This is a genomic window from Ensifer sp., assembly GCF_031989085.1.
Taxonomy (GTDB): domain Bacteria; phylum Pseudomonadota; class Alphaproteobacteria; order Rhizobiales; family Rhizobiaceae; genus Ensifer.
Map to the genome: position 1 here is coordinate 309126 of NZ_DALZXU010000003.1, position 100133 is coordinate 409258.

Consider the following 100133-nt stretch of genomic DNA (forward strand, 5'->3'; position numbering starts at 1 on the left):
TGCAATTCGAGATGCAGTTCGCGCATTGTTACCCATAACGTTAACAGATCATTAAACGGATGGGTTTTGCGTGAGCCAGCTTCAAATCGTATTCGATGGCGAAAGTCTAATTACTCCCCAGTCAATCGCAACCGAGTTCACCTCGTCAAGAAGTGAGTTTTATGATGAGCAGTTTGCAACAGGAAAAGCCGAACTCGCCCTGATTCTCCAAATTGCACAGCAGCAAATTGCCCAGCAACTGGACCCCACGAAGATAATACACCGATTGGCGGGGGCGCTGCATGAGACGCGCGCGAAGTTTCATCCGAGCGTCTGGCAAGAACTGATCCCGATCGCACAGAATCATCCGGTATCTGAATTTTTCCTGCAGGACCCTTTTACCCGTTGGTCCTTCGAAAAGCCGCGCGGTTACTCCGGTGACGCCCAGTTGCTCGACTTCATCTACGGCCACCCGAGTGTGGCCAACGAGATCGCCAAGGCATCGCCTGCCGGCAAGGCGCTTTATGGCTACACCAAGGACGCCTCGTCGTCGGTTGCCGTGCGCGAACGCCGGGATCTCCTGACGCAGCATGTCGATGAGATCGCGGCCACGCGTGGCGGGCAGGCGGAAGTGCTGACGATTGCAGCCGGTCATCTGCGCGAGGCGAACCGTTCGGTCGCCCTGAAGGAAGGCCGCATCAAGCGCTGGGTTGCGCTCGACCAGGATCCGCTCAGTGTCGGATCGATCAGCCGGGATTTCCGCGGAACCAGCGTCGAGGCGATCGACGGCTCGGTGCGTGGCATTCTCACCCGTTCGCACAAGCTTGGAAAATTCGACTTCGTCTATGCGGCCGGACTTTATGACTATCTGCCGCACAACGTCGCGGTGAAGCTCACCCGCCGTTGCCTGCAGATGCTGAAGCCCGACGGCGTCTTCCTCTTCGCCAATTTCGCAACCGATATCGGCGTAGACGGCTACATGGAGACGTTCATGAACTGGGCGCTTCTCCTGCGCTCGCAGTCGGACATGTGGCGTATCGTCAACGAAAGCATCGACGGCGGCAATTTCGAGACGCATGTGACGTTCGGCGAGAACCGCAACGTCGTCTATGCGACGCTGCAAAAGCGCGCGTGAACGCCTAGAAAACCCATATGATATTGCGGCGCGCGTCATCCCGGACGCGCGCCGCATTCGTTTTGCGTGGGCGCGCGCACCGGTGGTGATGCACGTGATGCGCGCGATCAAGAGCGCAACCCGCAACCGTTATGCAATTATTTCATAGCGTCTGAAATTCTATGCATTGGCCGCCCACTTTCCTTTTCTCTAGCATCCTCAATGCACAGTTCGTGGCCCATCGGTGCGCCGCTGCGGGCCGGGTAGGAACCCGGTTCCAGAGCGCACCCGAACGGGCAGGGAGACACGAGCCCTGTGCCGGAAGCCGGTTGTCATCAGCCGCGCTCCGCATTGCAGTGACGGCCGAGGGGAGGAGCCTTAGATGCCAGCGGGACAGAGTTTTCACGCCGACAGGATCGTGCACAATGGTGTGATCTGGTGCGGTCTAGCCGAGGGCGTCGTCGAGGCTGTTGCCATCTGGCAGGGCAAGATCCTGGCCACGGGCACCCGTCAGGAGATGGAAGCCTATCGTGGCGTAGGGACCGAGCTTCTCGACCTTCAGGGGCAATTTGCGACCCCCGGTCTCAATGACGCGCATCTTCATCTGATTTCCGTTGGCCTGACGTTGAACTGGGTCGACGCGACGCCGCAGGCGGCCCCCACGCTCGAAAGCCTGCTTGCAGCGATCGGCGAGCAGGCCGAAACGACGCCGGCCGGCACCTGGATCCGTGCGCGCGGTTACGACCAGACCAAGCTCGACACTGGCCGCCATCCGCTTCGCGCCGAGCTCGACGCGGTTGCGCCAAACCATCCGGTCATGGTCGTGCGGGCCTGCGGGCACGTGTCGATTTTCAATTCGGAAGCGTTCCGCCTTGCCGGCGTCGACGAGACCACGGCCGTACCGGAAGGTGGCCTGATCGAACAGGTCTCCGGTTCGCTGACGGGCCTGGTCGCGGAAAACGCCCAGGGGCTGGTCCGTGCCGCCATCCCGAAAGCATCGACCGCCGAGATGATCGATGCCATCGAAAGCGGCGGCAATCTGCTGTTGTCCTACGGCATCACCAGCGTCATGGATGCGGCCGTCGGCCAGGTCGCAGGCTTCGATGAGATCAAGGCCTACAATCTGGCCAAGCTCAACAACCGATTGCCGGTGCGCACCTGGCTCGTGCTTCTCGGAGACCCCAAGGTTTCGATCGTGCCGCAAAGCTATGAGGCCGGTCTCGTTTCCGGCGTCGGCGACGATATGCTGAAGGTCGGGGCGGTCAAGATCTTCCTCGATGGTTCGGCCGGCGGTCGAACCGCCTGGATGAGCAGCCCCTACCTCGGCAATGACGACAATAGGGGGGTCCAGATCCTTTCGGATGCCGACCTCGAGGCGATGGTGCTCGACGCCCATGCCAAGGGCTATCAGCTTGCATGCCACGCCATCGGCGATGCGGCGATCGATCAGCTGATTACCGCCTACGAGAAGGCGCTCGCCGCCATCCCGGACGCGGACCGCCGCCATCGCATCGAGCATTGCGGCTTTTCCAGCGACGCGCAGCACCAGCGGATGGTGAAGGCGGGCATCTATCCCTGTCCGCAGCAGGTGTTCATCTACGATTTCGGCGACGCCTACGTTTCGGTGCTCGGCGACGAGCGGGCACTGTCGAGTTACCCGTTGAAGACCTGGAAGGAGCTGGGCTTCAAGCCTGCGACCGGCAGCGATGCGCCGGTCTGTCATCCCAATCCGTTCCCCAATATCTACAGCATGCTGACGCGCAAGACGGCCAAGGGCACGGTGATGGACGCGCGCGAGTGCGTAACCATCGAGGAGGCACTGCAGGTCTACACCGAATATGGCGCGTTCTCGCAGAAGCTCGAGACGGTCAAGGGACGGCTGGTCCCAGGGCAGCTCGCCGACATCGCGGTGTTTTCCAGGAACATGCTGACGGCGACCCCCGAAGACATCCTCAACGACACGCACTGCACCCTGGCAATCCGGGGCGGCGAAGTGGTCTTCGAGCGACAGAACGCCTGACGAAGGCGGAGTGGGCCGCTCGGCGCGGCTCAATGCATCCCAACCGGTCCGGGAGGTCGGGTGGGATCGCGATCTTGTTTATCCATCTGCAGAACAACAAGTGGGGAGGAATACGGGAATGATGAAGAAATTAGCATTGCTTTCGACGCTGACGGCCGCGTTGCTGGCGGGGGCGGCGTCTGTCCAGGCGGCAGACACGCCGCGGGCCGGCGGCACGGTCAACTTCGTGGCGCCCTATGGTGACAGCTTCTCGACGCTCGACATCCAGGCGTCGCCGCAGACGCAGGACGAATTCTACGCAAAGGCCATCCACCGCACGCTTTACGACTGGGACGCGGACAAGAACGTTCCGGTGCTGGCGCTCGCGACCGATGTCGACATCTCCGCCGACAAGCTCGTCTATACCTACAAGCTGCGCCAGGACGCCTATTTCCACAACGACAAGCAGATGACGGCCGATGACATCATCGCCAGCTTCACCCGCATGGCCGATCCGGCCAAGGCCTATCCGCCATCGCGCTACATCGCCAACATCAAGGGCGGCGCCGACTACATGGCCGGCAAGGCGCAGGCGATTTCCGGCCTGAAGAAGGTCGACGACTTTACCCTCGAAGTAACGCTGACCGACCCGGTCGATCCGGCCTACCTGTTCATGCGCAACAACACCGCGATCTACCCGGCAGGCGAAGCCGATAAGGAAGGATTCGCCAGCCACCCGATCGGCCTTGGCCCCTACAAGTTTGCCGAATACGTGCCCGGTTCGCGGCTGACGGTCGAGAAGTGGGCGAAATACTACGAGAAGGACAAGCCCTATGCCGACAAGATCAACATCCTGATCATGGGCGATGCCTCGGCACGCGACGTCGCCTTCCGCAACAAGGAGATCGACGTCTCGGTCCTCGGTCCGTCGCAATACGTCGCCTACCAGGCCGATCCTGAGCTGTCCAAGGGGCTTCTCGAGGTTGCCGAAGTCTACACGCGTTATGTCGGCTTCAACCTCGATTTCGAACCGTTCAAGGACAAGCGCGTTCGCCAGGCCTTCAACCACGCGATCAATGCCGACCTGATCATCAAGCGGCTGGCCAAGGACAAGGCCTATCGGGCCACCGGCTGGCTGCCGACGTCGTCGCCGGCCTATGACAAGGATGCCCAGCCCTACGCCTACGATCCGGAAAAGGCCAAGGCCCTGCTCGCCGAGGCAGGCTATGCCGATGGCTTCGACGTCGAGCTGACGGCGACCCAGAATGAAAGCTGGGGCCTGACGATCGTCGAAGCGATCATCCCGATGCTGGAAAAGGTCGGCATCCGCGTGAAGGCCAAGCCCGTTGAGGCTTCCGTGCTTTCCGAAGTCGTGCCGGCCGGCGATTTCCAGTCCTTCATGTGGTCGTCGGAAAGCGGTCCGGACGCACTGACGGCAATGCAGTGCTTCTACTCGAAGACCTCGCAAGCGGCATGCAACTATCAGAAGTTCGCAAACGCCGACTTCGACAAGCTGTTCGAGGCGGCCAAGGTCGCCAAGACGGATGAAGAGAAGAACGACCTGCTGCGCAAGGCCAACAACCTTGTCCAGGAGGAAGCGCCGGTCTGGTTCTTCAACTACAACAAGGCGGTCATGGCCTACCAGCCCTGGCTGCACGGGCTGCAGCCGAACTCGGCCGAGCTGGCGATCCAGTCCTACGAGAAGCTCTGGGTGGACGAAACCGTCCCGGCCGGGCGTTGATGCAAGCGCCCCGGTATCGCCCGCGCGATGCCGGGGCTTTTCCGCAACGAACCGACATATGTCGCCGCTGAAAACGTAAGTATTTCCTTACGTATCGGCCGTTCGGTTGAGCGAACTGACCGACCCGTTTGCGATCGGTTGGCCACGCGCCGGATGGTTATCGCCCGTGCAACCGCGGTTGGGCGCAGCGAGAGGGGGAATGAATGCTTCAATTCGTCGTGCGCCGCGTCCTGCAGGTGATCCCGACAGTCATCGCGATCTCGCTGTTGATCTTCGTGATCTTCAGCGTCGTGCCGGGCAGCATCGCCACCAGCCTGACGGCCAACGGCAAGGGCGGTGGCGACCCGAAGGTCGTCGAGAAGATGACGCGCGAGTTCGGCCTCGACCAGCCGCTTTACGTGCGGTTCGGATCGTATCTGTCAGATCTCGCGCGGTTTGACCTCGGGACGTCGTTCCGCAGCCGGCAGCCGGTGGCGCAGCTGATCGGCGAGCGCATGTGGCCGACCTTGAAGCTCGCCTTCGCGGCGATGGCGATCGCGATGTTCGTCGGCGTGCCGCTCGGCTTCATCGCCGCCCTGAGGCCGGGCAGCATCATCGACACGCTCACCATGATCGGCGCGATCTCGGGTCTCTCGCTGCCGCAGTTCTGGCTTGGGCTGCTCGGCATGTACCTGTTCGCGCTCACTCTCGGCTGGTTGCCGAGCTTCGGTTACGGCGATGGCGGGCCTGCCAACCTAATCTTGCCGGCGTTGACGCTCGGTATCGCGCCGATGGCGCTCTTGGCGCGCACGACGCGCGCCGCGGTGCTTGACGTGATGAACGCCGATTTTATCCGCACTGCCCGTGCGAAGGGCATGAACGCATTTCGCCTCGTCACGTGGCACGTCGTGCGTAACGTGCTGGTGCTGATCATCACCACCATCGGCCTGCAATTCGGCTCTATGATGGGCCAGGCGGTGGTGGTCGAGAAGCTGTTCTCCTGGCCGGGGCTCGGCTCGCTGCTGGTCGACAGCGTGAGCCTGCGCGATATCCCCGTGGTGCAGGGCGCGATCCTTGTGATCGTCCTCTGGTTCCTGCTCATCAACACCATCGTCGACATTCTCTACGCGGTCATCGATCCGCGCATCAGCCACGGATAGATCCATGAGACCAAGGCTCAATCTCCTCATCGGTGGCGTGTTGTGCATCGTCATCATCTCGACGGCGCTGCTTGCGCCGCTGATCGCGCCGACCGATCCGGTGCTCGACGCCGACCTGATGAATGCCGAATTGCCGCCGGACGCGCAGTTCTGGTTCGGCACTGACGCGCAAGGGCGCGATGTCTTGAGCCGCATCCTCTACGGCGCCCGCATCTCGCTCGCCGTCGGCATCGGCTCGCAGGTGATCAACACGCTGATTGGCCTGGCACTCGGCATTTCGGCCGGCTATTTCGGCGGCTGGTGGGATGATTTCGTCACCGGGCTCACCAACCTGATGCTCGCGATCCCGAGCCTGATCTTTGCGCTCGCCATCATGGCGATCCTTGGCCCGGGGCTTGCCAGCCTGCTGATTGCGCTCGGCCTCACCAACTGGTCATGGACCTGCCGCATCGCCCGAAGCTCGGCGCTGTCCTTGAAGAAGCAGGGTTATGTCCAGGCGGCAAAGACGCTCGGTTACGGCGACATCCGCATCATGATCACCCAGATCCTTCCCAACATGATCGGTCCGATCCTGGTGATCGGAACGCTCGGCATGGGCGATGCGATCCTCGCGGAAGCAGCGCTTTCCTACCTCGGCCTTGGCATCAAGCCGCCCTTCCCGAGCTGGGGCAACATGCTGACCGACGCGCGCGAGCTCATCGTCATCGCGCCCTGGGCGGCGATCTTCCCGGGGCTGGCGATCTTCGTCACGGTTCTCGGGCTCAATCTTTTCGGCGACGGCCTGCGTGACTGGCTCGATCCGCATATGAGGGCGCGCCAGCTATGACGGACAACTTGCTTGAGGTCAGGGATCTACGCCTCGATATCGTCTCGGGCCGGGTGGGCCACAACGTCGTCGACAACGTGTCCTTCTCGATCGGGCGCGGTGAAGCCTATGGGCTGGTGGGTGAATCGGGCTGTGGCAAGAGCATCACCGCGCTCTCGATCATCGGCCTGCTCAAAAAGCCGCTCGCCGTGACCGGTGGCGCGTTGATTTTCGATGGCCGGGACCTGAGGGCGCTTTCAAAGCGCGAGCTGCGACGGCTTCGCGGCGAGCGCATCGCCATGATCTTCCAGGAGCCGATGACGGCGCTGAACCCTCTGTCACCGGTTGGACGGCAGATCGCCGAGATGTTCGTACTGCACAAGGGCGCCACCTGGAAGGAGGCGGAGAAGCTGGCGATCGAGGCGCTCGGCAATGTCCAGGTGCCGGCGCCGGAAGAACGGGTAAAAGCCTATCCGCACCAGATGTCCGGCGGCATGCGGCAGCGGGTGATGATCGCCATTGCGCTTGCCTGCAACCCGGACCTCCTGATCGCCGACGAGCCGACGACCGCGCTCGATGTCACGGTGCAGGCGGAGATCTTGAAGCTTGTGAAGGAGCTGTGCGCCGCGCGCGGCACGTCCGTCTTGATGATCAGCCATGACCTGGGCGTGATCGCCAACATGTGCAACAGGGTCGGCATCATGTATGCCGGGCGTCTTGTCGAAGAGAGGCCGGTCGCCGATCTCTTCCTCCATCCGGCCCATCCCTATACCGACGGCCTCTTGAAATCGCTGCCACAGCTCGGTTCGCGTCGACTGGAAGGGCGCAAGCGCCTGCAGGAGATCGAGGGCACGGTTCCGTCCATTGCCAACTTTCCGCCCGGCTGTCGGTTCCAGCCGCGTTGCCATAGGGCGACGCCTGTCTGTTCCGTCGAAATTCCACCGCCATCTGCCCTCAGCCATGACGGCTTCGTGAAGTGTTTCAATCATGAGCGATAACAACGAACCTCTGGTCCGGGTCGATGGCCTGAGCGTGCATTTCCCGGTGCGCAACGGCCTCTTCGGCCGCACCAAGCGCACCCTGCGCGCGGTCAACGACCTCAGCCTGACGCTGAACAAGGGCGAGTGCCTGTCTGTTGTCGGCGAGTCCGGTTGCGGCAAGTCGACACTTGCCCTGTCGATCCTCGGGCTGCAGGAGCCGACCTCGGGAGAGATCTTTTTCGAGGGACGATCGATCACCGGCAAGGCGCGGCCGTCGAGGCTCGAGCGCGCCGGCATGGCGCAGATGGTGTTCCAGGACCCCTACGCCTCTCTCAATCCGCGCCAGACGATCTACACGTCGCTGGCGGCGCCGTTGAAGCTGCATGGGGTCAAGGACCGCACGGAGATCGATCGGCGCATCGAAACCATGATGCAGCTTGTCGGGTTGAAGCCGGAGCAGGCGAAGCGGTTCCCGCACGAATTTTCCGGCGGCCAGCGCCAGCGCATCGGCATTGCCCGGGCGCTGATCCTCAAACCCAAGGTCGTGGTTCTGGACGAGCCGGTGTCGGCGCTCGACGTTTCCATCCGCGCCCAGATCATCAACCTGCTCCTGGAGCTGAAAGAGCAGCTGGACCTGTCCTACATCATGATCAGCCACGACCTGAGCGTGGTCGAACACATGAGCGACCGGGTGGCGGTGATGTATTTCGGCCAGATCGTGGAAACCGGCAGCTGGGACCGGGTCTTCACCGATCCGCAGCACCCCTATACGCGCCGCCTGATCGGCGCCATCCTCGATCCCGTCACCGAACTCACGGGCCAGAGCCCGGTGGATGTGCGCGAGACGCCGCGGCCGCCATCCGGCTACGACTACTATCCCCGGGAGATCGGCAAGCATGACGTCTACAGCCTGCCGCCGGCCTCGCAGCTGGTCGCGCTCAAGGACGATCATAGTGTTCGGCTGATCGCGCACGGCTGAGCCGTCTCTGCCGTGCGGCGGCAACCTCCTTTTCCCCTTGCCGGTTTGCCTGCGTGTCACGCCACGCGCAGGAAACGGGTGGTGCGATCCGTGCTTGTCGGCGAAACTCGCCTGGTTCTGCCGCTTGTAAGAGCGGTGGTCCTCACGGCGATCGTGTTGCGTTCCGCGCCACCCCGTCGCCCAATGGTCTCGCTTTCGGATGCAGACGCGATCCGGGGAAACGTCCGGCATGGATAACCAGCATCGCCCGCTTCAGAACCGTGTGACGCCGTTTGGCGACATCGTTGCCATCATGCAACGCGGCCTGTTCACCGGAAACCGCGGCATCATCCACGATCCCGCCACGAAGAGCCTGCTCAGACGACGGTGGTCGTCCAAAGCGTGGCTGATCTGTGTGTGCGATTATCGGGGTCGGCGGCGCGACGTGATGGCCGGCCGCAGCTGGACCGAGCTCTTCTTTCTCGACGAGGCGGTGGCGCTCGCCGCCGGCCATCGTCCCTGCTTCTTCTGCCGCCGGGAGGCCGCCCTCGGCTTCAGGGCTGCCTGGGCCGACGGTTCGAGCCCGCCGTCGGCGGGCGAACTCGATGCGGCGCTGCATGCGCAAAGGCAGTCTGGTGGACGCAAGCGCATCCATCCGTTGCCGCTGCCCATCACCGACCTGCCCGATGGAACGGTGGTCGTGGCAGCGGACGCCGCGTTCACGGTCGCCTCCGGGCACTGTTTTCCCTGGACGGAAGCGGGCTACCGCGCACCGGAAGCCCACGTCGACGCCGAGGGAATGCTGACGCCGCCTTCGACCTTCCATGCGCTGCGGGCCGGTTACCGCCCGGTACTGCATCCCGACATCGCCAGTTTTCTCGCCGGATTGCCATCATGACCGACCTCTTCGCCAAACTTGCTCTTGATCCATCACGCGAAGCCATGGCCGAGGGAGCGGTGCTGCTTCGCGGGTTCGCCTTGCAGGTCGAAGACCAGATCCTACCGGCCCTGCGCTCGGTCGTGGCCGGGGCGCCGTTCCGACACATGGTCACGCCGGGCGGCTACACGATGTCCGTCGCGATAAGCAATTGCGGTGCGGCAGGCTGGGTGACCGACCGGAGCGGGTATCGATACGACAGGAAAGATCCGGAAACCGGCAGGCCATGGCCGGCGCTGCCACGGTGCTTCCTCGACCTTGCAACCGCAGCGGCGGGGGAAGCGGGTTACCCGCATTTCAGGCCCGATGCCTGCCTGATCAATCGTTATGCGCCGGGCGCCCGGCTCTCGCTGCATCAGGACAAGGATGAGCACGACTTCTCGCAGCCGATCGTCTCCGTGTCGCTCGGTCTTCCCGCCACGTTCCAGTTCGGTGGGCCGAACCGCAGCGACCCGGTGCGCAAATACGCGCTGCGCCACGGCGATGTCGTCGTTTGGGGCGGTCCGTCGCGGCTCTTCTTTCACGGCGTCCCCGAATTGAAGGACGGCCACCACGAGACGCTCGGACGGATGCGCATCAACCTGACCTTCCGCTCGGCGCTTTGAAGCAAGCGTTTGCCGAAGGCATGCCGGCCGAACGAAGGCCGGGACGCAATGCGTCCCATTTACCAGATCGAAGTCTGCCGCCGCAGCATCGATTGCAGACAAGCGCCAACCATCAAGGAGACAAGCCGATGAACCAGCATGCGACAGACACCCCAGCGGATCTTGCAGAACGATCCGTCGAAGCCCGGGTCGCAGCCTATGACTGGCAGGCGATTTCGAGCGCGCTCGACGGCTTTGGGTGCGCAGTCCTCGAACAGCTGCTGTCACCGCAAGAGTGCCGGCGGATTTCGGACCTTTACCGTGAGGAGGAGCATTTCCGCAGCCACATCCACATGACGAGGCATGGCTTCGGCAGGGGGGAATATCGCTACTTCAAATATCCGCTGCCGGATGTCGTCGGTGGGCTTCGAACAGCGCTCTATCCCCGTCTCGCCGTTGTCGCCAACCAATGGAACGGTCGCATGGGCGTCGAGGACAGATATCCGCCAGAGCATGCGGACTTCCTGCGGCAGTGTCATGAGGCGGGACAGGTCCGGCCGACGCCATTGCTGCTTCAGTACGGGCCCGGCGATTTCAATTGCCTGCATCAGGATCTCTATGGCGATCTCGCCTTTCCGATCCAGGTGGCGATCCTGCTGTCGGAGCCGGGGGACGATTTCACTGGCGGCGAGTTCGTGCTGACGGAGCAGCGGCCGCGCATGCAGAGCCGTGTCGAGGTCGTTCCTCTTCGCCAGGGCGATGCCGTCGCTTTCGCCGTGCACAACCGGCCGGTTCAGGGAACGAAGGGCAATTATCGTGTCAACCTTCGCCACGGGGTCAGCCGTGTTCGCTCCGGCCAGCGCCACACCGTCGGCGTCATTTTTCACGACGCCAGGTAGCGGACATCGGCACGCCGTGGGCGCAACGGGCATCGCCGCTGGTGTCTTGGTCGAGAGCGAGGTCGTTTCGCCAAAATGCGCTTGCCGCGCGATAAAACTTGATTATAAAAGACAAGTATTATCGCACGGCATCGGCCGACCTCGGCGTTCCACGAAGTTAAGAATTATGCCTCTGAAGACGCATGGCTATCGCCACCGCATTGCTGATCTCTGACGAGGGCGAATGGTGGCAAACTCCCTCAATCACTGGCTGGGCGCATTGTTCAGGCGTCATCACAAAGAGGTGGTGCGCTACGCGGCCCGGCTGATCGGCAATCGCGACGATGGCGAGGAAGTCGTCCAGAACGCCTATCTGCGCATGGTCAGGGTGGACAGCCGAAGTGTCGACCATCCCAGGTCCTATCTGTTCAAGGCGGCACGCAATGCGGCGATCGATTTCCGCATCAAGCTGGAGCGGGAGTGGTCCCGTCGCGTCGAGCTCGATCAGGCCGACAGCCTTTCGGCATCCGACGAGTTCGCGCTCAGGCTGGAGTTCCGTGACAAGGTCGCCACGCTTTCCGTGCTGATGAACGAGCTGCCGCACGCCTGCCGCACGGCCTTCATCATGAACAAGGTCGAAGGTCATTCCCACAGGGAGATCGCCGAAAAGCTCGGGATTTCCGTGAGCATGGTCGAGAAGCATATCGTACGCGCCTTCTCGCATTGCCGCGATGTGCGGCGCGAGATCGATTACCTCTGAATTTTCGCAGCTTCCCTTTGAGGTTTTCCGGGCAGCGCAGCGTCTATGGGAATAGAGCGGCACGATCGCCGCAAAGCTTGAGGTTCGTTTGAAGCAGCCAGCATCACCACCGCCGCACTGTCCGAATGCGCAAATATCCGACGAGGCGCTGGTCTGGATCGTCCGGCTCCATTCGGGCGACGCCTCCAGCCACGATCGGCAGGAGTACGGACAATGGCGCGCGCAAAGCGCCGAGCACGAAGCGGCGGCGGCCGAAGCCGAAGCGCTCTGGAGCGATGCAGGACACCTGCGCCAGGACGGCCGGACCGGCCTCGTTTATCCCGGCAGAAACAGGGAAGGCCTTTCCCGCCGCCGGTTTCTGGCGGGGGTCGCGGGCCTCGGCGTTGTCGGAGGCGGCTTTGCCGCCGCGCGGCCGTTTCTGCGCACGCTCGGCTCCGATTACGCGACGGCGACGGCCGAGACGCGCACGATCGGCCTGCCCGACGGGTCGCGCGTCATGCTCAATGCGCGTTCGGCGATGGATATCCGTTTCGACGGGCAGATCCGCCGCGTGCTCCTGAAGGAAGGCCAGGCGTTTTTCGATGTGGCGGCCGAAGCCCGGCCCTTCACCGTCTCGGTCGGCGATACCGATGTAACCGCACTCGGAACGGCATTCGACGTCGACGCCAATGTGGCCGACGGCTCGCTTGCGGTCGCGGTCACCAGCCATTCCGTGCGTGTGCGATCCATGAGCGGTGTGTCGGCGGATCTCACGCTTTCGCAAGGGGAACGGGTGTCGATCGATGCGGATGGGATCATCGGCACGCCCATCGCCGAAGATCCGGCAGCCGCGCTTGCCTGGCAAACCGGGATGTATGTCGCGGAAAACCGGCGGCTCGGTGACGTCGTCGCGGCGCTCGGCCGCTATCATCAGGGCTGGATCGTCTTCAGTCACGACAGCCTGAAATCCAGGCTGGTCAGTGCGGTTCTGGATCTGCGCACGCCGGATGCCTCACTCGCGGCACTCGCGGCCGGACTGCAGATCCGCGTAATCAGGATGACGCGGTTCGTGACCCTGATCTCAGCGGTCTAGCCGAATTGTTGATTTTCTTTCGCCCGCCGTTGCGGATTTCCGCACCGCCTATCGTCTCGGCTTATGAGGGACGTATCCTGCCGCGCCAGGATTGGTGATCCCTCGTTCTAGGCATGGGAATAGGGGTCAGATGTCCAGTCAATTCGGGCGAAGCAATCTTTTCAACGCGCTCGTGGTCGCAGCCACGGCAGCAGGTCCAATTTCGGCGGCGGCGCCCGTCATGGCGCAGCAGGCACAGTCTGCCCGATCCGGCATCGTCGCCTTCAACATCCCGGCACAATCCCTGACCTCGGCGCTGACGGCGTTTGCACGGCAGTCCGGCCTGACGCTCGCCTATTCGGCCTCGCTGACGACGGGCAAATCCGCGCCGGCGGTCAGCGGTTCGATCTCGTCGTCGCAGGCGCTGTCCCAGCTCCTTTTGGGAACGGGTCTTTCCTATAGTCTGAAGGGTGGCACCGTCACGATTTCGGAGCGTGTCTCCGGCGCGCATGCGGTGAGCCCGGGTGACGGCGGAACGATGCTCGAGGCGATCAGCGTTCGCGGTACCGGCGTCAATCCGGTGGATGCGCCCTATGAAACGGCCGCGCCGACCGCCTTCATCTCCGAGGAAAATATCGATCGCTTCCGCGGCTCGAGCCCGGCCGACATCTTCCGCGGCACCCCCGGCGTCATGTCCGGTGAAGCGCGCAACGGCGCCGGGGCTATCGACGTCAACATCCGCGGCATGCAGGGCATGGGTCGCGTTGCAGTCACCGTCGATGGCGCAACCAACGCGGCAACCGTCTATCAGGGCTACCAGGGCATCTCCAACCGCACCTTCGTCGATCCCGATTTTCTCGGTGGCGTCGACATCACCAAGGGCTCCGATGCCGCATCGAACGGCATCGCCGGCACGGTGGCGATGCGCACGCTCAATGCCGGCGACATCGTCAAGGAGGGGCGCACTTTCGGCCTGCGCGTCAAGGGCGGCTTCGGTACCAATACCTCGAGCCCGCCGCCGGGCGGCACCACCGCCGGTTACGAATGGCCGGGTGGTACCTGGGCGCCGCCGGTCGCGACATCCAGGAGCGACGGCATGGACCGTCCGTCCTTCTTCGATCCGACCAGCGGTTCGGGCAGCATCGTCGGCGCGATGCAGGAAGAAAATGTCGACTTCATCGCCGGCTACGCCTATCGCCGCCAGGGCAACTATCACGCCGGTACCAATGGCCCCGCGGCCAAGCCCGTCAGCCTGGGGCCGCAACCCTATTGCTACCAGAGCGGCGTATGCCCCCCGGGGCTTATCTGGAAGGACTACATCGACAATAGCGGCATCGCCAACTATCGCGCCGGCGAGGAGGTGCTCAATACCCAGCTGCAGACCAAATCCGTTCTCGCCAAGGGCACGGTGCGTTTCGAGGACGGCCACAGCCTGCAGTTCGGCTACAACGGTTTTCGCAGCGAAGCGGGAGACCTGCTCGCCTCGCGCCTGACGTCGGACCGCAGCCAGGCCATGCAGCAGCCGCAGACGGTCGGAACGAAGGTCGACGCCGGTACGTTGCGTTATGGCTGGAAGCCCGATGACAGCGACCTGATCGACCTGAAGGCCAATCTCTGGGCGACGCGCCTCGAACTTCGCAATCCCAGGCGGACCGGTCTGCCGTTCCCCCGACCTGAGGATTTCGGCCTGCCGGCGAACTTCCGCACCGGCTCCGATACGATCATGTGGGGCGCGGACGTTGCCAATACCTCGGCGCTGACGACGGACTACGGCGGGCTCGACCTGACCTATGGCCTGTCGTTCCAGAGCGAGGACACCCGGCCGAGCGCCTTCACGCCCGTGCTCGAAAGCTGGCTCGATCTACGCGATGGCACGAGACAGGAGGCGGCAGCCTTCGCCAAGGCCGCCTTCAAGCCGACCGATTGGCTGACGGTCAATGGTGGCTTGCGCTACCAGCATTACTGGTCGAAGGACCGCAATGCGCCCGAACAACCCAGGCAGGACTACGTCTACGACACCTCGCTCAGCGACGGCGGCTTCAGCCCTTCGCTCGGCGTCACGATTGAACCGTTCGATGGTACGCAGTTCTATGTGAACTATTCCAACGCCCTGCGCTCGCCCAGCATCATGGAGGCGGTCTCCGCCTTCACCATGAATATCAATTCCGATATCGTGCCAGAGCGCTCCAGCAACTGGGAGGTGGGTACGAACCTGCGCCGCGACGGCCTCATTGCCGCCGACGATCAGGCGATGATGAAACTCGGGTTCTTCGACTGGAACGTCGACAACTACATCGCGCGCGAATGGCACACCGACCCCCGGGGCGTCTCGGGCATGCGGATCCACAACATCGCCGGCGCGCACTTCCAGGGCATCGAACTCTCGGGGCGCTACGAGCGCGGCGGCTTCACCGCCGAACTCGCGGCCAACTATTACACCGATGTCGAGTTTTGCCGCACGGCGGCCACATGCGGGAACAAGTCGCTCTATGCCGATTACGCCACCAACCAGGTCCCGCCGGAATACACGCTGGCGCTGACCCTGTCGCAGACCTTCCTCGACGACGCGCTGACCGTTGGCGGCCGGGTGTCGCGCACGGGCTCGCGCGCCATCGGTCATGGCGATGTGACGGCGCAGGGCGCTTCGCAGTTCATCTCTCAGATCAACTGGAAGCCCTTTACGCTGGTGGATGCATTCGCCGAATACAAGATCAACGACGGGCTGACCGCCAGCTTCCGGATCGAGAACCTCACAGACGCCTATTATGTCGACCCCTTGAGCCTGGTGCAGCAGCCCGGCCCCGGGCGGACCTTTTATGCGTCTCTGAAGGCCGAGTTCTGATTTTTTCCCGACCTCCTGATCTGACAGCGGCCGTGCCGGAGCTTGCCTTCGGCACGGCAATGCCAGGCTGAATTGCGGCTTTGGCGACAGGCGCCATCTCTGGTAAGCGGCATGATGCAATGGCCCATACAAAAGAGCGGTCGTTGCCGGTGTGTCGGAAGAAGAGTTGGGCCATGCGTGCGAGCCTTAGTGAAATAGCCGCCGTTCTCGGGCGTGCGGACGTCCTGTCGGCCGTGGTGATCGACACCGGACAGAACAGTCTCGTGCTCGATACCGGCGAACTGATCGTCCGGGTGCCCCGGCACGATCAAGCCGGTCGGGATATCGAGAGGGAGGCGAAGGTGCTCGCGGCGCTTGCCGGCCGGCTGCCGCTTGCCATTCCAAGCGTAGACGTCATCACGCTTTCCTCGGGAATTATCGCCGTGCACGCGAAGTTGCCCGGCATACCTCTGCTCGATCTAGACGGTTTAAGCGTTGCGGGCCGACAACGGCTGGCCGACACGCTCGCTGGCTTTCTCAATATGCTGCACGCGCTGCCCCTTGATACTGTCGGTGTGCCGGACGAAGCGGATGACCCGCTCGCCGAATGGCGCGACCTCTTCACCGATGTCGACGCCAGGGTGTTGCCGTTGTTGCCGGCCAAGATCGCCACAGCGGTCCGCCACCGGTTCGAGCGCTTTCTCGTCGACAGCGGCAAGCCTTTGCCGAGAACGGTCATCCATGGTGACTTCGGCACCGGAAACATCCTCGTCGACGACGGGCGCGTCTCGGGCGTCATCGACTTTGCCGGATGCGCGATCGGCGACCCGGCCTATGATCTCGCCAGCCTTTCCGCCGGTCTCGGCGACGATTTCCTTACGCTGATGCGCCGATCCTATCGCGGGATCGATGCCATGCGGGACCGGATCGGCTTCTACCGAAGCACATTTCCGCTGCTCGACGTGCTCGTCGGTCTGGACCACGGCGATGACGGCGCCCTCAATGCGGGGCTCGAAGCGTTGCGAGGCGGGTAACGCCTGCTTCTCCAACGTCAGCGCCGGCATGGCTCGCTTCGGCGAGCGCCTCCTGGTTCCCGTCGTTTGCCCGGTTTCCCGTTCAGAGCAAAAGCCCAAGCACGATCGCGGCGACGGCCGAGGTCAGAATGCCATTGAGCGCCATGGCGAGGCCCGAAAACGTGCCGGCGATCTCGTTGACCTGGAAAGCCCGCGCCGTGCCAATCCCGTGTGAGGTCAGGCCGGCGGCGAAACCGCGCGCGGCGTAATTCTTGATCCGCAGCAGGTTCATCAGCGGCGTTACGATGATCGCCCCGAGCACGCCGGTAAAGATGACGAGAAGCGCCGTCAGTGCCGGGTCGCCGCCGAGCTGCTGCGAAATGCCGACGGCGATGCCGGCGGTGGCCGACTTCGGTGCCAAGGATATCGCGACGCTGTCGGGCGCACCGAGCAGCAGGGCAATGCTGGTGGCACAGACGATCGCCGTCAGGCTGCCGGCGAAGAGCGCGACAAGGACCGGCACGAAATTTTGCCGGATCAGCAGCCGGTTGCGGTAAAGCGGAACGGCGAGCGCCACCGTCGCGGGCCCGAGCGCGAAATGCACGAACTGCGCCCCGTCGAAATAGGTCGAATAGGATGTGCCGGTGACCGTGAGGATCAGAACGACGAGTGCGACGGCGATCAGCACGGGATTGACGATCGGGTTGAAACCGCTGAGCGCGGCCAGCCGCTGCGCGGCGATGAAGGCGCCGATCGTCACCGTCAGCCACAGAAGCGGGCTGGTCGAGAGATAGACCCAGAGTTCGAAGACGCGGCCGCTAGTGTCCATTGCCGGCTCCCTTCGCGCCGATCAATCGGCTGGCGAGCAGGAAGGCCCCGACCGTGACCATCAGCGTGACCACGGTCGATACAACGACGGCGATAACGATGGTGCCGGCATAGTCGTAGATCAGCCGGTAGTTCTGCATCACCCCGACGCCGAGCGGCACGAACAACACGCCGAGGTTCTTGAGCAGGGTGTCGGCGGCGCCGCTGACGCGGGTGTGGGCAGGGCCATCCTCTGACCCCGCTCTCCTATCGGCAAACCAGAGATAGGCCACCAGAAGCACGATGCCGAGCGCGGGAGCAGGCATGCTCAGGTCGAGTGTTCTGACAATGATCTCACCGATCAGTTGGCAGACCAGTATGACAAACAATCCTTCCATCGCCGTCTCCCGCAGTGTCCGCGGAGAGGTCCCCGTGGCGCATTTGCCTCATCAATCGGTGCTTCGTAGCCGAAATCCCTCCGTGATGCCTACCGCATAATCGCCAAACACTCAGTGATGCGCCGCGGCGACTGGAACCTCGTTGCCATCGCGGTCGTAGAGCTTGCCGTCGCGATAGTGGTCGCCGTCGCGCAGGGCGGAAATGTCCTGATAGCGGATGATGCGCTCCGTGCCGGCCACGAACACCGACTGCTGGTCGGAATTGCCGGCCTTGAAGTGGTTGAAGAGCAGATTGAGCGAGATCGCCATGATTGCCGACGAGCTGATGCCGGAATGGAAGATGGTCTCGAACCAGGCCGGGAACTGATCGTAAAAATGTGGTGCCGCGATCGGGATCATGCCGAAGCCTATGGAGGTGGCGACGATGACCAGGTTCATGTTGTTCTGGTAGTCGACCTTGGAGAGCGAGCGGATACCGCTTGCCGCCACCGTGCCGAAGAGCACGATCCCGGCGCCGCCGAGCACGGCTGGCGGAACGGCGGCAATCACCCGGCCCATCACCGGCAGGATGCCGAGCGTCACCAGGATGAGGCCACCGGTCGCGACCGCATATCGGCTCTTGATGCCGGTGACTGCCACCAGCCCGACATTTTGGGCAAAGGCGCTCTGGGTGAACGAACCGAAGATCGGGGCAAACAGGCTCGATATCATGTCGGCGCGCAGGCCGTCACCGAGCCGTCTGGAATCGACCTTTGTGCCGATGATCTCGCCGACGGCGAGAATATCGGCCGATGTCTCGACCAGGATCACCAGGAGAACGATGAACATCGAGATGATCGCCGCCGCCGTAAACACCGGCGCGCCAAAATGGAAAGGAGAGGGGAAGGCAAGGATCGGACCATCTGCGACCTTGGAAAAATCGGTCATCCCGAAGGCGAGCGCGATCAGGGTGCCGATGACCATGGCAAGCAGGATCGACAGCCGCGAAATGCTGGAGCTGCCGACCTTGCTCAGAAGCAGGACGGTGAGCAGGGTCACCGCCGCCAGCCCGATATTGCTGACGCTGCCGAAATCGGGCGCGGTCGGATTGCCGCCCATGGCCCAGCGCGCGGCGACCGGCATCAGCGTCAGGCCGATCGTGGTGATGACGATGCCGGTGACGAGCGGCGGAAAGAACCGGGTGATGCGCGAGAAGATCGGCGTGATCGCAAGGCCGACGAGCGAGGCGACCATGACCGCGCCCATCACCGCCGGCAGGCCGCCGCCTTCACGGCTGGTGACGATCGCCACCATGGTGGCGACGCCGGCAAACGAGACGCCCTGCACCAGCGGCAACTGGCAGCCGAAGAACGGAATGCCGATAGTCTGGAGAATGGTCGCGAGGCCCCCGGCAAACAGCGATGCGGTGATCAAAAGGCCGATATCGGCCGGCGACAGTCCGGCGGCCTGGCCGATGATCAGGGGGACGGCGACGATGCCGCCATACATGGTGAGCACGTGCTGGAGGCCGTAGACCAGGTTCGCGCCGGCGCCGAGGCGCTTGTCCTCCGGCCGCTCGATTGTGCGTTCATTGCGGTCGTTTCGATGCGAAACATCCATGTGCCTCCTCCCAGATGCGTGTTCAGTTCAATCTGCGCGTCTCCTCAAACGCGATGACGGAACTATAGGCCGAGTTCTTCAGCACCATTGCATGCGGGTGATTTGAAGTTGTTTTCGGTTTGCGAGCGGTAATGGCGTCTCGCTGGATCGTCGCAAGGGCGGCCTCTACCGCGCCGCCGCCTGCACCACCGTCACGGCGATCATGTGGAAGACGTCGTCGGCCGTGCAGCCACGCGAAAGATCGTTGGCGGGCTTGGCGAGGCCCTGCAGCACAGGGCCGATGGCGGTCGCGCCGCCGATGCGCTGGGCGATCTTGTAGCCGATATTGGCGGCATCGAGATTGGGGAAGATGAAGACGTTGGCCTGCCCGTGCAGCGCCGAATTGGGCGCTTTCGCCGACGAGACCGCTTCGACGAAGGCGGTGTCGAATTGCAGTTCCCCGTCGATCAGCAGGTCGGGGTGGGCGGCGCGGGCGATGTTCGTTGCCTCGACCACCTTGGAGACGCGGTCGTGCGCAGCGCTGCCATTGGTCGAGAAGGAGAGCATCGCGACCTTGGCGCGGTCCCCGAGCAGTGCCTCGTAGGAGCGTGCCGACATGGCTGCGATATCGGCAAGGCCTGTGGCATCCGGGTCGACGACGAGGCCGCAGTCGGAAAAGACGAAGGCGCCCTTCTTTGCGTGATGAGGCTGGCACAGCATCATCAGGAAGAAACTGGAGACGAGCCCGGCATCCGGCGCCCGGCCGATCACCTGAAGCGCGGTGCGCACGGTATCGGCGGTGGTCGCGACCGCCCCACCGATGGTGCCGTCGGCCTCATCCTCGCGCACCATCATGGCGGCAAAGACCAGGTTTTCTCGTACTGCCGTCTCGGCCGCCTGTCGGTCGACGCCCTTGCTCCGGCGCAGCTGGTGGTATCCGCAGGCAAACCGTTCCGTCAGCGCTGAGGTTACCGGATCTTCGATCCGGACGTCCCCGTCGCTGCCACCCTGCTCGCGCAGGCGGTCGCCGACGATATCGTGCCGTCCGACGAGGGTGATATCGCCAAGACCCTCGGCCTTGGCACGCAGGGCGGCTGCGACCACGCGGGCATCCTCACCCTCGGCGAGCACGATATGGCGCGGCGCTTGTCTTGCGGTTTGAAGGATCTTGTCGAGCGGTTTCATCACAGATGCCCCAGATAATGCATGCCGACGAGTATGAAGACGCCGAGGAAAATGGTTTCGGCAACGACGAGCGCGACGGCGTCGCCGCCGACATCGAGCACGCGGCGCAGCGACGTCTTCATGCCGACGGCGACGATGCCGGCCAAAAGCGCCCAGCGCGACGCTTCCATGCCGAGTTCGGCGACGAAGCTCGGCACCATTCCACCGGAATTCATGGCAGCAAGGATCAGGAAGGCGACGACGAAGCCCGGCAGCAACGGCGGGCGCTTGCCGGCCTCCACGCCTTCCTGCGGGACGTTGCGAAGCACGATCGAAAAGATGAGCACGACAGGCGCCAGCATCGTCACCCGGATGAGCTTGACCAGCGTCGCCGTCTCGCCGGCCTCAGGCGACACGGAAAAGCCGGCGCCGACCACTTGCGCCACGTCATGGATGGTGCCGCCGAAGAAGATGCCGGTGCCCCGGGCATCGAGCCCAAGCGACTGGGCGAGGATGGGATAGCCGATCATCGCGAGCGTGCTCAGAACCGTCACCGACAGCACGGTGAAGATCAGGTTGCGTTCGGAAAACTCATTCTTCGGCAGGACGGCGGCGATTGCCATCGCGGCGGACGCGCCGCAGATCGCGACCGCGCCGCTGGTCAAAAGCGCAAGTCGCCAGCCCCGGCCGAGCACCTTGGCAGCGGCCAGCCCGAACAGGATGGTTGCGGCGATGGCGGCGACCAGGAGGAGGATGGTGCCGCTGCCGAGCCCGATCAGGAGGTCGACGCTGATGCGCATGCCGAGCAGGGCGACGCCGATCCTGAGGATCTTCTTGGCCGACAGCTCTATGCCGGCGACGCAGCGCCCTTCCTCGGAGAGAAAGTGAAAGGCGATGCCAAGCAGCAGCGCCATCAGCATGGCAGGCGCGCCATAATGATCGGACAGGAACTGTGCGGCCATAGCGACTGCTGCCGTCACCAGCAGGCCGGGACCATAGGTCGACAGGGCCGCCGGCAGTCCCTGGAACCGCCGCGTCGTTTCGGATACCGCGCTCATGTGAAATTTCCCGTCTGAGAATGCCAAGTCGGACGCTCATGCCCGGCGACCGATGTCGCCGGGCATGGACCTGATGTCAGATATGTTGCTGCGGCCGCATGTCCGCGCGCTCGATGCCGGCCACCTGCACCGGCTTCTTCATCGCGTCACGACGGAAGGGCTCGCCCAGTTCCTGGTTGAGGATGACTTCGACGAAGGTCGTCACGCCCTTGGCCTGGTCCTGAAGTGCCTGCTGCAGGGCGGCCGTCAGGTCGGCTTGCGTGTCGACCGTCACGCCCTTGAGGCCGCAGCCGTCGGCCACTTTCGCGTAGCTGAGGTTGGGGTTGAGCTCGGTGCCGACGAAGTTGTTGTCGTACCAGAGCGTCGTGTTGCGCTTTTCCGCTCCCCACTGGAAATTGCGGAAGATCACCATGGTGATCGGCGGCCAGCCGGCTCGGCCGATGGAGGTCATTTCGTTCATCGAGATGCCGAAGGCGCCATCACCGGCAAAGCCGACCACCGGCACGTCAGGGCAACCGATCTTGGCGCCGACGATCGACGGGAAGCCGTAGCCGCAAGGGCCGAACATGCCGGGCGCCAAGTATTTGCGGCCCTGCTCGAAGCTCGGATAGGCGTTGCCGATGGCGCAGTTGTTGCCGATGTCGGTCGAGATGATCGCGTCCTTGGGCAGCGCCGCCTGGATCGCCCGCCATGCCTGGCGCGGCGACATGCGGTCGGTCTCGCGGCGACGCGCTTCGGCGTTCCATTCGGTGCCCGGGTCGTCGTCCTCATGGTCCATCGACGACAGCTGCTGCAGCCAGGCAGAGCGGGTGGTGTGGATCAGCGCCTTGCGTTCCTCGCGGCCGATGTCGCCGGCCGTGGGCGACAGCTGCTCGAGGATCTGGCTTGCCACCTGCTTGGCGTCGCCGCAGATGCCGACCGTGACCTTCTTCGTCAGGCCGATGCGATCGGAGTTGATGTCGACCTGGATGATCGCGGCATTCTTCGGCCAGTAGTCGATGCCATAGCCCGGAAGCGTCGAGAACGGGTTGAGGCGGGTGCCGAGGGCGAGCACGACATCGGCCTTTGCGATCAGTTCCATTGCCGCCTTGGAGCCATTGTAGCCGAGCGGGCCGGCCGCCAGGCGGTGGCCGCCGGGAAACGCGTCGTTGTGCTGATAGCCGCAGCATACCGGGGCGTCGAGCCGTTCGGCGAGCGCAATGGAAGCGCCGATCGCGCCGCCGATGACCACGCCGGCACCATTGAGGATAACGGGGAATTTCGCTTCCGACAGCAATTTCGCGGCCTCGGAAATCGCCTGCTTGCCGCCGGACGGGCGTTCCAGCCGGACGATGCTCGGCAGTTCCACGTCGATCACCTGCGTCCAGTAATCGCGCGGGATGTTGATCTGCGCCGGGGCGCAGCCGCGCCAGGCCTTCTCGATCACCCGGTTGAGCACCTCGGGAACGCGGCTCGCGTCGCGCACCTCTTCCTGGTAGCAGACCATCTCTTCAAACAGCGCCATCTGGTCGACTTCCTGGAAGCCGCCCTGACCGATGGTCTTGTTGGCCGCCTGCGGTGTTACCAGCAGCATGGGCGTGTGGTTCCAGTAGGCGGTCTTGACCGCCGTCACGAAGCCGGTGACCCCTGGGCCGTTCTGGGCGATCGCCATCGACATGTTGCCGGTGACGCGGGTGTAGCCGTCGGCGATCAGCGCCGCGTTGGTTTCATGGGCGCAGTCCCAGAAGGTGATGCCGGCTTTCGGAAAGAGGTCGGAGACCGGCATCATCGCCGAACCGATGATACCGAAGGCATGCTCGATGCCGTGCATCTGGAGGACTTTGATGAAAGCCTCTTCGGTCGTCATTTTCATTGTCTTGTTCCTTTCATGTTGAATTTGGCGCCGACCGAGCGGCTAGAGGATTTCGTCTTTCAGGTAGTACCAGCGGTACATTCCCCACTGGCCGATGCGCCTGAACGGCGTCAGCAGCCCGTGACTGGGGAGGGGAGAGGTGAAGATCGGCAGGTCGAGGGCGCCGCCCTTGCCGGCGACCATCTGCGCCATGCGCCGTCCGGCCTGGGCCGAATACATGACGCCGTTGCCGCCATAGCCCATGGCGTAGAACAGCGCCTGTTGCGGATCCGGGCGAAAGATGCGCGGCATCATGTCGTGGCTGACGTCGACCCAGCCCCACCAGGAGTAATCCACCTTGATGCCTGTCAGCACCGGGAACTTGCGGTAGAGGCCTTCGAGCAGGCGATCGAGATGCTTCGGGTTGACCGCGTCCGTGCCGGTAATCGCGCTGCGGCTGCCGATCTGCACGCGGCCGTCCGGCAACAGCCGGTAGTAGTGCCGCAGGGTGCGCGTGTCGGTGAGCGGGATGTGCGTGCGGAAGTTCAGCGCCGCCCGCTCGTCGTCGGTGAGCACGCGGGTGACGATCGAGTTGGAGAGGATCGGCATCAAGCGGTGCTTGGTCAGCGAATGCAGGCCGGGTGAGGTATAGCCCGCTGTGGCAAAACACACCGTCCTTGCCCGCACGGTGCCGCCGGGAGTGCGGAGGTAGAAGGCCCCGTTTTTCCGGACGCAGCCTAGAACCGGGCTCGACGTGTGAATACGGGCACCGAGCTTGCGCGCAAGCGTGAGATAGCCGAAGGCGAGCTTGGCGGCGTGGATGCCCATGCCGTCGGGTTCGTAAAGCGCGCCGACCGCCTCGTTGTCACGGACGAAGTCGCGGTGGATCTCCTCGCGGCCGAGGATACGCGTGCGGTAGCCGAAGACATCGTTGAGGATGCGGGATTCGGTTTCAAGCGTCGGCATCACCTTGTTGCGATGGGCGATATAGAGATGCCCGCCGTCCTGAGGGTCACAGTTGATCTCCGGCGAGCGGATCAGGTCGCGGAAGAGATCGAAGGCCTCGCTGATCTCGACGTGCAGCTTTTTGGCGACGTCGACGCCCCAACGCTCGATCCACTGCGAGCGCTTGAGCCGGCCGGCGGAAATCTGCGCCTGGCCACCGTTGCGGGTGCTGCAGCCCCAGGCGACGCCGTTGGCTTCCAGCACCGTCGCCTTGATGCCGTGCTCCCGGGCCAGATGAATGGCGCAGGAGAGGCCGGTGTAGCCCGAGCCGACGATCGCGACGTCGACATCGACATCCCCAAGGATAGGGCCGTCGTCTGCCGGGGGCGGGCCGGCCGTTGCGATCCAGTAGGTCGGCGCATAGTCCTTGCCCTCGCCGGGATTGCTCGCGTGGTTGGGGTCATATGCCGGGTCGAAGGGCTTGCTCGGCCTGACTGTTCTGACAAGCTGTTCCATGACGGTCTCCTGGCCTGGCTTTCGCTCAGTAGCGGAAGGGAGCCGCAATCAGCGGCCGGTTCTTGCGGAAGGCCTGCTTGCGCACGATCTTGCCGTCGCGCAGCGTGAAGAGGTCGCAGCCCTCCGCCTCGATGCGGCTGCCGTCGGCGTTGGTGCCGGAAAAGGTCCATTCCGAAACGCCCCGGTCGCCGTGGACGAAGTGGCCGTGATGCGCCCAGTGCGCATCCGCCATCGCGCCCCACACGCCGCTGAAGGCGGTGGCGATCTGGTCAGTGCCTTCGACACGCGTGCCGTGGGCTTCGCTGCCGGCGACCGTGTTGAAGATGCAGTCGCTGGCGAAGAAGGACATCACGCCGTCGATGTCGTGCCGGTTGAAGGCGTCGAAGAGGTCGGAGAGGTCGTTGGCGGTGATCGGGGCGGTCATATGTCAATTCCTTGCGTGTTGCAGGCGATGAATTCGGGCATGGCTTCGCCGTGGCCGGGTGAACCGGCAGATCGGCTTGTCTGTCAGGGGAGGGGCCGTTAGGGCCGAGCGGTTATCCGCTCGGCGGCTGTCGTCCTATCGACGGATGCAACGTCACACCTTGCCCTTCCAGGGGATGAGCGCCTTTTCGAGGTGGCGGATCAGAAGGTCGAAGGCGAAGGCGAAGATGCCGATGACGATGATGCCCATGATCACGGTGTCGCTGGCGAGGAACTCGGCGGCGTTCAGGACCATGAAGCCGAGGCCACGGTGCGCGGCGACCATTTCGGCCGCAACCAGTGTCGTCCAGCCGACGCCGATGCCGATGCGCATGCCGGTGAAGATCTCGGGCAAGGCTGCCTTCAGGATGACGTGGCTGATGACCTGGCGGCGGCTTGCACCCATCGCATAGGCCGCGTGGATCTGCTCGATCGAGACGGAGCGCACGCCTGCCCGGGCGGCGATCGCCATCGGCGCGAAGATCGCAAGGAAGATCAGGAACACCTTCGGGAACTCGCCGATCCCAAGCCAGATGATGATCAGCGGCAGATAGGCGAGTGGCGGCAGCGGGCGGTAGAATTCGATGATCGGATCGAACAGGCCGCGCATCACCCGGTTGACGCCCATGAGGATGCCGATCGGCACGGCGGTCACGAGGGCGAGGGCAAAGGCGCCGAGCACGCGCCCAAGGCTTGCAAGCGTATGCTGGGCGAGCGTCGAATTGGAGACGCCCTCCGTCAGCGCGATCACGAACTTGTCCCAGACCGCAAGCGGCGACGGCAGGAACAACGGCTTAACCCATTGCATTTCGGTGATCAGCAGCCAGAGCGCGATGAGCGTCAGTGCGGTCAGGAGGCTGATATGCCCGCTCATGCCTTCGCCGGGGGCGCCGTAGATCCGGCCGGGCTTCACCGGTTTGGCTTTCATCACGCGCTCAAGCATGGAGGAGCTCCGGGTTTCCGGACTGGCGCTCGTCGCCGTAGATGATGCTGAGGATCTGTTCACGCATGTCGATGAAGTCGCGACTGGATTTGATTGCACGGGCATTGCCTTCTTCCAGAAACCGTTTGTTGAAATCGAGCTCGTAAGTGTGGGTGATCCGTCCGGGGCGCGGCGACATGACGATCAGCCGCGAGCCGAGGAACAACGCCTCCTCGACGCTGTGGGTGATGAAAAAGAACATCTTGTTGGTCAGCTGCCAGACTTTCAGCAGCAATTCCTGGATGGTCTCGCGGGTCAGCGCATCGAGCGCTGCCATCGGTTCGTCCATCAGCAGCATGGACGGATCGCAACTGAGCGCCCGGGCGATGCCGACACGCTGCTGCATGCCGCCGGACAGGTGATAGATCATGTGCCGGTGGAAATCCTGCAGGCCGACGAGGGCAAGGTTCTTGGCGGCCACCTCGTGGCGTGTCGTCTTGTCGACACCTCGCAGTTTCAGTCCGAATTCGGTGTTGTCGATGACGTTCAGCCAGGGCAGCAGCGCGTGTTTCTGGAACACGACGCCGCGGTCGGCGCCGGGGCCGGAGACGCGGCGGCTTCCAAGCGTGATCTCGCCGGCGCTCGGGGCCATGAAGCCCGCCATCAGGTTGAGCAGCGTGGTCTTGCCGCAGCCCGATGCGCCGAGCGCCACGACGAAATCGCCGCTCTTGATCTCGAGGTTGACGCCCTTGAGCGCGATGACCGCCTCGTCCGTATAGAGACCGGGATAGGTCAGGCTCACATTGCTGACGTTGAGAGTTTCCATGGGAAAGGCCTTTCGGGAAATGGCTGTTGAGTGGCGTTGGCAGCACTCCTGGCCGGCTGGCGGCCAGGAGCTCAGCGTCGGCTACTTCGAAGCCTCTTTCGCGTAGGCGCTGTTGACGTAAGGGGTGTAGTCGTCGAGCGCCTTGTCGATCTGCTTCTGGTCGGCGAGGAACTTGGCGCTTTCCGTCAGCGCGCGCAGTGCGCCGCCGCCAAGCCAGGTCTCGGATGCCTGTTCTTCAGCCGTCGGGAAGGACAGGAGGTTCAGTGCCTCGACCGTGCCGGCGCCATCGCCGCCGATGAGTTTGACGATGTTCTGGACCGGTGCGGAATCCGCCGTCCAGCTCGCGCCGTTCGCCTTGTAGTCGGCATAGGCCTCGGCCAGAACCTTGGTGAAGGCGGCCATGAACTTCGGGTTTTCAGCCGCCCATTTCTTGTCGACCACCAGACCGTCGAAGGTGGGCACGCTTGCAGCGCCGATCACTTCGGAATCGGAGATCACCTTGCCGGTCTTCAGCAGTTCCGACAGGGCCGGCGGCCAGACATAGGCGGCATCGATATCACCGCGCTGCCAGGCGGCGACGATCTGCGGCGGCTTCATGTTGAGGATGTTGACCTCGCGCGGATCGACCTTCCAGACCTGTTCGAGGCCGACCAGCAGATGGAAGTGCGAGGTCGACACGAACGGCACGCCGACAGAGCGGCCGACCAGATCTTCCGGTTTCTCGATGCCCGAGCCCTCGCGGGCGACGAGCGCCTCCGACTTGCCGATATTGTCGAGGATCCAGAACAGTTCGAGATCGACGCCGCGGGTCGCAGCCGCCGTGGTGCCGGTCGAGCCGATGACGCCGATCGGGACGTTGCCCGAGGCAAGCGCCGTCGAGATATCGCCACCGGAGCTGAACTGGCGCCAGTCGACGATGTAGCCCGCTTCCTTGGCGGCGGCGTCGAAGCGGCCGTCGGCAATTGCCGCGATGAACGGACCGACGATCTGCTGGTAGCCGACGATCACATTGGTCTCGGCGCTGGCAAGAGTAGATGTCAGGAGGCTGGCCGCAATCGTGGCTGCCCCCGCCATATATTTCAAGGCGTTGGAGTAGAACATATGTTTCCCTCTGGTTCCGATCCCGTTTTTCGGGATCTGTCGGCTGTTTTGCCGATCTCATTTTCGACCATTAGGGATAATGCAGCTTTGCCGTTTGCTTTATAGCCAGATTGAAAGTTAGATAAGTCCAGTTACAGCCGATGGGGAGATCGGACTTGGCGCGCATCTCGGTGCCGGAAACCATCTTCTTCGTCGACCGGGCGAGCCGGACGAGCCTGCAGGCGCAGATCCGAGAGACGGTGGTGTCCGCCGTGCTGTCGGGGCGTTTGCCGTCAGGCGCACAGCTTCCCTCGACCCGCAAGCTCGCAACCTATCTCACCATCTCGCGCCTCACCGTCACGCTCGCCTACCAGGAGCTGGCGACGCAAGGCTATATCGAGGCGAGCGATCGCAGCAGCTACCGCGTCGCCGACAAGCCGCCGTTCAACGTACTGGGGGCGGACGTGGCGCTTCCGGATGCGGACGCGGTAGATTGGTCGTCGAAGCTCAGATCGACCTTTCGGGTCGCCAAGCAGATGCGCAAGCCGCTCGACTGGCGACGCTATCCCTATCCGTTTCTCTACGGACAGATGGACCCGTCGCTGTTCGATCTCAGCGCCTGGCGCGACTGTGCGCGGCGGGCGCTCGCGCGCGAGGATTTCGAGCTGATGGCTGGCGATTTCGCCGCGTCGGACGACGTGCAGCTGGTGAACTACATCTGTTCGCGCACGCTGCCGGGGCGCGGCATCCGGGCCAATCCCGACGAGATCCTGGTGACTGTGGGTGCGCAGAACGCGCTCTGGATCGTCATCCAGCTGTTGTTGCAGCGCGGCTCCCATGCCGTCTGCGAAAATCCGTGCCACCCTGATATGAGCGCCTCGTTGCGCCTCAGCGGTGCAAAGGTCACGGTGCTCGATGTGGATGAGGGCGGGCTGCCGCCTTCCAGCCTGCCCGACCAGGTCGACGCCGTGTTCGTGACGCCGAGCCACCATTCCCCGACGGGCGCGACCATGCCGATGGAACGACGGGCGGCACTGCTCGAAGCAGCGTCGAGCCGTGACTTCGTCATCGTCGAGGACGATTACGAGTTCGAGATGAGCTTTCTCGCGCCACCGTCGCCGGCGCTCAAGGCCTTCGACCGCAACGGGCGGGTCTTCTACATCGGCAGTTTCTCCAAATCGCTCTTTCCGGGACTGCGGCTCGGTTATCTCGTCGCGCCTGCGCCGGTTATTCGCGAGGCGCGGGCGCTGCGCGCCCTGATGCTGCGCCATCCGCCCGGCCACCTCCAGCGCACGGCCGCCTATTTCCTGGCGCTCGGCCACTACGACGCCGTGCTGCACCGGATGCGGGAGGAATACCATCTGCGCCATCGGGTGATGGCGGACGCGCTCAATGCCAATGGCCTCAAGATCGCCGGATCGGCGGCCTTCGGTGGCACGTCCTTCTGGATCGAGGGCCCCGAGGGCCTCGATGCCGACAGGCTGATGGCCGACCTGCGGGACGACGGGGTGCTGATCGAATCCGGATCGCCATTCTTTCCGACCGAAGAGGAAAGCTGCCGCTTCTTCCGCATGGGATATTCGTCGATCGGCCGCGACCGGATCGCCGAAGGGGTCAAGCTGACGGCAAGCCGGATGGCGCAGCGCTGATAGGAACGGCCCCGGCAACGCCGGGGTACTGTGCCGTCACTCCGGGTCGGCGTGCCCGCCGCTTGCTAACCGTTCGACAGAAGGGCCAGGATCTCGGTGCGGTTGAGCTTCTTGCCGCTCGCGACGTCGAAGATCCGCAGCGCGATCTTGTTGGCGGGCGGGTCGGATTGGGTGCAATTGTTCTGGGTGCACCATTCCGCCAGAGCTTCGCGCATCTCCACGATGTCGGTTGTTGGGGAATTGCGGGTGTTTGACATGGCAGAACCTCATTTTCGGCTTGAGCTTAGGTTCTGTGTCGCGGCGTCACAACTCTGAGAAATCAGGGGAATCCGGCCGTTTTACCCATCAGAAAGCACGGTACATCATGCCTGACGCACAGCGCTTTCCGTCGGCGCGGCGTCGCCCGTCTGACGGATATGTGCCTCGATCAGCCGTTTGAGACCGGCGACATCGCGGGCTTCGAGCGCGTCGATCATCATGTGGTGCTCGCGTGCGGACCGTTCGACGCGGGCGCGCGTCCGCCACTGGGAAACCGGTGCGGAAGAGGTTCGCTGGCGGATCTCGGACACGACCTCCACCAGCTCGCTGTTTCCCGCCAGAAGCAGCAGTTCACGGTGGAAGGCGAGGTTTGCCTCGTAGTGTTCGAGCACCGTGCCCTCCATCGTCATCCGGTCGAAGTGCTGGGCCAGCTGGCGCAGCCTGGCGATGCTTTCCGGCGTGGCGTTCTCGACCATCAGGTCTGCAACAGCGGTTTCGAGGATGACGCGGATGTCGCTGATTTCCTGCGCGCGCCGGCCCTCCGGTTGGTAGACATGGTAGCCGCGGTTGGGCACATGCTCCACCAGCCGCTTCTGCGAGAGGCGATCGAGCGCCCGGCGAACCTCCGGTCGGGTGCAATCGTAACGCTTTTCCAGGTCGATCTGCTTGAGCCATGTTCCCGCCGGCAAAACGCCGGTCAGGATGTCCTCGAGCACGAGATCGGTGACGTCCCGCTCCTTGGCCGAAGTATCGGTAACACTCTGCATTTGGGTCATGGACAGTCCTGTTTGTCGATTGCCGGCGGGCTCGCTGCGTTCGCATCCGCGATCGGCTTGAAGCCGGCCAGACACGGATACCGAAAATATCGATCGTCGCCCATTGCGCAATTTATTTTTGTATCCTAAATTGGCGCCAATTTTGGTAACTATCGCAATTGGGACGCTGAACGCAATGGAAAACACGCAACGCCTGTGGTCGATCGTCGAGGAAAAAAGCCCGGCCTTCTTCGAGCTCAGCGATCGCGTCTGGGACAGTCCCGAAACCAATTACGAGGAGTTTCAATCGGCAAGCGAGCACGCCCGTCTGCTTGAAGCGGAAGGCTTTCGCATCGAGCGCAATGTCGCCGGTCTGCCGACGGCTCTGATCGGCGAGGCTGGCGAAGGTGGTCCGGTGATTGCGATCCTCGGCGAGTTCGACGCCCTCCCGGGCCTCAGCCAGGTCGCCGGCCTTGCCGAAGAGCGGCCGGTCGTTCCCGGCGGCAACGGTCACGGCTGCGGCCACAACCTGCTCGGCTCCGGCTCGATGCTCGCGGCAGCCGCCGTCAAGGACTACCTCAAGGCCAACGGACTGAAGGGCCGCGTGCGCTATTACGGCTGCCCGGCCGAGGAGGGTGGTTCGTCGAAGGGCTTCATGGTGCGGGCGGGCGCCTTCGACGATGTCGATATCGCCATATCCTGGCACCCGGCGGCCTTTACCGGCGTCAACAATCCGATTTCGCTTGCCTGCAACGAGATCAATTTCCACTTCTCCGGTCGGGCCTCCCATGCCTCGGCAACGCCGCATCTCGGTCGCAGCGCACTGGATGCCGTCGAGCTCATGAATGTCGGCGTCAACTACATGCGCGAGCACATGCCATCGAGCGCCCGCGTCCATTACGCCATTACCGATGCAGGCGGCGATGCGCCCAACGTCGTGCAGGCCCGTGCGACGGTGCGCTACCTCGTGCGCGCCCGGTCCCTGCCGGAGCTGCTGGGACTGATCGAGCGCGTCAAGAAGATCGCCGAAGGTGCCGCGCTGATGACGGAGACGACCGTGCGCCATGACGTGATCAGCGGCGATGCCAATCTCGTCGGCAACGGCCCGCTGGAAGCCCGGCTCCACGACCAGTTGGAACATCTAGGCCCGGCCGCCTTCGATGCCGCCGATCTGGAGACGGCACGCAAATTCCAGGCGACCTACACGCCCGACGATATCGCTGCGTCCTATGCCCGCTTCGGTCTGGCTGCGCGCAAGGGGCAGCCGCTGTGCGATATCGTCTATCCGCTCTATGGCGGCGACGGCAGCATTGTCGGCTCCACCGACGTTGGCACCGTGAGCTGGGTCGTGCCGACGGTACAGATGCGCGGCGCGACCTATGCGATCGGGACACCAGGCCATTCCTGGCAGCTGGTCGCGCAAGGAAAATTGCCGGCTGCCCACAAGGGCATGGCGCATGCGGCGAAAGCCATGGCGAGCCTTGCCATCGACCTGATGGCGGATCCCAACCTGGTAGCCGCCGCCAAGGCGGATCATCGCCGCCGCCTCGACGGAACGCCCTTCGTCAATCCGATCCCCGACGATGTCGCTCCGCCGCTTCCCGTGCACAAGGCCGGCACCACGCAAAAGGGAGTTCAGGCGTTGTGACCCAGCCCGGTATCCTCGAACTCCTCAGTTTCGGCCCCGGCGGGTGGGGGAACATCCTGCTTGCCGGCGCGACGATGACGATCCTGATCGCACTGTCGGGCTATGCGACCGGTGCCGTGATCGGCGTCGTCGGCGCCTGGGCAAAGGTCCGGGGTGGCCCGGCGACCCGCCTTGCCGCCGACGTCTACACGACGGTATTGCGCGGCATTCCCGATCTGCTGGTCATCTACCTGCTCTATTTCGGTGGTTCCGCCGCCATCTCCGCCATCGGGCACTTCTTCGGTGCGGAAGGGTTCATCGGATTTCCCGGTTTTCTCGCCGGCATGCTCGCGGTCGGGATTACCTCCGGCGCGCAGCACACGGAGGTCTTTCGTGGCGCGTTCAGGGCTGTCCATCCGGGTGAAATCGAGGCGGCGATTGCGTGCGGCATGCCACAACGGCTGCGCTTCCGGCGCATCGTCGCGCCGCTGACGCTTCGGCACGCCTTGCCTGGCCTCGGCAACGTCTGGCAGGTCGTGCTCAAGGAGAGCGCGCTTGTGTCGATTACCGGCGTCGCCGAACTGCTGCGCCAGTCCCAGATTGCCGCGGGTTCCACCGGCCTGCCCTTCGATTTCTATCTGATCGCCGGCGGCATCTATCTCGCGATCTCGACGGTCTCGAGTGCCGTCCTGCATCGGGCCGAGCATCATTTCAGCCGCGGCGTGAGGAGAAGCTGATGGACTGGATTTTCCTCCAGGAAACCTTCGTAAGCCTCGTCTCGGCTGTTCCGCTGACACTGTTGCTGGCGGCCAACTCGATCGTGCTCGGTGCGGTCCTGGCAGTCGGCATTGCCGTTGCCCGGTTTTCCGCCATCGCGCCGCTGCGCTGGCTGGCGCAGGCCTATGTCTTTGTTTTTCGCGGCACGCCGCTGCTCGTCCAGCTCTTCATCATCTATTACGGCCTCAGCCAGTTCCCGGCCATCCGGCACAGCCTACTCTGGCCGATCCTCAGGGAGCCCTACTGGTGCGCGGTGCTGGCGCTGGCGCTCAACACGGCCGCCTATGCCAGCGAAATCGTCCGCGGCGGCCTGCTCTCGGTTCCCTTCGGACAGATCGAGGCGGCCAGGGCATGCGGCATGTCGCGGTTCATGATCTTCCGGCGCATCACGCTGCCTCTCGGTGTGAGGCAGGCATTGCCCGGCTACGGCAACGAGATGATCGCGATGGTCAAGGCCACATCCCTGGCGTCGATCATAACCCTCATGGAAGTGACGGGCGTTGCCGCCCGCATCATTTCCGAGAGCTACCGCGCGATCGAGGTCTTCGTCGTCGCCGGCGCCATCTATCTCGCCATCAACTTCCTGCTCACGCGCCTGGTCCAATTCGTCGAGTTCCGGCTGAGCCCGCATCTCAGGCAGCCGGTCTCGGTGTTGCCCGCTATCATCGAAGGAGAAGCGCATTGAGTTCGTCCGTTGCGCCCGTCGCCATCAGCGTTCGGGACATCCACAAGAGCTTCGGCCCGATCGAGGTGCTGAAGGGCATTTCGCTCGACGCGCGCGAAGGCGAGGTCGTCTCCATTCTCGGCTCCTCCGGCTCGGGCAAATCGACCCTGCTTCGCTGCATCAACATGCTCGAGACGCCCGATCGTGGCGCGGTGACGGTTGCGGGCGAGACGATCGAGATGCTCGCGGCAGCCAACGGCAAGAGCCGGCCGAAGGATCGCGCCCAGGTGGATCGCATCCGCTCGCGCCTCGGCATGGTGTTTCAGAGCTTCAATCTCTGGTCCCACAAGACGGTGCTGGAGAACGTCATCGAGGCGCCGATCCATGTACAGAAGCGCCCGCGCGCCGAGTGCATCGAGGAGGCCGAAGCGCTCTTGGCCAAGGTCGGGATCGCCGCCAAGCGCAACCACTATCCGGCGCATCTCTCCGGCGGCCAGCAGCAGCGCGCCGCCATCGCCCGGGCGCTCGCCATGCGCCCGGCGGTCATGCTGTTCGACGAGCCGACGTCGGCGCTCGATCCTGAGCTGGTCGGCGAGGTTCTGCGCGTCATGCGCTCGCTCGCCGAGGAGGGCCGCACGATGCTGGTCGTGACCCACGAGATGGGTTTCGCCCGCGATGTCTCCAGCCGGGTCATCTTTCTTCACCAGGGTCAGATCGAGGAAGACGGTCGACCGGAAGACGTTTTTGGCAATGCCAAATCCGAACGGTTCCGGCGGTTCATCAAGGCTTGAACCACCGGACCTAACCACTCAAAAAAGGGGAACTACCAATGAACTACACGAAATCTGCAATGAAGGCGCTGTGCGCCGCGACCATGCTGTTTGCCGCCGGCGCCGCGCACGCGGAAAACAAGACGTGGACGCGCGTGTCGATCGCCACGGAAGGCGGCTTCAAGCCCTACAACTTCACCAAGCCCGACGGCACGCTCGACGGCTATGAGATCGAGCTCAGCAAGTATCTCTGCGCCCATATGAAAGTAGAGTGCGAGATCAACGTCCAGAACTTCGACGGCATGATCCCGGCGCTGAATGCAGGCAAGTTCGACGCGATCATTTCCGGCATGTCGGCGACCGCCAAGCGCGAACAGGTCATCGATTTCAGCGATTCCTACGGCTCGACCGGCCAGGCCTTCGCGACCTCGAAGTCAGGCCCGCTCGCATCGCTGCCGGAAAAGGGCGTCGTGTTTTCGCTCGCTTCGAACGAGGCGGGCGCTGTCGCCGAGATCGAGAAGCTTAAGCCGCTGCTCGAAGGCAAGACGATCGGCGTCCAGATCGCCTCGACGGGGGCGGCCTTTGTCGACAAGTATCTGAAGGGCGTCGTCGAGGTGCGCGAGTACAAGACGACGGAAGAGCACGACCTCGATCTGGCCGCCGGCCGCGTCGATCTGGTGATGGCTTCGATGGCCTATCTGACGACCGCCTCCGAAAAGCCTGGCAACGAGGACATGACCACGGCCGGCCCCCGCTTCCAGGGTGGCTTTCTCGGTCGCGGCAGCTCGGTCGGCCTGCGCAAGACGGATCCGGAGCTGAAGGCGCTGTTCAACGAGGCGATCGCGGCCGCCAAGGCGGATGGAACGATCAAGACGCTTTCGGAAAAGTGGTTCGGCTTCGACGTTACGCCGCGCTGAGGCGCTCGCCGTAAAACGCACTTGCTTCACTGTTAGCCGCTGCCGCGTCAAATCGTGGTGGCGGCCTTTCCGATTTGCGCGGAAACACAGCAACGATCTCTTTGTCTTTGCGCATGGGCAGCGCCGGCAATGCGCTGCGTGCATTCAGGCCCGGAGCTTCAGGACCGCATTCCTGGCCAGTCCGAGCAGGGACGCGGGGCCGCCAAACGGCCAGCTCGGCAGGCCGACGGGAACGACACCGCCGGACGCGACCACCGGAAGCATCGGCCACAGTGCGCTTGACTGCAACTCCGGCGGTGCCGCGTCGGCGAGCAGGACGAGCCTGGATTTGCCATCGAGTGCGGCGAGGCCCTCGAGCCCGATGGTGCTGAACCCGACCGGCTCCGATGGCAGGTCGAGCGCTGCCGAAAAGCCCGCCCGCACAAATACCTGCATCACGGCGGAGTTCGATGTGAAGATGCGCAGGCGCGGCACGCCCGGCAGGGGCTGGGCGATGAGAACAGGCTGCCCGCCGAGCTTGCTGCCCCCGACATCCTTGGCGATATCGGCGAGCTTCGTGTCGAAATCAGCAAGCAGCGCGTTGGCCGCCTCGATGCGGCCAAGCGCCTCGCCGGACGCTTTCGTGCAGCCGTAGACGGCCGACAGCAGGTCGCCGTCGTCAGGCTGGTCGTTGAGTAGACGTGTCGGCGCGATCTGCGAAAGCCGATGTTCGAGCGCGCGGTGACGCAAAGCGGACGTGAGGATGAGATCCGGTTTCAGCCGGGTCAGCGTTTCCATGCTGGGCTGCTGGCGGCCGCCGACGTCGGTAGCGCCGGCAAGCCCGTCGTTGCCGACCGATACCCAGCGGCGATAACCGTCGAGGTCGGCAACGCCGATGGGGCGCTCGCCGAGCAGAAGGGCGATTTCCGTTGCCAGAAACTCAAGCGTGACGACCCGGCGCGGCTCGCCCGCCTGAAGACGTGGCGCGGCCAGAAGCGACAGGGCGCCGAAAACGAAACCCCGTCGTGTCGGCCTGATCACCATTTGATGCTCGCGGTCGCGACCACCGACCGGCCCTGGCCGTAGTAGCACTGGGTCATGGTGTTGCAGCCGGCGACATAGGCCTTGTCTGCGAGATTGTAGCCATTGAGCTGCAACCGGTAACGATCATGCTCGTAGCGCACGAAGGCATCGACCAGCGTGTAACCGGGTACGAAGAAGGAATTGGCGGTGTCGCCTGCGGTCTTGCCGATATGGCGCACGCCGCCGCCGACCACCAGTTCGCCCTGCCAGGCGTCCGGTAGCGGCATGTCGTAGCTGACGAACAGAGACTGCTGCTGCTTGGGCACCGTATAGGGCATCTTTCCGATCTGCGACGCGGTCTGGCTCTGCGTGACCTCAGGGTCCTGGAAGCTCGCCGCAGCCGTCAGGTTGAGGCCATCCCAGAGGCTGGCATTGGCCTCGATCTCGACGCCGCGCACCCGGACCTCATCGGTCTGATAGTAGACGGTGGCGACGCGGTTGACCACATTCTGCTGCGTCGCCTCGAAGGCCGACAGGGTCACGTCGAAATCCGCTCCATCAGGCGCGTATTTGACGCCCACTTCCTTCAGCGTGCCGGTCGTCGGCTTCAGCGCCGTATTGGCCAATGTCAAGACCGGCAGGAACGAGGTCGAATAAAGCGCGTAGGGCACGACGCCGTTGTCGAAGACGTAGGCTGCACCAACGCGACCTGTAAACTGGCTCGGATCCTGTGTGTATGGCGTCGTCACCCCGGTTGCCAACGCCTTTGACTGAGAGCTGATGCTGACGAAATCCTGCCGTCCGCTGGCGGTGAGCCGCAGTCCACCCAGCTCGATCTGGTCCTGGACATAAATGCCGACCTGTCGCTGGATCTGGTCGAGGCGGGTCGTCAACGCAGCAGGCGTGAATGGCTGGTCATAGGTCGGATCGAACAGATCCTGGGTCGGGCCGACCTTGGATCCGGTGTTGTTGATCAGGCGCTGCCATTGAAAATCGACGCCGGCCAGCATCGTGTGCTGCATCGGGCCGGTATCGAACTTGTACTCGAGGTTGGTGTCGAGCGCATAGGCGTCGAGCACCGGCTGGGCGTTGTAGACCGTGCGCGTGATCGTTCGATCGTCGGTCAGACCGCTGGTGAAGAGGTTCTGGTAGTTGGCGTCGAGGCGGGAGTAGCGGAAGTTCTGCCGCAGCGTCAGGTCTTCGCTGAGCGCATGCTCCAGGCGGTAGCCGACATAGGCCGTTTCCTTCTCGTAGGTGTCGTAGCGCGGGTCGCCATCGGTAAAGTCCCGCGGGATCGTCAATCCGAGGCTGTTGGGCAGGACGCTGCCGCGCGCCGGGATGATCGCGCCGGCCTGGCCCGCATCGTCCTTCATGTAGGCGCCGTAGACGGTGAGGCTGGTATCTTCGTCGGGCGTCCACGAGATCGTCGGGCTGATGGCAAAGCGGTCGTTCTTGCCGAGCTTGATGCCGGTTTCGCTGTCGCGATAGATGCCCGTCAGGCGATAGGCGAGGTCGTTATCCTTGCCGAGCGGACCGGTGAGGTCGAAGCCGGTTTCCTTTTGGCTGAAGCTGCCATAGCGGGCGTAAACCTCGCCGCTTGCCTCATCCGACGGGTCCTTGCTGATCATGTTGACGACACCGCCGACATTGGTCTGGCCGAACAGTGCGGAGCTTGGGCCGCGAAGAACCTCGACGCGGTTGAGGAAGTAGGGCTCGACGCGGAAGCCGGCGTAACCACCCGTCTGGTTGGCGATCTGCGGGATGCGCAGGCCGTCGAGATAAAGATCGGCCGGAAAGCCGCGCACGGTGAAGTAATCCGAGCGCGTGTCGTTGCCGTAGCGCTGGCCGTTGACATTGGCGCTATAGACCAGGCTGTCGGCGACCGATTGCACGGCGCGGTCGGTCATGCTGGCCCGGGTGATGACGGAAATGGATTGCGGCGTCTCGGCGACCGGTGTCGCCGTCTTGGTGGCAGACGCGCTGTCCCTGGCGACATAACCTTCGCCGGCCGAGCGCGAGGTCTTGGTCGAGGCGCGGCTGCCCTCGACCGTGATTGTCTCCAGCTTCGTCGCTGGCTGGGCATCTTGCGCCTGGGCGAGAGGCATCTGCGCCAGAATGGCGAAACCGGCGACACTTGAGATCAGCAGGCCATGGGTGGTCGAGCGGGCCCTGTGCGCTCGGGGCGTCGGCGCATCGCCGTTGGAGGAGAGCGCAAAACTCGAATGCCTGTGTGCCATTGCCAATTGTCCTGACCTTGCATTTCCGGGGACGGCGGACCTGTCTGTGCGAAGAAGGGTCGATGCCTGTCGTCTCGTGCGGGTCTGTCGAACCGCGTTCGGCGAGTAAGTAGACTTTTGAAGTCAACATTGTCAGGTCAAAAATGAGTTGCAACGGGCCAATATATGACCCGATCAAGCTCAAGTCGGATAAATCGAACAACCGGGCCAAATAGTGTTTTGAAAATACCCGGCCTCGTGTCTATTGCTCACCACGACATCCGGCCGGGCAAACAATCCCGCCGGGCAAGAGCGGGCGGCGCAACGCATGGTCGCGCGCAGCAGATAGCAATCAATGAGGACGAAGTGAAGCGCCCGCAGCAAGCCATCGATCTTCAGACGGTTCCGCGGCCCGTTGCGGCGATGACGCGCCTCTACGAGACGAGCGTCGATTTCGGCTGGCATAGCCATCGACGCGGGCAATTGCTGCAGAGCGTCGAAGGGTTCATGACCGCGCGCACGCTCGATGCCTCGTTCATCGTGCCGAGCGGGCACGGCTTGCTGATCGCGCCGAACCTGCCGCATGCCGTCACCAGCCACGGTCGGGTGCGCATGCAGTCCCTCTATATCGAGCCCGTGACCGATCCCGCGCTCGGCTGGGATCCGGTCCGCGTCATTCCGACGTCTCCTCTGCTGTCGGCGACCGTTGCGGCCCTGCTCGAAGAGCCTGTGCTCTATGATGAGCAGGGTAGGGGCGGGCATCTGGTCGCCTTGATCCTGCAGGAGATCACGCGCGCCGAAGAGGGCCCCTTCGCCCTGCCGATGCCGCAGGACAAGCGCCTGCAGAAACTCTGCACCGATCTCTCCGACAAGCCGTCCATCGATCTCGATATCGACAGCTGGTCGGACATGCTGGGCATGAGCCGGCGCACGATGACGCGCAAGTTCAGGACGCAGACCGGCATGAGCTTCGCCGAGTGGCGCCGGCGTTTGCGCATTGCCCATGTCATGCGCCGCCGCGCCGAAGGCGCGAGGCTGGAAGAGGCGGCGGCCGATGTCGGTTATCGCTCCGTTTCGGCGCTGCGCAACGCCCTGCGCGAGGTGCTGTCGTGAGCATCACGGCGAAGGCGCCGCAACACGCCGCGAACATGCAGCCGGCGATGATCGAGGCCACGGATGTCAGCGTCGTCTTCAACGGCGTGCCCGCGGTCGACCGCGCGTCCGTTGCCATCAGCCCCGGTCGCATTACCGCCATCTGCGGCGCCAACGGTTCAGGCAAGAGCACGCTGCTGAAATGCCTGTCAGGGCTCGAGGCGCCCGACAGCGGTGACATTCGCCTGGCCGGCCAGCGGCTTGCAGGTCTCAGCCGACGCCAGATCGCAACGCAGGTCGCCGTGCTCGGGCAGAACCCCGAAACACCGGCGGGGCTGAACGTCGAGGAACTGGTCGAGCAGGGCCGCTATCCGCACCGGCCGTGGCTGACAGGGCTGAGAGCCAACGACCGCGAGGCAATCGAGCGGGCGATCGACGCCGTCGATCTCAAGGACATGCGCCAGCGGCAGCTCGCCTCGCTTTCCGGCGGCGAACGCCAGCGCGCCTGGGTGGCGATGGCGCTGGCGCAGGAGCCGCGGATCCTGTTTCTCGACGAGCCGACAAGCTTCCTCGACGTGCGCCACCAGGCGGAGCTTTTGACATTGCTGCGCCGGCTCAACCGTCAGGACGGGCTGACGATCATCGCGGTGCTGCATGATCTCAATCAGGTGATCGAATTCGCCGATGACGTCATCCTGATGAAGAAGGGACGGGTGCTGTCGACGGGGGCGCCGGCCGACATCTTCACGCCGCAGAGCCTCAGCCATGCCTTCGGCTGCAAGGTCGATGTGATCCCGCATCCCCATACCGGCCGCCCCTTCTGCCTGATCGACTGGGTTGGCGATGATCGCGACCGCGCCGGAGACCAGCGATAGTGCGCAGTGCAACGACGCCGGTATCGACGGCAGTCTCGCCGAGACTGTTGTTCTCTTTGGGTCTGGTGCTCCTGGTCCTGCTTTCGATCCTGGCGCTGAAGCAGGGCGGCAGTCTCGTTGCCTGGAGCGATATCGTCGCCGCACCCTTGCGTCCGGAAACGCTGGCGCAGGCGATCATCGAGACCGTCAGGGCACCGAGGCTCGTGGCGGCGATCCTGGTCGGCCTATGCCTCGCCGTTGCCGGCGCCGTCATGCAGACGGTGCTGCGCAATCCGCTTGCCGCACCCGATATCCTGGCGGTCACGACCGGGGCACAGCTTGCGCTGGTTATCGCGACGCTGCTTCTGCCGTTCTACGTGCCGGGCCTTGCGGCGACCGTGTTCGGCGGCCTGTTGGGCGGTCTCGCCTGCCTGATGCTCGGTGGCGGGCTGCGAGCGCCGCCGGTGCGTCTGGCGCTTGCGGGCATTGCCGTTTCGCTGTCCTTTGCGGCGATATCGTCGGCGATCGTGCTGATGGCCGACGATCGTGCCTCCGGCATCGTTCTCTGGTCGGCCGGCATCCTCGATCAGACCGGCTGGATGAAGGTCGTAACCGTCGGGCCGGCGTTCTTTGCCGGGCTTGTCGTCGTCGGCGTCATGGCGCGGTCGCTGGATCTCCTCGGGCTCGGCGAGGATTCGGCCAGGGGTCTTGGCGTCACGCGAACGGTGACGATGCTTGCCCTCGGCGTCAGCGTGGTTCTGGCCGGATCGGCGGTGACGCTCGGTGGTCCCATCGGTTTCGTCGGTCTTGCCGTCCCCAATCTGGTGCGCGGGATCGGCATCACCCGGCATCGCCACGTCATTCCACTCGCGGCGCTCTGGGGCGCGGTCGCTGTTCTCTCAGCCGATGTCATGGCCCAGTGGTTAAGCGCCGAAGGCGCGGCGATCCCGACTGGCGCGATCGTCGCCTGCCTCGGTGCGCCGGCAATGCTGGTGCTGTTGCGCTTTGCCCGTATCGGCGGGGAGAAGCGGCCACGGCCGCTTTCGACGGGGTCGCGGGCGCCGACGGGCATCCTTCTTGCCGTGCTGTTGTCAGTTGGCGCGCTCACCATTGCCTCTTCGCTCGCCGTCGGTGACGGCATCGCGACGACACTGCCGCAACTGGCGGCGGTTTTCGACCTGCGCGTCCCCCGCCTGCTGGTGGCGATGGGTGCCGGCATGCTTCTGGCCGGCGCCGGCGTCTTTCTTCAGGCCGCCACGCGCAATCCCCTCTGTGGTCCGGAAACCCTGGGTCTGGCGCAAGGGGCCGCCCTGTTCAGTCTTCTGGCCCTGCTTGGCGGGTTGTCGCCGGGCTCGCTCGGCTTTCAGCTCGTGACGGCCGCAGGCGCCTTTGTCGCGCTCGTTGGCCTCTTCTGTTTCGGCGTGCACCGGACACCGGAGAGGTTGGTGCTCTACGGCATTGCCCTGGCCGCGAGCCTCGCCGCCTGCAGCACCATCGTCGTCGTCGAAGCCCGCCTGCAGACGACCGAGGCTCTGTCCTGGCTCGCCGGCTCCACCCATGCGCGCGGCATGGACGACGTTTCAGCGCTCATGCCCTGGGTCGCCTTCCTGTTCGTGGCGGCGGTGTCGTTCTGCTCGCGGCTGGATGTCCTGGTTCTCGGTGACGACACCGCGCGCGCGCTGGGGCTTGAGACCGGCAGGGCCCGGTTTGCCGTGGCCGCCCTTGCCGCCACCTTCATCGCCGGTGCCGTCTCGTCCATCGGCGCCATCGGTTTCGTCGGTCTGCTCGCGCCGCATGGCGCACGGCTGCTCGCCGGCCCAAAACATGCGCGGGTGCTGCCGGTTGCGATGGCGATCGGCGCCATCCTCGTCGTCGTCGCCGACATGGTCGGGCGCAGCATCATCGCGCCGCGCGAGCTGCCGGCCGGCATCGTGACCGCGCTGGTCGGCGCCCCGGTCTTCGCCCTGCTGCTGCATCGCCGCCGCGCCTGAGGCGGCGGGCCCGCACGCGCCCTTGGCTTCAGCGACGAAGCGCCCGGGAGGGCCCTGCTGTTCAGCGTTAAAAACGAGCCTGCGGGCGGCCTGCCAACCGGCGTCACTGGTCCCGGAAGATACCCTTGTAATAGGCGCCATTTCGGGGCGGGGGCTTGTTCACAACGACAGCGGCGGGCTTTTTCCGCGCCGCAGACGCGGTTGATTTGGCCGAGGCGTCGGCATTGCGCATTGAGCGATCCTGCGGCCGGTTCTGCGCTGCACTGGGGTCGGCGATGCCGATCGTCGCGATCAGGACCGCTATGGCTGACAGTCCGCTGAGCAATCTGCGCATTGTTCCATCCTTGTTTCGCTGAGCCGACGGTATGATGACATGGGCATGCATCGCGCTTGTGACGCGTCTTTTGCCGCCTTTGGCGGTCGGTGCAGCCGAGGTGTCGCGCCAAAGGTCTGGTGCCAGTTCACTCGCAGTGGTGTTGTTTGGCTGCTGGCCGGATCCTGCCTTGGAAGGCGTTGCGCTGCAACCCAGCATGTCATCATGGCGAGACGCATTCTATTTTGAATGGGCTGAACCCGGGCCGATCCGGTGCTAAGCTCACTCCCTCCGAGGTGCCGAGGGTGAATGAGATGCCGAGCACGGACAGACGCGTCGAAGGGCCATTCTGGACACGGCCCATTCCCGTTGGGCAGACGGAGCTCAACCCCGCCATGCTCGATGAAATCGATGCGAACGGCGGCCGAGCCGGGTTTCGAGGCTACGTCCTGCAGATCTTCGATACGCCGGATGCCCGGCCCTCGGGCGTTCTTGAAATCGCATTCAATCGAAAACAGGGCCGCGCCTGCGGCGTCTACGAAGGCGAAGTCTCGGGGCCTTCCGCGCGGCGTGACCGTGCCGTGGTCCTGATGACCGATCCCGTCTGGTTTGCGGCTTCGAGCCCCCAGGAGGCTGCAAACGTGCTGTTCCAGACCTTGGTGGATCGCGCACCCGACGCTTAGACCGTTCCAGATTTCAGCGGTCCGGCTCGATGAAATTCTGCGCGAGATTTACGGCCAGCGATCCGCTGGCCGTTACTTGCCGACTGAGGAGAGCCAGTCGGGCAGGCGCGCAGGCGCACGGCCCGTCAACGCTGCCGTCACGCAATCCGCAAGGTTGCCCAGGCGAACGGCGCGGCCGGACAGGCCCGGGCCATAATGGGCATACTTGCCGGAATTGGTCATCAACGCCCGGGTCCGCGACGGGAATACCGGCTCCGAAATCGAGCACCAACAGAGGTCGGGCAGCACCTGAACGCCGCTCGCCTCGAGGGCTGCGAGAACCCCTTCGGCGCGGGCGCTGGCAATGACGTCGCGGCCGGCGGTGACGATGACGGCGACATGTCCGTGTCGCGGGCGACCACCGAGGGACGTGGCCAGTGCCCTGCATTCGGCAAGCGAGGCATGGGGACTGCCGATCGCGACGAGGTCCACGTCCTCCGGTCCACCGTTGAGCACCGTCCAGGCCACCGCCATATCCGCGCGTGTGATCGTCGCGGCATCGGCGTCGGCAGCGGCGGCCCCTTCGGCCTCGGGCGTGACGCCCTCGATATGCAGCATCGGCGCTGCCGACGTGGTGCCGAAGGCGGCGCAGAGCGCCTTCAGGTCGTCGGCGGAAGGCTTTGCGGCGGCAAGACCGCGCAGAAGCGGGATGCGATCGGGTGCTGCATGGCCGGCAAGGTAGCCGACCAGTGGCCAGAACGCGTCGTCAACTGCATCAGGCAGGTGCACGTCGATGACACGGCGAGCCTTGCGGTGTTCGTCGAGGTAGACGCCTGACAGCGGCGCGCGACCGGTCAGCGCGATGCAGAGATCGAGGAAGTCGGGATGTTTTGCGGTGCGGGCGCCGAGGACGGTGTTGGCATAGATGACGGCATTGGATTCCGCCCAGGCGATTGCTTCACCCGCCCGCGGCGCGCTGTCGAGCAGGTAGGGCGAACAGGTAAATGTCGGGCGGCAACCCATGCGCACATAGGCGTCGGCGAGACGGGCGGCCGGATCGCCGAAAGAGGATGGCACGCCTTGCGCCTGCCAGTTGGCCCGGTCGACGGAAATGGCGTTCATCGTCGTCGGCAGCCGGACGCGCGCGCCCATGTCTGCCATCTTTTCGGCAAAGGTCAGGTTGGCGGGGCTCGCATAGATACAGCCGTCGATATGTCCCTGGGTAACGCTGACGAGGCTGGTGGCACCCTGTTGTGCCGCCATGGCGCAGATGATGCGCATGGCCGCCTCGACCGCGACGCCATCGCGGCCGTCCAGCATGGCCCGATCAGCGTCATCAAGGTCGAGGGCTGCGACTGCAAGCGGCTGAATATCGATCGTCAGGCCGTCGGCCTCGATTGCGGTCTCGGTGATGCGCGCAGATCCTGCCTTGGCAAGTGCTGTGAAAGCATCGTGCGAGAGCCTCAGCACCGGCAGTGGCTTGCCGAACATTTCGGCGGCGATCAGCGCGCCGAGCGTCAGGACGTCCTCCGCTTCAGAAAAGATGAGGGCTGCCGGCGCGCGGCCGGTGAGCGCCAGATCGAGCAGCACGCCCGAGCCGGTGCACGAGCCCCGGCTCGACGGCATCATCAGGATGCTGCCGGTGAGACAGACCCCGTGCAGCGGGTGGTGAACATCGATCACCGCTCCGGTGGCCGGGTCGACGCCTCCCCAGAAGCTCAGCGCTTCCGGTGCGGCGACGATTTGTCCCTCGGCGGTGCCGCCGAGGATGCTGTGAGCGGCGATCGGATTTGTCATTTGACGACGAAGCCGTGTGCGAAGGGGTCGCGGTCGTCGATGAAGATCGTGTTGATGCCGGTCATGCGTGCCCATCCGGCAATCGAGGGGATGATGGCATCGCGGTCGGCGACCTTGGTCGCGGCCTCGACCCGGCCCTTGAACAGCGAGCCGATGATCGATTCATGCACGAATTCGTCGCCGACCTTCAGCTTGCCCTTGGCGGCAAGCTGGGCCATGCGCGCCGAGGTGCCGGTGCCGCAGGGCGAACGGTCGATTGCCTTTTCGCCGTAGAACACGGCGTTGCGGGCATGGGCCTCGGCCTGCGTCGGCTTGCCGGTCCACTGGATGTGGCTGAGGCCCTTGATCTCGGGATGCTCGGGATGGACGAACTCGTATTTCGCGTTGAGTGCTGCGCGCAGTTTCGGGCTCCAGCCGATCATTTCGCCAGCCGTGTGGTCGGCCATGTCGCGGAAATTCTTCTGCGGCTCGACGATGGCGTAGAAATTGCCGCCATAGGCGACGTCGACGACGATCTCACCCAGACCTTCGACTTCAGCGGTCAGGCCTTCGGCGTAGAGGAAGCCGGGAACGTTGGTCAGGCGCACTTCCTCGACGAAACGGCCCTCCTGGCGGTAGCTGATATCGACCTTGCCGGCCGGCGCGTCGATCGACAGCTTGCCGGGTTCGCGCGGGGTGATCAGGCCGTTCTCGATCGCCATGGTAATCGTGCCGATGGTGCCGTGGCCGCACATCGGCAGGCAGCCGGAGGTCTCGATGAACAGGACCGCAACGTCACAGTCCGGGCGCGTCGGCGGATAGAGGATCGAGCCGGACATCATGTCATGGCCGCGTGGCTCGAACATCAGGCCGGTGCGGATCCAGTCGAATTCCCGGAGGAAATGGGCGCGCTTTTCCAGCATGTTGGCGCCCTCGAGACGAGGACCGCCGCCGGAGACGAGGCGGACGGGATTGCCGCAGGTGTGCCCGTCGATGCAGGAAAACGTATAGGTGGCCATGGTCGAAACCTCTGTCAGAACCGTTGCGGCGAGAAGGGGGTGATGTCGATCGCGGGCGTCTGGCTGGTCAGGAGATCCGCGACCAGCCGGGCGGTGCCCGCCGATTGGGTCAAGCCGAGATGGCCGTGACCGAACGCATAGACGACCCGCGACGTGGCGCGGGCGTGGCCGATGGCCGGAAGGCTGTCGGGCAGCGACGGGCGGAAGCCCATCCACTGCACGCCGCCCTCGGGCTTGAGACCCGGCAGGAAGGTTCGCGCCTTCTGCAGCATGGCCTCGGAGCGGCGGTAGTTCGGGGGCAGCGACAAGCCGCCAAGTTCGACGGCGCCGCCGACGCGGATGCCGGTCGACAGGCGGGTGACGACGAAGCCGTGGCCGCCGAAGGTGACCTGCGTGCGCAGATCGAAGGCACCCGATGGCAGCGTGGTGTTGTATCCGCGCTCGGTTTCGAGCGGGATGTTTTCGCCGAGCGTCCTGGCGATGCGGTGCGAGAAGGCGCCGGCTGCGAGAACCACCTGGGCTGCCCGCCGCGTGCTGCCGTTCGTTGCCCGGATTTCGACGCCACCGTCGATAGGTGCAAGCGCTGTCGCCTCGGCGCGCTCGATCACGCCGCCTCTGGAGCGGAAATGGTCGGCAAGCGCCAGGGTATAGAGCTTGGGATCGGCGATCGAAAACCAGCCCGGCGTGAATGTGCCATGGGTGAAGCGGGGAGCAAGGCCCGGCTGGATCGCCGCCATCTCGGCGGCCGCCATGTGGCGGAACTCGACGCCATGGTCGGCGCGGGCCTGCCATCCGGGCAGCGAAGCCTTGAATTCGCTCTCGCTTTCGTAGACCTGAAGATTGCCTTCCTTGCGCAGCATCGGCAGCGTGCCGCTCGCCGAGAGAAACGGTTCCAGCTCGGCTTTGGAAAGGTCCATCATAGCCGTCTGGGCGGCGGTCGAATGCGCCACGCGTTTCGGCGAGCAGGCGCGCCAGAAGCGGAACATCCAGGGCGCGATCTGCGCGGCGTAGGCCGGCGGAACGCTCAGGGGCCCGAGCGGGTCGAGCAGCCACTTCGGCGCCTTCTTCAGGATGCCGGGCGAGGCGAGCGGAAGGATGTCGGTGAAGGCGAAGGCCCCGGCATTGCCTGCCGAGGCTCCGGCTGCCGGGCCCTCGCGGTCGAGCACGGTGACCGAAAGCCCCCGTGCCTGGGCGGCGATGGCCGCGGAAAGGCCGACGACGCCGGCGCCGATGACGATGACGATGACGTCAGGCTGAGCTGCACTGTTCATGATCGGCTCAGTGGGTCGCTGCCAGGAACTTTTGCAGTTCCGGGTCCTTCGGCGCGCCGAACAGCGCTTCGGGCGGGGCGATCTCGGCCATCACGCCCTTGTGGAAGAAGGCCACCCGGTCGGAGACCTCGCGGGCGAACTTCATCTCGTGCGTGACGCAGATCATCGTCATGCCTTCGGAGGCGAGCATGCGCAGCGTATCGAGCACTTCGCCGACGAGCTGCGGGTCGAGCGCCGAGGTCACTTCGTCGAACAGCATGTATTCCGGCGACATGGCAAGCGCGCGGGCAATCGCCATGCGCTGTTGCTGGCCACCCGACATGCGGTTGGGGTAAACCCCGAGCTTCTCGCCCAGACCGACATGCGTCAGCTGCTTGACGGCGATTTCCTCGGCCGCCTGCTTGGAGAGGCCCAGCACCTTGCGCGGCGCCAGCATGACATTTTCGACCACGGTCAGGTGCGGAAAGGCGTTCCATTGCTGGAAGACGATCCCGACCTTGCTGCGCAGCTTGTTGAGATCGGTGCTCTTGGCGTGGACCTCGGTGCCGTCGACCTTGATGCGGCCGGAATCGATCGGCTCGAGGCCGTTGATGCAGGTGAGCAGCGTCGATTTTCCCGAGCCGGAGCCGCCGATGACGGTGACGACTTCGCCCTTCTGCACGGTCAGGTCGATCCCTTTCAGAACTTCCAGCGTGCCGAAGGATTTGCGGACGTTTTCGATCTCAATCATTGGGGGACCACCGTTTTTCGAGATACCCACCAAGCCGGGCGATGGGGAAGCTGATGAGGAAGTAGACTGCACCGCAGATCAGGAGAATGAAAAGCGGTTCCTGCAGACGGGTGACGAGGATCTGCGAGGCGCGCAGAAGCTCGATAAGGCCGAGCCAGAGCACGAGTGCGGAATCCTTCATGACGCCGAGCGTCAGGCCGATCCAGGACGGAAGCGAAACGCGGGTGGCGAGCGGCGTCACGATGTAACGCATGTCCTGCCACCAGGTCATGCCGAGCGAGCGCGCTGCCCGCCGCGTGGTTGCCGGCACCGAGGTGATGCCGCCGCGCACGATCTCGGTGCAATAGGCCGCCGTGTACAGCGACAGCACGACGCAGGAGGTGGTGAACGGAGCCCAGCCCAGTTTCGCAATGGACTGGAAGGCGTTGGCGAGCACCAGCTGGATGAGGAGCGGAACGGAGCGAAACACGTCGAGCACGAAGGTCAGCGGCGCCGACCAGTAAGGGCCGGCCTGAACGCGGATTACCCCGAAGAGGATGCCGAGCAGCGTGCCGGCGGTCACCGAGACGGCGGTGACGGCAAGCGTCATCGCCGCACCTTGTGCCAGGAAGGCCAGATCACTCCAGGTGAGGGCGGTATTGAACATCTCTCGCCTCTCTCTAGTAGCGGAACATGCGCGAGGCGAGTGCTCGGGCAGCCAGGGTTACGGCCTTGGCGATGATGTAATAGATCACCGCGGCCAGCGCGAAGAATTCGAAGGTGCGGAAGGACCGGGCGTTCAGTTCCTGCGTCACACCGGCAAGGTCGGTGTTCATGCCGACGGTGACGCCGAGCGAGGTCATCAGGATTGCCCAGACCATCTGGTTGGTGGTCGGCAGGAAGGCGATGCGCAGCATTTGCGGCAGAACGATGTAGCGGAAGGCCTGCACCGCCGTCATGCCGAGCGAGCGGCCGGCGCGGGTCTGGGTATCCGGTATCGCCTTCAGGGCGCCGCGGAAGTTTTCCGCCAGATAGCCAGCGTTGTTGAACGCGATGCCGACGAGCAAGGCTGTGTAGGGGCTCAGATGGATGCCGAAATTGCCGAGGCCGAAATGGGCCATGTAGATCTGGAACAGTGCCGGCGTGTTGCGCGCGATCTCGACCCAGGTGGTGGCAAAGCCGTTGAGGACGCGGTTGCCGGACAGGCGGAAGCCGGTCAAAGCGAGCGCGCAGATCACGCCGATCAGCATCGACAAAAGCGCGATCTGCAGCGTGACCAGCGCGCCGTCAAGCATTTGCGGCAATGCTTTCAGCGCCTGGTTCCAGTGGAAGGTGTAATTGAACATCGCCGTCTCACCTTTTGAAAAATGGGCGATACCAATATGCGCTGACATTGGCCGATTGCGTCGGCGCCCCGGGCCTCGCGGGTGGACCGCCTGGCGGGCGCACGCAATCAGTCAATATCAACGCATCTTGGTATGGTGGCGCGAGGCGTTTGCCTCGCGCCACCAGAGAAACGGACAGCTTAGCGGTAGACGCCGTTTACCGCCAGCGACGGCAGCTCGCCGCCGACCCACTTTTCGTAGAGCTCGGCATAGCGGCCGGTGCGGACCTGCTGGTTGATGAACAGGTTGAGGTAGTTGATGAGGCCGTATTCTTCGCGGTTGGTGAAGAGGGCCACGTAGTCGGTGTCGAACGGGGCCTTGCCGACGACGGAGATGCCGGCGAACTTGCCGGTCTTGACGTTGGCCTGGGCGACCGTCGACGTCGATACGGTGGCGTCGATCTGGCCCTGGCTGAGAGCGAGGAAGACGTCGGCCTGGGTCTGGTAGGGACGGAACTCGCCCGCACCCCATTCCTTGACCTGCTTTTCAAGCGCAATCGCTTCGAAGGTACCGGCGGTTGCGCCGACAACCTTGCCCTTCATGTCTTCGAACGACTTGATGCCGGTCTTGTCGTTGGCGGTTACGGCCATCTCGAAGGCGAAGTAGGGAACCGTCATGCCAACGGTCTTGGCGCGCTCGAGCGTGTCGGAGGTCGAGGCAACGCCGACGTCGACGCGGCCGGACATCAGCGCGGGAATGCGTTCCGGGAAGGGGGTCTCGACGATCTCGGCCGTGACGCCAAGCGCCTTTGCCAGGTCGTTGCAGTAATCGACATCGAAACCGATCGGGTTGTTGTTCTCGTCGCGAGAACCCATCGGCGGGAAGTCGAGAACCACTGCGCAGCGCAGCGTGCCGGAGCCGATGATGTCATCCAGCTTGTCGGCATGGGCCGGGCTGGTCAATGCGGTAGCGGCAACGAGGCCGAAGGCTAGGACCGAGGTCTTCATTATTCTCTCTCCCTGAATTTGGTGTGCCGTTTGACGGCAAGGCTAATATCCCGTGTTAGAGCGCGTAAATCAACTCAAAAATACAAACAGTATACAAAAAGTATATCAAGATATCGCGAAACGCCCGCGGGGATCCCATTTGTTTCGTCAAATGGGGTCCCCGCGCAGCGATCAGTCGTGGCTTAGTTCAGGAAATCGTCCGGCAGCAGGGCTTCCGGCAGGTTCTGGTAGGAAACCGGACGCAGGAAACGGCGGATCGACAGGGTGCCGACGCTGGTCGCGCCGAAGTTCGTCGAGGCCGGGTAGGGCCCGCCATGCACCATGGAATCGACCACTTCGACGCCGGTCGGGAAGCCGTTGACCAGCAGGCGGCCGGCCTTGCGCTCAAGGATCGGTCGCAGGCGGCGGGCCGCCTCGATGTCGCCTTCGTCCATGTGGACCGTGACCGTCAGCTGCCCCTGGAGGCCGCGAGCGAGCTGTTCCATCTCGTCCTTGGAGTTCACCCGCACGACGAGGCCGAGCGGGCCGAAGACCTCTTCGCCGAGCGCATGGTCGGCCAGGAACTGGCTGCCGGTGGTCTCGAACAGGTTGGGCGACGCCTTGCGGTCGGTCGAGGCGGTTTCGAGGAGCGGCTTGACGCTGTTGCGCGTGGTGAAGCGCTCCTGGCCGTCGCGATAGGCCTTGGCGATGCCGTCGGTCAGCATGGTCTGCGGCGCAACCTTGCCGAGCGCCTCGACGGCGGCGGCGGTGAAGCGGTCGGCGTCAGTGCCTTCGATCACCACGGCGATGCCGGGATTGGTGCAGAACTGGCCGGCACCCATGGTCAGCGAACCGGCCCAGCCCTGACCGAGCGTTTCGGCGCGCGCCTTCATGGCTTCCGGCAAAAGGAACATCGGGTTGACCGAACCGAGTTCGCCGAAGAACGGGATTGGCTCGGGACGGGCGGCGCAGAGATTGAAGAGCGCACGGCCGCCGGCGAGCGAGCCGGTGAAGCCGACCGCCTTGATCAGTGGATGCTGGACGAGCGCCTCACCAACCTGGCGGTTGCCGCCCTGGATAAGCGAGAAGACGCCGGGATGCACGCCGGTCTTGCGGATTGCGGCTTCGACAGCCTGGGCGACGATCTCGCCGGTGCCGGGATGAGCCGAATGGCCCTTGACCACAACAGGGCAGCCGGCCGCAAGTGCTGCGGCGGTATCGCCGCCGGCGGTCGAGAAAGCCAGCGGGAAGTTGGACGCGCCGAAGACTGCGACCGGGCCGATCGGCCGCTGGATCAGGCGGATTTCAGGCCGCGGCGCCGGCTGGCGCTCCGGCAGGGCGGCATCGAAGCGGCGGTCGAGATATTCGCCCTTTTCGATGTGATCGGCAAACAGCCGGAGCTGGCCGGTGGTGCGGCCGCGCTCGCCCTGAAGGCGGGCTTCCGGCAAGCCGGTTTCCTGGCTGCCGATTTCGGTGATCGCTTCGGCGCGGGCCTCGATCTCGTCGGCGATGGCACGTAGGAAGGCGGCACGTTCCGCCCGCGAGGCGTAGCCGTAGCTCAGGAACGCTTCTTCCGCCGCTTCGCAGGCGCGGTTTACCAGCTCGACGGTGCCGACGGCGAAATCATGCGACGGGCCATGGGCCGGCGTCGAGGCGAAGGTGCCTTGGCCATCAAGCCATTCGCCGGCAACGAGATGTTTTCCTTTGGGGGTGAAGACCATCTGCGGATCCTTTCTTGAGAACACCGGTGTCTTTCGGCATGAATAGCGCCCAGCCGAATTGCACTTGTCGGATCTTTGTATACTCTATGTATGCAGAACTTCAACCGCCCGCAAAGGGTCATACGCAGTCAGAAAGGTACAAGATGAGTGAGACCACCACCCTGACGATCGCCGCAGTTCAGGAGCGGGTCGAGGCGATCTTCCGCAAGGGCGGGCTCAATGCCGTCCAGGCCGGCGCGCTGGCCCGGGTGATTGTCGCCGGCGAACGCGATGCCTGCAAGTCGCATGGCATTTACCGCATCGAAGGCGCGCTGCGCACCGTCAAGGCCGGCAAGGTCAAGCCGGATGCTGTGCCCGAACTCTCGGCGCAGGAAGGATCGGCGATCGTCAAGGTCGATGCCAGGGGTGGTTTTGCCAATCCGGCCTTCGAGCTCGGCCTGCCGGTTCTGGCCGAGCGCGCCCGCACGCTCGGCATTGCCGCACTCGTCATCAACGACTGCACCCATTTCTCCGCTCTCTGGCCGGAAGTCGAAGGCCTGACGGGCGAGGGGCTTGCCGGCCTCGTCATGTGCCCGAGCTATGCGACCGTGGCGCCGACCGGCGGCAACAAGCCGCTGCTCGGAACCAACCCCTTCGCCTTCGGTTGGCCGCGCCAGGACAAGCCGCCCTACGTCTTCGACTTCGCGACCTCGGTTGCGGCACGCGGCGAGATCGAGCTGCACCGGCGCGCCGGCAAGCAGTTGCCGGAAGGCTGGGCGATCGACGCCGAGGGCAATCCGACCACCGATCCGGACGCGGCGCTCGCCGGCGCGATGCTGCCCTTCGGCGGCCACAAGGGTTCGGCGATCGGCACCATGGTCGAGCTTCTCGCCGGCATCATGATCGGCGACCTGACGAGCCCTGAAGTGCTCGACTATCTCGGAACCACCACACTGGCCCCGTTCCACGGCGAACTCATCATCGCCTTCTCGCCGGAGAAGTTCGCGGCCGGACGGCCGGGCAATCCCTTCGATCGTGCCGAGGTGCTGTTCGAGGCGATCGTCGGCCAGGGCGCTCGCCTTCCTTCGCAGCGCCGTTTCGTGGCGCGCGCCAAATCGCAAGCCGAGGGCATCGTTCTCAACAAGGCGGAGATGGAGCAGCTCGACCGGCTGCTCGCGCTCGGGCTCGACGCCGTCGCTTGACATCCTGACTGCGGTGAGGGCATCGCTCCTCACCGCCGCGCATTCAGGCCGATATCCGTCGCAGACGCCCGCAACAAGAACGTTGCGGGCGCCTCGCATCATAGCTCCGCCGCATCTTCGCGATCCTGCAAGATGCGGTCGACGAGACCCCATTCCACCGCCTCTTGCGCCGTCATGAAGCGGTCGCGGTCCATTGCCATTTCAAACTCTTCGTAGGAACGGCCGCAATGCTGCGCGTATAGGCGTGTCATCCGCTGTTTGGTTTTCAGGATTTCCTCGGCGTGAATCAGCATGTCCGACGCCTGCCCTTGAAAGCCGCCAGAGGGCTGGTGGACCAGGATACTGGCATTGGGCAGCGCGACCCTTTCGCCAGGTTGGCCAGCCATCAGTAGGAACGAGCCCATGGAGCGGGCCGTTCCCATGCAAAGCGTGTGCACGGGTGCGCGGATGAAGCGCATGGTGTCGTACATGGCAAAGCCACTGGTCACGACACCTCCCGGCGAATTGATGTAGAGATTGATCGGCTTCTTCGGATTCTCGGCTTCGAGAAACAGCAATTGCGCGCACACGAGAGCGGAAACGTCATCGTTCACCTCACCATTGAGGAAGATGATCCGTTCGCGCAGCAGGCGGGAGTAGATGTCGAATGACCGCTCCCCTCTACTGGATTGCTCAACGACCATCGGGACGAGTTGCATCGCGTCGCGCATCGGCGAACTCCTGTCTTCTGGATATATCGGGGAAGGCTTGCCTGCGTCAGGCGGCCGACATCATCGCCGGATCGTTGTTGTTGTTGGCGGGATCCCTGGTCAGCCGGTCGATCCGCACATCCGTCAACTCGTGGACAATCCGAAGGCAAGTTCCGCCGGTTTCGTTCGGAGCGATCGAGAATGTCACCGTGCTTTCAAGGAATGGCGGAGCATCGTCACGCAGCCTGTAGCGGACCTCCTGTCCGGGAGTGATGGTGATCGCCTGCGGGTCGGTCAACGCGTCCTTTGGCAGCCAATGTTCCCGAAACGCCGGGACGCTGATGGCTCGCCAGACCTTGTGAGGCGGTTCATCGACCTCAAAATCGAGTTCGATGACATTGTGCTGGCCCTCGATGTGTCCGTTGATCATTGGTCCATATCCTTCAGCAGGGCCTTGAGAGCGTCAACGCGTGTCGGCCAGTACGCGCGGTATTTGGCGAACCATTGTGCGATGAGAGCGAGGCCCTCCGGATCGACCTGGTAGTTCACGAACCGCCCCTGCCTCTCTTCCCTGACAAGCCCGGCGTTGCGCAAGACAGTGAGGTGTTGTGACATTGCCGGTTGGCTAATCGCGATGCCTTCACGCAAGGCGCTGGCGTTCATGCTGCGCGTCGCCAGCTTCTCGAAGATCGCTCGGCGGGTCGGGTCGGCCAGGGCTCGGAAAATATCGTTCTCGGTCATGCCATCACATAAGCACGGACTTATGTGATTCGCAAGCCTTTCGATGTTTGCAAGCGCGAGGTCCGCGCCCCGTGGCAGCAACCGATCCAGTTGCGCTGCATGTTCCAGTGGTTTTGCGGCAGGGCAGATATCGACGCGCTGCGACGATGCGCGTTGGCATCGGATCGCCCGTTGCGTTCGCCAAAAGCAAAAGGCCCTCCAATGGGAGGGCCTTCTGTTTCTGCGGACTGATGTGGACGATCAGGCCTTGTACTTCTGGACCGCGCCCGGGAGCTTGCTCCACTCGGCGTACCAGCTGTTGAACAGCTTGAACTGGGCTTCGACATAACCGCGCTGGCTGTCGGAAAGCGCATCGCTCTCGTTGAAGTGCAGCGTGTATTCCTTGTCGCCCTTCAGCACCATCATGTGCTTGAAGTAGAGGACCAGGTCCGGGCCTTCGTCGAAGGAGGAGAGAACGGCAAGCGCCTGCTCCAGTTCCAGCGCGCGCAGACGTGCGTCGACGTCGCCTTCGGCGGCCGCACGCGACAGGTTGCACATGTGGATGACTTCCTTCGGCAGCACGCAGCCGATGCCGGTGATGGCACCCGTTGCGCCGCAGTTGACGAAGCCGTGGAACACGGCCGTGTCGACGCCGATCATCAGCGAGACGCCATCGTCACGGCTGGTGATGTTCTCGGCCGCATAACGCATGTCGGCGGCGCCGCCGAATTCCTTGAAGCCGACGAGGTTCGGATGTTCGGCGCGCAGCGCGAAGAACAGGTCGGCGCGGGTGGCAAAGCCGTAATAGGGGCTGTTGTAGATGACAGCCGGCAGGCTCGGCGCGGCCGACAGGATGTCCTTGAAGTGATTCTTCTGGGCGGCGACAACAGAGCCGCGCGACAGGACGCGCGGGATGACCATCAGGCCCTGCGCGCCGACCTTCTCGGCATGCGCGGCGTGGGCGACGGCCGATGCGGTGTTGACGGCGCCGGTGCCGACGATGACCGGAATGCCGGCCTTGACCAGGCGCTCGACGCCTTCCATGCGCTGTGCGTCGGTCAGAAGCGGCCAGTCACCCATGGAGCCGCAATAGACGACAGCCGACATGCCCTGGGCGATCAGTTCCTTGCCCTTGCGCACCAGCGCGTCGAAATCGGGGGTGCGGTCTTCCTTGCAGGGGGTCATCAACGCCGGAATGACGCCGGTGAAAATCTGTGCCTTCATCTGAAACTCCTCTCGGCTTTGTCACTCGGCACGTAACGTGGGCGCTATCCGCGGCGGACGTTTTCCGTGCCTCTGGAGATCAGATATATCTGTTTGTATTTTACTTGTCGACAAGAAAAATACAAAGAACGTCACAGAGCGATGTCGAGCTGGTTCTTTCGGGCGAAAAGCTTCTGCACCTGCTGAACGATCTGCTCGGCATGCGCCTTGCCGAGACGATCGGCCGCCTCGAGATCGCGGGCGGTGATCGCGGCGATGATCTCCGCGTGTTCGTCGACGAAGCGCTGGGGGAACTGTTCCTCATAGGACTGGTAGTAGAGGCGCAGGATGCGGCGTCCCTCGTCCAGCAGTCGGCGGAAAAGGCTGGTGAAATAGGGGTTGCGGCCGGCCTCCGCGATTGCCGCATGGAAGGCGGCGTTGGTGGCGATCATCGCCAGCGCGTCGCCCGACTTGATCGCCGCGGCATAATCCTCGTGGAAACCGCGAATGATCGGCAAGTCCTCGGGGCGATGGTTCTGCGCCGCGAGCCGCGTCGTAACGCGATACATCAGCACAAGCGCGTCGAAGAACGTGTGCATGTTGAGGAAGTCGATGCTTGCAACCATCGTCGACCGGTTCGGCAGCGTGTCGATCAGGCCCTCGCCCGCCAGCCGCACCAGCGCCTCGCGGATCGGCGTGCGCGACATCTTGAAACGTTCGGCAAGCTGCACTTCATCGATCGGGCTACCCGGCGCCAGCTCAAGATCGAGGATTTCGTCGCGCAGGAGGTCGTAGACCATCTTCACGCCAGAGCCGCGCTTGCGTTCGAGTGTGGGGCTGGAATCGGTGTCGGTCATCGAAAGAATCCTTTTGTCGACATGATAAATACTTCTCCCCGGCCGTGGGATCAACTCTGCATAGGCACTGGATTGTGATTGCCGCGGTAACCGGGGCAGCACCGCGTTGCGATGAACGGCGTGGCCGGCTCGGCGGCGGCGCACTGTGTCCCGCGACGCTTGAATCTCAAAAGAGAATCATTCATTCTCTTTTGAGATTCAAGCGAGGAGATTGCCGATGCGCGAGGTGGAAACCGGTGTCAGCCGGCAAGTGGATCCTTTCGTCTGCATGGACGCGGTCCAGCAGGCGGGCATGGTGGCGCGAGGCGAGATATCGCCGCTCGAATTGGTCGATGCGGCGATCGCGCGCATCGAGTTGGTGAACCCGCATGTCAACGCGCTGGCATCTATCGATTTCGACAGGGCACGTGCCCGGGCCCGCGCAACGCCATTATCCGGCCCGTTTGCCGGCGTGCCGACCCTGCTCAAGGACCTGCTCCCCTATCCCGGTCAATCGGCGGGCTTCGGCACGCGCCTGTTCAAGGGCCAGCCGGCGCAGGGGGGATCGGATTATGTCAACGCACTGGATGCCGCCGGGCTCGTCGTTCTCGGCAAGTCGACGACCTCCGAGTTCGGCCTCATCGGCACGACCGAGACGTTGGCCCATGGCGCGACGCGCAATCCCTGGAACACGGACCTTTCCACCGGCGGATCGTCGGGCGGCGCGGTTGCTGCCGTGGCGTCGGGCATGGTTCCGATCGCGCATGCTTCAGACGGTGGCGGCTCGATCCGGGGCCCGGCGTCTTTCTGTGGGCTGTTCGGCTACAAGCCGAGCCGTGGCCGCACGGTCTCGGCAGGGTTGCCGCCGACGATGCCGACGGCGCGGCTGATCAGCGATCATTGCGTCAGCCGGTCGGTCCGCGACAGTGCCGTCTGGCTCGCGGCAACGGAAAGGCCGGATCTCGACCGGCCGCTGCCGACGTGCGCAGCGCTCGGTTCCGTCACGGCAAAGCCTTTGCGGATTGGCGTCTTTCGCAGGGACAGCCTTGATCGCGCCGCCACGCAGGCTGCGGATCAAGCGCTCGATCGGGCGATCGCCCTGTGCGAGGCCCTCGGTCACGAGGTCATAGCCTGCGCAGGGCCGCAGGTTACGTCGAAGGCGACGAGCGACGCCTTCTTCGCATTGACGGGGCTCGGCCTTGCCGGCCTGTTCGATCAGATCCACAGCCACATGGGCGCGGCGTTCGACGAAGCCGTCTTCGAGCCGTACACGCGCGAGATCGTTCGGCGCAGCCGGTCGCTTTCTGCTGACGATATCGGCCGTTCGGTGGCAGCGCTCACTGCCGCCGATGACGCCGCCAACCGGTTCATCGCAGACTATGACGTGCTGTTGTCTCCCACCGTCTCCTTCACGGCGTTTCCGCTCGGCCAATACGGGCCCGACAGCGATCCCGATGCGCTCATCGCCTTCACCGAGGACCTCGCCGGATACACCGTCGTGGCGTCACTGGCCGGATGGCCGGCGATGTCGGTGCCGCTTCACTGGTCCGCAGACGACCTGCCGATCGGCTGCCATTTCGCCGCGGCGCCCGGGCGCGACGCACTGTTGTTCTCCCTGGCCTTCCAGCTGGAGGAAATGGCCCCCTGGGCAAAACATCTCGATCGTCTCGCCGAGCGCCTCGCATGCCGCAACGGTTGAAGGAGAGTGTCCGTGTGCGGGTCCTTGCATCCGCGGCAGAGGTCTTTGCCGAGAAAGGGTTTGCCGCGGCGAAATTGGCCGATGTTGCCGAGCGGGCGGGAACGAGCCCGAGCAACATATACAAATATGTCGAGCACAAGGATGCGCTGTTTCACGCCGTCGTGACCCCGGCGCTGGCCGCAAGGCTCCTGAGACTGATGCGCGCCCGCGTGCGCGAACTTGGAGGCATAGAGCAATGGTCTTCGGCAAATGCCGCCGGATCCGAGCGCGCGCGGGCATTCCTGCAGTTTCTGATCGAGCATCGGCTCGTGGTAATCATCCTGCTTCGCGGCGGACAGGGGACGCGTTATGCCCACATGTCGCAACTGATGAGCCGGGAAATGCTGCGACTGGCGTCGCGTTACGTTACCAACCGCTACGGGGACGAGGCTCTGACGCCGCTCTTGCGCTTCACGCTTGAGACCACGTTCACGCGAACGATCGACACGATCGGCGACATCCTTGCCGGCCACCGCGACGCAGCGGCGATTGCCGCCGCGTTCGAACTCTTCTGGCGCTTTCAGCTTGCCGGTCTGCAGGCCTTGCTGGATCTGCCGGGACGCGAAGCCTGACGTCGCGGGGCGTCAGGCTTCGCGTCTCTCGCGATGTTCGCCACGCGCTGCAGGCGGGCTGTCGTCGTTGACGGCGTCCCGGCCTGGAAGCGCCGGGAGGTTTGTCCGTGAAAAATCTGCGAATTCGGCCGCCGGCAGCGGGCCCGCCGTCATCAGGGTGAAATCGAAGGACGCCCTGACATCCGGGTCGAGCACGTATTGGCGATGGACGCGCAGGAAATTGCGTTTGATCCTGCGGTAGCGATCCGCCGACAGCATGAGCTTGACCTTGATAAAGGCAATCGGCGGCTGCTTTTCGTGCGCATGACCGCAAAGCGCGACAACGCGTGTCTTGTAGAAGTTGACCACATCCGTCAGGCACTGGATCTCGAACCAGAAGATCTCCCGCGTGGCGGCGATCGCGCCAACCCGGGCGCGCAGGGCATGCGCCGACCGCATCAGGGCGCATTGCAGGATCGCGCCGCCGAGCGTTGCAAACACCACCCGTTTGCCCTTGAAAACATCCGGCTGCCGCTCGAGCAGAATGCCGATCACATGAGCGGCGACGCTCGAGCCCATGCTGTGCGAACTGATCAGATATTCGTCCGCCTCTTCGTTCAACGCCGCGTGAGCGGCGTCGGCGCAGTCGTCGAGCCAGCGGTTGAAGTCGGGCCGGTCGAGCCGTGCGAGCGCGACTGCCATTTCCCAGTCGGCAAACAGGTGCAGCGTGTGGAACCGGGCTGCGAAAGGCAGCAGGATCCGGTGCAGCAGAAGAGCCGAAAGCGGCGCGCTCCACGCCAGGTTCCAACCCGACAGGCCCAGCCAGTAGGGACTGGACGCGACGGCGAGCACCGTTGCCGTCATCAGGAAAACCAGCAGGAACGGGAATAGGAAAAACAGGCCGAACCGCCATGCGTGGCGAAAATAGCCCCAAAGTCCGCCATCGACCGTGACACGCAGGGCACTGGCAAATCCACCACCCAGCCGGCGGATGAGCGACCGGCGGCCAAGGGCATCGACGAGGACGTTGTGGTCGAAGACGTGGATGCGGCTTGCGGTCTGCCAATGCGGCCCGGCGCTGGCGACGTCGAAATGCGCGCCGGCGAGCGGCCCGACGGCGGAGCTGAAGGCCCAGACCTTGGCGCTCTGCTGCGCCGAGCGCTCGTAGCGTTGGCGATGCGCCTCGGCGTCGAGTGGCTCGAAGCCGGGAAAGTGCAGGACGACCCTCTTCTTGATACGCGGCATGTTGGTACGCGGCATGGGAGGCTTCTGTGGTGGCGGTTTTCGAGAGCCGTCGGCAGCGGGCACGGCGACCGCCGAAGAAGGCGATGCTGCGTGCTGACGGCGGTGGCGAGGGTGGCAGGTTGTGGCGGGTTAAGCTGAACTGACCGGCATCCTATCGGCGCGAACTGCGGCACAATCGTGATCGATCTGACGGGCGCCTCGTCGTTGGCAAAATAATGATGATCCGGTGCGCGCTCGACCTCAGCGTGCACCGCGAGGCCTCACCGCAAGCGAGATATATGCGGTGGAAACGGCAAAGCAACTTGGCCTTGGTCCATCAACGCGTTATCGAAGGGCGCGGTTGATCGAGGCGGCCGTTGCCGCAGCCGGCGACGGGCCTGGCTGAGATCGTCCGTCCCTGGAGAAGCCTTGGGTTGCCGTTGACCCCGTGCCGAGAAGAGTGAGCTTATGAACACCAATTCAGACACCGATTTTCCGGAACTCAATGCGATCGAAGCCCGTGTCCTCGGCTGCCTGATCGAGAAGAAGGAAACGACGCCCGACGTCTATCCGCTGACGCTCAACTCCCTGCACTCCGCCGCCAATCAGAAGACGGCGCGCGATCCGGTGATGGCGCTGGAACAGGCCGACGTGCACCGGGCGCTCGGTACGCTTTCTCAGAAAGGCCTTGTCCGCCAGGCCTTCGCTTCGCGCGTCGAGCGCTACGAACACCTCGCCGCCAACCGCTTTTCGCTAACCTCACCGCAAATCGTCGTGCTTGGCCTCCTGTTGCTGCGCGGTCCGCAGACGGCCTATGAACTCTGGTCGCGCAGCGAACGCATGGCGCGCTTCCAGTCGGTCGAGGATCTGAAGGACAATCTCGACCTGATGATCGGCAGGCGGCCGCCGCTGATCATCCAGCTCAACCGCGGCGCCGGCCAGCGCGAGGATCGCTTCGCGCATCTTCTGTCCGGGGAGGTCGACCAGACGGCCGTCGCCACGCCGGGTGCAGCCGCCTTTGGCGGCGCCGGTCTGTCGGAACTGGAGCAGCGCCTGCGGGCTCTCGAAGAGACGGTCGCGACACTCCAGGCGGAGGTCGCTGCCCTCAGGGGAAATTGACCGCCGGCAATACGCCGCTGCTTCGGGTCATAAACGCCGGGGCGATGAAAATTCGTGCGTCATGACGCTTGAAATTTTCATCTCCTTCCGGCCGAACCAGCCGGATGTTCCGCGGTTTCTTTAGGGAGCCGATGCGGGCGTAGCGATCGTTCAGGCGCTGACCTACGGGGGCATGCGCTTATGCGCAGTGCAACCTTCGCCCGTGCTGCGGCATCGTTCGATGAAAAATTGACCCATAAAAGTTGATTGATTTTCATCGGCAAGATTGCGAGAGTAGGGACGTAGAGCACAGCTCGTCCGCTCCAAGACTAAAATGAGCAAAGCCGCGAACGAGGCAGTATTTCGGTGCTTCAAAAATATATAAATTAGATATTTGCAATACCAGAACAATAACAAAAAATGGGCCCCGGCGCGTTGCTGGGGCCATTTTTTATGGTTCCATGAAAATCGACCTGTTATCAGCGCCGGTTGCAATCACTAAAAGTTGACTGAGCGCCGTACCGGTTCCTGTCCCTCGATGACCCGGCGAACCTGCCGGCGGTCGCGCCTGAGGACGTCGAGGCAATCGTTGCCGAACCATTCGAGCGAGGCATCGATCTGGCCGTCGCCGGCGATCTCCGCGAGGAAATCGGCATAATCGACGGTGCCCTCGAACAGCGGCGTCATGCCGTCGCGCCACCCGGCGGCGGCATAGACGTTGGCCGGTTCGAAGACCGCGAGGTCCGTCCGGTCGCGCACGTTCTTCAGGTGGTAGTGGCGGATGTGCGGCTTCATCTTCCGCAGGACGGCAATGGGGTCGTCGCCGCCCTCCCAGACATGGAGGGTATCGAAGTTGATGGCAAAGGCGGGATGATCAACCTCTTCGATCAGTCGCAATGTCGAGGCGGCGGTATCGGCCAGCGTCTTCGGATGCGTTTCGGCCAGCAAGTGGATGCCGTAGCCGGCGACAACAGCGCATATCTCCCGCAGCCGCTCCACGATGCGTTGCCGTTCGTCTTCACAAACGGAGAGGCTGCCGCTGTTGCCGGCAAAAGTGCGAATCTTGCGGGTGCGCCAGCGGCGGGCGAGCCGGCAAAGCTCGACTGTCTTCAGCCTGAGCGTCTCCGCATCGCCGTCGAGGGGCAGATAATCGCTGATCATCGGCACCTTCAATCCGAACGTGTCCAGCCAGTCGGCGTTGCGGTCGGGCTGTTGCGCCAGATTGCGCGCATGCGCGCCCCAGAGCTCGATGCCCTGGAAGTCGTTGGATTGTGCCCAGGCGGCGATTTCGCCGAGCGACATCAGGTGATGACGGAACGTGATCGTGCACAGCGAGATGTTCATCGCGCAACCCTTTTCAGCATGGGAATGTCGGCAGTGACGTTCTGCTCGCACCAGAGACCGAAGATCTCGGCGAGCTTGCCTTTCAGCTTCGTCTCGGCGCGGTCAGCTTCCGCCAATCGCTCGAAGACCGGGGCAGCCAGTGCATGGCTGCCGGTCTGGCTCAGCTTCATGCAGTCGTAATGCAGCGCCTTCAGCGACTGCACCAGCGTCTCGATCTCGTCGCACCAGCCCTCGAATTCGCGCGCCGGCAGCTTCAGCGCTCGCCAGAAGAAGGCAAAGCCGTGCTCATAGGCGTATTTGCGGATGGTGATGACGGGCAGCTCGCGCACGGCCGCCGTCAGGTCGGCAAGATCCATGCCGCCGCGCCCCTCCAGATGCGCCGTGACGATCTCGCGCACGCTGTCGACAAGCGGGTTGCGTTTCTCGACGAAGCAGGCCTCGAAGTATGCCTTGAGGTCTTCGGCGGCTGGCGCGCGCGCTTCGGCATTGTCAAAGACATAGCCCCCGCCGACGGTTGGCTGCATCACGGCATGGATCACCTTGTCCCGGGCGATCTCCCCTTCCCAGCGGTAATCGGGGTCGTGCACGAACCATGTGGTTGGATCGGCGGTTTCCTGCAACATGAGGTAATGCGGGAACGGGTTCTGGTTGAACTTGTTCTCCCGCTCCGGCAGGTGGAACATGTCGAGCATGACCATGACGGAACCGGTGTCCGTGCGGCGGTGAACGAGATCGAGCATCGTGCCCAGATTGTCGCTTTTGCTCGCTGCCGGATCGTACCATTCGCGGACCGTGATGCCATAGAGCCGCTGGAACCAGGCGCGGAAGAACTCCTGGGTGATATCGGGCGCGTGATAGAGCAGCTGAAAACGGTCGCTTACGGCGAATTTCGCGTCCCAGACGCCGAAGTAGAAGGGCCGGTGGTCGAGGCCCTGGCGCTTCAGCCCGTCGCAGACACAACTGACGAAGCAATGCACCTTGATGTCGTAATAGGCCTCGCCGTGCACGCCTTCATCGTTCGTGCCGCCGGTCAGTGGAAACGACGGGATGACGGAGGCGACGGCCTTCGGCTGGTAGAGGGCGACGAGGTCGGCAACGGTCTGGACATCCTGGCGGGCGATCGCCTCTTCCGGCACGCTCAGACCGTATTCCAGCTCCAGATTGAGGAAGATCTGCAGGATCAGCACGGAATCCAGATAGAGGTCCTCGTTGAGCCGCGCCTCCGGGCCAAAGCCGTCGAGGTGCGGATGCATCATGTGCTGGCCGAGAACCGTGTGGATGGCTTCCAGGGTTTCGTCTGGGGTCATGACGCTGCTCCGGCGATCGGTTTGCTGAACTCGCCGGCAGCGTGGCGCGCGGCCACCTCGCGGCGGCTGATCTTGCCATTGGCCTGGCGCGGAATAGCCTCGACCTGGCGGATGTCCATCGGCAACTGATGGCTGGCGAGGTGCTTGTTGCACCATTCGCGGATCGCCTGGGGTGCCACGGTTTCTTTTGCGCTGAACAGCAGCGCGACACGTTCGCCGGCGAAGCGGTCGCCGATCCGGAAGGCAACGGCGTCCGAGACCTCCGGCATCGCCATCACCGCATCCTCCACGTCTCGGGGATAAACGTTGAGACCGGAGACATTGATCATGTCGTCCATGCGCGACACGAAGACCAGCATGCCATCAGCGCGGCGATAGCCGAGGTCGCGGGTGTGGATGGCGACGCCGTCGTTCTTCGTCACGACGATTTCTCCGGCGTCCTCGACAGCGCTTCCTGTCTGCGAAAGGAGATGCGGCAGCACGAAACCCATGTCGCCGGCGGCGGTGACATCGGGATTGATGGCGATGCATCCGGCTTCCGAGCACCCATATTGCTGGAACATGTAACGGCTCTTCGCCCGGATCTGGGCAAACCAGGGATCGGGGAGCAGCGTGCCCGACGTCATCGTTGCGTGGATCTGCTCGCCGTCGGCGATCAACCGGGCCAGCGTATGCAGGATGGCCGGCGAGGAGTAGAGCAGTGGCCGCTCGGTTTCGCGCAGGACCTTCAGAAGATATTTCGGGTTGGCCGTGTTGACGACAACCGGCGTCTGGCCACGCGCGAGCGCCACCAGTATGCCGCAGATCAGACCATAGGAATGGGTGGTCGGGCAGGCGACGACCGGGGTCATGTCCTGCGGTTCGCGGAAGGTGGCGATATAGCTTTCGATCTCGGCGTCGATATTGCCCCAGCTTCGCGCCACGCATTTGGGCGCTCCCGTCGTGCCCGAACTCATCTGCAGGAGCGTGCCTTCGCACGGGGCGTCCGCCGGCCGGTCGAGCACCTCCGCCGTCAGGCTGTTATAGAAAAGGCGGTCGCAGCCAGCACCGACGGCAAGCTTGCGCGCCGCGGCATAGGGCGTTCCCGGGTGGATCGGCAGAACGCTGGCACCAGCCGTGCGGATGGCGAAGAACAACGCCAGCCAGTCGGCCGTGTCTGTAAAGCAGACGGCGTAGCGACCGTCGTCGCGCGCCTTCAGGCCGATCTGGGCGGCAAGTCGCGCGGATGTCTCGTCGAAATGGGCACGATCATAGAGCCTGTCGTCGATGCGGATCATGGCTTTCTCCTTCGTTGAAGTTTGTCCGCGGCAAGCGCATTGGGCACCACGTGGTGGTACTCGGGCTTGCGCGCGAAGAGCTTCCTCGTCATCAGGGATTCGGTGAGAATTTCCGGCCGGTCGTGACCGAGCTTTGCCTGCCTGCCCGCGCCGTGCCTCAGCGCATAGGAGGACAGCAGGCTTTGCACCCGCTGCCAGAACAGCGGTTCGCCAAGGTTGTAGCAATGGGCGAGCAGGTGGCTGATTTCGCTCAAATTGTAGACGAACAGCGTGTCCATCACCAGTTCGCGCAGCGAATCCAGGTTGTCGGTCCAGTAGAACTGGTCCGGTTCGGCGTCGCGGTAGGACGGGTGCAGGGGCAGAAAGTCCGGTGCCTTTTCGGGTTCGCGCAGGAAACCGGGCGAGAACTCGATGCTTTCGTGGAAGTCGCGCAGGATCAGCCGTTCCGGCCAGCCGTCACGGTGCACGAGCAGCATGTTCTGGCCGTGTGCCTCAACCGCGATGCCGTGGTGGACGAGCAGATGCCAGACCGGCAGGACGGCGATTTCGAGAAGCCGGTTGATCCACGGCATCAGGCCGAAACGCTGGACCCAGTCGTCGGCAAAGGGCCGTCCGTCCACCTCAACCATCATCAGCGCCGTAAAGGGGATGACGGTTTCTCCGGCTTGAAGCGTCGCCTCGGCGCTTTCGCGCCAGATCGCGCCCACTTGTCCGGCCAGGGGCTCGTGCGCATCGGCGATGACGCCGGCATATTCCTCAAGGATGGTCAGCGGGTAGTCTTTGCGGAATTGCGGATCCGCTGCGACGATCCCGCCGATCCAACGCGATATGACCGGGGCGGTGCAGACCGAGTGCGGCTCGAGGATGCGCCGGGACGAGGTGTTGACGATGTTGAGCGGCAGCTTGATGCTGGCGGCCAGCGGTCGGTCGCGGTTGAGAAGCGAGCGCACCGACTGGGTGGCAGTGTAACGGTCGCCGATCGCGCCGAGGCAATGGGCCTCGCCGGCAGCAATCCAGCCGCTGGTCAGCGTCTCGCCGAGATTGCGCCATTGCCAAGGATGCAGCGGCACCAGGCCGAAATCCTCGACGGAGGCGTCGAGTTCATCCCGCTTTGCCTGAAGTTGCGCCCAGGTTTCCTCGCCAAGTTCCCTTCGCCAGAAGGCCTCTTCGTCACCGGGCAGGGCCTGGCGCAGATGGCGGCGGGCGACGAGCAGCCAGACGAGCTGAAACGTCCCCCCTGTCTCCGGACCAAACAACGCGTGGTCGGCGTTGGAAAAGCCGGTGCGCGCCTTGTAGCAGGGATGGTAGGGATGGCCCTCGTCGATGGCGCCTTCGAGATCGGCGAAGGTCATCCCCCGCCGCGTTCGGGGCGCGATGTGGCGGTCGTTCCATTCGGAAAAGGCGACCGTCTGCTTCATCTCGTTCAGCAGTTTCGCCCGGGTGATGCCGGTGCCGGGCAGGGCGGAGACGAGAAGCGGGAGCGAAGCCTCGCTCCAGCTGCCTTCATTTTCGCGCATCTGCACCGACCCCGGCAGCGGCCGAACCCGCCCAAAAGCGCCGGGCACGGCGTCGCACCGGAAGTCGCGGTCACCGAGGCTCCAGCGAAACTGTGCCGTCCCGCCGACATCGCTTCGATGCGCCTCGATGATGCCTTCGAACAGGAGGGCGGCGACTAGCTGGCGAAGCACCCGATCGTCATGGCGTCCCTTGATATCAAGAGGCAATGGCATGGCTGGTCCTCGATGCTGTCAGTGCCGCGGGCGCCCGCAACGGGTTTGGAACAGGGCGGTAAAGGATCGGAGCGTGGTCGGATTGCAGTTCGTCGACATTGAACAGTCGGGTGGTCAGGTTGGCCTTGGAGGCAATCGTCGGCAGGTCCAGCACGTGGCGGGCAAAGTCGCGCCCGGCGCCGGTCATCGTCTGTGCGCAGTGCTCCAGGTGGTTGCGCAGCATGCGCAGCAACATGCCTTCGTCGCATAGTCCATCGTGGCCGATGCGGCTGATGACGGAAAAGACCTGGTTGACGATGAGGTAATAGGCGAAGCGGTCGCGGATTTCGCTCTCGGGAAAATAGAGCGACGGGATCATTCCGGTCTCCGGGACATGGCTCGAAAGCAGGCTGCGGTACCGTTCCGAGAGATAAAAGCCCTGGTTGTCGCGGTAGTAGCTGACCGAGGGGTAGCCGGCGCCGATGTCCAGCAGGCTGTTTTGCTGGTGCGCTTCGAGCGCGATGCCGTAGTCGTCGTAGAGACGGATCAGCGGCTCGACTGCGCAGGCAAGATAGCGCTGGAACCAGACGAGGCAGGTGTCGGCGACGGCCTCGGCGTCCCTCAGGGAAATCGTGCGCAGGAGGGTTTCGAGCCTTGATGGCGCCTGCGGAAGCGGGTCAGCGGTTAGCGCCGCCAGCGTCACGACGCCCACGCCCCTGCCGTGGGCAAAGGGGTTTTCACGCAGGATCACCTCGAAACCGCTCTCGCTTTGCCCGGGCACGTCGAGCGTCACATAGGCTGGATCCTGGATGATGCGGAAGTTCGTCGAGCGTCGGGCAAGGCCGATCCGGTCGACGAGCCTGGCCATGGCGACGCCGGCCTCCAGTTCCTGCCTTCGGTTCAGGCGCACGGAATTGGTGATGCGCACCGGCAGTGAAAATTTCAGCATCCAGTCTTCGTGCGCGCCATAGACGGTGCGAACGGAGGATGTGGCGCTGAAGAGGGAACCCGCCGGGCCGAGATGCCGCAGGATGCCGGCATGCTGCATTGCCTGAATGCCCGGGTCGAGAAGCAGGGCCTCCGCCTGCAGCGGGTGCATCGGCAACAGGCACTCGTCGTCGGCAAGGCCCAGATCTGCCGTGTCGAGCTTGGAGAGGGAGCGCACGATGTCCGGTGCCTCCGTCGGGCGCGAGGACGCATGGCGGACGTGGTCCATCTTCGCTGCGAAATACTGCAGCCTGAACTGGCCGCGCAGTTCGGGAGCGTAGCTCTCCTGCTGCCAATAGCTCATGCCTTGCCGGCTCTTCGGCGTCGGGTGCAGCCAGTGCCCGAAGACGAGCGACTGCTCAGCCTCGAGAAACTCGCCGATCCCGTCTTCACAGGGTTTTGCGTTATCGAGATAGAGCGCCGTCTGCTGGTAGCTTTCGAGCACGCGGATCAAAAGTTCGAGTTCAAAGCCGCGCAACGCATCAGTCTGGCCGGCATCGTCCTGGCGGTAGGCGGCCTGGACGAGCATATGAAGAGCGGACATCAGCTCGATCGGACGCCACGATGGCTCGGAGAGGTTCCTGACCCAGGCTCTGCCGAAGTGAAGCGGACCGCAAAGGGACGATGAAGCCACCTCGGCGCGCAGAATGATCTGCTGGCGGGGAAGCGACCATTCGATGCTGTCGCAGGACCCGCCGGCGGTCCGGTGCATCACCGGTACGCCGGAATTGACCTCTCTCAGATAGCAGTTGGCGAAGCTTTGAAATGTCGCAGTTTCTGCGATTTGCCTAGACAATTTCATGTTTGTCGATCCTCGGCACGCGACATGCAAAGTCGCGCAATCGCGTCGCGTGGGAGGCGCAACGCATTGAATTTTCCTGGTGAGCTTTCTCAGGTTGGCGCGATGTGCGTCGCCACCGGTGTGCCGCCCGCCGCTGGTGGCGGGTGGGATTGGCGCAAGGTGCGCCCGGCGGGATGCCGGGCATCACGGGAGAGCGGTCCGGACGGAGTGTGTCCGGCTGATCCGCCGTTGACGGGCGAAGGTGAAACAGCGTGCAAAGCCAAGGACGCACGGGTGTCGGCCGCGCGCGTCCCAGGCAGAAGCGGGCCGGTCGAGCCTCGTTTCCCCCGGAACGGCGGACGTCCGTTACGGCATTCCGGTGCGTTCATCTTCCACCCGTCTCGGCTTTCGGCGCAGTGCGTCGGCATGCGCTTTCAAACAAAGACGACCGGCTCGCGATTTTTTCTCGCCGATCGCCGATTTTTTTATGATTATTTTTGTCCAGTTAAATTCGGCGTGAAATTCGCCGGAAACACCAAGGTCGCCGTAAAGGTCCGACTTTGGTCGCTTTGCAGCCGTTCACCGTCACATTATCCTTCACATGGGAGGATCGTTGATGACCAAAATCGCTGTGCCACTGATCAGCCACGGGCATCCGGATCGGGAGCAGGACTGCGAGGGCGCCGTCGATGCCGCCTTCCTGGACCTGGTGGAGCGCGCAGAAGCCGCCGGGTGGACGTCCGATGAAGTTGCCGACTGCCTTGTCAGCCTGTCGCATAAACATCGCGGGTCGCTGAACGAGGACATACACCTGTTCGAGGAGACCGCGTCCTTGCAACTGCTATCGAGGAAACTTCACTAGCGCGTCAGGCCCCACGCTTGCAGCCAGTGACCGGGGCTCAGGCCGGAACGAATTTTCCGTCGTACCGCACGCGAAAATTCCGGCGCTGGGCATCTTCTTCGAAGCACAAGAAAACCAGTTCGAGATCGTTGGCACTGCTGCGCCGTCCGAGCAGGCTGAGCGTGATGACAATCACGCCGCCATAGGCACGGGTCAGATCGATGGCGGCGCGTCGAATTTCATTGGTTGCGGGATCGTCGCGGTCTTCGCGCCGCTCGTAAACCTGCCAGAACCGCGCCGTCTCCCAGGCCGCACGCAACGCCTCGGTGATCTGGTCCTTGAACTCGTCGGCGGACCTGCCTTTGCTCCATGAGACGGTCTGTTCGGTGTGATCGCCGAAGATGTCGAGATAACCGTCATAGTCATCCGGATCGGCAAAACACCGTTCAATCATTCCGAATGCCACGTCATCGGAAATCGCCGCCTTGAAGTATATCGTCATCGAATCGCCAACCCTGCCTTGAGCGCCTATGTTGTCAAAGCGGCGTCGCCGTATCTAGCCCCCCTTGTGCCCGAACGATCGCGCGGAGGTACGATCGTGTCGCTGCAACGGCGCGAACGCCGGTGTTTCAACGCTGATCGATGGCATTTTTTTTGAGGTGCCGGAGCCCTTTCGGGACGCAGATCAGATGGCGGAATTGGCCGAATGGCTCACTTCTCCGCCGCGACTACGCTTATATGAGTATTGCCTCATATTAATGGCCCGTGCTATTTTTGATTTCATTCCATATCCACGCAATCCGCATTTTCTTTTTGCCTTCCCATGCATGATTTCAACGATCGTGCGGGACAGCGCATTCGTTTCGATACGTACATTTATGGCATGGCGTTTCTTCAATCCGGCGCAGCACCGGCTATGCGAGACAAGGGTTGGGGCGTGATCGTCCCGCTTGGAAGATCCGGTGCGAAACAGTCGAGAGGAGGTGCACTTCCTTGCGCGGCACGGCATTTTCACGCGAAGTGCTTCGGGGTTCAATGGTTATAGCTTGCCTGTTGGCTGCGACTGTCGCATCGGGCGGAGCGGCTCGGGCGTCACAGCCCGAAGGTGGCGAAATGCAGTTCTTCGTCGTTCGCAGCGGTCAGCCGGGGTGCGAGCCGACCTGTGCCGAATGGATATCGGCGGAGGGAACGATCGTCGATGAAAGCCCGGCGCTGTTCAAGAAGCTGCTCAAGTCGATCGGTGATCGCCGCCTGCCGATCGTCGTCACGTCTCCCGGCGGCAACGTCGATGCGGCGCTCTCGATCGGCCGGATGATCCGGGCGCGCCAGATCGAAGTGGCAGTGGGCAAGACCCGGCTGATCGACTGTCAGCCAGAGCAGGAGGATTGCATCGATCGCGATCGTCAGGGCGCGCGCCGCATAGGCATCGCCTATTCCGGTGACGCCTATTGCAACTCGGCATGCCCGCTGATGCTGGCCGGCGGCACCTTGCGGGTCGTCGGCGAGTGGGCATTTCTCGGTGTCCACCAGATCACCACGACCTACGTCCAGATCGAGACGCAATATCGGGCAAAGTACCGCGTCGTGAACGGCAAGAAGACGATGACCAGCAAGAAGGTCGTCAGCCGCAGGAATATCGGTGGCTACAAGACCTACGAGATGAGCAAGGAGACCGAGCGCAAGCTCAAGTCCTACCTTACGGAAATGGGCGTCGGTGGCGCCGTTGTCGACCTGATGAAGATCACGCCCGCTGCCGACATCCGCAAGATCGAGCCGGTCGCCATGCTGGAGATGAAGCTGACGACCAAGCTCGGCGGGGTCGAACTTTTGACCTCGGCCGAAGTTTGCAGAACGGTGCCGGCAGCGGCCAATTGCCGGTTGTTCACGACGCTCGATCTGGAGTGAAGCCGGTGGCCGCCAGTGGGCGGCCAGCCGGCGCAGACGCGATCAGTTCTCGGGCGATGGCTCGCGTGCCGGTGAGGATGCAGCCAGCGCACGCCCAGCCAAGGCAATCGCGATTGCGAGCGCAACGAGAAAGGCCGCGACCGCAAAGGTCAGTCGCATGCCCGACGCGACGGCTTCGGGCCGTGCCAGGGTGATGTCGGAGGCATCCGACGCCAGCACGAAGACAGCTCCCATTGCGGAGGCGCCGGTGACCAGCCCCAGGTTGCGCGACAGGTTGACGAGGCCGGAAACGACGCCGCGGCGATCGGCGGCGATGCCCGCCATGACCGCGGTGTTGTTGGCGGCCTGAAAGAGGGCATAGCCCGCGGTGATGACGACGATCGGAGCCAGGTAGCCGGGGATCCCGCAGGACGCCGGCAGGATGGAGAGGGCGATAGCGCCGGTCGCGATTGCACCTAGTCCCGCCATCGTTACCGGCCGTGCACCGAAACGGTCGACCAGGCGGCCAGCGGGAACGCCGCTCAATGCCGCCACCACCGGACCGGCCGACAGGATGAGGCCGGTGGCTGCCGCATCGAGCCCCAGGGCGCGCGCGAGATAAAAGGGACCGACAACCAGGGTCGTCATCATGACCGTGGAAACCAGCCCGTTCGCCATCAGGCTTGCAAAAAGGAGCGGATCGCGAAACATCGCCAGATCCACCAGCGGCGACGCGACCCTGGTTTCGACCATCATGAAAACCCGGATACCCAGTGCCGCTAGCAGCAGCAGGGCGATATTGACCGTGCCGAAATGGCCGCGCCCGGTGGTCATGGCGAGCGCATAGGCCGCCAGCGTCGATGCCAGCAGGATGGTGCCGGCGACGTCGATGCGGGCAGGGGTCGTTGCCGCCACATGCCGGTGGGCAGGGAGATGTCTACGGGCGAGACCATAGGTCAGCATGCCGAGAGGCACGGTGACGAGGAAGATGGCACGCCAGCCGAAGCCCGAAATCAGCGCGCCGCCGAGCGACGGCCCGAGCGCCGTGCCGATCGCCGACATCGTTGCGAGCAGGCCCATGGCGCTGCCGACCTGCGCCTTCGGAACGGTCTCCGCGACGAAGGCCATGCCCAGCGCCATCATGATTGCAGCGCCAGCTCCCTGCATCGCGCGCGCTGCGACCAGCAGCCACAGCGTTGGGGCAAGGCCGGTGAGGCTGGACGCCAGGGTGAACAGGCCGATGCCCGTCAGCAGCAGGCGGCGTCTGCCGACGATATCCCCTAGCCGCCCGGCGCCGACGATCAACGCCGTGATGGCAAGCAGATAGGCGACCACCACCCATTGCACGTCCTGGAACGGCGCTTCGAAGGCGTGCGCGATCGCGGGCAGACCGACATTGGCGATGCTGGTGCCGAGTGCGGACAGCAGCGTCGCGAGCGACAGGCTCGCAAGCGACCACCGGTGAGAGCCCGTGCGTTCGCAGCCGGTGTCACCGGGTTCGGCGGGTGCTGTTGTCTGTCGTTTCACGTCACGCTTCCTTCGCTAGCAAGCTCCGAAATGGAGCGACCGGAAGCCTAGATCGTGATTTGATATGGCGGAACACGCACGATTTGCAGATTATTCCTGCATCGAACGCCACATCAGGGCGGGATTGCGCTATAACGGTGTGATGACGAAACCCGATCTCAATCTGCTGGTCACGCTTGATGTTTTGCTTGCGGAGGCAAGTGTGGCGCGCGCCGCCGAGCGGTTGCGCCTCAGCCCTTCCGCCATGAGCCGGGCACTGGCGCGACTGCGGCAGGTGACGGGCGATCCGCTTCTGGTGCGCGCCGGGCGTGGCCTTGTTCCGACGCCACGTGCGCTCGCGTTGCGCGAACGCGTCGGCCAGCTCGTCGACGACGCCGAGGCCGTGTTGCGACCGGCCGAGATGCTGGATCTTTCCCAGCTCGCCCGCACGTTCACGCTGCGCACGAGCGAGGGCTTCGTGGAGAATTTCGGCCCGGCTCTGCTTCGCCGCATCGGTGCCGATGCGCCGGGCGCGCGCCTGCGCTTCCTGCCGAAGCCGAACCGGGAAAGCGGCGCGCTGCGCGACGGCAGCGTCGATCTGGAAACCGGCGTGATCGGGCTTTCGACTGGCCCGGAAGTGCGCGCGCAGGCGCTTTTCCGCGATCGCTTCATTGGAGTGCTCAGGTCGGGGCACCCCCTGATCGACACCCCTGTCACGGCATCGCGCTATGCCGGCGGCCGGCATGTGCTCGTCTCCAGGCGAGGCCTCGAGCGCGGGCCGATCGACGACGCTCTGGAAAAACTCGGGCTCGAACGCCAGGTCGTCACCACCGTCGGCGGCTTTTCGGCGGCACTTGCACTGGCGCGCGGCTCGGACCTGATCGCCAGCGTTCCGGAGCGACATAGCGGCAACCTGCGTGCCGGCATGCACAGTTTCGCGCTGCCTTTCCCGGTCCCGGAGGTGACTGTCTCGATGCTCTGGCATCCGCGGCTCGATGCCGATCCGGCGCAGCGCTGGCTGCGCATGTGCGTGCGCGAGGTCTGCCTTGCGGAACGCGCCGATCGTCATCCAGACACCGACCCGGGCCCCTGAGCCCACGGTAGCGCGGGTGGAGGACCCACAGACTGCAGATCGTCCGTTCATCACGCTTTGACATTGCAAAGGCAGGTGGAGAGACAACATATATCGCTGCAACGGCGCGATCGTCCGCCGATACTGCTTCCGGAGATTTCATGATCAAAGCCGTTTCCCCAGATCTGTCGACGCGTGCCGAAGATCCGTTCCTCTGGCTGGAGGACAGGACCTCGAAGCCGGCGCTCGACTGGGTCCATCACCAGAACGACCTGACGAAAGCCAAGCTCAAGGGCGATCCTTCCTATCAGGCTCAGTTCGAGACGGCGCTGGAATTGATGACCGCGCAGGACAACATCGCCGTCGGCTACGAGCTGGGCGGATATGTCTATAATTTCTGGCAGGACAAGACGAATGCGCTCGGTCTGTGGCGCCGCGCGACGGTTGCCTCCTACAAGACCGACAAGACGGATTGGCAGACGATCATCGACTTCGACGCGTTGTCGCAAGCGGAAGGCATCAAATGGGTCTTCAGCGGCGCGCGCCGCCTCTATCCGGATTTCAACCGCTGCCTTGTGAGCCTTTCACCCGATGGCGGCGATGCCAGCGAGATGCGCGAATTCGACATCGAGACCGGTTCCTTCGTCGAGGGCGGCTTCCGCGCGCCCTCGTCGAAATCCGATTTCGGCTGGCTTGACGCCGATACGGTCATCGTCGGCGCGGCCCTGGAGGAAGGCGACAGGACGCAGTCCGGCTATCCCCGCGTCGTGAAGCTCTGGAAGCGCGGCACCGATCTCAGTGCCGCCGAGCCGATCTTCGAGGGGCAGCTGGAGGATCTGGCCGTCGGCGGTTCGCTGGAATTCGACGGCGATGAGCGCTACCTGTTGCTGGCGAGAACCATCGATTTCTATTCGGGTCATCATTTCGTCCGCCTGGCCTCCGGCGAAAACCGGCGGTTGCCGCTGCCGGACGACGCCACCGAAACAGCGATATTCAAGGGGCGTGTCATCTTCGGGGTGCGCAGTGCCTGGTCTGCGCCGGGTGGCCTGACATGCCTGCCCGACGGGCTCTACGCCTTCGATTTCGGGCGCTGGCTGGAAACGGGCGACATCGGCGTCATAGAGACCGTATTGCCGCCGGCGGACCGCGTGTCGATCGCCTATCTCGCCAGCACGCGCGACCGGCTTTTCATCAACCTCATGGACAATGTCCGCGGTCGCGTCGTCGCCGCGCAACGCAGCGAAACCGGCTGGTCGCTGTCGCCGGTGGCGCTGCCGGAAAACGGCAATGTCGGCATCAGCCATATCAACCAGTTCGGCTCCAGCGTCTCGTTCTCCTTCACCGATTTCCTGACGCCGAGTTCGATCATCTGGTCCGACGATGACGGCAAGACGCTTGCGACGATCAAGGCGCAGCCGGCGCGCTTCGACGCGTCCGAGCTGGTCTCGGAGCAGTTCGAGGCGCGCTCGAAGGACGGCACCGCCATTCCCTATTTCGTCGTCAGGCGGCGCGACCAGAAGGCGCCGGTGCCGGCGCTGCTTTACGGCTATGGCGGTTTCGAAGTGCCGCTGCTGCCCGGTTATGCCGGCGTGCGCGGCAAGCTCTGGCTGGAAAAGGGCTATGCCTATGTCCAGGCCAATATCCGCGGCGGCGGCGAATTCGGCCCGGGATGGCACCAGGCGGCGCTGAAAGACAAGCGGCAGAATGCATTCGACGATTTTGCCGCCGTCGCCGGGGACGTGGTGCGGCGCGGGATCTCGACCGCCTCCATGCTCGGCATTCAGGGCGGATCGAACGGCGGCCTGCTCACCGGTGTTTCCATGACCCAGCGGCCGGAGCTGTTCGGTGCCGTGATCATCGAGGTGCCGCTGCTCGACATGCTGCGTTACACCGAATTGCCGCCCGGCGCGTCGTGGATGGCCGAATATGGCGATCCGTCGAAGCCCGAGGAGGCGACCTGGCTCGCGGCCTATTCTCCCTACCAGCACGTCACGGAGGACGTCGCATATCCGCCGGTTCTCTTGACGACGTCGACCGCCGACGACCGGGTGCATCCCGGTCATGCGCGCAAGATGGCGGCAAGACTGCAGGCAGCAGGCCATGCGCACGCGCTGTTCTACGAGGAAACCGAAGGCGGCCATGGCGGGCGCGGCGACCGGCGGATACAGGCGGCCCAGACCGCGATGAAATATGTGTTTCTGGAGCAGGCGCTCGGCGGCGGGGACAAATAGGCCGGCCGATGCGGATCGCTAACCGTCGGCCTCGCGTTGCAGCGCTCCGCCACTTCTGAGCGCCTGATGGCCGATTGCGACGAGATAGGCGGTCAGGAACAGGATGCCGACAAGCTTGAAGCCCTCTTCGACGAAGGTGGCCCCGGATCCATGGATCGGGGCCATGTCGGCGATGAAGGATAGCGCCATCGAAAGTACCGAGCCTGCAAGCAGCAGCCGCGGCGTCGCGGCGCGAACGCGGTAGGCGCAGACGCACAACGCGCATAGCATCAGCATGTGTGGCACGAGAACCACCTCTTCCGGGATGCCGGCGGTCGCTACCGTCTCGTGCAACATAAGGAAATCATCGATGCCCATCACGGCGGCAAACAGTCCGCCGGCGAGCAAGGTTCGCCGCAGCGGCGTAGCCCCTTCGCGCGGGGATGCCGCAAAGGCCTGGAGGGCTGCGACCGCGCCGACGATCCACAGGATGATCCCGATGTTGGAGACCAGGCCAAAATAGCCGGGGTTGCGCGCGATGGCGTTCGGATCACGAACAAGGTCATAGTAGTCGATGCCGAAGGCACGGTCGGCAACGACGAGAGAGCCGAGAAGGACGGTGGAAGCAAGAAGGAGCGCGATGATCGCGCCGGCCTCGCTACGGTGCCATCTTTCGGCTTTGGCCGACGGCACATGCGCCTCCATCCTGGCTTTCATGGCGTCTCGTCCTCGTGGTGTTACGGCAAAGCCGGAACTGAATGCGGCGATCCGGCCCTTAGTTTGTGACGGTTGTGTGACGCTGCCTGTCTTTGGTTGCTGCGCGCTGTGGCTGTATGCACCGTTCGGCTGCGCCAATCGGGCGTTGTCGGCGATCTGTGCCGGCCGGTCGAAAAAAGTGCCAGGGCGATGTCGGTTCGCGTGACATCCGCACGTCTTATTGCCACGACACATGAAACCGCGAGGAGTAAAACATGTTCCGAACTGCCCTAATCGCCGCAGCAATGTTGATCGCAGGGCCCGCTCTTGCCGATAGCCAGCCCGTCGGCGAGCGCGTCGAAATCAACGGCATGAAGATGTATTTCGAGGTGTCCGGCGAAGGCGACCCGCTCATCGTCCTGCACGGCGCCTATATGAATATACCGTCGATGGGTGCGATCATTCCCGAGCTTGCCAAGACCAACAAGGTCTATGCGATCGAGTTCCAGGGACATGGGCGCACGACCGACATCGAGCGGCCGATCACCTATCCGAACCTTGCCGACGACGTCGCCGCGTTCATGGATGCGGTCGGCGTGAAGAAGGCAGACGTGTTCGGATACTCGATGGGTGCCGCCGCCGGGCTGCAGCTTGCCATTCGCCATCCCGACAAGGTCAACAAGCTTGCGGCCGCCTCGGTCGGCTACGACGCAGAGGGCTGGCAGCCGGAGTTCAAGGCATTTATCCCGCAGATGACGGTGGAGATGTTCGTCGGCATGCCGTTTGCCGAGGACTATCGCAAGCTTGCCGCAAATCCCGATGGCTTCCCGGCGCTCGTCGCCAAGCTGATCGCGCTTGAAAAGGAGCCGATGGCCTGGGAAAACGACGTCAAGGCTATGAAGACCCCGGTGCTGATGATTGCCGGCGACGCCGATGTCGCAACCCTCGAACATACGGTCGCGATGTTCCGGCTGCTTGGTGGCGGCGGCATGGGCGACATGGGCAAGCCGCTGCCGGCGTCGCGCCTCGCCATCCTGCCGGCCACCTCGCACACCGCCGTGATCAACCAGCCCGAGCTGCTTCAGGCCCTGATCGTGCCCTTTTTCAAGGGCGAGACGCCGAAGGGGATGTTCCAGTAGGGCTTGCGACGCGGCTTCGGCTACGCCCGCTTCCGGGCGTCGGCGATGATCCAGCGCGCGGCCTTCTCCGCGATCATCATGGTCGGTGCGCTGGTGTTGCCGCTGGTAATCGTCGGCATCACGCTGGCATCGACCACCCGCAAGCCTGAGATCCCGCGCACCTTCAGCCGGCTGTCGACGACCGCCATGCGGTCGTCCTCGGCGCCCATCCGGGCGGTGCCAACCGGATGGAAGATCGTGTTGGCGATATCACCGGCCAGTTTCGCCAGCTCTCCATCGCTCTTGAATTCGACGCCCGGCTTCCATTCGACCGGCTCATACCGCGCGAGCGCCGGCTGGCTGACGATCGAGCGGATCTGCCGGATGCTGTCGGCAGCGATCTTGCGGTCCTCGTCGGTGCTCAGATAGTTCGGCGCGATTGCCGGCGCATCGCCGCGGCGGCGCGAGCGGATCCGCACATGGCCGCGACTTGTCGGGTTGAGATTGCAGACGCTGGCGGTGAAGGCCGGGAAGCTGTGCAGCGGCTCGCCGAAGGCGTCGAGGCTGAGCGGCTGCACGTGATATTCGAGGTTTGCATGCGCGCGGCCGGGGTCGGAGCGCGTGAAGGCGCCGAGCTGCGATGGCGACATGCTCATCGGCCCGCTGCGCTTCAGCACATATTCGAGCCCGATCCGCGCCTTGCCGACAAGGTTGCTCGCCAGCGTGTTCAGCGTCCTTGCATTTTTCACCTTGAAGACGGCGCGGATCTGCAGGTGGTCCTGCAGGTTTTCGCCGACTCCGCCGAGATCTTCGACAACGGGAATGCCCATCGCCTGCGACAGTGCGCCCGGTCCGATGCCCGAGAGCTGCAGGATCTGCGGCGAGCCGATGGCGCCGGCTGAAAGAATGACTTCGGCTCTCGCCCGGACCGTCATCCGGGTGTTGCCGCGATGAAGCGAGACGCCGGTGCAACGCCTGACGCCATCCGCAGACGTCTCGATCACCAGGCTTTCGACATCGGCCTCGGTCCAGACCACCAGATTGCGGCGATGGCGAACCGGCCGCAGGAACGCCTTGGAGGTGTTCAAGCGCCATCCCGCCTTCTGGTTGACTTCGAAATAGCCGACCCCTTCGTTGTCGCCGCTGTTGAAGTCGGGCGTTCGCGGGATACCGGCCTCGACCGCGGCCTCGGCGAAGGATTCCAGTATGTCCCATTTCAGCCGCTGTTTTTCGATGCGCCACTCGCCGCCACGGCCATGCATGTCGGAAAAGCGGCTGTTGTCGCCCGTGACTGGATCGGCGCCGGCATCGAGCCGGTAGTGGTCCTCGTGGGCCTTGAAATCCGGCAACGAATTCTCCCAGGACCATTCGCGGTCGTTGGTCGTGGCCGCCCAGCTCTCATAGTCGCGCGATTGTCCGCGCATGTAGATCATGCCGTTGATCGAGGAGCAGCCGCCAAGCGTCTTGCCGCGCGGATAGCGCAGCGACCGGCCGTTCAGCCCTGCTTCCGGCTCGGTCTTGTAGAGCCAGTCCGTGCGGGGATTGCCGATGCAATAGAGATAGCCGACCGGAATGTGGATCCAGGGATAGTTGTCGCGCCGGCCTGCCTCGATCAGCAGCACCCGCTTGTCCGCGTCGCGGCTCAGACGATTGGCAAGCAGGCAGCCGGCCGAGCCGGCGCCGACGATCACATAGTCGAAAACGGTGGCGTCAGAAGTCGAAGCGTCGGATCTCATTGCGAGCATGTCCCAGGTCGGCGGAAGGCGATGACCCCGCCGCAATCCGTTTCGTGCGGGTGGCCCATAGTCCTGCCTTTATAATTTCCATCGATGATCGCAGCGCCGCGATCCTCCCTTGCGCACTAAACGACTATCATCGGGTGAAATCCAATGATAAATGGTGTCGAGTATTATTAGGGAAATTTATATATGTCGGATCATCTGGATCTGCGGTTGCTGCGGGCTTTCGTCACGGTGGCGCGGGAAGGCAACGTCACCCGTGCGTCGGAACTGCTGCACCTCACCCAGCCCGCCGTCAGCCTGCAGATCAAGCGCCTGTCGCAGGATCTTGGGCTCACGCTGTTTCACCGCACGGCCAGCGGGTTGGAGCTGACGCGCGATGGCGCACTTCTGGCGGCAAAGGGCGAGCAGGTGCTGGCGTCGGTCACCGAGTTTCGGCAGACGGCGATGCATCTGACCGCCCAGCTTCGCGGCACGCTCAGGATCGGCACCATCATCGACCCGGAATTTACCCGGCTCGGCGCCTTCCTGCAGGCACTCGTCGAAAGCGGCCCCGGTATCGAGACCACCTTGCGCCAGGGCATGAGCGGCGAAGTCGCGATCGGCCTGAAGCGCAACGAGCTTGATGTCGGCTTCTTCCTGGGCGATCTCGATGATTTCGGCACGAGCACCGATGCCGTGGCGACCGACGCGGATGCCCAGTTCTTCGTCAAGCCGCTGTCGCGGCTGACCTACCGCGTGGTCGCGCCGCCGTCTTTCGCCGGCATCGTCGCGGGCAAGGACTGGAGCGAGCTTGCGGCCTTGCCCTGGATCGGCACGCCGTCCGCTTCCGTCCATCACCGGTTGCTTGCGCGAAAGCTCGGCGCCTTGAACCTGAGGCAAAACGTCGTCGCGCTCGTCGATCAGGAAACATCGATGCTGGCGATGGTGCGCACCGGGCTCGGTCTCAGCCTCTGTCGTGAGTCGATTGCACTCGGCGAACAACAGGCAAACGGGCTCATCATTGCCGACAAGGTCAAGCTGGAGACCACGCTCGGCTTCGTCTGTCTGCGGCCCCGGCGCACTGATCCGAACGTGGCGCTCGCCTTTGACGTCATCGACAGGATATGGCGAACGGACCGAAGGGAACACGGCTGAAGCCGCACCGGAACGCGGCTCGCGATTTTGGCCGGTGCCACGGCGAAATGCGTTGGCGACATAGTCGCCCGGTTGTCCGCGATGCCGCTTACTGCAGCCAATTGCTGTTTGCCGCGTCACTTCTGAAACGGGTGATTATTTCCCGCAACCGATCGGGCTCGTGCTCGGCCGTTACCGAGGTGCGCAGCGCATTCACGCGCCGCGACCAGGGCCGCGACACGGGCAATGCATAGACGCCCAGTTCGAGCGCACGCCGGAACAGGGAGGCGACCGCATCGGGGTCCGCACACATGATCGGCACGATCGCGGCCGAGGATTGCGCGGTGTCGAAACCCAATGCGTTGAGCCCATCGCGCCACACTGCACTGTTGTGATCAAGCCGCTTCTTCAGCGCGCGGCCCTCCGTTCGCATCAGCTGTGCGCCTTGCAACGCGATGAACGCATTCAAGGGAGAGAGGCTGGTTGAAAAACTCGCGCCACGCTGAAAACGCAGGCGCGATGCGTGTTCGGCGTGGCAGGTGGCATATCCACCCGTCGAGCCGAGGGCTTTTGCCAGCGTGCCGGTCCGCACGTCGATCGATCCCGGCAAGCCGAAATGGGTTTCCACGCCCGATCCATCAACACCGATCTGGCCGAGTGAACAGGCCTCGTCGACAATGAGCAGGCACTCGAAGCGACGGGCGATGGCGTGAAATGCCGGAAGGTCCAGCAGGTCGCCTTCAATGCTGAACACGCCTTCCGTGACGATTGCGTGCGTGCCGGCGCGAGAGCGCGAGGTCTTTGAAAGCAGCTGCTCGAGACTATCCGCGTCGTTGTGGCGGTAGATGGATATTCTTGCGCCGCTCAATCGGCAACCATCCACGAGGGACTGATGGCAGCTCTCGTCGATGAACAGGTGGGCATCGCCCTCGACCACGGAAGGTATAGCGGAAATATTGGCCATGTAGCCTGAACTGTAGAGCAGGGTGGCCTCGCTGCCATGTAGTGCCCCGATCGCGGCCGCCAATTGTTCGTGCCAGGAGGTAAATCCATTCAGCTCTGCCGATCCATGCGCGCCATGCGCTTGCGATTGCTCGAGAAAATGCGCGACCTCTATGCGGGTGCCGGGCCGGCCGGCAAGTCCGAGGTAACTGTTGGAGCAGCAGTGGTCGAATGTTCCCTGCTCGAAGCGTATGCGGGTTTCATCGACGTCGAGCACCGGCCCCAGAAGATCGCGCGGGTTGGTGTGTGGTCGCATTGTGGCCTGCAGCCCTGCTGGAGCCGTTCGATCGCGCCGGACTTCACCGGCAAGTGCCGACGCCAGCTCGACGATGGACATCCCGTTGTGAAGCCTTGCAATTCTTTGCTCGCTGCCACCGACATCGCTGCTCAGTTGTGTCACCAGCTCCACGAACCGCAGCGAGTCGACGCCGAGGTCGGCCAGCGACACCTGGCGTGTCGCATCCTCCAGGCCGGTATGCCGAAAGACGAACGCTGAAATCGCATCGATGGGCGCGGCCGCCATCGCCGATTCACGCGCCGCGACGGCGTCCGTCTCGATCTGCAGGTGCACTCGCGCGGCCAGCGCCCTGGTGTCGACCTTTCGGTTGAGCGTGAGCGGGAAATCTTCCATCGCGCACAGGCGATGGGGAACCATATAGTGTGGCAGGCGCGCGGCGAGCCAGTGGCGAAGGTCTTCAAGTGCGCCTGGAGGCCGTATCGGGACGATGCAGGTTACCAACGTCGGCAAGCCATCCACATCAATGACAAGTGTGGCGGCGTTGCCGACCTCCGGGTGCTGGCGGCACACATCGTCGATGGCCGTGGGTTCGATCCGGTAGCCACTGATCTTCTTTTGATCGTCCATCCGGCCGGCAAAGACGACGCCGTAACGCATCGACACATATCCGAGGTCTCCGGTCAGATAGGTCGGGGCATCGCTCGGTTCCGGCAGGACGTCGTGCCTGAACCTGCGGGTCGTCAGTTCGGTGTCGCCGAGATAGCCGAGGGCAAGATATCGGCTGTTGAGCGCGATCTCCCCGATCTGGAAAGGCAGGGTTAGTCGCCGATGTGCGCGATCCCTCACCAGAAGGTTTACGTCGTTCATACCGCGTCCGAGCGGAACCACGTCCGGCAGAGCCGCGAGCGCCTCGCGATCGCCCGGCAAATCGTAGAACCCGACCGCGCGCTGGGTTTCCGTCGCGCCGTAGAGATTGACGATCCGCGCCACCGGCGCCGCGGCGCGCAGCGCTATGGCCTGCGACCGTGTGAGTGCCCCACCGACGCAAAAAAGCGCGCGCAGATGTGGCAGGCGTGTCGTTTCGCCGAGCCAAGGTACGAGCGCTGCGTTGAGGCAGGCAATCTCGATCCTGTTTGCCGCCAGCCATCGCGGCAGACGCAGTGGCTCGCTCAAATCATGTTCGTCCGGTATGACGATGCGACCACCGAGGTAGAGCGGGGTCATGATGTCGCGTTGCAACGGATCATGGCCGATGCTGGAGCACATCCCGAAAGCCGCGTCGTCCATCGGCCCGAACCGATCGCCCATCCAGTCGAAGAAATGTGTGAGTGAGCTGTACCGCCCCGCGACCGCCTTCGGCTCACGGGTGGTCCCTGAGGTGAGTGTGATGACCGCACAGTCGTCGCCATCCAAGCAGTCGGTGTCCATCGCCGGCGCCTGGGTGTTCGGGTCGAGCTCGACCTCTGTCGCAACAGGAACCCCCGGCAAGTCCAGCTGCCGGCCGGCCAGATTGACCACCAGCGCCGGCTGGACGATCCGCCGGCAGGCCGCGACGTAGGCGTCCGGCTGGCGCGGGTCGACCAGACACACCGCAAGCCCGGCTTTGAATGCGGCGACAACGGTTGCGACCAGCGCAGGCCCGCGCGGAGCGATCAACAGCAGCCTGTCGCCCTTCGACAGTCCCAAATTCCGCCAAGCCAATGCGATGCCATCGGTCACGCGGGCAAGTTCGCCGTAGCGCATGATTGTATCCCCGGCGACGATCGCCGCACGATCGGGTGCGCGTGCCGCAATCGTGGAAAAGCGCCGGATGAACAGATCCTCGCCACTTCCGACGGCATCGGCAGTTACCGTCTGGGCGGGAAGCGCCGGTTGGAGGAGCTTGACCATATCGGCGGCATCGTCTGCGCCGTGCCGGACGGACGCCACCAGACAACGCAGCGCACGCTCCAATATTTCCGGGAAGCCCGGATCATTGAAACCGGTCTGCCGCTGGATATAGGTGATGGTCACCACATCCGCGTTCGACGTGGGCTCCACAGCGAACGCCGTGCGGGGGCGCCAGCGCGTGACGGTTGCCACGTCCAAGGTGGCTCCACTGCAGATGATCACATGCTCGCCGTCGCCGAGCGTATTTCGCCGGTCGGTGCCCGCCTCCGTTGCGAGCGTGCGGCATGTACCGAGATTGACCGAGCCGCCCGTGAGACGGGCCAGTTCGATCTCTGAAAACAGCGGGGCATCGGCATCGGCGTTGCGGCACAACCAGGTCTTGCCGGTAAATACGCCGTCGAACAGGTGGTGCAAAGCGACGGCCATCGCCAGCAGGCTTTCCGGATCGACGGCCGGTAGACGCCATACAAAGCGCTGATACTCGCCGTCCTTGGCATCGGCACTGGATGTCATGGGTTTCCCCCTTCTTCACTAACGCGAGCTTCGACTGGCGGAAGCCCTGCCACTGTGATCGCAAAGGACCCGTCAGGTGGCGGCGCGCTGAAACGTTGGCATGAAATACGCCTGAACCGGCCGCGGTCTGAGGCCGTGCCGCGTCTTGAAGCGTGGGTTGCGACGGCCCGCTTCGACCCTCGGCTTTCCTGTGATCAGCGCTTCGTTGATGGCGGCCAGACAAGCGAGATAAAATGGGCTGATCTGGGGCACGGCGCTGTAGTCGTTGCCGGCAACCCACCAATGCAGCGTCTTTTCGTCGACGAGCAGGACCGTGGAGCCGATCAATCTATCGCCAAGCCGCTGTTCGAATACGCGCACGTGCCCGCCAAGATCGCGTAGGAAGCCCTCGAAAACACCCGGACGGTAGTAGTCGGCATTGCCGTACTTGGCAGCGCCGGCCCGGGCCAGCGCAACAAATCCTTCGAGGTCGGCGTGTTCCACATCCGCGATGCCGGCGACGACGCCGGCGCGCTGCGCAATGCGTGTGTAGCGCCGCAAATTCGAGCGCACGGGATGATCGAGCGTTGCAAGGTAGTGATCGATGTCGGGAATGGCCGAGACGTCGGCAAGGAAGCGCTCATCGACCTGGATCCCCGTCATGCCGGCGGCCGTCAGCGCGCGGGCCAGCGCGCCGGTGCCATCGACGTTGGTAAATCCCCAAAGCGATGCACCGAGATCAGCGGCCAGCGCCTCCATCGTCCACAGCACCGCGCCGACGATGTCCGGATCGAGACGGCGCGTCGGGATCCAGGTGTCGTAGCAATGCCAGACGTGATTGACGAGCACGGTCTCGTCGCCGAAAGCCGGGAAATGATCGTGCAGCACCCTCATCGGATCGACGCCACGAATGACGTAGACAGGCATTGCAAAGACCAGAGTGCCGTGTTCGTCCTCACCGGTGATGTAGACATGCGAGCGCACGCCGTGCAGGGGAAATCGCTCGAACGCACGCAGGAACGCCGAGCGGTAGAAAACCGGTGCGCCACAGCCGATAACCAGCTCATCCCAGCGGGCTGGATCCGCTTCTTCGATGCTGCCGTAGGTGCAAACGCGCATCGACATGGGACCTCTCAATGATGCGATCGGGCAAACGGATTGTAAAAGATCGCGTCCGGATCATGCCGTTGGCGCAATGTCCGCAGGCGCTCGAGCGCGGACGTGGAATAGCAGCGCCCGACATCGTCGAGCCGCGCTTCCAGATCGAACTCGTTGACGTAGGCGCCGGTCGCGATCGCCGCCATCTCGTCATAGAAGCGTTTGAGCCAGGCGCCGTTGACCGGGTCGTCCTCGGCCGAGCCCCATTGCGCGTAGGTCGAGACAAAATATCGGCCCGAAACCGAGTAGGCGGCGTCCGGGTGGTCATGCTGCCCCCGCCAGACGATCAGGGAAAGGCTGGCGGGTGAGGGCGCGGTCGGCAGGTGGCGCATGATGATGTCGACGGCCACGTCCAACTGATCGCAAAGCACATTGTCGGTGCGAAAGCGTTTCGAGACCAGAAGGGTTTCTCCCTGGCCAAGAATGCCGGCGAATGTCGTTGCCTGATCTTGCACGCGCACCAGGCAGTCCGACAGGATCGGCAATTCCGCCAGCGGGGCCTGCAGCGTCCGCGCCTCCACCGCGTCATGCGCAAAGGCGATGGCGGTAAGGGCGGCAATGCGGCCGTGATCTTCGGGAGCGCAGTGGCTGGCGAGTTCCAGTGGCGCCGAGATCACTGCCAGCATGACCTGAAGCCGCCGGTCGAGCGTGGGCGCGATCGCGTCCAGAGCGGCCGCAAGGTGAGGCAGTTCGGCAAAGCGCAGCAAATAGGTGTTGCTCGTGATCGCACCCGGCTGATCATAGCAGTGGAGATGGAAGCGGGTGACGATGAACGGCAGTCCGGGCCCGCCGCCACGCATAGCCCAGAACAGATCGGGGTTCTCGGTGGGGCTGGCGTGTCGCTCGGCCCCGTCGGCGGTGACGATATCGGCCGCCAGGATGTTGAAGGTGCTCATGCCGCCCCATGCGGCACAATTGATCCCGAGCCCGCCACCCAGAAGAAAGCCGCCGATCCCGACGGGTGCGCCGTGGCCAACGGGAAAGGCCAACCCCTCGCGTTCGAGGGCGGCCGCGACCTCGCCGCTCGTCGCTCCCGCTTCGACGATGATGCGGTGCTCCGAACGATCGACTGTGAGCGTGTTCATCCGCGACAGGTCGATCAGCAATCCGGCATCGCACATGAATATCGAGCTGTAGCTATGGCCCGTGCCGCGCACGCCGACCACGAGCTTGTGGTGACGCGCGAATTCCACGGCAACGACAACGTCCGCCGCCGAGCGCGCCTCGACGATCAAGGACGGAAAGCACTCTGGTGGCCGGCCGTTCCAGACAAGTGCCCGTCGGCGGGCCTCGTAGTCAGCCGACAGCCGGCTGCAGACCCGACCATCGAGCGCCCGGGAGAATTGCTCGACCTCAGTGGCGGTCGGGTGCCCTTGGGGACGGTTCACGGCTTTTGTCCCGTCACGATGCTGTGGTAGCCGAAAGCCGGGATGATCCGGATATCGCGGAAGCCCGCGTCCTCCAGAAATCCGCTGATCTGCGGGCCCGAATACTGCTCGCCTTCCCCCCAGCCAAGCATGATCATGCTCGTCGCCGCTGCCGGAAAGGGTCCGCTCTTGCCGGCGTCGTCATAAAGGAACTCGTGGATGATCAACCGTCCGCCGGGTTCGAGGCTCTCAAAGCTCTTCTCGCTGAGGAACCGACACTTTTCCGGCGACCAGCCATGAAAGACATGCGAGTAGAAATGCAGGTCGGCTGGCGGAAACGGGTCAGTCCACATATCGCCCTTGCGGGTATCGACGCGATCGGCAAGACGGGCCCGGGCGATGAATTCCTCGGCCACCGGGCAGACTGTTGCGAGATCGAACACCGTTGCGCGAAGTTGCGGGGCGACCCTTGACGCCATCAGGGCATGCGCACCCGACCCTCCACCGATATCCAGCATTCTGCGGTGGGTGGAGAGATTCAGGACGCGCGTCCATCCGAAAGCGGCAGACACGCTGACCGAGTGCATCGCGCGGGTAAATGCCCGTGTGCGTTCGGCGTCTTCGCGATGGGTTTCGTAGATGTCCTCGACGCCGTAGGCCTGCGGCACGCCACTGACGATGGCTGTCTCCAAGGCCGCGAACGAAAAGACCTCGTGGTTGTCGATCAGGAGATCCCAGTAATGCCCGAAATAGGTGGGGCTGCTATCCAGCAAATAGGTCTGCGACAGCGGCGTCAAACGATAGCGGCCTTCCGTGAGGGCGAGGAACCCCAACGCGGTCGCGGTGCTTGCCAGGATCTGAGCGCCGCGCCGCTCAAGCTTCAGGCCTTCGCCGAGTTCTCCGAGCGTCGGGTTCTTATCGGCAACGAACCTGAAGAGATCAAGCCGATGGGAAATAAACAGTGCCGGCAGTCCGAAGATGCCGAAAATGACATCCCACAATGGGCGATCATCCATCCGCGGTGCACCCGCGATGGACTGTGGCTGGCTCGACATGACGATCCTTTCGGAAGGGGCGGCGTGACGGCAAACGCCTTACACGCCGCGCGTTTTTCCGCACGTCCTGCTCAATCGCAAATCTTTTTCCGAGATGTACTTTGTGTACATCAATGGCGATGAAATTGCAATCCGTGAGAGATCGATTTCGTTTGTGCAATTAGGGAGTGAGCAACCACAGGGATGTCCTTGATTGCGGTTTCGATTTTGCCGATTGGCCGGGAAGCCGCTACGGGAGGGCTGGCCGTTCCTGCGCGGCGTCGAAGGGAGCTCTGATCACGGACATGGTTGATTGCGCTCGTTCATCTACCAAGAGGCCCCAGATCATTTGCCCGAAACGCTTCGACCTACGGGCTCACCTCAGCGACTGAAGTGTCTTGGCCAGCTTCCTGACCGCGCTCTCGATTTCCAGAGGCGTGTAGGCCGCAAATCCCATCAGAAATCCTGCCTCGCCGTTGCCTGCGTGATGGAGCGCCGACAAACCGAGAAGTTCGATCCCGACCCGTCGCGCCGCGTCGACGGCGGCGCGTTCCGAGAGGTCGACGTTGAGCACGCAAGGCATCTGCAGTCCGCCTGCCGGAACACGTGGCTCGACAACATCCGGCAGGTGCTTGCGAACGAGCAGCGCCAGTTTTTCCAGGCGCCCGGCATAGACGCCGCGCATCGTGCGAATATGTGCGCCAAAATGCCCACCCTCGATAAAGCGGGCGAGCGTCAGTTGCGCCATCGGCGCGGTATGACCATCCAGCAGCGTGCGCGCCACGGTCATCGGTTTCACGAGCTGGGGCGGCAATACCGCATAGCCTATGCGCAGACCTGGAAAAAGCGACTTGGTGAAGGTGCCGATATAGACCGTCCGGTCGTTAGCATCGAGACCCTGCACGCAGGCCGTGGGCTTGCCGGCATAATGAAACTCGCTGTCGTAATCGTCTTCAATGATCCACGTCCGATGCCGCGCGGCCCACTCGATCAATGCCAGGCGGCGGTCCAATGCCAGCGTCGCGCCGGTCGGGAATTGGTGCGAGGGCGTCAGGAAGACCGCCTTGGCCTTCTGCGGCGCGGCGATGATCTCGTCCGCCACGATGCCCTGTCTATCCACACGGATGGGAACGCATTCCAGTCCCGCCGCGGTAAAGGCCTTTCGCGCGCCATAATAGGCAGGGTCCTCGATGAAGATCCGGTCACCCGGATCCAAAAGAATGTTTGCGCACAGCCACAGGGCCTGCTGCGAGCTCGTCAATACCAGCACGCGGTCTGCGGTGGCACGAGCGCCGCGTTCCAGGTTCACGTAGTCGGCAATGGCACGGCGAAGCGGTTCGGCGCCCTGCGGATCGCCGTGAAGCAGCGTCTGCGTCCCGAGTTCCTTGCGGACCTGTCTTTCGAGGCGTTCCCAGAGAGGAAGCGGAAATGCGCGCGTGTCCGGCACGCCATGCGCGAAGGGGCGAGGGGAAAGGTGCTCGCGCACGCCGCCGCCGCCTAACATCGCATCACCGCGCTTGCTGAGGTTGGGAGGCTGGCCGGGCGACGGCTTGTTCCGCTGCGCGCGGCGAGAGGGGGTGAACTCCGTGATCTGCGCAACGAAGCTGCCGCTGCCCACACGCCTTTCGATGAACCCCTCGGCGTGAAGCTGGGCGTAGGACGCCTCGATCGTATCGCGCGAGACGCCGAGCGACGTGGCGAGCGCGCGGGACGCGGGCAGCCGGTTGCCCGGGCCAAGTGCGCCGTCAACGATCAGTTGCCTGACGGCGCGCTGGATCCGGGCGTGTAGCGGCATTGCCGCCTGGGCAGGATGTGCGATCCACGCTTTCACGGATTCGAGGAGGGAATGCTTGAACAAATGGTCTGGTCCTGATGCGCAATGTGGCAGGGCATATCGGGCCAATCATTGGCTAGATGTCAAGAAACCTTGTCGGCCTTGCGCCCGTACGTCCGGAGACTTTTCACCACATGCCGTCTGAGCCTTCCCATTCCGCCACCCGCCCCGAGGATCTCGCCCACCCCATCGTCGCAGGTCTGATCTCTGTCATCGTCAACTATGGCGGCACTTTCATCCTGGTCTTTCAGGCGGCGAAAGCCGCCGGCTTGAGCCCCGCGGCGACGGCCTCCTGGGTGTGGTCGGTCTCGATCGGGGTGGGGCTCACGGGACTGTTCCTGAGCTGGCGCCACCGCGCACCGATCATCACGGCGTGGTCGACCCCGGCCGCGGCGTTTCTCGTGACGGCCCTGGCGTCGACGCCCTACGCCGAGGCGGTCGGCGCCTACATGATTTCGGCGGCTGCTTTCGTCGTGCTCGGCATATCAGGTTGTTTCGACAAGGTGATCCGCCTTATTCCACCTGGCATCGCCTCGGGTCTTCTCGCAGGCATCCTGCTGCCGTTCGGTATCGGAGCGTTCGGCGGCGCGAGCGTCGACCCACTGCTCGTCGGCGTTCTGATCGTTGCCTATCTTGCACTCAAGCGCCTCTCCGCCCGATACGCGGTGGTGGGCATCCTTGTTCTTGGACTTGCCTTCCTGCTGGTTCAAGGTCGCGTCGATCTGTCCGGGCTGAAGCTGGAATTCGCCGTCCCGGTCTTCACCATGCCCGCGTTTTCGCTGAACGCGCTGCTCTCCGTCGCAATGCCGCTGTTCCTGATAACGCTCACCGGCCAGTACATGCCGGGAATGCTGGTCTTGCGGAACGACGGGTTCACGACGAGTGCCAATCCCATCGTGACGGTCACGGGTCTTGGTTCGCTGGTCATGGCTCCCTTCGGCTCCCACGCCTTCAACATCGCGGCCATCACCGCGGCGATCGCCACAGGCAGGGAAGCCCATGACGACCCGTCCAGACGGTGGGTTGCCGGCATCGCGGCAGGCTGTTTCTATGTGCTGGTCGGCGTCTTCGGCGTGACGCTTGCTGCGGTTTTCCTGGCGTTCCCCGCGACGTTTATCACCACGCTCGCCGGTTTGGCCCTGCTCGGCACCATCGGCGGCAGCCTGGCGGGTGCGATGGCTGACCCGACCTCCCGCGAAGCAGCGTTGATCACCTTCCTTGCGTCCGCCGCAAACATCAAGATGCTCGGGATCGGCGGAGCGTTCTGGGGTCTGCTGATCGGGCTTGTCGCCCATATCGTCCTGAACGGCCGCCTGCGGCGCCCCGCGGGCGCCGGTTCCCTCGAGAGCGAGAAAGCCTCGCGGTAAAATTCAGGGCAGATCGATGTGTTCCCGCCCGAGGGCGCGCCCTCGAGACGACGATCGGGCCCGTAGTTTCCAATCTCACGCACTTGAAGGAGGGCGCTGAGCTGGGGACCGGCGGGCACGTCGCAAACCCTAAATGCGCCTGCGCCTGTCGAGCGATCCGAAAGGTGCTGCCACCCGCCAACAGTGTCGTGACGTCAGACGGACCGCGAGACCTAACCGGCATCGCGCCGGGTCTGCCCCTTGCTCGCCGTGCCGAGATGGCGTTGCGCCACCAATGCCGCCTCGACGCGGTTCTTAGCGCCGAGCTTGATCAGCAACCGACTGACGTGAAACTTGATCGTCTTGACCTGAACGCCCATTTCCTCGGCGATCGCGCGGTTGGTAAAGCCGCGCCCGAGCAGGCGGAACACGGCGTCCTCTTTCGGTGAAAGCGCGTCGATCAGCTTTTCGGCCTTATGTTCCTCGGTTCTGTTGCGGATAACGCCGAAAAGCCGCATGCCCAGGTTCGGCGACATGTAGGACCGCCCTTCGGCGACCGCGACGATCGCTGCGACGAGTTCGGACGCCGGCGTTCCCTTGAGCACGTAGCCAGCCGCCCCGGCGTCAAGCGCCTCGAGCACGTCGTCGTCTTCCTCGGAAACGGTCAGCATTACGACCTTGGTCGCGGGCCATCGGCTGGTGATGTCGCGCGCAGCGTCGATGCCGTTACCAGGCATGGAAATGTCGAGCAGCGCCACGTCGGGCGCAAGCTGTTCGACGAGACCGAGCGCTTCCGCCTTTGACCCGCCTTCGCCGATCACCGAGAGGCTTTCCTCCAGTCGCAACGCCTGCAGAACACCCATGCGAAACAGGGAATGGTCGTCGACGACGATCACCGAAGTCGTTTCACGCATCGGGCAAGCCTCCTCGAAAATCAAGCGTCATGGTCAGTATCGCTCCTGCCGGCCCCGGCGCCTGAAATCAAGGTGCTGCCTGTACCGCGGGATGATCGCAGCATTTTCATAAATTGAAAGAGCATCGGCGAACAACATCTTCGGGTCAGACTATATCTGGACCTAAGACCAGTATCTCTGCTCGTCCTATTCTAATTTTCGCGCCGACAGTGGTCCGACCCTCGGTCCGACATTCGTCGGCAATTTCGCCCGACTTAGCGACGTTTCTTTCTTCGCCGTTTGCCCCGAACATCTGAGCATCAACAGGAAGGTCCTGATCGAGTGATCGGACGAACAGACGATGGCGCAGCCGACGGGCGCAGGCGATGCCTGCCCCTCGGACGGTGAAACTTTGGCAAAAATCGGCGGGCGCGGCTGCGTTACGGCCACGGAGGGTAAAATGGTACAGCTGAACCGAAACGACCTCGACTTCATCCTGAAGCAGATCAAGATCGCGGAGGCCCACACCGCGGCCATCGAGAACGGTGTCGACCCGCGGGTGGCACTCGAACAGCTGGTATCAAGCCCGCTGCTTCCCTACGGCCTGCGCACCGTTGACGGTTCCTACAACAATTTCCAGCCGAACATGACGCACTTCGGCTCTTCGGACCAGGTTATGGCCCGGCTGCTGACGCCGAACTATGCGGCCGCTGAAACCAACATCCGCAACGGTCTGCCGACCAGCTATGCCGATCTCGGCGGTTCGGTCTACGACAGCCAGCCACGCATGATCTCGAACATCGTCGCCGATCAGTCGCTCAACAACCCCGCCGCCATCTCCGGCGCGCTTGCTTCCGTCGGCATCACCGGCTCGCAGGCGCTGCAGATCATCGGCGAAGTCATGCAGTTGCAGGCGGCGGCCCGAGCCGCGCACGCAGCTGTCGCCGACGCGACCGCTGACGCCGACGCCGCCGTAGCTGCTGCCAACGTGATCGTCGCCAATGCGCAGGCCGCGCAGGCCACCGCGCAGTCTGCCTTCGATACGGCAGCCGCCGGACAGGCGGGCGCCGCACAGGACCTTGCTGCCGCCAACGCGGCGCTGGCATCCGCTGTCGCTGCCCGTGATGCACATGCCTCCGTCGTTACCGCGGCCCAATCGGCTGTCGCCGCCGCACTCGTCGCCAGCCAGTCCGCTGCGGCTGCCGCAGTCGCCGCGGAAGCATCCAAGAACATCGCCCTTGCCAATCTCGCCCTTGCTCAGCAGGCAGAGGCGAGCGCGCTGTCCGCCTTCCTGAACGACCCGAGCCCTGCCAACGCCGCAGCCTATGCGGCGGCAGCCGATGCGCGCGACGATGCGCAGATCATCCATGCCCAGGCCGTCGAGGACCATGAAGACGCCGTCGCCGCGCTCGGGGCGGCCCAGTCTGCGCATGCCGCGACGGTTACCGCCCTGCAGGACGCGATTGCCGAGCAGCAGGTGCTGTCGAATGCGGCAAGCCTTGCTCAGGGAGAGGTCGCGGATGCGGCGGCAGTTCTTGCCGATGCCGATGCAGGCTTGACCGCCGCCACCGGCGACCTTGCCCAGGCAACTGACGCTCTCGCCGACGCGATCGAGGCGCGCGACGCCATCCCGACGGGCGGCGCGGCAACTGCGGCCGCCGTCGCTGCCGCGGCGGCGGCGGATGCGGCCGTGATCGCCGAAGTCACTTCGCATGGCGTGACGATGGACGGCGACAACGTCTTCATCAAGAACATCGCCGCCGACCTCGGCGACACCGCTTCCTTCAACGGCTTCATGACGATCTTCGGCCAGTTCTTCGACCATGGCCTCGATCTCACCTCCAAGGGCGGCAGCGGCAACGTCATCATTCCGCTGCAGCCGGACGACCCGCTCTACGTGCCGGGCAGCCCGACCAACTTCATGGTTCTGACCCGCGCAACCAACGATGCCGTCCATGCCGGCCCGGATGGCCAGGTCGGGACCTCCGACGACATCCGCGATCATCGCAACGAGACAACGCCCTGGATCGACCTCAACCAGGTCTATACCTCCAACCCCTCGCACCAGGTGTTCCTGCGCGAGTATGTTATGGTCGGCGGCAAGCCGATGGCGACGGGCCAGATGCTCGAAGGCGCAAACGGCGGCCCGCCCACCTGGGGCGACATCAAGGCCCAGGCGCGCGAGTTGCTGGGCATCGAGCTCAGCGATCTCAACGTCCACAGCGTGCCGCTTCTCGTGACCGACCTCTATGGCGAGTTCGTGCGCGGCGCCAATGGTCTGCCCCTGATGGTGACGGCGACGGGACCCGTCGAAGGCAATCTCGCAGCGCCGCTCAATGCGCTGACCAGCCTCAGCGCCGGCCGGGCCTTCCTTAACGACATCGCCCACAACGCGGTGCCGAGCGCACCGATCGACCATGACCGCAACCCGGCGACAGCACCCGTGGCGGTGCTGCCGGATGCCGACAATGTCGCCGGAAACCCCATCATTCCCAACCAGTTCGGTTTCAACCTCACCTATGACGACGAGCTGTTGAATGCCCACTTCATCGTCGGCGATGGCCGCGGCAACGAAAACGTCGCGCTGACGGCGACCCACTCTATCTTCCACAGCGAGCACAATCGCCAGGTCGACGAGATCAAGGCGACGCTCCTGGCCGAAGGCGACCTGGCGCTGCTCAACGAATGGCTGCTGGTCGATGTGACGAGCCTACCGGCCGACTTGTCCACTTTGATCTGGGATGGCGAACGGCTGTTCCAGGCGGCGCGCTTCTCGACCGAAATGGTCTACCAGCATCTGGTCTTCGAAGAGTTCGTGCGCGCCGTCGCCCCGCAGATCGATCCGTTCGTGTTCTCGCATTCCGTCGAGATCGACGCGGTGATTTACGAGGAGTTTGCCCAGGTCGTCTATCGCTTCGGCCACTCGATGCTTGCCGAGAACGTCGAGATGCTGAAGCTCAGCAACAATGCGGCAACGCCGGAAGAAGTCGGCCTGATCGACGCTTTCCTGAACCCGATCATCTTCAACAGCGCAGGCGTCGATGCGCATGCGGCCTCGGGCGCAATCCTTCGTGGCATGACCCGGCAGGCCGGCAACGAGATCGACGAGTTCACGACCAGCGCGCTGCGCAACAACCTTGTAGGCCTGCCGCTGGACCTTGCCGCACTCAACATTGCCCGCGCTCGCGAAACCGGCGTGCCGTCGCTCAACGAGGCCCGGCGCCAGATCTACGAACAGACGAACGACACCTATCTCAAACCCTATGAAAGCTGGGCAGATTTCGCCCAGCACATCAAGAACCCGCTGTCGATCGTCAACTTTATCGCCGCCTATGGCACGCATGACGCGATCACCGCGGCCACGACCGCGGAAGCCAAGCGCGACGCTGCCTGGGATCTGGTCTTCGGCGTTGCAGGCGAGACGGCCGGAGAGCGTCAGGCGCGCCTCGACTACCTGAACTCGACCGGCAGCTGGGCCGCCCGCGAAACCGGTCTCAACAAGGTCGATTTCTGGATCGGCGGCCTTGCCGAAGCGCTGATGCCCTTTGGCGGCATGCTCGGCTCGACTTTCACCTACGTGTTCGAGCTGCAGATCCAGAACCTGCAGAACGGCGACCGCTTCTACTATCTGAGCCGCACGCAGGGTCAGAACCTTTTGAACGAGCTGGAAAGCGACAGCTTCGCAGACCTGATCCGCCGCAACACCGACACCGAGGAAACCGGCCTGCACATCAACGGTGCCGCGTTCCAGACGGCCGACTACATCATCGCGATGGATCAGTCGAAGCAGTACAACAGGGGGATCGGCAACGCCGACCCGACCGGCGAGGCCGACGTGATCTCCGCCATCACCGGTACGACCTCCCTGGTCGTGCGCGCGGCCAACTACCTGCGCTTTACCGGCGACCAGCACGTGGTCCTCGGCGGCACCAATACCGGCGAGACGCTGATCGGCGGCTCCGGCGACGACACGATCTGGGGTGAAGGCGGCGACGACCGCATCGAGGGCGGGTTTGGCGTCGACCACCTGCATGGCGGTGACGGCGACGACATCATCACCGACAGCGGCACCGACATCGGCGCCGCCGACGTGATCAAGGGCGAGGGCGGCGACGACATCATCAACGGTGGCATGGGCCTCGACCTCATCTTTGGCGGCGACGGCAACGACGTTCTGGCCGGCGGCGAGGATCAGAAGACGATTTCGGGCGGCGAAGGCAACGACTTCATCCGGGCGCCCACCGGCGGCGGGGTCCTCCTCGGCAACGAGGGCGACGACTGGATGGAAGCCCAAGGCAACATGACGACGCTCACCGGCGATAACTCAGAGTTGTTCTTCAACTCGCGCGTCATCGGCCACGACGTGATGATCGCCGGCGAGAATGACACCGACTTCGACGGTGAATCCGGCGACGACATCATGGTGCAGGGTATCGGCATCAACCGCTCGAACGGCATGGCCGGCTTTGACTGGACGTCGTTCCAGAACAACGACTATGGCGCCGATGCCAACATGAACATCAGCATCTTCGTCAACCAGCAGAATAACATCGTCAGGGACCGCTACGACCTGGTCGAGGGCCTGTCCGGCTGGGATCATAACGATCGGCTGACCGGCCGCGACGTGGTGATCGGCGGCTATGATCCGAATGGCAATGCGGCTCAGGTCGAGCCCGATGCGCCGATCGAGAGCTTCTCCAACGCACTGCTCGAAAAGAATGTCGACCGGATCGCCGGCCTGCGCGATCTCGTCGCCCACCTGCAACGCTTCGAGATCTACAATCCGCACAATCTCGACGCCAACGGCAACCCGATCAATCCCGCCGGCGAGATGCAGCTTGGGGTCATGGATACGTCGGATGGCTCGGATATCATCCTGGGCGGCGGCGGATCCGATATCATCCGCGGCATGGGCGGCAACGACATCATCGACGGTGACAAGTGGCTGAACGTCCGCATTCTCGTGACGCCGGACCTCTCCCGCGGACAGATCTGGACACCGTTCAGCATCGACTCGATCGCCGACATTCAGGCGCGGCTTTTCTCCGGCGAGATCAAGCCGAGGCAGTTGCAGGTGGTCCGGGAAATCCTCGACGGCGGCAATGAAGGCGACGTCGATACCGCCGTCTACTACGACGACTTCGAGAACTACGAAATCACCTATAACGACGACGGCAGCGTTACGGTCGCACATATCAACCCGACCGTCGGCATCGTCGATCCCGAAACCGGCAGGCCCCTCGAAGCCGAGGGCACGGACCGGCTCTTCAACATCGAACGCATCCAGTTTGCCGACCGGGTCCTCGACCTTCGCCTGCCGACCGTGGACCTGCACGCCTTCGAAAGCCAGAGCTACCGGGATCAGTTCGCAACGGCTAGCTATGCCAACTCCAACGGAACCGTCCCCTGGGCGAGCAGTTGGACCGAAGCGAACGATCGCGTGGGGAATGAGGCAACGACCGGCGAGATCCGCATCAATGCCGGCCAGCTTGAATTCCGGCAGGATACGGGGGGCGGCTCCACCCCCGCTGGCGCATCCATCACCCGCGGCATCGACCTGTCGACGGTTGGCAACGGCACCGCGACGCTGAGCTTCAGCTACCAGGAGGCCAACCTCGACAACGGCGAAACGCTGCAGGTGCAGTATTCGACCGACGGCCAGAACTTCACCACGCTGCAGACGCTCAACAGCACCTCCAACAACGGCACGGCGAGCCTGACACTGACGGGGCCGTTTACCGCCACCGCCGCAATCCGTTTCCTCTTCAGCGGCGTCGACGCCGGCAATGAAACCGTGCGCATCGACAACGTCAACGTCCAGTTCACCCGCCCGATCGACGATGGATCGACGGGCTGGACCAGCACCTTCGTCGAGGACCAGGCTGCAGTCGGCATTTCGAGCCTCGCCGGAATTGCGAGCAACGAGCAGATCGTCTCCGCAAGGGTCGTCCTGACCAACGCTGCCGCCGGGGACGTCCTGACGGCCACGACCGGCAACGGCCGCCCGGCCGGCATCTCGGTCCAGCAGACGGCCGCCAATGGCCAGATCGTCCTGCAGTTTTCGGGCACGGGGACGGCTGCGGACTACCAGAGGGCCCTCGACGCGGTCCGCTTCGAAAACACCTCCGACAACCCGAGCACGACACCTCGGCAGATCGCGGTGACGGTCAATGACGGCATTCGCAACAGCTCTGTCGCAACGGCCACCGTCAATGTCACCGCGGTTCAGGATCCGACGGTCGCCAACGATGACAGCATCGTCACGAACGTGGTGCGCGGCACGGCGATCATCATTCCGGAATGGGCATTCCTCTATAACGACGTCGATCCGGACAGCACGCTGGACGTGACGGCAGTGTCCAACCCGAATGGCCTCACGGGTGTCAGCCTGACCACCAACCCCGGCTCGGTGACGCTTACCGACCCGAGCAATGGTGCGGCCGGCGGGCAGTTCACCTACACGGCGACGGGAAGCAACGCAGACAACGCCAACGTCTCGCTTGGCTATGACACGGTGGGCACGATCACCGGTGGCAACGGCAGCCAGATCCTGGTGGGCAATGACGCCGCCAACACCTTCAACGCCGGTGCCGGCAACGACGTCATCCTCGCCGGCGGCGGAGACGACATCATCGAGCAGACCAGCAACGAGGGCCGTGACATCGTCGATGGCGGGACCGGAAGCGACACCTACCGCCTGTCGGGCGCGCAGGGCGCAGAACAGTTCCGCATCTATGCGGTCACCAACGGGCAGAATGCCGGGCTTGCGGCAAGTCTCAACACCGCATTCCTTGCTTCGACGGAAATCGTCATCACCCGCACGGTGGCAGGCGTCGAGGCGGTCGTGGCCGAACTCGACAACATCGAGGAGATCATGGTCGGCAATCTGAACGTGACCGCCAACAACGGCAACGGCACGCCGGACGGCGGTGCCAGCGGCGGGGATACCATCCAGGTCATCGGCAATTTCGACAGCACCAGTCTCAACTACTCGACCATTACCATCGAAGGTTCGAGCGGCGACGACATCGTCGATATTTCCAGCCTCACCTCGGCACATCGCATCGTCTTCCGCTCGAACGGCGGGAAGGACACCATCGTCGGCACGCTTCGTCCGCAGGACGTGGTCGAGATCCCGGCGGGCGCCGACCCGGCAAGCTATCAGGCGACCGACAACGGCAACGGCACGACGACGCTTTCGAGTGGCGAGCACACCATCACCTTCCACGGTGCTGCACCGACCCTGGTGCCGGTGAACGACGACGACGACGCCGGGTCGGACCCGGACGACGACGACGATCATGGTGGTGACGACGACGATGACGACACCTGCGGCTCCGGCGACGGCGACG

Annotated in this window: 81 protein-coding genes; 36 read left to right on the plus strand and 45 right to left on the minus strand. The window is 63.8% G+C overall.

Going from position 1 to position 100133, the window contains the following annotated elements; all coding sequences use genetic code 11:
• The first annotated feature begins 70 nt into the window (after positions 1-70).
• The 14 genes from RTP54_RS18515 (at position 71) to RTP54_RS18580 (ending at position 16780) form a co-directional block, all read left to right on the plus strand.
• Entirely contained in the window at positions 71-1114 is a 1044-nt protein-coding gene (locus RTP54_RS18515) for a class I SAM-dependent methyltransferase (protein WP_112806004.1), read from the plus strand.
• Positions 1115-1475: 361 nt separating this feature from the next.
• Positions 1476-3113, plus strand: a complete 1638-nt coding sequence (locus RTP54_RS18520; protein WP_312364898.1) for an amidohydrolase — start codon at positions 1476-1478, stop codon at positions 3111-3113.
• Between the two features lie 121 nt (positions 3114-3234).
• The gene (locus RTP54_RS18525; protein WP_312365039.1) at positions 3235-4833 is read left to right on the plus strand and encodes an ABC transporter substrate-binding protein; all 1599 of its coding nucleotides are present in this window, start codon (positions 3235-3237) and stop codon (positions 4831-4833) included.
• Positions 4834-5036: 203 nt separating this feature from the next.
• Positions 5037-5972, plus strand: a complete 936-nt coding sequence (locus RTP54_RS18530) for an ABC transporter permease (protein ID WP_112806001.1) — start codon at positions 5037-5039, stop codon at positions 5970-5972.
• A 4-nt stretch (positions 5973-5976) separates the two neighbouring features.
• Complete coding sequence (locus RTP54_RS18535) at positions 5977-6798, plus strand: ABC transporter permease (RefSeq protein ID WP_112805999.1); 822 nt, start codon at positions 5977-5979, stop codon at positions 6796-6798.
• The gene (locus RTP54_RS18540; RefSeq protein ID WP_312364901.1) at positions 6795-7775 is read left to right on the plus strand and encodes an ABC transporter ATP-binding protein; all 981 of its coding nucleotides are present in this window, start codon (positions 6795-6797) and stop codon (positions 7773-7775) included. The genes RTP54_RS18535 and RTP54_RS18540 overlap by 4 nt, the downstream gene beginning before the upstream one ends.
• Positions 7765-8736 carry an ABC transporter ATP-binding protein gene (locus RTP54_RS18545; RefSeq protein ID WP_112832912.1) on the plus strand — a complete coding sequence of 324 codons (972 nt, stop codon included), beginning with the start codon at positions 7765-7767 and terminating at the stop codon, positions 8734-8736. Before RTP54_RS18540 ends, RTP54_RS18545 begins: the two co-directional genes overlap by 11 nt.
• Before the next feature lie 229 nt (positions 8737-8965).
• Positions 8966-9613 (plus strand): hypothetical protein, encoded by a 648-nt coding sequence (locus RTP54_RS18550; protein WP_312364904.1) that lies wholly within the window; start codon positions 8966-8968, stop codon positions 9611-9613.
• On the plus strand, positions 9610-10257 hold the full coding sequence (gene alkB, locus RTP54_RS18555) for a DNA oxidative demethylase AlkB (RefSeq protein ID WP_312364906.1): 648 nt from the start codon (positions 9610-9612) through the stop codon (positions 10255-10257). Before RTP54_RS18550 ends, alkB begins: the two co-directional genes overlap by 4 nt.
• 128 nt (positions 10258-10385) lie before the next feature.
• The gene (locus RTP54_RS18560; protein ID WP_312364908.1) at positions 10386-11135 is read left to right on the plus strand and encodes a 2OG-Fe(II) oxygenase; all 750 of its coding nucleotides are present in this window, start codon (positions 10386-10388) and stop codon (positions 11133-11135) included.
• A 223-nt stretch (positions 11136-11358) separates the two neighbouring features.
• Positions 11359-11874, plus strand: coding sequence for a sigma-70 family RNA polymerase sigma factor (locus RTP54_RS18565; RefSeq protein ID WP_312364910.1), 516 nt, complete (start codon positions 11359-11361; stop codon positions 11872-11874).
• 88 nt (positions 11875-11962) lie between these two features.
• Positions 11963-12946: a FecR family protein gene (locus RTP54_RS18570; RefSeq protein ID WP_312364912.1), complete on the plus strand. Its 984-nt coding sequence runs from the start codon at positions 11963-11965 to the stop codon at positions 12944-12946.
• A 130-nt stretch (positions 12947-13076) separates the two neighbouring features.
• A complete protein-coding gene (locus RTP54_RS18575; protein WP_312364914.1) occupies positions 13077-15767 on the plus strand; it encodes a TonB-dependent receptor in 2691 nt (896 codons plus the stop codon).
• Positions 15768-15940: 173 nt separating this feature from the next.
• On the plus strand, positions 15941-16780 hold the full coding sequence (locus RTP54_RS18580; RefSeq protein WP_312364916.1) for a phosphotransferase: 840 nt from the start codon (positions 15941-15943) through the stop codon (positions 16778-16780).
• Positions 16781-16862: 82 nt separating this feature from the next.
• On the opposite strand, the gene RTP54_RS18585 is transcribed toward RTP54_RS18580, so the two are convergent.
• The 11 genes from RTP54_RS18585 to tauA form a co-directional block, all read right to left on the minus strand.
• Complete coding sequence (locus RTP54_RS18585) at positions 16863-17588, minus strand: LrgB family protein (protein ID WP_112815856.1); 726 nt, start codon at positions 17586-17588, stop codon at positions 16863-16865.
• On the minus strand, positions 17578-17964 hold the full coding sequence (locus RTP54_RS18590) for a CidA/LrgA family protein (protein WP_312364919.1): 387 nt from the start codon (positions 17962-17964) through the stop codon (positions 17578-17580). Before RTP54_RS18590 ends, RTP54_RS18585 begins: the two co-directional genes overlap by 11 nt.
• A 111-nt stretch (positions 17965-18075) precedes the next feature.
• Entirely contained in the window at positions 18076-19563 is a 1488-nt protein-coding gene (locus RTP54_RS18595; protein WP_312364920.1) for a nucleobase:cation symporter-2 family protein, read from the minus strand.
• Positions 19564-19728: 165 nt separating this feature from the next.
• On the minus strand, positions 19729-20727 hold the full coding sequence (gene pta / locus RTP54_RS18600; protein ID WP_312364921.1) for a phosphate acetyltransferase: 999 nt from the start codon (positions 20725-20727) through the stop codon (positions 19729-19731).
• On the minus strand, positions 20727-21764 hold the full coding sequence (locus RTP54_RS18605) for a YeiH family protein (protein WP_112832907.1): 1038 nt from the start codon (positions 21762-21764) through the stop codon (positions 20727-20729). Before RTP54_RS18605 ends, pta begins: the two co-directional genes overlap by 1 nt.
• 76 nt (positions 21765-21840) lie before the next feature.
• Complete coding sequence (gene xsc / locus RTP54_RS18610) at positions 21841-23616, minus strand: sulfoacetaldehyde acetyltransferase (protein ID WP_112815851.1); 1776 nt, start codon at positions 23614-23616, stop codon at positions 21841-21843.
• Positions 23617-23658: 42 nt separating this feature from the next.
• Positions 23659-25056 (minus strand): FAD-binding oxidoreductase, encoded by a 1398-nt coding sequence (locus RTP54_RS18615; RefSeq protein ID WP_312364923.1) that lies wholly within the window; start codon positions 25054-25056, stop codon positions 23659-23661.
• A 25-nt stretch (positions 25057-25081) separates the two neighbouring features.
• Positions 25082-25468, minus strand: a complete 387-nt coding sequence (locus RTP54_RS18620; protein ID WP_112806385.1) for a nuclear transport factor 2 family protein — start codon at positions 25466-25468, stop codon at positions 25082-25084.
• 165 nt (positions 25469-25633) lie between these two features.
• A complete protein-coding gene (locus RTP54_RS18625; RefSeq protein ID WP_112805961.1) occupies positions 25634-26461 on the minus strand; it encodes an ABC transporter permease subunit in 828 nt (275 codons plus the stop codon).
• Positions 26454-27266 (minus strand): taurine ABC transporter ATP-binding protein, encoded by an 813-nt coding sequence (locus tag RTP54_RS18630; protein WP_312364925.1) that lies wholly within the window; start codon positions 27264-27266, stop codon positions 26454-26456. The genes RTP54_RS18625 and RTP54_RS18630 overlap by 8 nt, the downstream gene beginning before the upstream one ends.
• An 81-nt stretch (positions 27267-27347) precedes the next feature.
• A complete protein-coding gene (gene tauA / locus RTP54_RS18635; protein WP_312364927.1) occupies positions 27348-28367 on the minus strand; it encodes a taurine ABC transporter substrate-binding protein in 1020 nt (339 codons plus the stop codon).
• Positions 28368-28522: 155 nt separating this feature from the next.
• On the opposite strand from tauA, the gene RTP54_RS18640 reads away from it, so the two are divergent.
• Entirely contained in the window at positions 28523-29995 is a 1473-nt protein-coding gene (locus tag RTP54_RS18640) for a PLP-dependent aminotransferase family protein (RefSeq protein WP_112806383.1), read from the plus strand.
• 65 nt (positions 29996-30060) lie between these two features.
• Here the strand turns inward: RTP54_RS18640 and RTP54_RS18645 are convergent, their stop codons facing one another.
• On the minus strand, positions 30061-30252 hold the full coding sequence (locus RTP54_RS18645) for a hypothetical protein (RefSeq protein ID WP_112805955.1): 192 nt from the start codon (positions 30250-30252) through the stop codon (positions 30061-30063).
• Positions 30253-30357: 105 nt separating this feature from the next.
• The gene (locus tag RTP54_RS18650; RefSeq protein WP_312364930.1) at positions 30358-31029 is read right to left on the minus strand and encodes a GntR family transcriptional regulator; all 672 of its coding nucleotides are present in this window, start codon (positions 31027-31029) and stop codon (positions 30358-30360) included.
• Positions 31030-31204: 175 nt separating this feature from the next.
• Here RTP54_RS18650 and RTP54_RS18655 point away from each other — a divergent pair, with 175 nt between their 5' ends.
• The 5 genes from RTP54_RS18655 to RTP54_RS18675 are packed head-to-tail and all read left to right on the plus strand — an operon-like array spanning position 31205 to position 35763.
• Positions 31205-32656, plus strand: a complete 1452-nt coding sequence (locus RTP54_RS18655; RefSeq protein ID WP_312364932.1) for a M20 family metallopeptidase — start codon at positions 31205-31207, stop codon at positions 32654-32656.
• Positions 32653-33372, plus strand: a complete 720-nt coding sequence (locus tag RTP54_RS18660; RefSeq protein WP_312364934.1) for an ABC transporter permease subunit — start codon at positions 32653-32655, stop codon at positions 33370-33372. The genes RTP54_RS18655 and RTP54_RS18660 overlap by 4 nt, the downstream gene beginning before the upstream one ends.
• Positions 33372-34097, plus strand: coding sequence for an ABC transporter permease (locus RTP54_RS18665; RefSeq protein WP_312364936.1), 726 nt, complete (start codon positions 33372-33374; stop codon positions 34095-34097). Before RTP54_RS18660 ends, RTP54_RS18665 begins: the two co-directional genes overlap by 1 nt.
• Positions 34094-34867: an ABC transporter ATP-binding protein gene (locus tag RTP54_RS18670; protein ID WP_112805947.1), complete on the plus strand. Its 774-nt coding sequence runs from the start codon at positions 34094-34096 to the stop codon at positions 34865-34867. The genes RTP54_RS18665 and RTP54_RS18670 overlap by 4 nt, the downstream gene beginning before the upstream one ends.
• Positions 34868-34905: 38 nt before the next feature.
• On the plus strand, positions 34906-35763 hold the full coding sequence (locus RTP54_RS18675) for a transporter substrate-binding domain-containing protein (protein ID WP_112805945.1): 858 nt from the start codon (positions 34906-34908) through the stop codon (positions 35761-35763).
• A gap of 144 nt (positions 35764-35907) precedes the next feature.
• Here the strand turns inward: RTP54_RS18675 and RTP54_RS18680 are convergent, their stop codons facing one another.
• Positions 35908-36786 carry an iron-siderophore ABC transporter substrate-binding protein gene (locus tag RTP54_RS18680; RefSeq protein ID WP_312364939.1) on the minus strand — a complete coding sequence of 293 codons (879 nt, stop codon included), beginning with the start codon at positions 36784-36786 and terminating at the stop codon, positions 35908-35910.
• Positions 36780-39002: a TonB-dependent siderophore receptor gene (locus RTP54_RS18685; RefSeq protein WP_312364941.1), complete on the minus strand. Its 2223-nt coding sequence runs from the start codon at positions 39000-39002 to the stop codon at positions 36780-36782. Before RTP54_RS18685 ends, RTP54_RS18680 begins: the two co-directional genes overlap by 7 nt.
• Before the next feature lie 345 nt (positions 39003-39347).
• Here RTP54_RS18685 and RTP54_RS18690 point away from each other — a divergent pair, with 345 nt between their 5' ends.
• From RTP54_RS18690 to RTP54_RS18700, 3 genes are read left to right on the plus strand one after another with little or no spacing between them, the layout of a single operon-like run.
• Positions 39348-40094, plus strand: a complete 747-nt coding sequence (locus tag RTP54_RS18690) for a helix-turn-helix domain-containing protein (protein WP_312364943.1) — start codon at positions 39348-39350, stop codon at positions 40092-40094.
• Positions 40091-40948, plus strand: coding sequence for an ABC transporter ATP-binding protein (locus RTP54_RS18695; RefSeq protein ID WP_312364945.1), 858 nt, complete (start codon positions 40091-40093; stop codon positions 40946-40948). The genes RTP54_RS18690 and RTP54_RS18695 overlap by 4 nt, the downstream gene beginning before the upstream one ends.
• Entirely contained in the window at positions 40948-42918 is a 1971-nt protein-coding gene (locus RTP54_RS18700; protein ID WP_312364947.1) for an iron ABC transporter permease, read from the plus strand. The genes RTP54_RS18695 and RTP54_RS18700 overlap by 1 nt, the downstream gene beginning before the upstream one ends.
• Positions 42919-43021: 103 nt before the next feature.
• Here RTP54_RS18700 and RTP54_RS18705 read toward each other — a convergent pair whose 3' ends face one another.
• Positions 43022-43252: a hypothetical protein gene (locus tag RTP54_RS18705; RefSeq protein WP_312364949.1), complete on the minus strand. Its 231-nt coding sequence runs from the start codon at positions 43250-43252 to the stop codon at positions 43022-43024.
• A 293-nt stretch (positions 43253-43545) separates the two neighbouring features.
• Here RTP54_RS18705 and RTP54_RS18710 point away from each other — a divergent pair, with 293 nt between their 5' ends.
• Positions 43546-43914 carry a hypothetical protein gene (locus RTP54_RS18710; protein WP_312364951.1) on the plus strand — a complete coding sequence of 123 codons (369 nt, stop codon included), beginning with the start codon at positions 43546-43548 and terminating at the stop codon, positions 43912-43914.
• A gap of 72 nt (positions 43915-43986) precedes the next feature.
• On the opposite strand, the gene RTP54_RS18715 is transcribed toward RTP54_RS18710, so the two are convergent.
• The 8 genes from RTP54_RS18715 to RTP54_RS18750 form a co-directional block, all read right to left on the minus strand.
• On the minus strand, positions 43987-45690 hold the full coding sequence (locus RTP54_RS18715; protein ID WP_312364953.1) for an aconitase X: 1704 nt from the start codon (positions 45688-45690) through the stop codon (positions 43987-43989).
• Entirely contained in the window at positions 45687-46688 is a 1002-nt protein-coding gene (locus RTP54_RS18720; protein ID WP_312364955.1) for a 4-hydroxyproline epimerase, read from the minus strand. Before RTP54_RS18720 ends, RTP54_RS18715 begins: the two co-directional genes overlap by 4 nt.
• 14 nt (positions 46689-46702) lie before the next feature.
• The gene (locus RTP54_RS18725) at positions 46703-47959 is read right to left on the minus strand and encodes an FAD-binding oxidoreductase (RefSeq protein ID WP_312364957.1); all 1257 of its coding nucleotides are present in this window, start codon (positions 47957-47959) and stop codon (positions 46703-46705) included.
• Positions 47960-47966: 7 nt separating this feature from the next.
• The gene (locus tag RTP54_RS18730; RefSeq protein ID WP_112805927.1) at positions 47967-48689 is read right to left on the minus strand and encodes an amino acid ABC transporter ATP-binding protein; all 723 of its coding nucleotides are present in this window, start codon (positions 48687-48689) and stop codon (positions 47967-47969) included.
• A complete protein-coding gene (locus RTP54_RS18735; RefSeq protein WP_112805925.1) occupies positions 48682-49335 on the minus strand; it encodes an amino acid ABC transporter permease in 654 nt (217 codons plus the stop codon). Before RTP54_RS18735 ends, RTP54_RS18730 begins: the two co-directional genes overlap by 8 nt.
• A gap of 13 nt (positions 49336-49348) precedes the next feature.
• Positions 49349-50014, minus strand: coding sequence for an amino acid ABC transporter permease (locus RTP54_RS18740; protein ID WP_112806377.1), 666 nt, complete (start codon positions 50012-50014; stop codon positions 49349-49351).
• A 179-nt stretch (positions 50015-50193) separates the two neighbouring features.
• Positions 50194-51000, minus strand: a complete 807-nt coding sequence (locus RTP54_RS18745; protein WP_053247699.1) for a transporter substrate-binding domain-containing protein — start codon at positions 50998-51000, stop codon at positions 50194-50196.
• Positions 51001-51182: 182 nt separating this feature from the next.
• A complete protein-coding gene (locus RTP54_RS18750) occupies positions 51183-52700 on the minus strand; it encodes an aldehyde dehydrogenase (NADP(+)) (RefSeq protein WP_112832905.1) in 1518 nt (505 codons plus the stop codon).
• Between the two features lie 143 nt (positions 52701-52843).
• Between RTP54_RS18750 and RTP54_RS18755 the strand changes: the two genes are divergently transcribed.
• Positions 52844-53881 carry an Ldh family oxidoreductase gene (locus tag RTP54_RS18755; protein WP_112832904.1) on the plus strand — a complete coding sequence of 346 codons (1038 nt, stop codon included), beginning with the start codon at positions 52844-52846 and terminating at the stop codon, positions 53879-53881.
• Between the two features lie 98 nt (positions 53882-53979).
• Here the strand turns inward: RTP54_RS18755 and RTP54_RS18760 are convergent, their stop codons facing one another.
• From RTP54_RS18760 to RTP54_RS18780, 5 genes are all read right to left on the minus strand, one after another.
• On the minus strand, positions 53980-54591 hold the full coding sequence (locus tag RTP54_RS18760; RefSeq protein WP_112832903.1) for an ATP-dependent Clp protease proteolytic subunit: 612 nt from the start codon (positions 54589-54591) through the stop codon (positions 53980-53982).
• Between the two features lie 46 nt (positions 54592-54637).
• On the minus strand, positions 54638-55000 hold the full coding sequence (locus RTP54_RS18765) for a hypothetical protein (RefSeq protein ID WP_312364969.1): 363 nt from the start codon (positions 54998-55000) through the stop codon (positions 54638-54640).
• Positions 54997-55311, minus strand: a complete 315-nt coding sequence (locus tag RTP54_RS18770) for an ArsR/SmtB family transcription factor (RefSeq protein WP_112832901.1) — start codon at positions 55309-55311, stop codon at positions 54997-54999. Before RTP54_RS18770 ends, RTP54_RS18765 begins: the two co-directional genes overlap by 4 nt.
• A gap of 240 nt (positions 55312-55551) precedes the next feature.
• Positions 55552-56514 (minus strand): dihydrodipicolinate synthase family protein, encoded by a 963-nt coding sequence (locus RTP54_RS18775; RefSeq protein WP_112805913.1) that lies wholly within the window; start codon positions 56512-56514, stop codon positions 55552-55554.
• Positions 56515-56645: 131 nt separating this feature from the next.
• On the minus strand, positions 56646-57350 hold the full coding sequence (locus RTP54_RS18780) for a GntR family transcriptional regulator (protein WP_112805911.1): 705 nt from the start codon (positions 57348-57350) through the stop codon (positions 56646-56648).
• Positions 57351-57567: 217 nt separating this feature from the next.
• Between RTP54_RS18780 and RTP54_RS18785 the strand changes: the two genes are divergently transcribed.
• Complete coding sequence (locus tag RTP54_RS18785; RefSeq protein WP_312364976.1) at positions 57568-59028, plus strand: amidase family protein; 1461 nt, start codon at positions 57568-57570, stop codon at positions 59026-59028.
• 14 nt (positions 59029-59042) lie between these two features.
• On the plus strand, positions 59043-59639 hold the full coding sequence (locus tag RTP54_RS18790; RefSeq protein WP_312364978.1) for a helix-turn-helix domain-containing protein: 597 nt from the start codon (positions 59043-59045) through the stop codon (positions 59637-59639).
• Positions 59640-59651: 12 nt separating this feature from the next.
• Here the strand turns inward: RTP54_RS18790 and RTP54_RS18795 are convergent, their stop codons facing one another.
• A complete protein-coding gene (locus tag RTP54_RS18795) occupies positions 59652-60863 on the minus strand; it encodes a hypothetical protein (protein ID WP_312365042.1) in 1212 nt (403 codons plus the stop codon).
• Between the two features lie 447 nt (positions 60864-61310).
• Between RTP54_RS18795 and RTP54_RS18800 the strand changes: the two genes are divergently transcribed.
• Complete coding sequence (locus tag RTP54_RS18800; protein ID WP_112805907.1) at positions 61311-61961, plus strand: YceH family protein; 651 nt, start codon at positions 61311-61313, stop codon at positions 61959-61961.
• A gap of 477 nt (positions 61962-62438) precedes the next feature.
• On the opposite strand, the gene RTP54_RS18805 is transcribed toward RTP54_RS18800, so the two are convergent.
• From RTP54_RS18805 to RTP54_RS18825, 5 genes are read right to left on the minus strand one after another with little or no spacing between them, the layout of a single operon-like run.
• Entirely contained in the window at positions 62439-63284 is an 846-nt protein-coding gene (locus RTP54_RS18805) for a sugar phosphate isomerase/epimerase (protein ID WP_312364982.1), read from the minus strand.
• A complete protein-coding gene (locus RTP54_RS18810) occupies positions 63281-64591 on the minus strand; it encodes a DUF6005 family protein (protein WP_312364984.1) in 1311 nt (436 codons plus the stop codon). The genes RTP54_RS18805 and RTP54_RS18810 overlap by 4 nt, the downstream gene beginning before the upstream one ends.
• The gene (locus tag RTP54_RS18815) at positions 64588-65868 is read right to left on the minus strand and encodes an AMP-binding protein (RefSeq protein ID WP_312364987.1); all 1281 of its coding nucleotides are present in this window, start codon (positions 65866-65868) and stop codon (positions 64588-64590) included. The genes RTP54_RS18810 and RTP54_RS18815 overlap by 4 nt, the downstream gene beginning before the upstream one ends.
• Positions 65865-67598, minus strand: coding sequence for an IucA/IucC family protein (locus RTP54_RS18820; protein WP_312364989.1), 1734 nt, complete (start codon positions 67596-67598; stop codon positions 65865-65867). Before RTP54_RS18820 ends, RTP54_RS18815 begins: the two co-directional genes overlap by 4 nt.
• Positions 67582-69366 (minus strand): IucA/IucC family protein, encoded by a 1785-nt coding sequence (locus tag RTP54_RS18825; protein WP_312364991.1) that lies wholly within the window; start codon positions 69364-69366, stop codon positions 67582-67584. Before RTP54_RS18825 ends, RTP54_RS18820 begins: the two co-directional genes overlap by 17 nt.
• 595 nt (positions 69367-69961) lie before the next feature.
• Between RTP54_RS18825 and RTP54_RS18830 the strand changes: the two genes are divergently transcribed.
• Positions 69962-70207 carry a hypothetical protein gene (locus tag RTP54_RS18830; protein WP_112805896.1) on the plus strand — a complete coding sequence of 82 codons (246 nt, stop codon included), beginning with the start codon at positions 69962-69964 and terminating at the stop codon, positions 70205-70207.
• Positions 70208-70244: 37 nt separating this feature from the next.
• On the opposite strand, the gene RTP54_RS18835 is transcribed toward RTP54_RS18830, so the two are convergent.
• Positions 70245-70688, minus strand: coding sequence for a hypothetical protein (locus RTP54_RS18835; RefSeq protein WP_112805894.1), 444 nt, complete (start codon positions 70686-70688; stop codon positions 70245-70247).
• Positions 70689-71299: 611 nt separating this feature from the next.
• Here RTP54_RS18835 and RTP54_RS18840 point away from each other — a divergent pair.
• Complete coding sequence (locus tag RTP54_RS18840; RefSeq protein WP_112805892.1) at positions 71300-72091, plus strand: hypothetical protein; 792 nt, start codon at positions 71300-71302, stop codon at positions 72089-72091.
• Between the two features lie 42 nt (positions 72092-72133).
• On the opposite strand, the gene RTP54_RS18845 is transcribed toward RTP54_RS18840, so the two are convergent.
• The gene (locus RTP54_RS18845) at positions 72134-73597 is read right to left on the minus strand and encodes an MFS transporter (protein WP_312364994.1); all 1464 of its coding nucleotides are present in this window, start codon (positions 73595-73597) and stop codon (positions 72134-72136) included.
• 142 nt (positions 73598-73739) lie between these two features.
• Between RTP54_RS18845 and RTP54_RS18850 the strand changes: the two genes are divergently transcribed.
• Both RTP54_RS18850 and RTP54_RS18855 read left to right on the plus strand, forming a co-directional pair.
• Positions 73740-74669: a LysR family transcriptional regulator gene (locus RTP54_RS18850; protein WP_312364996.1), complete on the plus strand. Its 930-nt coding sequence runs from the start codon at positions 73740-73742 to the stop codon at positions 74667-74669.
• Between the two features lie 140 nt (positions 74670-74809).
• On the plus strand, positions 74810-76879 hold the full coding sequence (locus RTP54_RS18855) for a prolyl oligopeptidase family serine peptidase (protein ID WP_312364998.1): 2070 nt from the start codon (positions 74810-74812) through the stop codon (positions 76877-76879).
• Positions 76880-76897: 18 nt separating this feature from the next.
• Here the strand turns inward: RTP54_RS18855 and RTP54_RS18860 are convergent, their stop codons facing one another.
• Positions 76898-77575: a hypothetical protein gene (locus RTP54_RS18860; RefSeq protein ID WP_312365000.1), complete on the minus strand. Its 678-nt coding sequence runs from the start codon at positions 77573-77575 to the stop codon at positions 76898-76900.
• A 254-nt stretch (positions 77576-77829) separates the two neighbouring features.
• Here RTP54_RS18860 and RTP54_RS18865 point away from each other — a divergent pair, with 254 nt between their 5' ends.
• Positions 77830-78693 carry an alpha/beta hydrolase gene (locus tag RTP54_RS18865; RefSeq protein ID WP_312365002.1) on the plus strand — a complete coding sequence of 288 codons (864 nt, stop codon included), beginning with the start codon at positions 77830-77832 and terminating at the stop codon, positions 78691-78693.
• Between the two features lie 20 nt (positions 78694-78713).
• Here the strand turns inward: RTP54_RS18865 and RTP54_RS18870 are convergent, their stop codons facing one another.
• Positions 78714-80408: a GMC family oxidoreductase gene (locus RTP54_RS18870; protein WP_112815964.1), complete on the minus strand. Its 1695-nt coding sequence runs from the start codon at positions 80406-80408 to the stop codon at positions 78714-78716.
• Positions 80409-80600: 192 nt separating this feature from the next.
• On the opposite strand from RTP54_RS18870, the gene RTP54_RS18875 reads away from it, so the two are divergent.
• Entirely contained in the window at positions 80601-81548 is a 948-nt protein-coding gene (locus tag RTP54_RS18875; RefSeq protein ID WP_312365007.1) for a LysR family transcriptional regulator, read from the plus strand.
• Between the two features lie 88 nt (positions 81549-81636).
• On the opposite strand, the gene RTP54_RS18880 is transcribed toward RTP54_RS18875, so the two are convergent.
• The 5 genes from RTP54_RS18880 to RTP54_RS18900 form a co-directional block, all read right to left on the minus strand.
• On the minus strand, positions 81637-85170 hold the full coding sequence (locus RTP54_RS18880) for an aminotransferase class I/II-fold pyridoxal phosphate-dependent enzyme (protein ID WP_312365008.1): 3534 nt from the start codon (positions 85168-85170) through the stop codon (positions 81637-81639).
• A gap of 72 nt (positions 85171-85242) precedes the next feature.
• A complete protein-coding gene (locus RTP54_RS18885) occupies positions 85243-86274 on the minus strand; it encodes a GNAT family N-acetyltransferase (RefSeq protein ID WP_312365010.1) in 1032 nt (343 codons plus the stop codon).
• A gap of 8 nt (positions 86275-86282) precedes the next feature.
• Complete coding sequence (locus RTP54_RS18890; protein WP_312365011.1) at positions 86283-87695, minus strand: FAD-binding oxidoreductase; 1413 nt, start codon at positions 87693-87695, stop codon at positions 86283-86285.
• The gene (locus RTP54_RS18895) at positions 87692-88690 is read right to left on the minus strand and encodes a methyltransferase (protein ID WP_312365013.1); all 999 of its coding nucleotides are present in this window, start codon (positions 88688-88690) and stop codon (positions 87692-87694) included. Before RTP54_RS18895 ends, RTP54_RS18890 begins: the two co-directional genes overlap by 4 nt.
• A gap of 394 nt (positions 88691-89084) precedes the next feature.
• Positions 89085-90566, minus strand: a complete 1482-nt coding sequence (locus RTP54_RS18900; protein ID WP_312365015.1) for a PLP-dependent aminotransferase family protein — start codon at positions 90564-90566, stop codon at positions 89085-89087.
• Between the two features lie 110 nt (positions 90567-90676).
• Here RTP54_RS18900 and RTP54_RS18905 point away from each other — a divergent pair, with 110 nt between their 5' ends.
• The gene (locus RTP54_RS18905) at positions 90677-91909 is read left to right on the plus strand and encodes a benzoate/H(+) symporter BenE family transporter (RefSeq protein ID WP_312365017.1); all 1233 of its coding nucleotides are present in this window, start codon (positions 90677-90679) and stop codon (positions 91907-91909) included.
• Between the two features lie 212 nt (positions 91910-92121).
• Here the strand turns inward: RTP54_RS18905 and RTP54_RS18910 are convergent, their stop codons facing one another.
• A complete protein-coding gene (locus RTP54_RS18910; protein ID WP_312365019.1) occupies positions 92122-92802 on the minus strand; it encodes a response regulator transcription factor in 681 nt (226 codons plus the stop codon).
• Positions 92803-93241: 439 nt separating this feature from the next.
• Here RTP54_RS18910 and RTP54_RS18915 point away from each other — a divergent pair.
• Positions 93242-100133, plus strand: a 6892-nt coding sequence (locus RTP54_RS18915; RefSeq protein WP_312365021.1) for a peroxidase family protein, incomplete at its 3' end; no start/stop codon positions are given.

Bases quoted from the DNA above. Each gene is read 5' to 3' on its own strand.
- RTP54_RS18520 (WP_312364898.1), top strand. From the start codon at position 1,476: ATGCCAGCGGGACAGAGTTTTCACGCCGACAGGATCGTGCACAATGGT.
- RTP54_RS18525 (WP_312365039.1), top strand. From the start codon at position 3,235: ATGAAGAAATTAGCATTGCTTTCGACGCTGACGGCCGCGTTGCTGGCG.
- RTP54_RS18530 (WP_112806001.1), top strand. From the start codon at position 5,037: ATGCTTCAATTCGTCGTGCGCCGCGTCCTGCAGGTGATCCCGACAGTC.
- RTP54_RS18535 (WP_112805999.1), top strand. From the start codon at position 5,977: ATGAGACCAAGGCTCAATCTCCTCATCGGTGGCGTGTTGTGCATCGTC.
- RTP54_RS18540 (WP_312364901.1), top strand. From the start codon at position 6,795: ATGACGGACAACTTGCTTGAGGTCAGGGATCTACGCCTCGATATCGTC.
- RTP54_RS18545 (WP_112832912.1), top strand. From the start codon at position 7,765: ATGAGCGATAACAACGAACCTCTGGTCCGGGTCGATGGCCTGAGCGTG.
- RTP54_RS18550 (WP_312364904.1), top strand. From the start codon at position 8,966: ATGGATAACCAGCATCGCCCGCTTCAGAACCGTGTGACGCCGTTTGGC.
- alkB (WP_312364906.1), top strand. From the start codon at position 9,610: ATGACCGACCTCTTCGCCAAACTTGCTCTTGATCCATCACGCGAAGCC.
- RTP54_RS18560 (WP_312364908.1), top strand. From the start codon at position 10,386: ATGAACCAGCATGCGACAGACACCCCAGCGGATCTTGCAGAACGATCC.
- RTP54_RS18565 (WP_312364910.1), top strand. From the start codon at position 11,359: ATGGTGGCAAACTCCCTCAATCACTGGCTGGGCGCATTGTTCAGGCGT.
- RTP54_RS18575 (WP_312364914.1), top strand. From the start codon at position 13,077: ATGTCCAGTCAATTCGGGCGAAGCAATCTTTTCAACGCGCTCGTGGTC.
- RTP54_RS18580 (WP_312364916.1), top strand. From the start codon at position 15,941: ATGCGTGCGAGCCTTAGTGAAATAGCCGCCGTTCTCGGGCGTGCGGAC.
- RTP54_RS18585 (WP_112815856.1), bottom strand. From the start codon at position 17,588: ATGGACACTAGCGGCCGCGTCTTCGAACTCTGGGTCTATCTCTCGACC.
- RTP54_RS18590 (WP_312364919.1), bottom strand. From the start codon at position 17,964: ATGGAAGGATTGTTTGTCATACTGGTCTGCCAACTGATCGGTGAGATC.
- RTP54_RS18595 (WP_312364920.1), bottom strand. From the start codon at position 19,563: ATGGATGTTTCGCATCGAAACGACCGCAATGAACGCACAATCGAGCGG.
- pta (WP_312364921.1), bottom strand. From the start codon at position 20,727: ATGAAACCGCTCGACAAGATCCTTCAAACCGCAAGACAAGCGCCGCGC.
- RTP54_RS18605 (WP_112832907.1), bottom strand. From the start codon at position 21,764: ATGAGCGCGGTATCCGAAACGACGCGGCGGTTCCAGGGACTGCCGGCG.
- xsc (WP_112815851.1), bottom strand. From the start codon at position 23,616: ATGAAAATGACGACCGAAGAGGCTTTCATCAAAGTCCTCCAGATGCAC.
- RTP54_RS18615 (WP_312364923.1), bottom strand. From the start codon at position 25,056: ATGGAACAGCTTGTCAGAACAGTCAGGCCGAGCAAGCCCTTCGACCCG.
- RTP54_RS18625 (WP_112805961.1), bottom strand. From the start codon at position 26,461: ATGCTTGAGCGCGTGATGAAAGCCAAACCGGTGAAGCCCGGCCGGATC.
- RTP54_RS18630 (WP_312364925.1), bottom strand. From the start codon at position 27,266: ATGGAAACTCTCAACGTCAGCAATGTGAGCCTGACCTATCCCGGTCTC.
- tauA (WP_312364927.1), bottom strand. From the start codon at position 28,367: ATGTTCTACTCCAACGCCTTGAAATATATGGCGGGGGCAGCCACGATT.
- RTP54_RS18645 (WP_112805955.1), bottom strand. From the start codon at position 30,252: ATGTCAAACACCCGCAATTCCCCAACAACCGACATCGTGGAGATGCGC.
- RTP54_RS18650 (WP_312364930.1), bottom strand. From the start codon at position 31,029: ATGACCCAAATGCAGAGTGTTACCGATACTTCGGCCAAGGAGCGGGAC.
- RTP54_RS18655 (WP_312364932.1), top strand. From the start codon at position 31,205: ATGGAAAACACGCAACGCCTGTGGTCGATCGTCGAGGAAAAAAGCCCG.
- RTP54_RS18665 (WP_312364936.1), top strand. From the start codon at position 33,372: ATGGACTGGATTTTCCTCCAGGAAACCTTCGTAAGCCTCGTCTCGGCT.
- RTP54_RS18675 (WP_112805945.1), top strand. From the start codon at position 34,906: ATGAACTACACGAAATCTGCAATGAAGGCGCTGTGCGCCGCGACCATG.
- RTP54_RS18680 (WP_312364939.1), bottom strand. From the start codon at position 36,786: ATGGTGATCAGGCCGACACGACGGGGTTTCGTTTTCGGCGCCCTGTCG.
- RTP54_RS18685 (WP_312364941.1), bottom strand. From the start codon at position 39,002: ATGGCACACAGGCATTCGAGTTTTGCGCTCTCCTCCAACGGCGATGCG.
- RTP54_RS18705 (WP_312364949.1), bottom strand. From the start codon at position 43,252: ATGCGCAGATTGCTCAGCGGACTGTCAGCCATAGCGGTCCTGATCGCG.
- RTP54_RS18710 (WP_312364951.1), top strand. From the start codon at position 43,546: ATGCCGAGCACGGACAGACGCGTCGAAGGGCCATTCTGGACACGGCCC.
- RTP54_RS18715 (WP_312364953.1), bottom strand. From the start codon at position 45,690: ATGACAAATCCGATCGCCGCTCACAGCATCCTCGGCGGCACCGCCGAG.
- RTP54_RS18720 (WP_312364955.1), bottom strand. From the start codon at position 46,688: ATGGCCACCTATACGTTTTCCTGCATCGACGGGCACACCTGCGGCAAT.
- RTP54_RS18725 (WP_312364957.1), bottom strand. From the start codon at position 47,959: ATGAACAGTGCAGCTCAGCCTGACGTCATCGTCATCGTCATCGGCGCC.
- RTP54_RS18730 (WP_112805927.1), bottom strand. From the start codon at position 48,689: ATGATTGAGATCGAAAACGTCCGCAAATCCTTCGGCACGCTGGAAGTT.
- RTP54_RS18735 (WP_112805925.1), bottom strand. From the start codon at position 49,335: ATGTTCAATACCGCCCTCACCTGGAGTGATCTGGCCTTCCTGGCACAA.
- RTP54_RS18740 (WP_112806377.1), bottom strand. From the start codon at position 50,014: ATGTTCAATTACACCTTCCACTGGAACCAGGCGCTGAAAGCATTGCCG.
- RTP54_RS18745 (WP_053247699.1), bottom strand. From the start codon at position 51,000: ATGAAGACCTCGGTCCTAGCCTTCGGCCTCGTTGCCGCTACCGCATTG.
- RTP54_RS18750 (WP_112832905.1), bottom strand. From the start codon at position 52,700: ATGGTCTTCACCCCCAAAGGAAAACATCTCGTTGCCGGCGAATGGCTT.
- RTP54_RS18755 (WP_112832904.1), top strand. From the start codon at position 52,844: ATGAGTGAGACCACCACCCTGACGATCGCCGCAGTTCAGGAGCGGGTC.
- RTP54_RS18760 (WP_112832903.1), bottom strand. From the start codon at position 54,591: ATGCGCGACGCGATGCAACTCGTCCCGATGGTCGTTGAGCAATCCAGT.
- RTP54_RS18765 (WP_312364969.1), bottom strand. From the start codon at position 55,000: ATGATCAACGGACACATCGAGGGCCAGCACAATGTCATCGAACTCGAT.
- RTP54_RS18770 (WP_112832901.1), bottom strand. From the start codon at position 55,311: ATGACCGAGAACGATATTTTCCGAGCCCTGGCCGACCCGACCCGCCGA.
- RTP54_RS18775 (WP_112805913.1), bottom strand. From the start codon at position 56,514: ATGAAGGCACAGATTTTCACCGGCGTCATTCCGGCGTTGATGACCCCC.
- RTP54_RS18780 (WP_112805911.1), bottom strand. From the start codon at position 57,350: ATGACCGACACCGATTCCAGCCCCACACTCGAACGCAAGCGCGGCTCT.
- RTP54_RS18785 (WP_312364976.1), top strand. From the start codon at position 57,568: ATGCGCGAGGTGGAAACCGGTGTCAGCCGGCAAGTGGATCCTTTCGTC.
- RTP54_RS18795 (WP_312365042.1), bottom strand. From the start codon at position 60,863: ATGCCGCGTATCAAGAAGAGGGTCGTCCTGCACTTTCCCGGCTTCGAG.
- RTP54_RS18800 (WP_112805907.1), top strand. From the start codon at position 61,311: ATGAACACCAATTCAGACACCGATTTTCCGGAACTCAATGCGATCGAA.
- RTP54_RS18805 (WP_312364982.1), bottom strand. From the start codon at position 63,284: ATGAACATCTCGCTGTGCACGATCACGTTCCGTCATCACCTGATGTCG.
- RTP54_RS18810 (WP_312364984.1), bottom strand. From the start codon at position 64,591: ATGACCCCAGACGAAACCCTGGAAGCCATCCACACGGTTCTCGGCCAG.
- RTP54_RS18815 (WP_312364987.1), bottom strand. From the start codon at position 65,868: ATGATCCGCATCGACGACAGGCTCTATGATCGTGCCCATTTCGACGAG.
- RTP54_RS18820 (WP_312364989.1), bottom strand. From the start codon at position 67,598: ATGCCATTGCCTCTTGATATCAAGGGACGCCATGACGATCGGGTGCTT.
- RTP54_RS18825 (WP_312364991.1), bottom strand. From the start codon at position 69,366: ATGAAATTGTCTAGGCAAATCGCAGAAACTGCGACATTTCAAAGCTTC.
- RTP54_RS18830 (WP_112805896.1), top strand. From the start codon at position 69,962: ATGACCAAAATCGCTGTGCCACTGATCAGCCACGGGCATCCGGATCGG.
- RTP54_RS18835 (WP_112805894.1), bottom strand. From the start codon at position 70,688: ATGACGATATACTTCAAGGCGGCGATTTCCGATGACGTGGCATTCGGA.
- RTP54_RS18840 (WP_112805892.1), top strand. From the start codon at position 71,300: ATGCAGTTCTTCGTCGTTCGCAGCGGTCAGCCGGGGTGCGAGCCGACC.
- RTP54_RS18850 (WP_312364996.1), top strand. From the start codon at position 73,740: ATGACGAAACCCGATCTCAATCTGCTGGTCACGCTTGATGTTTTGCTT.
- RTP54_RS18855 (WP_312364998.1), top strand. From the start codon at position 74,810: ATGATCAAAGCCGTTTCCCCAGATCTGTCGACGCGTGCCGAAGATCCG.
- RTP54_RS18860 (WP_312365000.1), bottom strand. From the start codon at position 77,575: ATGAAAGCCAGGATGGAGGCGCATGTGCCGTCGGCCAAAGCCGAAAGA.
- RTP54_RS18865 (WP_312365002.1), top strand. From the start codon at position 77,830: ATGTTCCGAACTGCCCTAATCGCCGCAGCAATGTTGATCGCAGGGCCC.
- RTP54_RS18870 (WP_112815964.1), bottom strand. From the start codon at position 80,408: ATGAGATCCGACGCTTCGACTTCTGACGCCACCGTTTTCGACTATGTG.
- RTP54_RS18875 (WP_312365007.1), top strand. From the start codon at position 80,601: ATGTCGGATCATCTGGATCTGCGGTTGCTGCGGGCTTTCGTCACGGTG.
- RTP54_RS18880 (WP_312365008.1), bottom strand. From the start codon at position 85,170: ATGACATCCAGTGCCGATGCCAAGGACGGCGAGTATCAGCGCTTTGTA.
- RTP54_RS18885 (WP_312365010.1), bottom strand. From the start codon at position 86,274: ATGTCGATGCGCGTTTGCACCTACGGCAGCATCGAAGAAGCGGATCCA.
- RTP54_RS18895 (WP_312365013.1), bottom strand. From the start codon at position 88,690: ATGGATGATCGCCCATTGTGGGATGTCATTTTCGGCATCTTCGGACTG.
- RTP54_RS18905 (WP_312365017.1), top strand. From the start codon at position 90,677: ATGCCGTCTGAGCCTTCCCATTCCGCCACCCGCCCCGAGGATCTCGCC.
- RTP54_RS18910 (WP_312365019.1), bottom strand. From the start codon at position 92,802: ATGCGTGAAACGACTTCGGTGATCGTCGTCGACGACCATTCCCTGTTT.